Raw genomic sequence first — 115,343 nt, 5'->3', positions numbered from 1 at the left:
ATCAGGGAACAGCGCGGCAGTGGCGGCGAGTTGTTTGTATTGTTCGGGCGGCAGCGCGTCGAGGGTGGCGTCACCCTTGCCGCTGATGGCACTCATGGCAGCACACAGCGGGTCACGGCCCTCTTGAATAGCGGCGATTTTGGCTTTGACCGGGTCGAAATCGACAAACCACGATGTGAAGATCGCTTGCGCCATGGCTTCGAGGGTTTGACAAATATCTCGATTCAACGTGATCTTGCATTCAATAGCATCCAGTGTGCGCTGAATGGAGAGGCGATTAGATGTTGGCTCGGGAACAGTAAAGGAAAGAAAATCGCTTCGACTTAGCGATAGGTTCGTAGTTCCCATGCCGCGTGCTCGGCAATAATCCCTGTATTCAGGGGTCCTCAAAATCCAATATAGATATGAGCGATCAATCATCTCGTTTTTGAATACAAGCCTCACTGTATCTTGAGTCAATCTTCCAACAGTGATGAAATTTGGAACACGAGCTACCGAGCCCAGAAGGTCCCCCGACTGGGTAACATCCTTCAAGGAAACGTAGATGTCTCCTGGGTATATTAGGAGCCTGGCTGGACTTTCGCCTCCATAGGTTCGGAGCTTGTCTGGTCTAAATCCGCCATCGCACTCAATGGATGCGAGGCCAAGAAGTACTGGGCCAGGTGTATCCAGAAGTGCGCTTTGGTAAGTATTTCCACGTTGCAGATCAACGAAGTCACCGACAATGGCTGCATTCCAATCAAACGCCATACCCCAACCCCGCCAAGTTCTTCTTGATCTCCCCCTCCAGCTTGGCACTCTCAGCAAACTGTTCCGCTAACTGCGCTGTCAAGCGCGCCATTTTGTCGGCAAAGGGTTCTCCGTCGTCTTCTTGTGCCGCTGCACCCACATAGCGACCTGGCGTCAGCACATGGCCGTGTTTGCGGATGTCGTCCAGTGTGGCGGCGTAGCAGAAACCGGGGACGTCGGCGTAATTCGTGCCCTGTTGCCAGGCGTGGAAGGTGGTGGCGATCTTGTTGATGTCGTCCAGGGTGAAGTCACGCAGGACACGATCTTTCATGTAGCCCAGTGAGCGGGCATCAATAAATAAGTACTGGCCGCGCCGGTTGCGTTTTTTCTTATCGAGGTTGAAGCCGTTGGCTTTGTCTTTGGTGAGGAACCAGATGCAGGCGGGAATCTGGGTGTTGGTGAACAGTTGGCCGGGCAGGGCCACCATGCATTCGACGTGATCGTGTTCGACCAGTTGCTTGCGGATTTCACCTTCGTTGTTGGTATTGCTGCTCATGGAACCATTGGCGAGCAGCAGTGCCATGCTGCCGGTGGGGGCCAGGTGGTAGAGCATGTGTTGCAGCCAGGCAAAATTGGCATTGCTGTGTGGCGGTTTGCCGGCGATCCAGCGTGGATCGTTATCCAGTTTCTCGCTCCACCATTCCTTCATGTTGAAGGGGGGGTTGGACATGACGTAGTCGGCGCGTAGGTCGGGGTGTAAGTCGTTCAGCAGGGTGTCGCCGGGGTGCTTGCCGAAGTTGAAGTCCAGGCCGCGGATGGCCATGTTCATGGCGGCCAGTTTCCAGGTGGTGGGGTTGCTCTCTTGGCCGTAAATGCTGATCTGGCCGGTTTTGGGGTTGGTGATTTTGCCGCTGTGCTGGGTGATGAAGTGTTCGCTCTGCACGAAGAAGCCGCCCGAGCCCATCGCGGGGTCGTACACGCGGCCTTTGAAGGGCTGCAACATGTCCACGATTAGGGTGACGATGCTCTTGGGGGTGTAGTACTGGCCACCCTTTTTGCCTTCGGCGAGGGCGAATTGGCCGAGGAAGTATTCGTAGACGTGGCCGAGGATGTCGTTGCTCTTCAGGTCCAGTGTGTGGCCGCGGTAGGTGGGTTGGCTGAAGTAGGTGTCGGAGAAGTGGACGATCAGGTCGGCCAGTTTGTGGCTGTCGATCTGGGTGCGGGCGAAGTCTTTGTTGAGCACGTTTTTGAGTTTGACGTTCTCGCGTTCAACAGCCTCCATGGCGTTGTCGATCAGCCAGCCGACGGTGCGCATTTTGTCCGGCTCCATGACGCGTTCACCGGCTGCGTTGTGCACGTAGCGGCCATCGCTGTCGCGCTTGGGCACTGTCCACGGCAGTTCGCTGCCAGGGGGCAATGGGGCGAAATTGCGCAAGGTGTGCCAGCGGGCCTCAATGGGCACCCAGAAGACGTTTTTCGCGATGTAGTAGTCACGGACCTCCAGTTCCGCGGCCAGGTTTTGTTCGTACTCTGGTGTGCCTGCGCCGCCGTAGGCGTCAGGGTCCATGTAGTAGTCATGTTCGGGGTTTTGGAATTGCTGGCGTAGTGTTTGCTGCCGTTCTTCAAAGGCATCGGAGACGTATTTCAAAAAGATCAAGCCCAGGACGACGTGTTTATAGACGGAAGCATCCAGGGAGGAGCGCAGTTTGTCGGCAGCGGTCCAGAGTTTTTTTTCGAAGTCGTTGAGAAACTGTTGTTCGATGGGGTTCATGCGGTGGCTTCAGGGGCGAGGAGCAAGGCGCAGGCGGTGTGGTAGCCGTTTGGCTGCTGCGTGTGTCAGAGGATGCGGGTGTCAGTGGGGAGTGCCTCGTGATGCAGCGGTCGCTGTGGCGGGGGCATGGATGGATGGGGTGCGGTGTGTAAGTCGTATTGCTGGGCGTATTTCAGTACGAGGATTTCGACGATGGAGGCGACCGAGCGGCGTTCATGTGCTGCGGCCAAGCGCAACAGGTGTTTGATCTCGACGGAGGTGCGAATGGACAGGGTTTCGGCTTTCAGGCGTGACATGGTGGCGTCTTGTCGATGGGGTGCGGCCAATGTACTGCCTGTTGCGCTCTTTGGAGTATGTGCTGTAGGGGATGTGTTGGTCACATGGCTACCGTCCACCTCGCAACAGAAGGTGGTTGCCGAAGTCCGCAGGCTTACGCAGCACCCCCCAACAACACGCGGGAATCGGCGCGATCGGGCAAGAAAAAAGGCCAACAGCACACGGTTGACCTTTTGATATTGGTGGCCGGGGAGGGAATCGAACCCCCGACACGGGGATTTTCAGTCCCCTGCTCTACCAACTGAGCTACCCGGCCCTTACCAAGCACAGCTGCGCTGTAAGGAGGGCGACTATACCGACCCAGACCTACAAGGAGCAAGTCTTGTGATACCCACGATGACATAGCCGCCAACACACTGGTGCAGAGACAAACACTCAATGCAGGCGCTGACGCGGGAGCATAGAGGCAACAATAGGAACACGTGCGCCTGCATTTTTTTGTGTCATGCACTGCTCGACTTGTGCACGATAAGGCTGAGGACTTGCAACCATGCACTGACTCAATGAGGTCAATCGCATTCACGTGCATCGTGTTCTTCATGAAGTCACTGCCGTAGCCGATGCATCCCAGGTTGCAGTAGATGTTGGTGAGCACCCGCCAGAACAACCAGGTAGACAAGTCGTCAGTTGCGTTATTCAGTCGTGCAGATTCTTAAGTCAGTCAACATCGCTAAACACCAGAAAAATTCACAATCAACACATCGCAAGCATTCGATGTGCGCTGCCTCGATCACAACACCAATCGATATTTGCTCTCTCCGAAAAAAAACCTGAGCCGCTGTCCATCAAACCATGACGATGGATAACAAGAGCGTCGTAAGGCTTGTGCAGCACTTGCCTAACACGCAACCAGCCCGGAGATGACAGGCTCCGGGCTGGTTGAGATGACAACGTACAATTGAGGATCACACCGCCACAGTCTGGTCCACATCTCGATAATCTTGGATCTGATCGAAGTTCATGTAGCGGTATATTTCCGCACGCTTAGTGTCGATCACACCGATGTCCGCCATGTATTCTTCCTTGGTCGGAATTTTGCCCAGGCGTGAGCAGATCGCCGCCAATTCTGCAGAACCGAGATAAACATTGGTATTCCGACCCAAGCGATTCGGGAAGTTACGCGTCGAGGTCGAGAATACAGTGGCACCCTCACGCGCTTGCGCCTGATTGCCCATGCACAGTGAACACCCGGGCATCTCCATACGCGCGCCAGCATTACCAAAGGTGCCGTAGTGGCCTTCCTTGGTCAGCTCCGAGGCGTCCATTTTGGTGGGTGGAGCAACCCACAGCCGGGTTGGGATATCACGCTGACCTTCCAACAGTTTAGCCGCTGCCCGGAAGTGACCAATGTTAGTCATGCATGAGCCGATAAAGACCTCGTCAATGTTCGCACCTGCGACATCGGACAAGGTTTTCACATCGTCCGGATCATTCGGGCAAGCCACAATAGGCTCATGAATTTCAGCCAGGTCGATCTCGATGATCGCGGCGTACTCAGCATCGGTATCCGGTTCGATCAATTGCGGATCAGCCAACCATGCTTCCATCTTCTTCATGCGGCGCGCCAAGGAACGCGCATCGGCATAACCTTGGGCAATCATCCATTTGAGCAACGTGATATTGCTATTGAGATACTCGATGATCGGTTCCTTATTCAAACGGACGGTGCAACCCGCTGCCGAACGTTCTGCCGAGGCATCAGACAATTCGAAGGCCTGTTCCACCTTCAAATTGGGCAACCCTTCGATTTCGAGAATACGCCCAGAGAAAATGTTCTTCTTGCCCTGTTTCGCCACAGTCAATAAGCCTTGTTTGATGGCGTATAAGGGAATCGCGTTGACCAGATCACGTAGCGTCACACCCGGTTGCATCTGCCCTTTGAAGCGCACCAGTACTGATTCGGGCATATCCAGCGGCATCACGCCGGTGGCTGCCGCGAAAGCAACCAGACCAGAACCAGCAGGAAACGAGAGCCCAATCGGGAAACGTGTATGTGAATCACCGCCAGTACCGACGGTATCAGGCAACAGCATGCGATTGAGCCAGCTATGAATCACGCCATCACCAGGACGCAGCGCGATGCCGCCGCGGGTGGAGATGAATTCCGGCAAGGTGTGGTGAGTGTTTACATCGACCGGCTTCGGATAGGCGGCGGTGTGACAGAAGGACTGCATCACCAAATCAGCTGAGAACCCCAGGCACGCCAGATCTTTCAACTCGTCACGTGTCATAGGGCCGGTCGTATCCTGTGAACCGACCGAGGTCATGTTTGGTTCGCAGTATGTGCCAGGACGCATCCCCTGCTGCTTGCCATTCACTTCGGGAAGGCCACAGGCGCGGCCCACCATCTTCTGCGCTAACGAGAAACCGCGGCCAGTCTCCGGCGGATTGACCGGTAAGCGGAACAGGCTGGTCGGTTCCAACTGCAACGCCTCACGGGCCTTGGAGGTCAGGCCACGGCCAATGATCAGCGGGATACGACCACCAGCACGCACCTCGTCCAATAACACCTCCGATTTCAACGCAAATTCAGCAATCACTACGCCGTTCTTCAGCACTTGCCCCTCGTAGGGATATAACTCGATCACGTCGCCATGTTCCATCTTCGATACATCCAGCTCGATCGGCAATGCACCAGCATCTTCCATGGTGTTGTAGAAGATCGGCGCGATCTTCGAGCCTAAGCACACGCCTCCGAAACGTTTGTTCGGAATGTACGGAATGTCCTCACCAGTCCACCACAGCACCGAGTTAGTTGCCGACTTCCGACTGGAACCCGTGCCAACGACATCACCGACATAGGCCACTAAATGTCCCTTCTGCTTCAACGACAACATCTCCTGAATCGGACCACGTTTACCCTCTTCTTCCGGCACGAACGGCGCTCCCTCGCGCTTGTTCTTCAGCATCGCCAACGCATGCATTGGGATATCCGGGCGGGTGGTCGCATCCGGTGCCGGCGACAAATCATCGGTATTGGTTTCACCAGGGACTTTGAACACGGTGACGGTCAGGCGCTGCGGCACTTCCGGCCTGCTCGTGAACCACTCAGCCGCCGCCCAACTTTCCAGGACTGCGCGAGCATTGATGTTGCCCTGCTCTGCCTTCTCCTGCACATCATGGAAAGCATCGAACACCAGTAAAGTGTGCTTCAACCCTTCAGCCGCCACCTGACCCAATTCGGCATGATCGAGCAAGTCAAGCAACGGTTGGATGTTATATCCCCCCAGCATGGTGCCCAATAATTCGGTGGCGCGCTGTGGCGTGAACAGCGGCGTCACTTCTGTGCCAAAGGCAACCGCCGCCAGGTAAGAGGCTTTAACTTTAGCAGCATCATCAACCCCGCCCGGGACACGGTGGCTGATGAGATCGAGGAGGAAATCTGCTTCACCCGCCGGTGGGACTTTAAGCAGCTCGATGACATCTGCCGTCTGCTGCGCACTCAGTGGCAATGGTGGAATGCCAAGCGCGGCGCGCTCAGCGACGTGGTGTCGATAGGCTTCCAACATAGACAACTCTCCGCATGAATATAGGATGGACAACAGTGGATGGAGACGCTCAAGCGCGTGGCACGATCAGCTTCATACCCTTGAAGTAGTCACGATAAAACGTATCGTTCCAAGTCATCAGACCGTCGCACTGCAACAACGCATGCGCGCCCACCAGAAAATCTTTAATGTCGTGCCCGCTGGCACCGCGCTGACGATAGCGCCGGTACATCTCGCCGGCGCGCAACGCTGCTTTAGCTTCTAATGGATGGAAGTGTACCCCCATCTCCTCAAGCACTCCCAGCACCTCAGCGCCGTCCCGCAACACAGCACTGATCTCAGCCAGTACCACATCGCACACCACAACCCGGCCACCGAGCAAACCTTGGCGCAACGCAGCCTCAACCGCATCGGCCTGCGACCGGTCAGCAAGCAATTCAACCATGACGGGGAAATCGACCGCAATCACCACCTCACCGCTTGTCCGTCTTCGTGGCTGTGCTGCTGCAATGCACCGTCTGGCCACTGGAGCCGAAGTCGTCCAGCACGAATCTGCCGCGCGCGCGCGCGATTGCATCATCCACACTCTTACGCAGAATGATCCGGGCACCGTCCAACTCGACCTTCAACAGCGTGCCCTTGGTCAAACCAAGCGCATCGCGCACTCGCTTAGGCAGAGTAATTTGACCACGCTCGGCAACAGTCGCTTCCATGATGATGAACCCCGTCAAGTATGCGGCGATTATACATACCTGTTTTCACATACCAAAACTCATCTAGACCTCAAGATTCCCGGTCACAGGTCGGCACGGACCTGCGCAGTGACATCAATGACACATGCTGAGGTGTAGTCTTAACGTATACCTAAGCACTGCAAACTCCAATCAACACCAATCCAGAGGCACTGCAAGCCGGCAACGTTCAGCAGCGCTACCAATGCAAGCCATCTAAACGCAAGGAATCATCTCAATGCGCGATGCGTTCTCCACTCATAGTCAACTACACGTCGGAAACCAGTCCTACCACTACTACAGCCTTGCCAAACTAGGTGAGCGCTGCGACATCTCGCACCTTCCTTACTCGATGAAGATCTTGCTGGAGAATCTGCTCCGCCATGAGGATGACGGCGTCACCGTCAGTACTGCGCATATCGAAGCAGTCGCCAAGTGGAATCCAAAGGCCGAGCCAGACACTGAAATCGCATTCATGCCAGCTCGTGTGGTGTTGCAGGACTTCACTGGTGTTCCCTGTGTGGTCGACTTGGCAGCAATGCGCGATGCGGCCGTCAAGCTCGGTGGTCAACCGCAGCAGATCAACCCGCAAATCCCCGCGGAACTTGTCATCGATCACTCTGTACAAGTCGACGTGTTCGGCAAGCCAGAGGCACTGGACCTTAACGGCAACATCGAGTTCCAGCGCAACAAAGAACGTTACGGTTTCTTGCGTTGGGGCCAGAAAGCATTCAACAACTTCAAGGTCGTCCCGCCAAATACCGGGATCGTCCACCAAGTCAACTTGGAACACCTCGCACGCGTGGTCATGACCGCCACGAAGGACGGCGCCACCTGGGCGTATCCAGACACCGTGTTCGGTACCGATAGCCATACCACCATGATCAACGGCATCGGTGTACTCGGTTGGGGCGTCGGTGGTATCGAAGCCGAGGCCGCGATGCTGGGTCAGCCTTCCTCGATGTTGATACCGCAAGTAGTCGGCTTCAAACTCACTGGCAAACTCCCCGAGGGTGCCACTGCCACCGATCTGGTGCTGACCATCACCCAGATGCTGCGGAAGCTCGGTGTGGTCGGCAAATTTGTCGAGTTCTACGGCGATGGTCTGGAGCATCTGCCACTCGCCGATCGGGCCACCATCGGCAACATGGCGCCAGAATATGGTGCCACCTGCGGTATCTTCCCGATCGACACAGAATCATTGAATTACCTACGCCTGTCAGGGCGCAGCGAATCGCAGATCGCACTGGTTGAAGCCTACGCAAAAGCACAGGGGCTGTGGTACACCCCAAACGCGCCGCATCCCTGTTACAGCACCACGCTGGAGCTCAACATGGATGCAGTCAAACCCTCGTTGGCCGGCCCCAAGCGTCCCCAAGACCGTGTGCTGCTGCAGGACATGCAAAATAACTACCACGAACATCTTGGGGCACTCACCACACACCGCACCGCCGCCAAAGAAAGTGACAGCGTCACGGCTAACAACAAACCAGGCATCAAGGGACAAGCCGATATCAAGCTCAACGGACAGCCACTGCAACTCAAGGATGGCGCGGTCGTCATCGCAGCGATCACTTCCTGCACCAACACCTCCAACCCGGCCGTCATGTTCGGTGCTGGCCTTCTGGCACGCAATGCCGTTGCCAAGGGACTCCATCGCCAACCCTGGGTCAAAACCTCCCTTGGCCCCGGTTCACGCGTCGTCACCGACTACCTGGAGCAGGCCGGCCTGCTCAGCGATCTGGAGAAACTCGGCTTCTACGTGGTTGGCTACGGCTGCACCACTTGTATCGGAAATTCCGGCCCGCTACCGCAAGAAGTAAGTGCGGGCATCGCTCACGGCGACCTGGTAGCCGCCTCGGTACTATCGGGAAACCGCAACTTCGAAGGCCGCATCCATCCGGAAGTCAAAATGAACTATCTGGCCAGTCCAGCACTGGTCGTGGCCTATGCCATCGCAGGCACGGTCAATATCGATCTCACCTCCGAGCCATTGGGCCATGGCAAGGATGGACAACCGGTTTACCTGCGCGACATTTGGCCAAGCAACAAACAGATTGGAGATGCGATCGCCACCACGATCGGCCCGGACATGTTCAAAAAGAACTACACCGACGTGTTCAAAGGGGACAGCCGCTGGAACACAATCGCATCACCGGATGGTGAATTGTACGCCTGGGACCCACGCTCAACCTACATCAAAAACCCGCCCTACTTCGACGACATGACGATGCAAACAGGCCGTGTCGAGGACGTTCGTGGTGCGCGCGTGCTTGGCTTGTTCGCCGATTCGATCACTACCGACCACATCTCCCCAGCCGGCAACATCAAACAGGATTCCCCCGCCGGACGCTTCCTGCAGGAACAAGGCGTACAGCCTGTGGACTTCAACAGCTACGGCAGCCGCCGTGGCAATGACGATGTCATGGTACGCGGCACCTTCGCCAACATCCGTCTCAAAAACCTCATGCTCAACGGCGAAGAAGGTGGGAACACATGGTACCAACCCAAAGCCGGCGGGCAACGCGAGAAACTGTCGATCTATGACGCCGCCATGAAGTACAAAACCGACGGTGTGCCCCTGGTGGTCATCGCCGGTAAGGAGTACGGCACGGGCTCTTCACGCGACTGGGCGGCTAAGGGAACCAAACTTCTTGGCATCAAAGCAGTGATCGCTGAGAGCTTCGAGCGTATCCACCGCTCCAATCTAGTCGGCATGGGCATACTGCCACTGCAATTTCTCGACGGCGAGAACGCGCAGACACTGGGTCTGGATGGCTCGGAAATGTTCGATGTCACTGGTTTGGAAAATGCGATCAGCAAGCACGCTACAGTAAGCGCAAAGCACTCCGATGGCCGCATCCAACAGTTTCAAGTCAAGGTGCTGTTGCTCACCCCCAAAGAAGTGGACTATTTCAAACACGGCGGACTGCTCCAGTACGTGCTACGCCATCTGCTGAACACACGCAAGCCCGCTTGAGCCAGGCACCAGCGCTTTACCAGCAACGCTACCACCTCTGCATGTGCGTTCTCCTTTCTGAAGCAAGAAGTTCGCACATGCTGGCAAAGCGGTGGTGGCGATCGCTCTGGTACCAACCAATCCTTGGAGATATCAACCGACCACACGTGTCACCGGGCAACATCCTCTACCCTTCTACCCTGGGTACACCAGTGGGAATACGGGATATCGCGTCAACATCGTCAACGTGGAGTATCAGTACCTTAAAACGCCTCCGGTCGAACAGTGCAATCCAAGAAGGTCAAAAATCGACTGAACCCATACTTGCCTAGAGCAGAAAAAGACTCATCATCAAGTCAGTCAACATGGGCGAGATGAAAATCCATTTCGAACGAAGCATCAACGTAGATAGTGTTTTCTTCCTCTTGATGATTACATTATCTACTACCTTATCTCCTGAAATTTTTTACCATTCTTGATTTTTATTTTTTTAAATCTTAACGATTATTTAAATGCATTCTGGTTGCTATTTCAAAAATTTCATTACATTACCTTCTCAAACAATAAGCAGCCATCCAAACTTGGAATACCAATTTAGGTAAGGGTGCTTGATGTATCTGAAATACAATATGGAAATGTAATTCCATCGGAATAGATTTTTTGCAGTAACACATTGATCATCTGCATATTTCAATATGCATCAATAAAGATATTCTCTTTCCATGTCGATATATCGCTATGTCATTGGAATACCAAAGATCTCTTGCATCGCAGTTCCCGCATCCGTAACGCGGTATCAACAAAAACAATGATTGAACGCATTCACCGAATTTTGTATGGAATAGCAAACGACACGCCCATCAACATACCCATTCATGCCGTCCTGCAAATGTGGGCACTCCGCAAAGCTTTCAATTCGCATTTAATCTATGGAAAAACTTGCATCCACCGAAGGCATATCGGATAAGCATTTTTCAACATGCATCATGCTGATACGCACCACTTGGACGATGAATCGTTTCTTTCCACCACACGTGCAAATGCACATCTTGATGACATCAAAAATGCATGTGATTCGTATAAATTAAGTCCATTTGATATCACGCCGTGCCATCTACCGACGCCTGCCACCGTGGCCGGCATAACCATCTACAATCTTGATCTGTCACCTACATAGCTATCATCAACCAACACCTCGCTACCACAATCACGATTGGGATGACACATCCAATACCCTTCACTTTTATTAATACAAAAAGGTATCCTGCCGCCGCCATCAGCACTCGCACTCACAATGGTGCAAACAGACATTAAGGATTCTCTGGAGGATCAATGAGTCAAACACGTCCTTGGTTACAACACTATCCATCGGGCATTCCAACAGAGATTGATGCTGACGCTTTCCGTACCATCGTTGATGTCTTTAACACATCGGTTATCAAGTATCGTGATTGTCCCGCCTATACCAACTTCGGAAAGACACTCACTTACGGCGAAATCGATCTATTGACAAAACAATTCGCCAGCTACTTGCTCAATGAGCTAAAGCTCAAAAAAGGCGAGCGAATCGCGCTGATGATGCTCAACTGTTTGCAATACCCGGTGGCGACCTTCGGCGCCTTACGCGCAGGGCTAACTGTTGTCAACGTCAACCCTCTCTACACCGCACGCGAACTCAAGCACCAATTAGTCGACGCAGGCGCCAGTGTGCTGGTAGTCATCGACAATTTCTGTACGACTGTGCAACACATCATCGCCGACACCTCCGTCAAGCAAGTCATCACGACTGGATTGGGCGACCTGCTTGGCTTTCCCAAGAGGTCATTGGTCAATTTTGCCGTCAAGCACATCAAAAAATTGGTGCCAGAATATCGACTCCCTGGCTCAATCCGCTTCCGTGAAGCACTCGCACGGGGAGGCAAGCATGCTATGCCTCCAATCCACATCGCTAGCGACGACTTAGCCTTTCTACAATACACCGGCGGCACGACTGGTACGGCCAAGGGCGCGATGCTGACCCACCGAAATATGGTCGCGAATATGCAGCAGACGTCTCATTGGCTCAACAACAATCTCAAAGAGAGCTGCGAAACGGTCATCACCGCACTGCCGCTGTATCACATCTTCGCGCTGACTGCGAACAATCTGCTGTTTATGAAGATCGGCGGTTGCAACCATCTGATCACCAATCCACGTGATATACCAGGATTCGTCAAGGAGCTGAAACGCGTCCGCTTCACTGCCATCACCGGAGTGAACACACTATTCAACAAACTCCTTAACACACCAGGAGTTGCCGAAATTGATTTCTCTTCTTTGAAAATCGCTCTGGGTGGCGGCATGGCAGTGCAACGCTCAGTCGCCGAACGCTGGAAGCAAGTCACTCATGTTCCCCTGATTGAAGCTTACGGTCTCACCGAGGCCTCACCAGGCGTATGCATCAATCCGCTGGATCTGAAGGAATATAACGGTTCAATCGGTCTGCCAATTCCCAGTACCGATGTCTGCATTAAGGATGATACCGACACCCCATTACCTACAGGTGAGATCGGTGAGCTATGCATCAAAGGTCCGCAAGTGATGAAAGGCTACTGGCAACATCCAGAAGAAACCTCAAACGTGTTCGATGCAGACGGCTGGCTGCATACTGGGGACATCGCCAAAATGGATGAACAAGGATTCTTCTACATCATCGACCGCAAGAAAGAAATAATTCTTGTATCAGGCTTCAACGTTTATCCGAACGAAATCGAGGAAGTGATCGCGATGATGCCAGGTGTCGATGAAGTCGCTGCGTTTGGAGTGCCTGACGAGAAGTATGGAGAAGTCGTTAAGGTGGTGATTGTTAAAAAGGATCCAATGCTGACCGCTGAGGAAGTGAAGGCGCATGCCTCTGCCAACCTGACCAGATACAAGTTGCCACGCATCATCGAGTTCCGCACCAAACTGCCCAAAACCGATGTCGGCAAGATTCTCCGGCACGAACTGCGGCACGCAGCCCCAACATCAACCACATAGCAACACAACTTAAAAAGTGCACACCATCTCTCCATGGATCGTCCTGATACCTGATCAGCACTTTTGGACCTCATTTATCCAATGCGCTAGCAGTGACCCAAGAAATCGAACATTGCTGGACACGCCTTCTGTCTAAGAAATCGTCATAGCGCCATTTCGGACTTTTCTAACGAAGCGCCTGAGTACAACGCTGACAATACTGAGTTGACAACATAACGGTGAGCAACCCGGTTCGACTTGGCTCTTCGGCCTGACTTGTCGCACAGGAAAGCACGATCCGTTCTCATCGCACATGGCCCACTGCATAGCAAATCAAGTAAGACGGTTTGGAATAGCCGCTGATCCTCAAAGCGTAAAGGATGCAGGCCGACGTTGCCGTGGAGCTATTGCAGCGAATGATCTATTCGACGCATCCAAACCAAGCCCATCAGCTACATTGTGATCTTGAAATCTGTAAGGGAATCACACCCTAGAAGTTTTACCAACATGCAGAATTACCATCACGGCTATTGGAGACTGAAAACAGCATGTACTCGACGATCGTCTTGAACCACTGAATGAGGTTTTCATCTACTGACCAGAACCTGATCTTTATGGGATCTTGATCTACTCACACTGGCAATAAGAAAAGCATCTTGATTGACGCTATTAACGACAAGATCAAACGTATCCAGCACATCTGCTTCATTGAGACGATGATAAAAGCTGCTTTTCCTTGAACATGGGTACGTTGCATTCCAGTAAACCCTCAGGAAAACCGAAAAAAATCTCCTCAAATGCAAGCGCATGATACAAAAACACTGAGTCCACGTTTGCCCTCATAGGTATCGCGGGCAGATATCATCTGCATGCGGAACTTTGCCAAGTCGCTCCAGGTAAACACAGCGAATACACGCCGTTGGGCACCCACGCGTTGGGGCAACATAAAACATGGACCAACTCCATTTGATCAAGTCGACAGAGACCTTGCGTGAAACCCACCGACCTAAATAACACAAGCAAAAGTCGCAACGGCTAAAAAACTTATGCCGCCTATTACCCACCATCTATATGATTGGCACATAGCAAATCATGCGTGGTCAAATTGGCAACTCACTTAGCAGTAACACGCCTAGTCAGCATGCATGGCTCTGCACCTATGCATTGGATACTTCGTTGACCTTAGATGCTATCGCGAGCGCAACAACCTACGCATTACTCCGCGTCTGGTGTGCCGAAGCACCATATCTATCCAAGAATCGGCAAACATCGACGCACTCGAAGTAACACTGCGGCACCGCCGCCACGGATAGGCACTTTAAATCCTGCATCACCCCGGCTCATACTGTGGTTCTCTGCCGAACAAACTCTCGTTTATGCATCTGCTCATCACTGGTGGTACTGGTTTCATAGGCACACCGCTGTGCACCATGTTCACCGGGACCGGTCATCAGGTTACCGTGCTGAGTCGGGATCCCGCCCGACATATTGCACGCTTGCCTCAAGTAGAGCTTGTAAACAATCTTGAGAAAGTTGTCACACCAATCGATGTGGTGATCAATCTGGCTGGAAAATCCTTGTTAGAAGGACGCTGGAACAAACAAATCAAGGAAGAGATCCGCGCGTCGCGGCTCCAAACCACACGCCGATTGCATGACTGGATTGCCACTCTTCCAGTTGCACAACGTCCGCGCCAGCTGATCTCCGCTTCGGCCATCGGCTACTACGGCGAATCAGGCGATACTCCTCTGAAAGAATCTGCACCACCCGGAAACGATTTCGCTGCACAACTATGCTACGACTGGGAAAACGAGGCACTACGGATCAGTGCTCTGGGTCTGCAGGTAAATCTGATACGGATGGGCATCGTACTTGAGCGCGACGGCGGTGCATTGGGCCACATGCTGCCGGCCTTCCGGCTCGGCGCTGGCGGACGCTTTGGCAACGGGCAACATTGGATGAGTTGGGTCCATCGCGAAGACGTCATCAACATGATCGCTTGGCTCATTGAGCACGGCCAGCCTGGTGCTTACAATGTCACCGCACCACATCCTGTCATCAATGCCACCTTCGTCCGGGCACTCGGCGCAGCCTTGCACCGTCCAACGCTGCTCACGTTACCCCCTCTGGCGCTGCGCCTGTGCTTCGGCGAGATAGCAGATGTTCTCCTACTCAGCCAACGGGTCAAACCGGGGAGGGCACTGGAAGGAGGCTATCGTTTCAAGCACACAGACATCAACGCGACCTTGACCTCGATCTTGCGAAAAGATTAACGCTGCAACCCGTCGATAACAGGACACCTCTGCCATCCTGAAGAAGGAAAATCTATCGAGTTATTTTTACTTCTTTGGGACCGCGAGCCCGACGGCAGCCCCCCCTTAACCAGTGACTGATTCCCCGAAGCTTTCTTCACTGCCACCTTACTTCACAACCCGCTTGGCCGGCTGTCTCTTTGCTGGTTTCCTGGGGAGCAATGACCGTCACTTCAACCTGGACATTTTGAGCAAACGTGGCTGCTTTCTTCAATGTCTTCTCCACTTACCCAGTGACTTTGCGACGCGCGGACTTAACCGGCTTGGGGGTTAGCACCCTGACCTCGATTTTGGCAACACTCTTCACCACACAAAAAAACGCCCTCTTAACACGAATACTGCCTTGCTTTGCGAAGTCCGCAACTGGCTTCTCAACTTAAGCTGACAGTAATGCAAAATGCCCCATGTAAAAACTACGTCGGCTCCACGGTTAGAGCTGATGCATAGGACGTGGAGGAATAACACGAAAACACAGGAATGTCAGATGATCGCCACGAACACCACAGAGAACACTCAATGTGGCACACGGCATCCTGAGACAGGGTCACGTATCTTGTAGATTAGGTAACGACACATCACCTAGCTACACCTAAGCTATAAAACGCGATAGCACTGAGGTCGGCGAAGCGATACCCACACTTATCCCATCCATGCAGAGTCACTCACCAGACAACAACACTAAAAACGCTTTCACTATGAGTTAAAGATAGCGGCGACACTCTCTTCTAGCTTGATTTATCCGAAAGTGCCCCTATTGCACCTTCGCTGTGACCACGCTTGAAAAGCTCAAAATGCGACCGCTGCCCACTTTACTGACGCTCTCTCTCGCTGCCGCATTTGGTGGCTTTGCCGCCACTGGGATCAACGCCTGGCTGGACAACCGCGCCGAAGCGGCATCCAATGCCAATGGCATATCACCAATATCATCCTCGCAAGCAGCCACTGTGCCTCAAACCACCGTTGCCAACCAGCCGCTGCCGTCGTTGGCACCGATGCTGCAGCAAGTGATGCCAGCGGTCGTCAGCATCAACAGCAAGCAAGTGGTACGGGTACGCAATTCATTCTTCGACGATCCGATTCTACGCCGGCTGTTCCCAGAGATCCCACAGGAACGCATCAATGAGTCGCTCGGATCAGGGGTGATCATCGACGCTCGGAATGGCTACGTACTCACCAATCACCACGTGATCGAAAATGCCGACGCGGTGCAGGTGACATTAGCGGACGGACGCAGTTTCAAAGCCGAGTTCCTCGGTTCTGACGCAGACACCGACATCGCTCTGATCCGGATCAGGGCCAACAAACTGACCGAAATCAAATTAGCCGATAGCAACAAGTTACGCGTCGGCGACTTCGTGGTAGCCATCGGTAATCCATTCGGCTTTACCCAGACGGTGACCTCAGGCATCGTCTCAGCAGTAGGCCGCAGTGGCATCCTCGGCCTCGGCTACCAAAACTTCATCCAGACCGACGCATCGATCAACCCAGGTAACTCCGGCGGCGCGTTGGTGAACCTTCATGGCCAGTTGGTTGGCATCAACACAGCCAGTTTCAATCCGCAGGGCAGCATGGCCGGTAACATCGGCTTAGGCCTTGCGATTCCTTCGAATCTAGCACGCAACGTCGTCGAGCAATTGGTGACGAAAGGCGTTGTAGTGCGTGGGACGATCGGCGTGCAAACACAGAACATTGATGCACGAATGGCACAAAGCTTAGGTCTGAGTCATCCACAAGGTGCATTGGTGACACGCGTGTTACCTAACTCTGCTGGTGCCGCAGCCGGGCTGCAACCAGGCGATATGATCGTGGCGGCCAATGACCAACGGGTGGACAACGCCGAAACTTTGCACAACTACGAAGGACTGCAGCCGGTCGGCAGCGCAGTGACACTGGAGATACGCCGTGGTGGCAAGCCACTCAAGCTACGTGTCACACTCAAAGAATTGCCACGCGCAGTCGCTGGAGAAACACTGGATTCACGACTCGCCGGCGCTATCTTCATCGACCTGCCAGAATCACTCCGTCAATCCGGAATCGGCGGAGTGATGGTCAACAAAGTCAAACCTGGTAGCCGCGCTGCAGCCAATGGGTTGGCAGCCGGCGACGTCATCGTTGATGCCTCGATCGGTGGATTCTCTGACCTAGCCAGCTGGCGGGCAAGCTTTTCTCGCCCACCTCAACGTCTGATACTGCGTGTGCTGCGTGGAAACAATCAGTATGATGCGCTGATGCGCTGATGCGCTGATGCGCTGATGCGCTGATGCGCTGATGCGCTGATGCGCTGTAGGCAACTATCGTCGCCGGTACATCAGTCAGAGGATTCTCTGGTCTAACCGACTGGCCACCAGCTTTCCTCACCTACCAAAGGCTCTGATATTGCGTGTACTGTGAGGAAACACGCAGTATGATGCACTGGCACGCGTTTACTAGCGTTGACATCGAATCTTGATGCACGACTTACAGTGCTATTCATCGAACGGTGCCGGTAGCGTGTCACCGGCCCGCTATGCTCAACGAAGGAGATCTATCATGAGTCCTACCAACACCGAGCACCTGAAGGAAAACCTGAACCAAGCGGGGGCACGTCTGAAATCTGCCGCAGTTGCCGCCAGTGAAGCGGTGAAGGGCGCAGCGGGTGCCGCCAGCGAGGAACTTAAACTGGGCCGGACCAATGTCAAAGCCGAACTATCCGACGGTGCGCAAGCCGGGCTGGCCGCTGCCGAATTTGGCAGCGCTGCAGCTAAAGAACAGGTCGACGCCCTGATGGACAAGGGTCGTGACTTGATTGACAGCGCTGCCGAGTTGATCCGCGAGCGACCGCTCACCTCGTTCGGCGTTGCTTTGGCCGCCGGCTGGATCATTGCTAAGCTCACGCGCAGTAACGACAAGTAAGCCACGTGAACAATCAGGATGCAGTCGACCGCGTGTCCCAGAACACCACGGCTGACGTGGATGCCCCTGGCATCCAAGACAGTGTGGAAGCCGTGACTGGGGCAGGACGCGCTACCCTTGCTTCAGCCAAGGCGACCGTTCGGGCCCTGCATCTTCTTTTACTCTCAGATCTAAAGATGGCGTGGAGCGCACTCAGTCACGCTCTGACCTGGGCCTGCATGATCATCGTGCTTGGCGTGTCCAGTTGGTTGCTGCTGACGTACATGACCATCGCACTCCTGGAGCGCCTTGGACTGTCATGGCTCGAATCACTCACACTGACTACACTCGGCAATCTGATAATGACTGGGTTGGCAGTTTGGCGAATGCTGCACTATTTGCGCCACACTGGATTACACGCCACACGACGCCAACTGCTCCGCCTCGCCTTGCTGGACGGAACCGACGATGGCACCAACCTCACAGCAGAGAGGGATCGCTCATGAACTTCCATGCATTATGCCGCCGTGTGGAACGGGCGGAACGCTTAGTGGAGCAACGCAGCACACAAACCAGCCACCATTGGCGAGAACTCCAATACACTTGGCGCACCAGTTGGACACCGCTGCGAATCGTGATTGCCGGGCTGGGATTGGGATTCATGACCGGACACATAGAACCACACATCACTTTAAAAACGCTCGCTGGCAAATTCAGTGGTGCTCAGCATTTGATACAGATGCTCGGTGCCATATCGGCATTTTTCGCGACTACATACGCAGAGAATGACTCTGAACAGGGCAAGCCCAGAACCAGCAAAAGCGCCGCAACCGCACACGCATCCACCTCACAACCGGCAGAAGCAGCAACCCACCTATCCGAATACGCTTGAACCGGCTGCGCTGCGAACAGGTCGGTGCTTCAACCTGCTCCACAATGGATATATGATCCTCTTCCTGATCCTGTCCCTACCACAATGACCGATCAGCCGGCCCCCCACAACTCCAACAACGATGCGGGCCAGCATCTGCGGCCTTCTCTCACGACGCGCCCACACAGTCCGCTGTCACTGGTTGTGTTAGCAACATTGGCGGTAGGTTACACCCTGTGGGCTACGCAGGCAGTCATCCTTCCCGTATTACTGGCAGTGTTCTTCGCACTGGTAGGCAACCCAATCCTGCGCGCACTGGGTCAGATACGCATTCCACGCGCCTTCGGAGCACTGTTGCTGTTGTGTTTGGGCATCAGCGCAACGGTAGCGCTCAGTGTACAACTCGCCGGACCGGCCAGCGAATGGGTGCAACAAGCACCGGGCAGAATACGCCAAGTGGCACGCCAAGTACGCCACCTCACCAAGCCTGTGCAACAAGCCAATCAAGCGGTAGAAAGCTTGGCACGCGCAGCCGGTGGAGAAACCGAGCGCCAGTCCCAGATCGTGCGAACCCGCCTAGACAACCCTTACGCTGTACTGATAGACACACCCAAACTAGTCATATCGGTCCTGGCAGTCATCCTCCTGACATTCTTCTTCATGGTGTTTGGGGAGAACCTGCAACGCAACGCGATCGCACTGCTCCCCAACCACCATCAGCAACGTTTCACCACCTCAATCCTACGTAATCTGGAACACGAGATCTCGCGCTACGTACTGACCATCAGCGTGATCAACGCGCTAGTCGGTTTGGTGTTCAGCGGTGTACTGCTGCTGCTAAGCATCCCGCTGCAGGAGGCACTTCTGTGGGGCACAGTAGTGGCACTCCTTAACTTCGCCCCGTACGTAGGACCGCTGATCGGCGTATTGCTGATGCTACTCGTCGGCTTAGTACAATTTCACGAATCCAGTAGGGCGTTACTACCGGCACTGCTGTATCTGATGCTACACACGCTGGAGGGACAACTCATCACCCCAATCGTACTCGGGCGGCGCATGGCGATCTCGCCACTGATGCTGATCGTTGCCTTGCTGCTGTTCGGCTCGCTGTGGGGCCTGATCGGTCTCTTGCTGGCAGTACCGTTGCTGGTATGCATCAAGATGGTGCTGAGCCGAATCGAGGATTTGCAACGCTGGGCACGGCTGTTGGAATAGAACATCGTTCCAAGCGCATGACATACCTTTGACGTAAAATGGCACCTGTGCATCGCCTCATCACCACAGTGCACTTATCCATCGAAGCGATGCACACACGGCGTCAACACAGCTTCCGCAACAATCCACGCTTGCAGCAAGATCTGAGCACACTGCACCACCTCGATCCGTGGTATTGGAATCCCAGCAACAGCGATCTGGCAGTGTTGAAACCAGCCTACGATGCGTTCTACACCACGTGCAACCAAGTCGAATATAGTGCGCGTGAGCACGGGCACTAAGCCAAAGACAAGCATCCGCCATGCAAACTGCACGCACTCTGAGACGCGACCAGCACAGGTTCTGCATCTCGGTAACTCAGCCACCGAATCCGTATTTCAATACTCCAACCGAGCTGACCAACTGGACTGGGATCCAAACATACCTGCACCTGCATACCTTTCCCCACGCATAATGTTAGTACAACAAACAACGCCTAACCCACACCTGCATCGCCACATCTGACTGCGTCCGCCAAGAGACCTCTCTATGTCCCTCCCCCACGGTTTCACTCCTGCTACCACCAATGCCTTACCGTTGCATGTCCTGAACCGCGAGTGTTTCACAGACTGGTTAGCCACACAGCCAACCCAAATTCAATCATGGGCACAGACCCAGGGCTTTGCCGCTGCCGCTGGCAGTGTGCTGCTGCTACCTGGCGAACACGGCCTCGCTGGAGCGGTGCTGGGTGTGGGTGACCACGCCGACGCCTACTCCTATGCACACGGCCCATTCACACTCCCGGCAGGCACCCACTGGCAACCCGTTGGAACATGGGACCCCACCGAACAAACCACTCTGGCACTGGGCTGGGGCCTGGGCAGCTATCGCTTCGCACGCTACCGTATCCCAGACCGTACACCGGCAGAATTGGCCCTGACACCAACACCCGAAACCACGGCGCTCATTAAGGCTTGCCTACAGGTACGCGACTGGGTCAACACCCCAACCCAGGACATGGGCCCGGAGGAACTCGAAGCCATTGCCCACGACTTAGCACAGACACACGGTGGCACATTCGAAAGCATCATCGGCGAAGTGCTATTGGCACACCACTTCCCAACCATCCACGCCGTCGGTCGCGCCTCACACCGTGCGCCACGCCTGTTACGACTCAACTGGGGTCAGCACACCCATCCTCACTTAGTTCTGATCGGCAAAGGAGTGTGCTTCGACACAGGCGGCCTGGATCTGAAGCCTGCCGACGGCATGCGTCACATGAAGAAAGACATGGGTGGTGCCGCACACGCTCTGGCACTGGCCGGACTCATCATGGAGCAGCAACTGCCGGTGCGACTAACCGTGCTGATACCAGCAGTAGAAAATGCAATCGGACCTGACGCTTTCCGCCCCGGCGAGGTGATCGTGACACGCGCAGGAATCAGTGTTGAGATTGACAACACCGACGCCGAAGGTCGCCTGATTTTGTGCGATGCGCTGACCTACGCCAGCGAACTGAAGCCGGACACGATCCTGGACTTCGCAACCCTGACCGGCGCAGCACGGATCGCTCTGGGACCGGACCTGCCAGCACTTTTCAGTAACAACGACGTGTTAGCCCAAGCCTGGTTAGATGCTGGCGAGCGTACCCGCGACCCAGTATGGCGCATGCCACTATGGCGCCCATATTTGCACTACCTCAACAGCCATGTTGCCAACCTGGCCAACGCCGGCTCACGCATGGCTGGCGCAGTGACCGCCGCACTGTATCTGGAACGATTCGTCGCTCAAGACCTGCCTTGGGCACACCTGGATGTATACGCCTGGAACGACCGTGACCGCCCCGGTCGACCCGTAGGTGGCGAAGCACTGGCACTGCGCTCCGCCTGGGCGATGCTGAAAGAACGCTACAGATGAGCAACCGAAGCACACACCAAAACTCAACCGAATGTCGCCCACCATTGTTCTTTCATCAAAATACCACTGCAACTCGTCCGCTCCTCCATAGCCCCTCCTCTTACACTCCAATCTCCGACCACGCTGTACCTGTTGGCTGCTGGCTTGCACCTGCCAATGCAGGACTGGTTGCCCTTCATACACTTTCTTAGCTGCTCAATGATGTGGCCGCGTCACAGCAAACGGATCGAGGCCATCATCACCATACCCAACTACAGTCAGCCACCTGCACATACAACAGGATGCCGACTGTTTGACACACCATCCATCTCACCGCCCAAGCATGCATTACCGCTACCTGCATCAACATCACAACGCCAGCCAGGTCATGAACACGACTGTCCAGCACCCAACGTCCCCGCACGCAACCCCGTGATGCTGTTATAACGGCTAGGTCATGGATGGCGACTCTTTAGGTTTACCGTCATCGCTGCAATCTGACCCACGCCGCCTACTGCAGCATTCCGCTAAACCCAGGTCTAAGGTCACGGCACCATCGACTCAGCCAGTGACAGCAGGCCAGCACCAACACCGACCATATGATCCAGGGCATGGCGCCGCACATGCGAGCCGCCTCACTTACCCACCGGCATGCCCGAGCGTTATCTATCAATGCACGCTAGCACCCTCCAAGACATCGGCACTCGCGCTGCAGAGGTCAACACAGCAGCCAAGGCGCAACTGAACAACAACCCTAGCCTCGCGGTGTTCACCCCATCGTGCGTCGTACCTGCCACAGAGTATCGCCGATGAACAATAACAATCCGATCCAAATCACGACAAAACCTAGCAATTTGTACGCATCGAACGGCTCGTGGAAGAACCAAACCCCCAGCGCCAATCCCAATGTTGGCCCAATGTACTGCAAGAGACCCAGCAACGATAACGGGATCAACCGCACCCCGTAGGAAAAACAAATGAGCGGTAGCGCAGTCACTACACCGCCAAACACCAGTAACACATCGGTACCCACACTCCAACCGCTGAAGAAACCACCACCATGTCCTGCCTCACCCCATAGCAGCAACGCGAGCGCCGGTAAAAACAGGTACAAGCTTTCCACACACAACCCGGCCACCGCATCTACAGCAACCACTTTACGCAGCAAACCATACAGAGACAAAGACAGCGCCAAACCCAATGCAATCCAAGGAGGCTTCCCAGCCTGCCAAGTCAACCAAGCGACACCAAGAGCGGCACAGACCACGGCCAGCCACTGCAAGCCGCGCAGCCGTTCCTGCAACAACAGTACACCCAGCAACACACTCAGCAGCGGACTGATGAAGTAGCCCAAACTACTCTCAATCACGTGATCCGTATTAATGGCCCAGATATAAAGGCCCCAATCGAGCGCGATTGCCACACCACTACCCAACAGCATCAGCCGCGCCCCAGGCGTAGCCTTGATCGCATGCCACCAGGCAAAGCGTACAGAAAGAAACAGCCAGCCCAGTACAAACAACGTGCACCAGACAATACGGTGAGCGATGATCTGCAACGGCGGCACATGCTTCAGCAGCTTCCAATACAGTGGAACCACGCCCCACAGCACAAACGTCAAAGCAGTCATCAGCAGCCCACGCTGGACATCACGCAGACCGCTCACCGGCACTCCTGGTCAGCAGGCAAAACCACCCCGCAAGCCAGGGCCATCACCCCTATCTCCTTCCAGCCCCACCCAAAGCATTCACCGTCAAACATCGCACCCAGAGCGACAACGAGCACCGCGTTAACATCACCGGTCACCACCGGTGAGCGTCTGACACAGATGGAACCACACCAAACATAGGCAGTGAATGTCACACATGAGTCGGACAAGCACCGGCACGTCATCGAAGGACTACCCACTGAAAAATTGGCAACATATGCAAACACTTACTGTCAATCAACGACAGACTCACTCGCGACGGGTCACTCCATAACATCTACCTAGCGCCAGCGATACCCGGCAACAAACGATGCACGTCCACGCCACCCAAGCAAACCCAATACCCAGTCAATTGCACCGACCAACAAGCGTCAATTCCCGCAGAGCAGCAACCAAACAGCAGCCTGTATTGCATCCAAACACAACGAACACGCCGATGGCAATCCCCAACTATTGCCAACCCGTAGCGCATTGGCTACACAGCGCGCCAAACAACGCCATCCACGGCAGTAACTAAAGTCCCCACGGTCACCATCAACGCGGAAGACATGCAATACCCTGATCGCAGGTCTCCAACATGGCCGCACCGCAACACAATTCTCCTCCCGTGCAGCAATGTTGCACTCTTGGATGCAAACCAACACTGCGAGCTTGCACCAATGCAAGCAAGCCGAGAACAACGTGGCAGCAACGATAACGGAGCGACCTAGCAACCATCACCAGCAGCAATAGACTGCCTTGCAACGGATACACACATCATGGATCACCAAGTAAATCGAAACCCCACACCACGCTCCCAACCAAGCACCACAAGAACACCACCATGAGCACTAACAGCGGGCCGCCACGGAGGAGAAGAACACCGCAGATGCCATAGAAGACACACCACAATTTGCAGGGATCATTTTATACAGGGCGCAGCAGCAGCGCAGGATGCCACTGTGTCATTCCTTGCGAATCATCACACCCCGCATTGCATAGCGGGACCTCCACGACAATACCTCGCTATTAGCGCGCAACATCAGGACGTGCAATAGGCAATTCAACGGCTCGAACGGTTTGAGCCACTCACGACATTCCGGTGCATCGTGCGCTTGTTCAGGCAATAGCGAGAAGGTAATGACCGCACACACATCAGCCACGAAAAGGTGGTTCTCGGTGTTCCATCCAGGCAAGGAATTTTCCGATAGTAGATAGACTGTTTTGGGGGTGTGCTGATGCTATTCGCGTTCACACTGGTGCTGTCCAGCGGCACAGCTTGGTTTTCGATCTGCACGACCTGCGCTTGCTGAAGTAGCGCGAAGACTCGATCCAATACGCCCGCACCCATCGGTTCGTGTGGGTGTAGATCGTGTGTCAGTGAGTCAATTCACGCCATTCGCAGCCGTGCTCAGCGAGAGACAGGATGGTGTTGACCATCTTCAGATTCATCGGATTGACGTTGCCTCGGTAGAAGGTGTTCGACCTGCTCGAATTGGGCTGCTGCGATCTGCATACACTCACTGCTGCAAGGACAGCACCTCAGCACCATGAGTATTCACAGGCCCTAATGCGGGCCATTGCTCATCAACATTCCATGTCAGCTTGTGTGGTGTCCCCGCCCGTGTGTAAGGCGCAGGCCCATCATGGCCATCACCAGCCCCGTCCAAAGAAAACCGGATGCGTTGCCCCACCACAACGTGTGTCCACAATACATCAGAGATCTTTGGCGGGTCAGACATCTTGTCAGCGATCCGCTGATACATCGGCAACATTTACCTCACATCACGCTCTCATCTCTGACAAGTCAGATGTCCATCAGGGACGTCACACAGTCAATGCTTGATGACGCTTGCAGATGTTGAACACCCTCGCACCGCTGCCCCCTCGCGCCTCGACAATGTCCTTATCCGTGCGCTTCACCTTGCGCAGACGTGTATCCACCTGTCATATCCAATGAGGAACACCATCGATCTCATGATGGGTCGTTTCCATTGAAGCGGCTTGGCGACACATGCGAAAAGTTCGCATGCATCCATTCCAGATCAAGCACTGACGAACCACAGATAGGTACGACCATTGTCAGAAAAACAGTGAAGGTGCAGCGACAACACATGTACTACCGCAATGGACAACCCACCTGAGGTTGCAACCAAACAACGCCATGATCGTGGCGCACTGAAATCCGGCTATCAATCCGGCGAGGAAGCACGATAAGCAACCCCAAGGACGAGGAAATGCAGCGGTGACGGAATCGCTGCACCAGTCTACGACTATGCACCACCGCTACGGCCTTGCTCCACGTCCCTCGTTATCCTCCCAATGCAGTACACGTCGCGTCACGAAGCGGTACACCGGCTTTCCAGTGACAAACCAGAGCCGACGTACCCATGAAGGACGCTTGAGGAGACGCCGTTCCACCGGGGTCAACGCCTCCGGGCAATACATGCGCTTGTGCTTAAGCAGGTGACGCAGATCCTCGCGCGCAAGCAGACGCATCAAGGGCGCGCGAGGATCACCACGTACCGCCAACTGAAAATCGATCAAACCCGGGCTGCCATCCTCCAGCACCAACCAATTTGCCTCCTTGGCAAGGTCATTGTGGACGACACCGCAACGATGCATTTGCTGCAATAAACGACACGCAGCACGGAAATAAGCTAAATCGCCGCGTGGCGGGCGTTGATACATCATGTGACCAGACAGAAAACTGCGATCCAGACGCACCCCATCCCAGCTCAGTAACCGTGGTACCGCGGGCAACACTTCAATTTGGCGCAGTGCTGCAACTTCACGCTTGGCCAGCCAACCGGCGAGGCCACGCAGCCACCACGACACCACACTGAGATCACGCCGGATGAACATGTGCCCTTTTTCACACACCAGCAAAATACGACCAAAAGCATCGGCCTTCAGCGTTTCGGGCACAGCAAGACGAGTAGACATGGACACATTGTAAAGTGCAGCGCAGCGCCTTTCAGGCATCCCCTGCTGATACAAGAGTGTGCGTATTCCTTCCCACCCTATAATTCCGACATGAATGCACCCTGGATTGAAACAATACTCGTATGGATCGAACAACATCCAGCGTTGGCCGGTCTCGTTATCTTCGCCATTGCTTTTAGTGATGCGGTCATCATTCTCGGCACCATCGTGCCGGCGCTACCGCTGCTATTCGCCATTGGCGTGCTCATCGGACTCGACAAAATTAATGGCCCCTATGCCATCGCATGCGCCTCGGTAGGAGCATTCGCTGGCGATGCCCTAAGCTTCTGGGTCGGGCATCGATGGGGTCATCGATTACGCGAGATCTGGCCATTCAATCGCTATCCGCAATTTCTGGATCGTGGCGAAGCACTGTTTCGCCGTAACTCCTTTAAAAGCATCCTAGTGGCACGCTACGTCGGCGCGGTCCGTCCATTCGTACCTGCCATCGCCGGCATGCTGCGGATGCCGCTCAAACACTATGCCTCTGCCAGTGGCTTGGCCTGCCTGTCCTGGGGAGCACTGTTTCTCGCGCCAGGGTGGCTCCTTGGCGAAGCCTACGACGCGGTGGCAGCCGTCGCCGGACGGCTCTCCCTAGTCATCGCCTTACTGATATTGGTCCTCGCAATCGTCTGGGCCGTGGTGCTATACAGTTACCGCTGGGCTGCCAGGAACCTTGACCAGTTGGTCGCCCGTCTGTTGGCCTGGTCGCATCGCCATCCCAGTCTAGGACGCTGGTCGATCTCGGTTTTCGATCCTCAGAAGCGCGAGTCAGTGCCGCTCGCTGTACTGGCGGTGATGCTGCTGTTGCTGGGCTGGGGATGGTTTGCGCTGCTCATGGTAGTCCTGGTCCATGGTGAGCCGCTGCCGGTGGATCTTGCCGTCCACAACGTCATGCTGGCACTGCGCAACCCATTGGCAGATTATCCAATGACAGCACTAGCCTCGTTAGGCGACTGGCACATCCTGTTGCCCACCATTGCCGTCACAATGGCGTATCTTGCCTGGCACAAACATTGGATGCCGGTATTGCATTGGCTCGCCGCACTTGGCTTCGGGTTGGCATTGACCTGGTTGCTGGACAAGACCATGCACGTGATACAGCCGCCATCAGCCAGCAGCGGGTTTGGCTTTCCGTCCGTTGCAGTCACGATGGTCACCATTGCCTTCGGGTTCTTTGCCGTACTGATCGCGCGAGAACTCCCCGGACGCAACCGGGTTTGGCCATACATGGTGAGCGGCGCGGTCGCCTCTCTGATTGGTTTCGCACGACTGTACCTAGGTGCGCATTGGCTCAGCGACGTGATCGGGGGCATGCTGTTCGGCATCTTCTGGCTACTGGTACTGGGTATCGCCTATCGGCGACGCTTGACCCATGAACTTCAGGTCAAACCCTTAAGCTGGTTGTTTTATGGCGCCTTCTCAATCGCTGCAATGGTGCTGGCCCCCCACCATCTAGAGCACAAGTTAGCCACGTTCGAACCACCATTGCCGTTACCACAGGCAATCGCTGCGGAACGTTGGTGGAAGAACGACTGGCGTGACTTACCCACCCGCCGCAACGAGTTCGACGATGCAGAGCGCTGGCCACTCAACGTACAAGTCGCTGGTCCGCTGGCACCATTGCAACAGCACTTGGAAACACAGGGTTGGCGACGCCAACCGCAGGCCGGCTGGAAGGAAGCGTTGCACTTGCTTGATGTGAGTTCGCAACCGAATACTGTGCCGGTGCTACCGGCCACATTGGACACGCGAGTCGAAGCACTGCTCATGGTACGTGACAGCCCACATTCGGACGAATGCTACGTGCTACGGCTGTGGCCAGCCACCGCTCAATTGCAGCCGGAACAACAGCCACTGTGGCTGGGCTCGGCACAGACGCTGCACTATGACCGCCATTTCGGCTTAATTGGCCTCTGGTATCCGTTGCGTGGCATGGACCCAGCACTGAAAGAGTTGCAATCCTCGCTCACTTCCTTGCGCTACCGTGAAGACCGCCACCCCCAGACCGGCATTCCGGTACTTCTGCTCGATAACCGAACACTCACAGGCGCACCCACCGCGCCTCCGTTGGACTGAGCAGACTGCCTACAAGAAACGGCCACTGAATCCTTCATCCACATCCCAACGATCATCGTAAAGCCGCCCCTCAGCTGGGCGGCAGCAGAGGCCACACGCGTCATGTCTATGGATATCTCCACATGACGGGTACGACATTTATCCTGTCACGGGACGTATTGCGATCAGACGCGAACGTCACTTGTATGGATCATCACGCTAAAACAGCGGTACAGATGACGTACTGTCATTTCAAAGATCCGCAAGCGGACCCAGGCTATCTACTACAGCGGTCTAATCGCATCACCCTCACCACAGCCTTGCTCCAGCAACCATTCCAACAACTAAGGATCTCATCATCGCTGTCCAACCCGCACCAGGGTGCTTGGCTGACACCACCAAGCCGGTGTCGCCCCCTGGGTATACGCCACAGGCACGCATCAACACATCACGCACACACCCTCAACACTCACATCAACATCATCAATCCACACCCGAACTCCACACTCCAAACCACTAGCACGGGATATGTACACCGCAGGCGCTCTATTCACGAACAAACCCCAATGTAGCCACGGCCCTACAGCCTTGGCATTGGAGAACAACAGACCGTGCAACAGAAACAGCTCGCTTCTCGCTGGAAGCCGGAGCACCTCTCAGCTCAACTGCGCCAAGAATCGGCGTGGCGCGCCATCGAACCCGCCATTGGACATGAAGACGACATGGTCGCCCACCTGCACCACCTCATCCAGCATAGACAGCAATCCATCAACATCATGGACGACATGCACCTGACCATGCATCTGTGCAACCACCACTGCCGCATCCCACACCAAACTCGGATGATGCAGAAATACGACCACATCAGCCGCCTGTAGCGACGGTCCCAATGCCTGCGCATGCGTACCCAGTCGCATTGAATTGCTGCGCATCTCCATCGCGACCACAATGCGCGCATGACCGACGTTCGCCCGCAATCCCTCAAGGGTGGTCGCGATCGCCGTGGGGTGGTGTGCAAAGTCGTCGTAAACAATCACTCCATTCCCCTGACCCAGCCGTTCCAAGCGACGTTTGACACTGCGGAACTGCGTGAGCGACGGAATGACCTTTGCCGGGGCAACACCCACCGCATGTGCGGCAGCCAAGGCCGCCAATGCATTGAGCACATTGTGACGACCCAGCAACGACCAATTCACCTCACCCACTTCATATCCCTCCTGCCAGACCGAGAAACGACTCCCATCGGCAGCGATCAAACGTGCACTCCAATTCAACTCAGGATCGAAGCCGAAACGCTCCACCGGCGTCCAATGCCCCATCGCCAATACCTCGGCCAATCGTTGATCCTCACCATTAACGATCAATCGGCCACGACCAGGAACGGTACGCACCAAATGGTGAAATTGGCGCTGGATCGCAGCTACATCAGGGAAGATGTCAGCATGGTCATACTCCAGATTATTCAGGATCGCCACGAGTGGACGGTAATGTACAAACTTGCTGCGCTTATCAAAAAATGCGGTGTCGTACTCATCCGCTTCCACAACAAACAGCGGCCGAGCAGCCGCTGGCACCTCAGACGCCACCGACTGCTCCATACGGCCATCGCTCAGCACGCTACCAAGCCGCGCGGACACACCGAAATCCTCAGGCACACCCCCGATCAGGAACCCCGGCGCACGCCCAGCAGCCTCCAATAACCAAGCCAGAATCGTCGTTGTCGTGGTCTTCCCATGGGTCCCTGCCACTGCAAGGGTGTCGCGCCCTGGCAAGACACGTTCAGCCAACCATTGTGGGCCTGACATATAACGGCACCCGCGATTGAGCAAGGCTTCCACCGCTGCATTACCCCGCGACAGAGCATTTCCCACTACGACCTCAGCACAATCTTCAGCGATATGCTCGGGCACATAGCCCTGCATCAACGTGATGCCAAGCCGTTCCAATTGAGTTGACATTGGTGGATAGATGGCCTGATCGCTGCCTTCAACACGCCAACCCAATTCACGAGCCAGCGCAGCGATGCCTCCCATGAAAGTCCCAGCAATACCAAGAATATGCAATGTCCTCATAGGGCCATTGTCACCGATCAGCACAGTGCTACGGACATCCAGAGATAAACGATCATGATTGAAGAGTCGTTTTAGAGACTCACTCCCACTCCACCGCCCGCCACCGCACTCACCACACTGCGTCTAAGGACCACTGCCACACGCACTCAACGGCAACAACCAATTCCCGGCAAGTCAATATCCTTCCCTCCTCCAGGTGAGAAGGAGCCCACCTAAACCAGGTAGCACCATGACGCAGAACCATTAATGCAGCACTTCTCTAGCATTCGAAGTCACATGAACCCACTTCAGCGGCCGAGTGCAGTAGCGATACGCCGGGAAACTTCATCCAACCGGCCCACACCATTCACACGCAAGAGGATGCCGCGCTGCTCATAGAAACCAATGACCGGTGCGGTTGAATCGTTGTAGACCTGCAAGCGCTTACGCACAGCATCCGGATTGTCGTCTTCGCGACCTTCGGCCTGAGCACGACCAGCAATACGCTCCACCAACACATCGGTCGGCACCTCTAGCTGCACCACGGCATCCAAAGGATGCCCGAGCTTCGCTAACAGCTCATCCAGCGCATCGGCCTGGGAAAGATTGCGCGGATACCCATCGAGAATAAAGCCTTTTGCCACATCGGCCTGACTCAGACGCGACGCAAGCATCTCGATCAAAATCACGTCAGAAACCAAGTCACCTTGCGCCATCACTTGCTTAGCCCGCAAACCAAGAGGAGTACCAGCAACCACTTCGCCGCGCAGCAGGTCACCGGTGGAAATATGCGGAATCTGTAATGCTTCCTTCATCTGCGCCGCCTGGGTACCTTTGCCCGAACCAGGCGGCCCCAATAAAACCAATCGCATCAATTCACTCCACATAGAGAAACAAACAACGGTCAGCGGCGTTACACTTCGATCATCTGCCTACACCGCACCATGATGCCGCGCAGCTTAACGCATCCAAGCGATGTCCCGGCAATGCCCTCGCCCTACAAGAGCTCGTCCCACATGGCAAAAGAGACGTTGTTATACGCCCAATCCGGCGGTGTTACCGCTGTTATCAACGCCACCGCCGCCGCGGTCATCGCCGAAGCACGGATGCACCGCATCAAAGTGCTCGCCGCACGCAATGGCATCCTCGGCGCACTGCGTGAAGACCTGATCGACACATCCCGAGAATCAATCACGGCGATCCGTAGCTTGACCCATACACCAGGAGGCGCATTCGGCTCGTGCCGTTTCAAGCTCAAGTCGCTTGAAGCCGATCACGACAAGTACGAACGGTTACTGGAGGTATTCAAAGCACACAACGTGCGTTGGTTCCTCTACAACGGTGGTAATGACTCAGCCGATACGGCGCTCAAAATCTCGCAGTTAGCCAAGACGTTTGACTATCCACTGCACTGTATCGGCGTTCCTAAGACCATCGACAACGATCTAGCCATCACCGACACCAGTCCCGGCTTCGGTTCAGCCGCCAAGTACACGGCCGTCTCCATATGCGAAGCAGCACTGGATGTCGCAGCGATGGCAGAAACCTCAACTAAGGTTTTCATTTACGAAGCAATGGGCCGCCATGCCGGTTGGCTGGCTGCAGCTGCCGGCTTGGCCAGCCAAGGGCAGGAAGAAGCACCGCATCTCATACTGCTGCCCGAACGCACTTACGACGAAACGGCATTTCTGGCGAAAGTCCAGCAAGTGGTTGAACGAGTCGGTTGGTGCATGGTGGTCGCCAGCGAGGGTATCCGTAGCGCTGACGGGCACTTCGTTGCCGATGCCGGCGGCACCACCGATGCCTTTGGCCACACCCAGCTTGGCGGCGTCGCCGCTTACCTCGCCAGTCGAGTCAAACAAGCACTCGGACTCAAGGTGCACTGGACACTGCCAGACTACTTGCAACGCTCAGCACGGCACATTGCCTCCAAAACAGACTGGGAACAAGCACAGGCTGTTGGCAAGGCTGCAGTGCGCTACGCACTGGAAGGCATGAATGCAGTAATGCCGGTCATCGTACGCACCTCCGACACGCCGTATCGCTGGAAGATCGAACCAGCACCGCTCACCAAGATTGCCAACCATGAAAAGACCTTACCAGCAGGCTTTTTACGCCGTGACGGCTTCGGCATCAGCGAACGTGCACGCACCTACTTTGAACCGTTGATCCGTGGTGAGGCACCCATGCCCTACGACCGCAATGGATTGCCGCGGCACGTCCGTCTGAAAAATCAAAGCGTACCGAAACAGCTACCCGCCTGGGAATGACACCCCCCACTAGCAACACCCCAGCCTGCTGACTGACTTGCAAAGTAATTTAAGACCTGATGCTCGGACATTCCGCTTGCTTCCAGCAAGCGGTGATAGCGGTCGATATCCATGGCCACTGTCAACGCAACCCACCCCTCACAATCATTAAGTAAAGCGTGCCATTCCTATGATCTGTAAAGAACTCCAGAGAGAATGACCATGAACAAATCCATTCGCTACGCTAGCAACCGAGTAGATAAGTATCCGCTTTGTGGTACATAACGGCTTGCTTATATCGTCTCATCGCAAACGGCTTTGAACAGCGATATACCGATACCCCGTGGCCCGATGAGACGTTCCTCCATCAGCATGCTCTGTGAGCATCGGACTTCCACTTTTTGTTAACTAGTCTGCTCTGCGTCCCTAAGGCTGCATTCAGCACGCCTTTGAAATGTTTCCGCATATCGCCGCAGACGCGATCACGTCCTTCCATGCGTCCTCATACCATCCTCACGCTGCTGTTCCTGCTGTCCAGCGCCGCCATACCAGGATATGCGGCTCCCCAGATTCATGGCCGTGAAATCAGCATTCAGGCGGACGACATGCAATCATTCGTCTCCAACCACTTTCCTCAATCGAAAGCACTGCTGGGCGGGTTGATCGAATTAAGCACCAGCCAACCACACATCGCACTGCCGCCCGGTAACAGGATGACACTATCATTCGATCTGGCGATCACCAGCGGTAGTGGCCAACCAGCGCCGCTAGGACGTGTCGAACTGAGCAGTGCCCTGCACTACGATGCCGCACGTCAAGCATTCTTCCTTGATCACCCAACCCTGGACCATTTCAAACCAGCACACTCTGGCATCGAACTCGATGAACAGACGCGTGAACTCCTCAACATCTGGCTGCAAGACTATGCCCGCCACGAGCCGGTCTACCAGCTCAATCCAGCGTTGACCGCCATGCTGGGCAACATACATTTGCAATCTTCTACCATCGCCAATGGCCGCTTGTCGCTCACCTTTGACCGCGACATTTCGCTGCTTGTACCAGGCACCTAAAAATAAATCACAACATCAAACGCACAGGACATGGGCCCTTACATAAGTGAATACCAGGACATCATCGGACTTGCTACCGATGACCAGCGTGCAGTAAACCTCACGTTTGGCATCCTGTGCCCGTCGCAATCAACGTTATACAAATCGCTATTCATTAATAGCAAAACAGCATAGTCATCACGTGTGCAGTAGTACGGCCCTACTGCGCGAACCACCGACCCGATGACTCATGGAGTCATGGGTCATCCATACCCCACCACACTGAATATCTGTAACACGCCAGACGTGCTCATCAAATCAAAACTCTTAGAACGGTCGGTAATATGGCCCATTGCAGAAACTGCGCGGGATGATCGCCACAATCTGCCCGCCCGGCGCAACCTCACCCACAGCCAGCGTGATAAAGACAGAATACAGATTCACCGCCGTGATACCGACACGGCGCCGAGTCAGGCGGTGATCCGATTGACTGTTAATCTTCTTGTAAGGCGGGTTGAGAATCGCATGGGTATACCACCGATCCTGCAGACCTTCGGTGGTCACCAGCTCGATGTAATCGCCTACGATGATATGGGACTTCACGCGACTGTATCCGGCCAAGTGCTGCACAAGGTGGCCACGCAGCTTCTCGTCAATTTCGTAGGCCGTCGCTTCGACGGACGCAACGCCAAAACCACCTACCAGCCAGCGGTCGAGAAAGGCACAGGATAGAGCGCTCACACCCTCCAGTACGACAGATCTTCTGGGGGTTGGAGGGCAACAGGGACGCCCTCAAGCGGGCCACGCCAGAAGGCGTGATGAACTGACCGAACTTCGGCTGTGTATCTCTGCGCAGTCCGGGATGCCACTTCGCGGCGCACGTTGTCTGCAGTGTCCCGTTGTTGAAGCATCCCAAGTCGTCTATTGACACAGCATCATGACACCAACGTACGTGTCACTTATAAAGGGACGTTCGATGAATACTTGTATTTCGCAGACCCGGCAAAGCAACACAACGCTCTGCCACACAAGCGATCATCTGAAACACGACTACACCTGATTATTGAGGCGGCTACTACAGGAGTGGTGGACGTGTGGCTAGTCGATTTTGCAGGCAGTCTTGAAGCAATCTCGAACGCCAACAGGTAAGCACCAGAAGAACATCGTTCTTAACATTCGCTAGCCACTCGGATTCGCCTCAGTCACCCCATGTCCTCGACGGAATAGTCGCTGCTCATAGGAGATGACAGGCGCTCCAGGCATTGCGTCGTGACATGAATGCCGATACCAGCAACGATACCAATGACCATGACCGATCAAAACCCTGATTCCATGACGTACGGTCTGCTTGGCTTTTCAGTGCAAAATAGAGTTAAGGGCATAATGCATCTCTCACACCAGACTGATGAGAGCAATGGAAGAGAAGAAGATTGCCAACAACTTAAATCATTTTAAAACAGCGTTGTTTGGCATGATGATTCTCTCTCTTGGCATTGGAATCGGACGGTTTCTTTATACGCCGATCCTGCCGGTCATGCTGGATGAAGGCTACTTCACCTTTAGCCAACTTTCCTATGTAGCCAGCGCTCACTACACGGGCTATCTGCTGGGAAGCCTGCTTTTTTCCTTTGGCAGGTTAGGCAACACGTCACGCACTTGCCTGATGTTATATGGCGCTGCGATTGTTACCAATGTGCTGATCTTCACAATGGCGTTCACTAACGATTTTTTTCTGGTGATGGTCATCCGTTTCGCAGCAGGCGTTGCCAGCGCCGCCATGATGATTTTCGGCTCCATCACCGTGATGCGGCATACGCTTAACGTATGGGTGCTTGCGTCGCTGTACGCTGGCGTCGGTATCGGGATTTTATTGGGCAACGAATACGTTGTTATCGGTCTGCGTCATGGGCTGAACGCCAGTGGATTATGGTGTGGGGCCAGCTTTTTATCCCTTATCCTGCTGCTGCTGCTGATGCTGCTGACACCACGCGGGTGCGATGGGCTTCGTGAGACCGGAGCACCCTCAGCACGGCAAGAGGCCTTTCTCTGGTGGCAATTGGCTGTGCTGTATAGCTGTGCGGGGTTCGGCTACATCATCGTCGCCACCTACCTGCCACTGATGGCAAAAACACTCACTGTCCCTTTCTTTGCCGAACACCTGTGGTCGCTGGTCGGGCTAAGCATCATTCCCAGCTGCTTTGCCTGGCTGTGGGCGGCGCACCGCTGGGGCACGCGGCGATGCTTGACAATCAACCTGCTCATTCAAGGCTGTTGCGTATTGCTGACACTGCTCAGTCACACTCCCTTAATATTAGTGATCAGCTGCATCGGTTTCGGCGCAACCTTCATGGGAACCACATCTCTGGTGATACCTCTGACCAGACGACTTCGCGCACCACACCACATCAACTTAGTTGGGCTGTTCACACTCACCGGCGTTATCGGCCAAATCCTCGGTCCGCTGCTGACCGGTTTGCTGCACTCCAGATCGAACGCCATCGCGCCCGCTATTATCTGTGGTGCAACGGCACTCTTCGCCGCGGCCGGCATCTGCCAATATTGCCCCGATAGAAAATCAATAAGTCTGTAGAACACATCTCCATCAAGGAAACGAAAACGTCCCACGCACTACGGCTGCCATTCCTGGAATGGCCCCTTTGGACTGATGAACTCAGCATGTGTGCGCTATCAATACGCCACTGGGTGAAAGCGCCCCCATCCGGGACACCACCGACGCACGGGATCACCGTGCGTCAGCCTCCATACCCAAGACTAAAAACCCAGCTGGTAACGCAGGCCAAGGCTATCGTCGCGACCACGTGCACCAAAGTGGTGCTCCACACCCATGTTCCACTGTCCTGCGATCCCCCCTACCGGCCAGACCATTGATAATCCAAGGACACCGCCCGAACGACCGGGCCACGGTGCAGCCACCAAGGGCGTCCACGACGCTGTCGCCGTGAAGCTGGCGTGGGGATTCAACCCGTTCTGACGCAAGGTCTGCTGCCACTCACCATAGCCCCGCAGCATCACACCACGCCAGCCCCACTGCGTACGCACACCGGCCAGTAGCTGACTGCGCGTGGCTTGAGCGGCCTGCACCTGTAAGCCAAAGCCCGCACCCCCCTGCTCCTGAAATCCATCTGTCCGCAGCTGGGTTTGATCCAGGCCAAGATACGGAGTCAAGGCCCATGCACCCTGGCGCCAGTGATAGCCAGCCTCCACACTGCCGCTGAAAAATTGCCCGCGGTAGCGGCTGGATGTCCAATCGCTCCAGTCACCCAGTTGCAGATGCCGGTCCAGGCGCCGCTGGAAACTGCCAAAACCAAGCTGGCCCAAGACATACAACGGACCCTGGGTGCGCTGCACATACACGTGTCCTTGCACTTGTCTGTCCAGCCCACGCAACCCTGCCACGCTCCCGGATGGACTGGCATTGATCTGACCAAAAGCAAAACCAACAATGTCGCCGGAGGCCAGTTGTGTATCGTGTCCAAGTAACCATCCAGACAGGGCGAATGTGCCGCCGGCGGCCCCATCTTGGCCGGGACCACCCAAGGCCTGACGCCACGTCACAACACGCTCACCAGGCGTACGCTCATCCAGACGCGTGGCAAGGCTGCGCCGTCCCACATCAATGGCATCAAAGCTGGCCGCCGCCGCCGCAACATGCCCTTGCCCGGACAAACTTTGCAATGAAGCCGCCGCCACCTGCGGGCTAGACGATTGTTGCAAGGCCGCCGCCGCCGCAATAAAAGTGCTGGGCAACCGGCCACGGCCTTGGGCCTGCTGTACGTCAAGCTCACGGAACGCATGCTCGACACGATTGGCAGAAGCCTGCGCAACATCATCGACAATCCCCAATGCACGGGCCGCCGCACTGACGTCCAGGCGTTGGAGCGTCACGTTAGCATTGTTGCCATCGTAGTTAAGCTGACCTTGTCCAAGCAGCACCGCCGGACCCCAGGTCAACCCCGAGAACGTGCCGGTCAAGCCACCATCGGCATGCAACACGCTGTAGAAGGTATTCAAGCTCACATAATCACGCTTGCCCAGCACCTGCAGTTCGCCCCCTTTGAGGATGGCACTGCCTGCTACGCTCAGTTGATCGCCCACATGCAACGCAAGGCGCCCTGTCTCTGATTGGATGTAATCGCCCTGGAGCTTGAGTCCATCGGTCCCAATCTCCAGGGTCCCGGCATTGCTCACCCCGCCGCCGAAGTGACCGCTACCAATCAACGTCGCACTATTACCCACGCTCACCGCGGACGCACCCAAGCTGGACACCTGGAGGGTCCCTCCTAGCACCTGGGTCGCCCCAGTGTATTGGTTGTTGCTGCCAGCCAGCACCAGCGTTCCGTTACCCCCCTTGATCAAGCCGCCGCTGCCGCTGATGTCATTGGCCCAGGTTGAACGCCTGTCATCGAAGTTGACCTGAACATCGCCCCAGTCAAACTTGGCCGGACCCAACACCGCTTTACCCACATTCAGGGCGCCATAGCCGAATACTTCGTCCACACCCGGTGCGCCGAGATCGGTGGCCGTCCCAAGCAGGGTCTGACGTACCAGGTCGTTGCTGAAGTATGGAAATGCCTCCCACACCAACGCCGCTGCACCTGAGACCAACGGCGCTGCAAATGAGGTGCCTTTATCTATTAGATAGCCATCATTGCCAACATGGCTGGTGGTAATGGCGGAATCGATGATCACGACATTACCCGGCGCAGCCAGGCAATAGTGCATTGCGATGCCGCAGTGACTCGAGTAAGAAGCCAACTGGTCCGGGTGATCAAAACTGTCTAATGCAGCGACCACTAACCACCCTCTTTCCAGGTCGGCTGCCGATGGCGCACCTTCCATAGTGGGCAAGCTTGGCAGCCTGGCAAGTTGGTTTGGTTGCGGTTGCTTTTCGTTACCACTGGTGAATACCACCAACCCATTGTTGCCGAGTACGAAATCACTGTAGGCATTCACGAAAAAACTCGTGATCTTTGGATCTGTCCACATTGTATCGATCCCATGGCCCCATGAGTTGTTTTGGATGCGCACTCCTGCAGCGCTCATGTCGGCATTAATAAGCTGTATCTTGGATGCTTCTGCTTCAAAATTATTGTCGGCTGGTGAAACGCTACCATTTTGTGCTGCTTGTATTTCTTCTTGTATTTGTACTTCCATTTCTTCTAAAGACGTGAAAACACGCGCTGAAAAGATAGTCGCACCGGGTGCGATGCCACCGGGCCAGTAGTTAACCGGACTACCAGCAGCGAGCTGTGCCACTTCGGTGCCATGCTCGGCAACATCGTCTGGAGCCGAGGGGTCGTGATAATTCGTATAGAAATTATAGATACCGTTGCGGATCACCTTCCCCTGCAACGCAATGTGGTTACGATTCACGCCAGAGTCGACCATGCCAATAATGGAGCCATTACCAGTCAAACCAAGCGCATGCGCGGCTTCTGTATTAGTCAGATCAAGGTGGATCCGGATCTTGGCGGCTAACGATGGTTCCAGCGGGGGCAGTGCTGGTGCTGGTGCTGGTGTGGGTGTGGGTGTGGGTGTGGGTGTGGGTGTGGGTGCTGGTGCTGGTGTGGGTGTGGGTGTGGGTGTGGGTGTGGGTGCTGGTGTGGGTGCTGGTGTGGGTGCTGGTGTGGGTGTGGGTGTGGGTGTGGGTGTGGGTGTGGGTGTGGGTGTGGGTGTGGGTGTGGGTGTGGGTGTGGGTGTGGGTGTGGGTGTGGGTGTGGGTGTGGGTGTGGGTGTGGGTGTGGGTGTGGGTGTGGGTGTGGGTGTGGGTGTGGGTGTGGGTGTGGGTGTGGGTGTGGGTGCTGGTGTGGGTGCTGGTGTGGGTGCTGGTGTGGGTGCTGGTGTGGGTGCTGGTGTGGGTGCTGGTGTGGGTGCTGGTGTGGGTGCTGGTGTGGGTGCTGGTGTGGGTGCTGGTGTGGGTGCTGGTGTGGGTGCTGGTGTGGGTGCTGGTGTGGGTGCTGGTGTGGGTGCTGGTGTGGGTGCTGGTGTGGGTGCTGGTGTGGGTGTGGGCGTCGTGGGGGTATCTGGACGGACTAATCCACCGCCGCCGCAAGCACTCAAGACAGTAGTTAACGTCGTCGCCAGGATCGTCCTGGCAACAAATATCTTTTTCATCGTTTTCCTTTCCCCTTGAATAAGCATGGCCAAAACACACTTCGCCCATGCATTTTATGAGACATAATTCACATTATTATCACCCAAGCACTTGATTTTTATCAATCTAAATACGCGTTAGATGCTTTGTCTCAGAGAGAAAAAGAAAAAAACGTGAACAAGCCGGCTTCGTAAACAACCCGCTTGGGCTGGGCCACCAGTTACAAACTGGTAATGTTCATGGCACCTTCAATCAAGGATAGAAACATCCAACAGCTGTTGGAAGTCTCAGAGTTTGGGGGGGGGGATACTAGTACGTCGCCACGGATCGATCTCAGCATCCACCTGACATTCATCCAGATCATGATCTGGCCGGACACGGCCTTGACATCCGCCTCTGGTGCAAAACAAATCATCTGCAGCAGTAATGGCAACATGTGCGGCTGGCTTACTATTTCAGCAACACCCCAAGCGCGACACGTACTATCGCCCGATCCTGCATCGCCCCGATCAGGAACATCAGGCAAGCAAGGTATCGAAAATGTGGATATCAGGGTACTGCGTTCCCCGTTTTTTGAGTGCTTCTCAGAGCTTGGATCTGCACACCGCACTTTCAATCCAGTGACGCCAGGTCAGCGACCCATGCCCACGCCGGACCTCACGCTTGCTGTGTCAGCATGTGTGCGCTATCAATACGCCACTGGGTGAAAGCGCCCCCATCCGGGACACCACCGACGCACGGGATCACCGTGCGTCAGCCTCCATACCCAAGACTAAAAACCCAGCTGGTAACGCAGGCCAAGGCTATCGTCGCGACCACGTGCACCAAAGTGGTGCTCCACACCCATGTTCCACTGTCCTGCGATCCCCCCTACCGGCCAGACCATTGATAATCCAAGGACACCGCCCGAACGACCGGGCCACGGTGCAGCCACCAAGGGCGTCCACGACGCTGTCGCCGTGAAGCTGGCGTGGGGATTCAACCCGTTCTGACGCAAGGTCTGCTGCCACTCACCATAGCCCCGCAGCATCACACCACGCCAGCCCCACTGCGTACGCACACCGGCCAGTAGCTGACTGCGCGTGGCTTGAGCGGCCTGCACCTGTAAGCCAAAGCCCGCACCCCCCTGCTCCTGAAATCCATCTGTCCGCAGCTGGGTTTGATCCAGGCCAAGATACGGAGTCAAGGCCCATGCACCCTGGCGCCAGTGATAGCCAGCCTCCACACTGCCGCTGAAAAATTGCCCGCGGTAGCGGCTGGATGTCCAATCGCTCCAGTCACCCAGTTGCAGATGCCGGTCCAGGCGCCGCTGGAAACTGCCAAAACCAAGCTGGCCCAAGACATACAACGGACCCTGGGTGCGCTGCACATACACGTGTCCTTGCACTTGTCTGTCCAGCCCACGCAACCCTGCCACGCTCCCGGATGGACTGGCATTGATCTGACCAAAAGCAAAACCAACAATGTCGCCGGAGGCCAGTTGTGTATCGTGTCCAAGTAACCATCCAGACAGGGCGAATGTGCCGCCGGCGGCCCCATCTTGGCCGGGACCACCCAAGGCCTGACGCCACGTCACAACACGCTCACCAGGCGTACGCTCATCCAGACGCGTGGCAAGGCTGCGCCGTCCCACATCAATGGCATCAAAGCTGGCCGCCGCCGCCGCAACATGCCCTTGCCCGGACAAACTTTGCAATGAAGCCGCCGCCACCTGCGGGCTAGACGATTGTTGCAAGGCCGCCGCCGCCGCAATAAAAGTGCTGGGCAACCGGCCACGGCCTTGGGCCTGCTGTACGTCAAGCTCACGGAACGCATGCTCGACACGATTGGCAGAAGCCTGCGCAACATCATCGACAATCCCCAATGCACGGGCCGCCGCACTGACGTCCAGGCGTTGGAGCGTCACGTTAGCATTGTTGCCATCGTAGTTAAGCTGACCTTGTCCAAGCAGCACCGCCGGACCCCAGGTCAACCCCGAGAACGTGCCGGTCAAGCCACCATCGGCATGCAACACGCTGTAGAAGGTATTCAAGCTCACATAATCACGCTTGCCCAGCACCTGCAGTTCGCCCCCTTTGAGGATGGCACTGCCTGCTACGCTCAGTTGATCGCCCACATGCAACGCAAGGCGCCCTGTCTCTGATTGGATGTAATCGCCCTGGAGCTTGAGTCCATCGGTCCCAATCTCCAGGGTCCCGGCATTGCTCACCCCGCCGCCGAAGTGACCGCTACCAATCAACGTCGCACTATTACCCACGCTCACCGCGGACGCACCCAAGCTGGACACCTGGAGGGTCCCTCCTAGCACCTGGGTCGCCCCAGTGTATTGGTTGTTGCTGCCAGCCAGCACCAGCGTTCCGTTACCCCCCTTGATCAAGCCGCCGCTGCCGCTGATGTCATTGGCCCAGGTTGAACGCCTGTCATCGAAGTTGACCTGAACATCGCCCCAGTCAAACTTGGCCGGACCCAACACCGCTTTACCCACATTCAGGGCGCCATAGCCGAATACTTCGTCCACACCCGGTGCGCCGAGATCGGTGGCCGTCCCAAGCAGGGTCTGACGTACCAGGTCGTTGCTGAAGTATGGAAATGCCTCCCACACCAACGCCGCTGCACCTGAGACCAACGGCGCTGCAAATGAGGTGCCTCCACCGCCTTTATAGCCGTCATGACTGTAAACATCACTGGTAGTCATGGTGGAATCAATGAACGCAACATCACCCGGCGCAGCCAGGCAATAGTGCATTGCGATGCCGCAGTGATTCGAGTAAGAAGCCAACTGGTCCGGGTGATCAAAACTGTCTAATGCAGCGACCACTAACCACCCTCTTTCCAGGTCGGCTGCCGATGGCGCGCCTTCCACAGTGGGCAAGCTCGGCAACCTGGCAAGTTGGCTCGGTTGCGGTTGGCTTGCGTTACCACTGGCAAATACCACCAACCCATTGTTGCCAAGCACGAAATCACTGTAAGCGTCCACATACAAACTAGTGACTATTGGAGCTGTCCATATTGGTTCATTGTCCGTGTCTTTGCGCTTATAGCCCCACGAATTATTCTGGATGCGCACTCCGGCAGCGCTCATATCGGCATTGATGCGATGTATCCGCAATATCTCATTCGGGAGTGTTGTCCCTTGACTTTTATCTCCTTTTGCTTCTTCAGCTTCAGACGAGAAAACACGCGCTGAGAAGATAGATGCGCCGGGTGCGATGCCACCGGGCCAGTATTCAACTGGCTTACCAGCAGCCAGCTGCGCCACTACGGTGCCATGGCCATCAACATCGTCTGGAGTCGAAGGGTCTTGATGATCCACATAGACATTGTTGCGGATCACCTTCCCCTGTAACGCGATGTGGTTACGATTCACGCCGGAGTCAACCACACCAATAATGGAGCCATTACCAGTCAAACCAAGTGCATGCGCGGCTTTGGTATTAGTCAAATCAAGGTGCGCGTTGAACTCGGAAATTACCCATGGTTCCGGAGTTGGGGTCGTTGGGGTCGTTGGGGTCGTTGGGGTCGTTGGGGTCGTTGGGGTCGTTGGGGTCGTGTTGGATGGCGGTGTCTCTGGGCGTACTAATGGATCGCCGCAGGCACTCAAGACCGTCGCCAACGTTGATGCCAGAATCGTTCTGGCAACAAATATCTTTTGCATCGTTTTCATTTGTCCTTTAATGAGCATGGCCAAAATACACTTCTGTTTTTATGCGATTCATGTGATGAATTTCTATTATTATCGCGCAACTAATGAGAAATTTATTGATATTAAAGTCAAATAGGGGGTATTACTTTTTTCCAGAAGGAGAATAAAGCCAAAAACTTGGCATAGGGCTCATCATCCATTTGATAAACCAGGCTTTATTGGTCGATGAGAAATTGCCCCCCACCGAGACAACGCTGAGAAACTTTCAATGCAAATCAAAACAATGTCCAAAGGACTCGCACGTGAATTTGCCTCGGGCCAAGTGCGTGAGCTGACCGAAGTTGAGTTGGACTGCGTCGGTGGTGGTGCTCCTCGTCATTTTTTTATCGATCATTTTCAGAAGCGGCAAAGCTTAAAAACAAGTGCGGAGGTCATTGATTTCAAGCCGCAATACTCCAAATAAACAAGCTCGCCTTACATTCGATATGGAACATGTAAAGCGATCATAAAAATTGAATCGAGATGACCAGCAGCAACGGCGTGCCACAGGCACATACGCCCTTGTTATGTGGTGTCCTTCATGAAACTGTGTGATCGTTGTTATTTTTTCGGATGTCTATCTTCATACCGCAGCAACTGTTTGCTCCTTGAACTAAGCTGGGGATTCCGGCAACCATCGTCGAAGATCTTTTTTGGGTTGAATCAGCATGGTGAGGCTGTCTTGCTATGTGAAGAAAATCCCATTGATCTTAGCCAGTACCGACGAGGGTAAGATGATCAGGGAATGGGGCTCGTCTATTTTCGTGACGAATACACACTCCAGTGATGCGATTGACGATAAGGAGTAACGTCATAGCTATCAATAGGTGGTACGAAAAGAGACTCATACTTGCTCCTTTGAATTTCCAAGATAAAGATCCACAAGAAACACGACATTTGCGTGTTGATGTTCGGCAGGAAAATTCATGCTTTCAGAATCACGCAAACCTCCTGGCACCTGAACGTGCGGGAGAACCCTCCGGCTCCGAACGTCACCTCGATTGAATACATGGCCTTGCCAGCGTAGATAGTGGATCAAGTGTTCAACGTGATGTATGGGATGAATATCGATGTCGTTTGCATGGACATCATCTCTGACCTGGAGGAGAGCTTGTACTTTCCAGATTTGAATCCTGCTGCACACTGGATGTTAACAGAGACTCATGCACCGGAAGGTGCGCGTTACACTTCAGCCCAACGCAATGATGTGTGGATGGAGAAATGACCAATGCAATAGCCATGATGACGCTGTTCGCCACATTGATGGTCTCCACAGACGTCTCAGGTACACCGATGAACACCACGCATGCCGATGACACGAATCATTCAGTGCGTAGCTAGGTCAACGGGACAATGAAGAGATTTTGCAGCTCAACTGATCGTCATGGAATAGCAAGATCAAACTGACCGCACACTCACCATGTTGTCAGGATTTGATAATCATGCATTGAACAAAACCGATCTTAAGCAGCGTCAGCCATTAAAACGATTAATGGCAGTCTCAGAGTTATTCAGGCTCAGCAAGATCGGTGAAAAAGTCGCCAGAGTGGAATATCCAACCATCCAGTACTCAGAGCCGGTTTTTATGCAACGCTTCGAGAAAGACAATGGGGAAACTTACCGCTAATAGCAATTTAACCAAGGATGACGATGCAACATTCATAGGCCGTAGCCTGTTCTATGCAGACACGCCACAGTGCTACGGGACACCGGCGAACGCAGACTTCGAGCTGTACCCGCCGTGGGCAAACAACATACATCAATGGGATTACCACCCTTACAGGTGCTTTTCGATACGCTTGAAAAATCAAGCAAGCTATACGCAATCCCTCCCCATGCTGGCCTTCCTGCTTGGCCGCGTGCAGGACACGCAACACGCGCATCGGGTCGCTAGCCACGTTATAGACCAAGATATAGTTTTGCTGTGCTAACAGTTTTAGGGTACCGGCAACGCGACACAGCCAACGTGGTCGGCCAGGCAACCAACTTTCTTTTCAAACAACTCATCAAGGGCAAGGGCAACCTAACCTTGATGTAGTCATAGATCGCTTCGGGCATCCAGTGCAATTCCATCATTTGGATGCTTGGAGCCAGCCACGTGACAGACCGCACACTTGACTTCGACCTTGGCAACCGGCACCAGGCAGGCAACGTTGGCCGAGTCCAAGCCGGTTTGCACCTGACGATGGAACCAAGCGTCATGCTCAGCGGCTTGCTGTTGCTCCTGCACACCCGCGCAGATGAAGTCGTGGAGAAGCAGCGCACCGCTGTGGTCATGGGCCTTCACAGTCGTGGCGAATGCGTTTTTCAAGACCTCATCCACCCGGAAGGTAAAGGTTACTTTGCTCATCGCATTTGCCTTCATGCGTTACAAAATAAATACACAGCAACACGCATGATGATGACGCTCCCGGTTTTATGGAATACGCACGCCAGGCACACGACGAACTCAATTCGACCGAAGTGCTGCGGTACCTACGTAAGCGCATCACCACCGACGACTTCCACGATCTGCATGCGGTCATTTATACGATGCACGCGGCACGTTTCGAGCGTTGTTCAAGCTGCTGTTACTTTTTCTCGACGTGCTGCTGTTCCTGGTGCTACTACTCTTCGCGCTGCGCCTAGCTAAGCTGTACCCAATAGCAGCACTCGCGCGTGGTTCGAGTGCTGCTTAATCTCGTCCCGCTTGAAATTGGGCGCTCAACGCAGGAAATTTAAGTATGAGGCAAGCTGTCGGGTCCCTTGGCATACGCACCTGCTCCTCTGAGCTGATCCTGCGTGCTTTCTACTGAGTCTTTGCCACTGTCACCCAAGCGTCTTGTCCAAGATCACGTAAAAGTGTTCGAAAATGTGATTTGAGAGTCTTCTGCAGAGTGTGACCGCACGTGTTGTCAATTTCGACGATACAAGCATCGTTGGCTTACTTGATTCATCAAGTATCTCGCTGGCAAGAGCTCATCGGTGATGGCCGTGGACACCAATCCAGTGAACGCCCCCTCGTTGGTGACAAGGCGCTCAACACGCAACACCTTGATCTGATGAAAATGGCGTGCAACTCACTCTACCACCGACTTCCTTGCCGTTCTCCAACAGACGTAGCGGACCATCGCTGCCAAGATTGGCAGGGCGCGGATCAATCTGGTCGCTGTCATCGATCATGTCCAATACACCTCTGCGGTTTCTCATACACACGACGAGGATGCGCAAGGTACCCCCTGCAATGCTGGCAATGATTCGATAGTCCCCTATGCCATACTCACAGAAGATTTTAAGCTTGGGACCTTTTGAAAGCTTCGCTAATTGCGGGTCGTCGAATACAGCAACACGTTTATGCAAAAAGGCGGTTATGGATTCTGCCGTTTGATTTTCCAACTGTGCTGATTCCTTCTTGGAAACCTTGTCGAATGCAATCTGCCAGGCCAAGGCTTCGCTCCACTTCCTTCTAACTAAGCCGCAGGTTTTGCTGCAACCCGTGTGGATCTCAATCAGGGGTTACTCCGCAAGGTAAAAATCTTCGAGATCGTCCAGGATAGCTTCGAGGACATAGAAAATTTTGGTGCGCCCGGTGACCTACTCTCCTGCTTCAAGGCAAGTTTCCAGTTCAACGGTTAGGTGGATGACAAGCATGTTTCGGCTCCTGTTCTGAACAAAATATACACATATCAAAACTGCAGGAAAACGTTAATCACTCATGCTGAGTGAGTTATCGTATTCGATCTCCTGCAGGATAAAGCCCTGGATGATGCTGATCTTCTTATCGAAGATGAAAGTTTGCTTGCTGCCATCTTGGCGCATCCTGATACTTATCATCCCGTGATGCCCTCCACACCTACCGGCTGGTGCCTGGTGCCTGGTGCCTGGTGCCTGGTGCCTGGTGCCTGGTGCCTGGTGCCTGGTGCCTGGTGCCTGGTGCCTGGTGCCACAAAGATCATCGACGCAGAAATTGTGCTGCACAGGTGATGCGTTTAAAAAACGAATGAACTTAATGCACGAGAAGAAGCACGATCACAGAAGTGGACTCTAGCAAATCAAGCATGGAGTAACCCGTAGCGCTTGTGACCAAAAAGCCGGAATGCTAGCGGTGTGCTACCAGCACTACACCAATGTGGTTGTGTAACAGACCATCAAAACGCTTTATCAAAACTTTGAAGGCAATTTCAACGGTGACGGTATCATTAAATATACATTGAAAAATGATTACAATCGGGGGCTTTGTCATGAGCAATTGAGTCACTTTTATATCTAAGGTCATCAATGTAATGCGCTAGAAATCAAGTCGATTTCGAGCAAACGTACCGAGTGAGTTGCCTATCGTTTTTTCTTTTTTCAAGTGTCGATGGCCAGCATCGAGATTTGAAAGAAGAGAAAAAGTGTCCGAGGTCGGCACGTTTGTGGGCACATGTGCCAAGCCGGTTAGAGACGAGCAGGTGAAACTATCACGGTTGCACACGGAGAAAGCATGGCATGAAGATGCACGTCGACATTGAACGATGCGCAGCTCCGTGACATCCCGCTTCCAACATCTGTGAAATGTTGCGCGTGAGCATAAGCGGCTATCGTGCCTGGTGCCGTGGTGAAAAAGATACCCGACGGATCAGCAAGCTGTAGCGTTAATGATGAGCATCCAATGCATCCACGCCACGGTCAAGGGTGCTTATAGCTTGCGGCACATGTAGCACAAGTTGTACGCGGTCACCACGTCGAACTGCATCGCTTGGAGCAACTGATTGATCAAGTTGCGCATGATGTGCGACATGGTCACTAAAACGTGTTGGCGATGACTTGATGTCGACGACGGACAGCTCATTCAAGATCCCAGCAGCTGCCTTGTCTTCTCATTCTATGTCTGCAACAACGTCTCATCGAACGGACTAAGCAGCTGGAATGCATCCAGCTGCCTAGACCACACCACAGCTTACTTCGCGAACGTACCGTTAAAGACCGATTGCCCAAAGCTAGTACTAATGTTATAGGTTGCCGTTTTGTCAAGGATAAAACCTCCGACAAAGCCTCCGACCACCCCAAGAAGGCCGCCATACAGCATGCCGACACCTTGCCCGATGGTCCCAATGCCTATGATGCCACCGCCATCACCGCCGCGAGTACCACCCCAGATGGAACCAGCCCAACCGGCAACGATGCTCCCGACAATGGCAGCTTCGAGCCGTGTACCGAAATCCGCACCAGATACGTTGTCGATTTCGGCTAATGTCAATTCACGCATATTTATTCTCCAACTATAATTAAAAATACTCTAATCACAATTATTGTGTGATTAGATTCACAATTATGGAGAAAAATAATGAAATTGGTCAAGCATTAATTACTGATACTCAAATAATAGATTTTTGATTAAATCATCACCACACATTTACTGATATCGGAAGATATTCCAATGATCGATACTTGAATTTAAATATACTAAATATTAAATATTTCAATGATCGATAATCGGTGTCCTGAACACAATTTCAGTCAGTGTGCCGAAAGCGTGTTGAGATGTTTCTTTAATAACTGGAAAAAAATAAGTATGCGTGTTGGCGAAATCAGCTGCGGGGTGTGGCCGCTGGATCTATGACTTTGAGCTTGGCAATCAAGCTGGCCTTGTTGCAGCATGACGACGGTTTCATCTCCTTGCGCAATAGCTTGCCGAAATCGGCTTTCCTGGCCGATTCGATATCGGGTAAAGATACCTTGCCGCTGCTGGCAGCGGCGGCGTCGCTGTCACCGAATTCCTCATCCTTCACCGTATCCTTGGGAGTCAAGACGCACCAACCTTGTTCAACTCGAAAGTTTGCGCACCGTTTGCCGCTCCCAGCATGACGGTGTTCACATTGCATTTGGCATCGGCCAATGACGAGGCAACAGACCGTTGCCAGATCAACCGATACAAGACGTACGGCTTAGACGTCGATGCAAGTCCACCGGATAACACGGTCTGGGCCGATGTACGACAGATTTTCCCAAAGATCATGCGTCGTCTCGGCCAACAGCTTGGAGATTTCCGCGCGCGTCCGGCCGTGGTCAGTAACGGTGCTGCTGGCTTAATACTACCGAAATATCACCATCAAGCCTCGTCATGCATGGCAAGGAAGATATCAAGGCGGTGGCATTTCGCAGTGCCGTGTATAAGGCGGACTTTACCGACCTGGATAGCGGCGGCGGCTTCCCTGACGATTAATCCCTTATCGATCAACTTAACTGCCTTATTCGACCAACGTTGCAAACAAGTCGAACAGCAATTCTCCATTCGCCACGGTGGTATCCATACCCAAGTCATTCAGTGATCTGAAAAACAAACCTCTATTACACAACTCCTCAATCGTTTGAACTCAATGTGTACAGGGATTGGCCAAGCCGGTCGATACCACGTCTTCATCAACGTCACTGGTCTTCGTATTGAACACCTGATCAAAGCAACCGCGAATTTTCTGCTTTTAATTTTACTTTTTGCGTCATTTTTCGAGCTGAGACACAGCCTCGTGTTGATCGAGGAGGATGAATCATTGACGAGCACCGATATTCGATAGGCAGTTCGGCCCGTGCCACTAGGATTCCGAGATGGACTCCAAGGGACATCTTTCGATGGCGGCAACTCGGATGAAATGGCTGCTGATCTTCGGGACAACGCTGATGTAGAGCTCTTGCCCACAGCTGAGAGAGTCGATGTACATAGGGTTCATCCGGCCAGATGAGTCCAAGCGTGCCCACGATCTGCAAGGGTGACCCACTCTGGGTCCGGACGATCACGCCGCCATGCCCACCATCGATCATCATGAACCTATGTTATGACGTGCAGCCGTCGATATCCTCACGTCGGTCGCAAAACTTCTACCGATCATCACACACACCTTATTGCTGCTGAAGCATCCAGAGCCAGAACGCACCCTCACCGTCCGCCCGCTGACATCGCTCAAATCCAGTGGCGCCCTCGTCCATCACTCGGAACGCACCGATCCCAAGCAAGAGGTCCTCCAACTGCACCGATCATTGCTTTCTCATGGCATCACCCACCTCATCAGCCACACGGTTAACCAACCGTGGTGGTGCTGGAACCGTTTACTCGTGTTGCATGCCGATGACGCGCACCGAGATCAGGCACATCCTCCCTACAACGCAATCACCCCATCAGCGACTCGCACCAGCCCAGCCATCCGCATCATGAGCGAGCATCATCCTTATGTTTATGCGGGACCTTCAAGAAGACAGCATGCAACACTGCAAATATCACCCGGAGACAGCCTCAACCACACATCACAGTCTGGCTAGCAGCCTCCACAATGCGCTCAACACAACGATCACATCCAAGCAGCTTGCACATCCATTGTGCTCAGCATCACCCGTACACTGGGCATCAAGCATTTAAATGTCTGATCCATTCAGGTGCACAGCCGCCTATCGCACATAAATACAGAGAAATAATCCGCTCTTCGTAACCACACTCAACCTGCGCAACACCTAAACAGCACTGGCTCCAGCTACACTGCATGAACGTTTAACCAGGAGTTACCCATGTCACTACCCGCCTTCAAGGCCTACGATATCCGCGGCCGCGTGCCGGATGAATTGAACGAGGACTTGGCCCGCCGAATCGGCGTCGCGCTGGCGGCACAGTTGGACATAGCAGCCCCGGTGGTCCTGGGCCACGATGTGCGCCTGACAAGTCAATCATTACAAGAGGCACTCTCGGCCGGCCTGCGCGCCAGCGGCCGCGAAGTGATCGATATCGGCCTCTGCGGTACCGAAGAGGTCTACTTCCAAACGCAGTATCGCAATGCGGCGGGTGGCGTGATGGTCACCGCCAGTCACAACCCGATGGATTACAACGGGATGAAACTGGTACGCCAGCAAGCACGCCCGATCAGTTCGGACACCGGCCTGTTCACCATCCGCGATGTTGTTGCCGCCGACACGGCAACCATCGCGACTCCCACGGCCATCGAACATCATGATCCGGACAAATCGGCCTACATTGCACACCTGCTGAGCTACGTCGACATAAACGCACTTAAGCCGCTGAAGCTGGTGGTCAACGCCGGCAACGGCAGTGCCGGCCTGATCATCGACCTGCTTGCCCCACATCTACCGTTCGAATTCGTGCGCGTATGCCACGAACCGAACGGCCACTTTCCCAACGGCATTCCAAACCCACTGCTGCCCGAAAACCGCGATGCCACCGCACAAGCCGTCAAGCATCACGGTGCCGACCTCGGTATCGCCTGGGATGGAGATTTCGACCGATGCTTCTTCTTTGATCACAACGGCCGCTTTATTGAGGGCTACTATCTGGTTGGCCTGTTAGCGGCAGTCATTTTGTCCAAGCATCCTGGCGGGAAGATCGTCCATGACCCGCGCCTCACCTGGAACACGGTCGAAATGATTGAGGCCGCCGGCGGAATCCCGGTACTGTCCAAGAGCGGTCATGCCTTCATCAAGGAAAAGATGCGCAAGGAGAACGCCGTGTACGGCGGCGAGATGAGCGCGCACCATTATTTCCGCGAATTTTCCTACGCCGACTCGGGCATGATCCCGTGGTTGCTGCTCGCCGAACTGATCTCACGCAGCGGTCGCTCGTTGGCCAACCTGGTCGAACACCGTATGCAACAGTTCCCGTGCAGCGGCGAAATCAACTTCAAGATCGCTGACACCAAAGCCGCCACCGCACGTGTCATGGACCATTACACAGCACAGTCACCCACCATCGATCACACCGACGGGATCAGCGCTGACTTTGGGGATTGGCGTTTCAACCTGCGCAGCTCCAATACCGAACCACTCCTGCGCCTGAATGTGGAAACCCGTGGCAACACGGCACTACTGAAACAGCGCACCGCTGAAATTTCAGCGCTGCTGCGTGCCTGAAACGTCCCCCTCTGTTTCCACCCACCCCTCTCATTCCCTGCATGGAGTTCGCCCCGCCTATGAACGATATCCTTCCCGTGATCCTGTCCGGCGGTTCGGGCACGCGGCTATGGCCGCTATCGCGCGAGGCCTATCCCAAGCAGTTTCTGCCACTGGTCGGTGACCACAGCATGCTGCAAGCCACTTGGCTGCGCGCCGCTCCGGTAGCAGCACATTCACCCGTCGTCGTTGCCAACGAAGAACACCGCTTCATCGCCGCCGAACAATTGCAGCACTTGGGCGTGCACCCTTCCGCGATTCTGCTTGAGCCCACAGGCCGCAACACCGCACCGGCGATCGCCGTAGCCGCACTGGAAGCAACCCGTACTGGCACCGATCCACTGCTGCTTGTACTACCGTCCGATCACGTGATCCGTGACGAAGCAGCGTTCCAGACTGCGGTCCATGTGGCCGCCGAGGCCGCCGCGCAAGGCAAACTGGTCACCTTCGGCATCACCCCAAACACCCCGGAAATCGGCTACGGCTACATCAAAGCCGCCAGCGGTGGTGCCATGCGTCCGGTGGAGCGCTTCATCGAGAAACCCGATCTGGCCACTGCTCAAAGCTATCTGGCCTCCGGCGAATATTTCTGGAATAGCGGCATGTTCCTGTTCCGCGCCTCACGCTACCTGGCCGAGCTCAGCACCTTTCAACCGGCCATCACCGCCGCCTGCCGGCAGGCATGGACCGCGGCAAAGCGCGATACCGATTTCATCCGCTTAGATAAGCAAGCATTCGAAGCCAGCCCATCGGATTCTATCGATTACGCGGTGATGGAGAGCACCGCCGACGCTGTCGTCGTGCCATTGGACGCTGGATGGAGCGATGTCGGCTCCTGGTCGGCCCTGCACGAGGTCTCCAAGCAAGATAGCGACGGGAATGCTCACCACGGCGACGTGATCCACATCGATTGCCGCAACACCTACGCCTATGGATCGCGTCTGATCGCGATGGTCGGGCTAGAAAATGTGGTGGTGGTTGAGACCGACGACGCCGTGCTGGTCGGTCATCGTGACCGCATCCAAACCGTCAAGGAGATCGTCAACAAGATCAAAGCGAACGGACGCTCAGAAGCCACCTGGCACCGCAAGGTTTACCGTCCGTGGGGTGCCTACGACTCCATCGACATGGGCCAGCGCTTCCAGGTCAAGCGCATCACGGTCAAGCCCGGCGCGACACTGAGCCTGCAAATGCACCATCACCGCGCCGAACACTGGATCGTGGTCAGCGGTACCGCTGAGGTCACGCGCGGCAGCGAAGTCCTGTTACTGACCGAAAATCAGAGTACTTATATCCCACTCGGTGTGACCCATCGCCTACGTAACCCAGGCAAACTGCCGCTCGAATTGATCGAAGTACAGTCGGGCAGCTATCTCGGCGAGGACGATATCGTGCGTTTCGAAGATACTTATGGTCGTGCTTGAAAAAGCAGGTCCGGGGCCGCAACAGCGGCCCACGTGGCTGCTGCCGGATGCGCTGCACTATCAGCACCGCCATCAGCGCACGTCGACACAACACCGTACTGGCCTGCAAAGCAGACCGATACACACCAGCACACGATCTCTCCCAAAAGCATCCATCGTCTGATACGTTCAGCAGGGCATGTTAGCGACTTCGTCCAATACATCCGCCACACCTTGACGCCAATCCGGCAACACGATTCCGAACGTGTCCACCAACGCTGTGGTATCCAGGCACGAATACGCCGGACGCCGCGCCGGGGTCGGGTAATCCGCGCTCGCGATCGCCTGTACGTGCGGCACCCTCGTCATGAAACGGCGTGCCTGCGCTTGCGTGAAAATTTCCTCGGCAAAACCGTGCCAACTGGTTTGACCGGCTGCCGTCAGATGCCAGAGACCCGCAGGCATCCTTTGCGGACCAGCCGCCAGCAACTGCGCCGTGACATCAGCAATCAGCGCTGCTGGGGTCGGGGTGCCGACCTGGTCGGCAACGACACGCAGCGTCGCGGATGCCGCACCTAAGCGCAGCATGGTACGTAAAAAATTGTGGCCATGAGCCGCGTAAACCCAGGAAGTACGCAGGATCAGGGAACACCCGCCCGCCGCCCGGACCGCACGCTCGCCCGCCAGCTTGCTAGCGCCATACATATTCAACGGTGCGACAGGATCGTCGACACGGTACGGAAACGCGCTCCGCCCATCGAACACGTAGTCAGTGGAGTAATGCACCAGCGGTACATCATGCTCAGCACACCAATGCGCGATGACGCCCGGTGCATCCGCATTGATACGGAACACCACATCAGGTTCGGATTCCGCGCGGTCGACTGCCGTATAAGCGGCAGCGTTCACCACCTGCGCTGGGCGCTGCGCGTCAAGCAACGGGCGGAGTGTCTCAGGCCGCTCGAAATCCGCCTGCACGCACACCGTCCCATGCGGCAGCCGTCCACTGCGCGTGACTGCACATACAACACGCCCGGTCAACGACCGCAGCAACGCTTGGCCAATCTGACCACCCGCCCCAAACACCAGCACCGTCACGGCACGTATACCGGCAAGCGATCGATGGGAATCTCTTCCATAAACGGCGCCGCCTGATCCTTAGCCGAGAGCAGCGGCGCAGAGATCGGCCAATCCACCCCAAGCAAGGCATCGTTCCAACGGATGCCGGCATCGGCTTCCTTCACGTAGACGTCCGTACACAAGTAGTTGAATACCGCACGCGCGGACAACACCACAAACCCGTGTGCAAATCCTTCCGGAATCCATAACTGGCGCTTGTTTTTGGCACTGAGCAGTACCGCCGCCCAACGCCCGTAGTGCGGCGAGCCGCAGCGGATATCAACAGCCACATCATAGACTTCACCCTCCAACACGCAGACCAACTTACCCTGCGGGCGCGGCCACTGGTAATGCAAGCCGCGCAATACGCCATACATGGATGTGGACACGTTGCTCTGCACGAAGCGGGATGACAATCCCTGACGTTCGAAACGCTCAGCATTCCATGCCTCGAAAAATTGACCGCGCGCATCATCAAACACCGTCGGCTCAATCACTACGCAACCTGGCAGCGCCGTGTCGATCACCTTCACGGTAACCGTCCCCGCTGGGCCAGATCCAACAGATACAGCCCGTAAGCATTCTTTGCCAACGGTGCCGCCAAACGCTCCAAATGCGTCGCATCAATCCACCCCTTCCAGAACGCGATCTCCTCCGGACAACACACCTGCAAGCCCTGCCGCGCTTGGATGGTTCCAATGAAGTTGGAAGCATCGTGCAGCGACTGGTGGGTCCCTGTATCCAACCATGCATAACCGCGCCCAAGCACCTCCAGGTGCAACGCGCCTTCGGCTAAATAACGGCGGTTGAGATCAGTAATCTCCAACTCGCCACGCGCCGAAGGCGTCAGTTCAGCAACGAATGCAGGCGCGCGCCCATCGTAGAAATACAACCCGGTCACCGCATAGTGGGAACGTGGCCGTGCTGGCTTCTCCTCAATATTGATCACGCGACCGTCACCATCGAATTCCGCCACGCCATAGCGCTCCGGATCACTGACCCAATAGCCAAACACGGTGGCGCCCACGGTACGAGCATCGGCATGACATAGCGTGTCGGTCAGACCATGCCCATAGAAAATGTTGTCCCCCAGGATCAGGCAACTCGGCTTGTCATCGACAAATGCACGGCCAATCAGATAGGCCTGTGCCAGACCATCGGGACGAGGCTGTACCGCATAACGAATCTCCATGCCCCATTGCGTACCATCACCCAGCAGGCGCTGGAACAACGGCTGCTCATGCAACATGGTGATGACCAACACCTCACGAATCCCAGCCAGCATCAACACACTGAGCGGGTAGTAGATCATCGGCTTGTCATACACCGGCAATAACTGCTTACCAATCCCCTGAGTGATGGGATACAGACGTGTCCCGGCCCCACCCGCCAAGATGATGCCCTTGCGTTGCGTCATGGAATGATTTCCTGATATGAAAGTCTAGACACGAATCAGCAATTATTTTCCAGAAATCCGCGTTACACCGCAGTCCCTATACGCTCAAAGCGGGTACGCGCTTCAAGCACATCACGTACCCAGTCCTGATGCTCCAAATACCAGTCCACCGTCATGGCAAGCCCATGCTCGAAGTGATACGCCGGTATCCAGCCTAATTCACTCACCAACTTGGACGTGTCGATGGCATAGCGACGATCATGTCCCGGACGATCTGTCACGTGAGTCATCTGGCTTTGGTAAGACTGCCCATCGGCACGCGGGCGGCGTTGGTCAAGCAACCGGCAAATCATGCGGACCACTTCAAGATTCTCGCGCTCGGCATGTCCCCCGATGTTATAAGTTTCACCCACCCGCCCCCCAGCCAATACAGCACGCAACGCTGTACAGTGATCGCCGACAAACAGCCAATCGCGCACATGCCGGCCATCACCATATACAGGCAGCGGTTCACCCGCCAATGCCTTGGTGATCATCAGCGGGATGAGCTTCTCTGGAAAATGATATGGCCCATAGTTATTTGAACAATGGGTGGTCAGCACCGGTAATCCGTAGGTGTGGTGGAACGCACGCACCAAGTGATCGGACGCCGCTTTGGAGGCCGAATAAGGCGAATTGGGGGCATACGCTGTTGTCTCCGTAAAAGCCCCCGTCGCACCAAGGCTGCCGTAAACCTCATCGGTCGAGACATGCAGAAAGCGAAACCCAACACGCGCCGACTTCGGCAGGGTCTTCCAGTACACGCACACCGCCTCCAGCAACATCAACGTCCCAACCACATTGGTCTGAATGAAAGCGGCGGGAGCATCAATCGAACGGTCAACGTGGCTCTCAGCAGCGAAATTCAGCACTGCATCTGGGCGGTGCTCATCCAACAAACGAGCTACCAACGCACGGTCGCCAATGTCGCCATGAACGAAGATGTGGTCCGGACACCCATCAAGGGCAGCGAGCGTCTTCAAATGACCCGCGTAAGTCAGGGCATCGAGGTTAATCACACGATGGCCTAGGGTTATCGCTTGCAATACAAAATTACCGCCAATGAAACCGGCACCGCCGGTTACAAGCCACGTGGCCAATCACATTCTCCATCAGGCACCACATCCCTGCACCTGACAGGGATCGTCGAACACCATAGGATACCCCGGTCACATCCTCCGCCGGTTGAGCTCCAGCCACTCCAATCGATTGACACAATCACATGACACCACGTCGCCCGTAGAATTGGCACACTTCCAGGTACCCACCGCCGCAACCTGACTTCCACGCATCAGTTCCAGGATCTCCAAACAATGAAAATCCTCGTCGCCTATAAGCGCGTGGTCGACTATAACGTCCGCATCCAGGTCAAACCCGATGGATCTGGCGTGATGACAGACGGCGTTAAAGTTTCGGCCAATCCTTTCGACGAAATCGCCCTTGAAGAGGCACTACGCCTGCGTGACGCAGGTATCGCCAGCGAAGTGGTGATCGCCACACTCGCTCCGAGCGACGTCACTGCACACCTGCGCAACGGGCTAGCGATGGGGGCCAACCGTGCCATCCACGTCGTTACCAATGCCGCCATACAACCCCTTACCGCTGCGCGCACCCTGCTCAAGCTGGTTGAGAAGGAACAACCGGCACTGGTGATCCTGGGCAAGCAAGCCATCGACGACGATGCCAACCAAACCGGCCAGATGTTGGCCACACTGTGGGGACGGCCGCAGGCCACCTTCGCCTCAAAGGTGACCATCACTGATGGCAAAGCCACTGTGATTCGCGAGGTCGATGCTGGCCTGGAAACGCTGGAAATTGACTTGCCGGCAGTGATCACGGCTGACCTGCGCCTGAACGACCCACGCTTTATCAAGCTACCCGACATCATGAAAGCCAAGAGCAAACCACTGGAAACCATTGCCTTCGCCGATCTTGGCGTGGACGCGCACGATAGCCTGGAAACCATCCATTACGCTCCGCCGCCCAAGCGCAAGCAGGGTGTGATGGTAAAGAACGCCACCGAATTGGTGGCCGTCCTCAAGAACAAAGGGCTGCTGTCATGATCAAGATTCTCGTCATCGCCGAACACTGGGACGGCCAACTCAACGCCGCCACGGCTAAGACTGTCAGTGCGGCGCAGGCGTTATCACCCGAGGCAATCGATATCGCGGTGCTGGCCGCCATCCCGGACAGCGTAGCCGCGCAAGCCGCACAGATCGCGGGGGTGGCACGCGTGCTCACCATTGCCGACGCTGCCAACATGCACCCGATGGCACACGTGCTGGCTCCACAGATTGCCGCCCTCGTCCAGACCAACAGCTACACCCATGTGTTCGGCCCCTCAACAACCTTTGGCAAGGACTTGATGCCTGTCGTGGCTGCGCTGCTCGGCGTCAACCAAATTTCGGAGCTGATGAACGCGCAAGACGCCTACACCTTCAGCCGGGCCATCTACGCCGGCAATGCGATCATCACTGTTAAAGCACCTTCCGATCAGATCGTCGTCGCCACCGTGCGCACTGCGTCATGGCCAGAAGCCGCCAAAGGCGGCAACGCCACCCTAGAAGCCGTCAAAGTCTCGGCACATTTACCGGACCACACCCGTTTCGTTAGCCTGGATGCGCACACCTATGACCGTCCAGACCTGCAAAACGCCAAACGTGTGGTGTCTGGTGGCCGTGGCCTTGGCTGCATGGAAAACTTCCAATTGATCTATGCACTCGCCGATACACTCGGCGCAGCCGTCGGTGCTTCACGCGCGGCGGTAGACGCCGGTTACGTGCCAAACGAGCTGCAAATCGGCCAAACCGGCAAGATCATCGCCCCGGATTTGTACATCGCGATCGGCATCAGCGGTGCGATCCAACACCTGACGGGCATCAAGGACGCCGGCACCATCGTCGCCATCAATCAGGACGCCGACGCACCGATCTTCGAGATCGCCGACATCGGTTTAGTCGGCGACCTGTTCCAGCTGATCCCGGAACTGAACATGGCCCTACACTAAATAAGTAGGTTCCCAGAACAGGCGTACACGAAGTCTGGAGTCTCCTACGTTGCAACAATATGAATGAGCCACATGAATGAGCCACGGCATGTCTTCCCAAACGTGGCTTTCATGTGCTCTTGCATCGGCCAGAGCAAGATGTCACCTCTTTAGAATTGCATTCAGGTCGAAGGGATCCATCGCAGCGACGGGGAATGAAAAGGCTAAAGTGTGAGAACACCGTGCTTGCAAGCATTACGAGCAACACTCACACCTGAACCAACCTCTCGTGAACTTTTTCGACAACAGCCTACATAAAGCGCACAATATCGGCCCCCTGATCCCGCTCAGTTGCAGCGGCGTCTCCGGAGTTCCTATGTCAAACCCATCCCCTACGCCGCTGCTGTTTGCAGATCTCGGTCTCTCTGACGCTGTCATGCAAGCCGTGACCAAAGTCGGTTATGAAACTCCGTCGCCCATCCAGGCGGCAACCATCCCGGCATTGCTGGCTGGACGCGACGTGCTCGGCCAAGCGCAGACCGGTACCGGCAAGACCGCCGCATTCGCGCTCCCGTTACTGACACGCACCGCGCTGACTCAGACCAAGCCGCAAGTGCTCGTGCTGGCACCTACCCGCGAGCTGGCCATCCAAGTCGCCGAGGCATTCCAGCGCTATGCCGCAGCGATCTCTGGCTTCCGCGTGCTACCGGTGTACGGCGGCCAATCCTATGGCCAGCAACTGGCCGCACTGAAACGCGGTGTGCATGTGGTCGTCGGCACTCCTGGCCGGGTGATCGATCACCTGGAGCGCGGCACCCTGGATCTGTCCGAACTGAAAACGCTGGTGCTCGACGAAGCCGATGAAATGCTGCGTATGGGTTTCATCGAAGACGTTGAAGCCGTGCTACAGAAGTTGCCCGTGTCACGTCAGGTAGCGCTGTTTTCGGCCACCATGCCGCCACAGATCCGCCGCATCGCGCAAACCTATCTACACGACCCGATCGAAGTCACTATCGCCACTAAAACCACGACCGCGGCCAATATCCGGCAACGTTACTGGTGGGTGAGCGGCCTGCACAAGCTAGACGCGCTCACACGCATTCTTGAGGTGGAGACGTTCGACGCGATGATCATCTTCGTGCGCACTAAAGCCGCCACCGAAGAATTAGCCGAGAAATTGCAAGCACGTGGCTTGGCCGCCGCAGCGATCAACGGCGACATGCAACAGATGCAACGCGAGCGCACCATTCACCAACTCAAGGATGGCAAGCTCGATATCCTCGTTGCCACCGACGTAGCCGCACGCGGTTTGGACGTGGAACGTATCAGCCACGTGCTGAACTACGACATTCCTTACGACGTTGAGAGTTACGTCCATCGCATCGGACGCACTGGCCGTGCCGGCCGCAGCGGCGAAGCGATTCTCTTCGTGACGCCACGCGAAAAAGGCATGCTGCGCCAGATCGAACGTGCCACTCATCAACCGATTGAAGCCATGCAACTGCCCAGCGTGGATGCAGTCAACGACACCCGCGTGGCCAAATTTTTCGGGCGCATCAGCAATGCTCTGGTAGCCGGCGATGAAATCGACTTCTACCGCAAGCTGCTGCAACGTTTCGAAAGTGAACACAATGTACCGGCTATCGAGATCGCGGCCGCCCTGGCGCGACTGCTTCAGGGGGATAGCCCGTTCCTGTTGAGTGCGCCGGCACGCCCCCCACGCGAGCGCAACGAGTCATCCGAGCATGGCAAACGCTCCTCATCGTTCAAGCGTCCAGAGCGCCCCAACCACACTGAACACGCCAAGCGTCCCCAGCGCACCGCAGCATCACGCAACACCCCGGAGTTCGGTATGGAGTCTTACCGGATCGAAGTCGGCCGCATACACGGCGTGAAGCCAGCCAATATCGTCGGCGCCATTGCCAACGAAGCTGGATTGGAGAGCCGCTACATTGGCCGGATCGACATCCGTGACGACCATTCGATTCTGGATCTCCCCGCAGAGATGCCACGCGAGATCCTGCAGCACCTCAAGAAGGTCTGGGTCTCCGGACAGCAACTCCAAATGCGTCGGATCGACGCAACCGAAACAATCGCGCCTGTCCGAGAATTCAAGCCCAAACCAGTTGGCGCTGGTAAATTCACGCCCAGGCCACAACACAACAAATCAGCCAAACCAAGACCACCATACGGCGGTTGAATCCTGTTCGGTAGCAGTAATAACACCCGGGCGCGCCCACCCGCAGGTCTTCCATGGGCGCCATGCTGGCTACCAGCCATGTTTTAGAGCGTTAGCGTTGCATGCGAGTGGCCCCTTAAGGGGCTACATTGAGATGCCCACATATCAAGGGAAACACCTCCTGCATCAAAGCACGCATGTTCAGCTTCCTTCCTCTTAAAACCAGCCCACTTCGGCATCACGTAACACCGACCTGGCACGCTGCAATAGACGACGACCTAAGAATTGTCTGCCGCTGCGATACATTGATGTTCCAAACGTTACGCAATCGAAGGTTGTTGCAATACCAAACCTTGATACAGCGTGGGTGGCAGCACGTTCCATGAGCGCTCGATGTTCAATTGAGGACATACTCCCTCCTTAGCGCAGATCATCTGACGGTGGCCGCCCCAACTGCACCAGCACATCGCTGCAACCGGCTTGTACTCCTGTCACATGCTCGGCAAACACGCATCACCGTTAACGGTGTAATGGTCAGTATCGGCGTACTTGGCCGTTGCCCAGGAAGCCACCGCATAACCCATGCATGGGCGCCTCCCTCACACATGTGACACGCGCTATCGACACCGCATGACAGAATGCCGCTTCTCATGACGCACACCACCGAACATGCTGTTAAGAACACCAGCATCGGCTTCTGCAGTCATGAGGAGCACATTTTCCCAACGGGAACGCTAGACAAGGGTGTGAAGAGACTGATTCTGATCAGCAGCGACAGCGGCATCTTCAACAAGATCCTGCGCACTGAGCAGCACAATAAGAAGCAGTATCTAGTACGGTAAATCAACCAATGATTGAGGCATTCCTGAAAGCGACAGCACGCGAAGTACATATCCCGGACAAGACCATGACACTGTACGCATACCGTAAAGATGGCTCAATACAGTGTCTGAATACTGTTCGCACTACGACTGCACCTTCCACAACCCGCTGCTGGCAACAACGTTCGATCACCGTACCTCCACGAACATCTCAATAACGTCAACCTTAGGTATTCACATCTGGATATTGCTAGCCGCAGGACCTGCTGAACACTGCACAGCAATACACGTTCGACAACACAGTGAACCTCAATGGCCGTTATCCCATGTAATAGGGAGATGATCGTCATAACGCTACTGGATAGCGTCGGCTTCTAGAGCATCAATCGCTGACACGGTGAGGCTTAAAAATTTATGCCGTGTTGCCAGAACGGTTCGCGCTACGACATGTGCGCGGTAAAACGAGTAGCGTCACTCACCACAATGGCCAGACGTTTTTTATCAAATGTAGACACGTATTAAACCGAACGGTACCACCTGAAATGTGACTCAACATAGAGCACTGCTTATTTTTTCCCTATCATTGCAAGTCAATCACAAGCAGCAGCACTGCACATACCAACCTGACGCTGTATCAGAACAGGTACAGCAGGCACAAGCAGAGTGCGGTCCGGACCGGACAATATCCACACCAGGCACCTGCACTGAATCTCTGCTGTTCCTAGTCTTAGTAATGATCTGCTGCGGATACTAGGGACGAATGCGCCGCTCTAACATCGGGTGTAAGAAAACCACGCCAAGAACAATCGCCACTCCTAAGTAAAACAGACCTGTCAATTCGCGCTGCTCACCGAGCAAACCAATCGCCAGTGCGATCGCGTAGACCGGTTCCAGGTTAGTCACCAACTGGAGCGAATAGGCACTGAGATAACGCAGTGCAACTAGCGACAACGCAAAAGGCAGCAGGGTGCACGCAAATGACAATATGAGCAACAGGGAAATGTCATGTGCATTGGGCAATTGCCACGGCACGCCATGCAGCGTCGGGAACACAAACGACAGCAGCGGTACCAATCCTGTCAGGAGCAGGATGCCCGCACCCAGCTCCAATGCGGTGACAGTCAACGGATCAGCGTGCGCCACCATACGTTTATTGAGCGAACCGAACAAAGCCGCTAATAACGCCGCCACCACACCAACGAAAACGCCAATACGCATGCCATCGGGGACACCACCCACCACGAGCACGACACCCGGTAACACCATCAACCCCAACAGCAACTCGCGTAACTGAAACGGCCGCCGTACGACACAAGGTTCCACCACGGAAGTAAACACCGGTGCCAACGCAATGCACGTCGCGGCCACCGAGGCATTAGCTAATTTGACCGCGCTATAAAAAGCCAGCCAGTGCAACGCCACCAATGCGCCGATACCGCTGTAAGCAAGGATCACACGCGGATGTAGCACGCGCAGACCACGCCACACGCGCGGCAGCAGCAGCAGTGAAGCAACGACGATCGCCATCCGCCACCACACCAGCGGCAGCGCTTCCAAAGTGATCAACTTGCCAAAGATCGCAGTAAACCCCCAGAGCAGGACGCAGATATGAATTTGCAATTGCGCCGTGCGCGCCGGGGAAGAGATCAGCATCGGTGTATTGTCGCCGAAATCATCCATGCACTGTGCTCTTGCCACACCACGCCACCCTAGGTGAGCAACACACTGACTCCAGATCGCCTTGCCTCAGCCGGCCATGTGTGCGGTAACGTCAAAAAAGCCGAGGGTCGCAAGGGTGTTAGGCCAGAAACGGCATGTGATCGTGCTGACCACCGAGGAAGTGAGTGCCGCCTACAACGCATTAACACTGCCAATGCCAGACGCCTTCCTCAATGCACCCGCAACTGACGGGAGCGTTGCCTATGCCACAGCCAATGGCTTAAACGAAGAACACCGCCAACGCCACCTGGAATCAGCATCAAAACGCACATCATCAGAAATCTAAACGGTCACTGCTGCCATCCAGGCCCGCAATACGGCAAGATCGTGATCCTCCAGGAAAGCAAACCTCTGCGCCTGGGATGCTCCAAAACTACACCACGCCTTGGGCACGCTGGAGCTTTGGCAGTACACGGCTTGCACCGCACATCAGAGCCACCTTAGATACAACACCGCCATCTGTGTCAATTTGACATGGTTTCCAAGCACAAAGTGCATCAAGCGCCCATGTAAGCGGTGTCTCCACTGACCAACTTCCGTGTTGATTTTCAGACGCTGGTGCTTACACCGGTGGAATCCGTATCACGCTGACCAGAATCAAACCCAATTGCGACCTGTTCAAGCGATTAGGAGCAGATCCTGGCTGCCCTCAGTTGCACCTATGTAAACAACATCAAGTGCTTCATCTCAAAATTGCGTCGATTGTCACCATCCAACAGCAATCACCCTGATGATGATCCGCCCCTTCTCTATTCATGGAGTACCCACAGATCATGAGCACTCACCCTACTGGTCTGCTGATACGACGTTGCGACCAGTCACGGATGGTCGGTGAAATGATCGGTGGTGTCGCCCTTGGGCCGTCGCTATTCGGGTAGGCTCGTGCCTGAGTTGCAAACAACATGATTGCCGAAGGACACCTTGGATGTACTGTACGTGCTCGTTCAATGCGGAGTCGGGCTGTACATGTTCCTGGTCAGTACCGATTTCCACAGTGAACATGTCCGCTCGCACATGCGCAGCGCAATAAGCGTCTCCCTAGCAGGCATCGTCGCTACGTTCCGGTGAGTGATCCCGCTATGCTCATGGCTGCTGCATACCGAAGGGGTGTTCTCGGGCAAGGCCGGATTGCTGGAAGCCTCACTGTTCCTGGGCACGTCCGTTGCGTTGACCACGTTCACGATGCTGACATGCATCATCCACGAACCTGGCCTTACGACCAGTTCGCTAGGCACCATGGCGCTGACTGCTGGCGCATTCGATGACGCTGCCGCCTGGTGCGTCCTGGCGATAGTACTCGCCAGCTTCAACGGCAGTTGGAGTTATGCTTATCTGGCGATCGGCAGCAGCATTGCGTATGCATTATTCATGTTATGGATTGGCCATCATGCGCTACAGCATCTGATGGAGAAAGTAGATCCAGCGCAACCGCTGGGCACGAGCAAGCTGGTCGTGGTACTGGTGCTGTTCTGTCACAGTGCTTGGGCGATGGACGCCAGCGGCATCCATGCCGTATTCCGCGGTTTCATACTCGGTGTCTACATGCCTAGCAGTGCTGATCGAAACAGTGTGCGCGTTGCTGTAGCCGTTCGTGGTGGCGTTCCTGCTGCCAATGTTCTTCACTTATTCCGGCCTAAAAACCGAGCTGAGCGTGCTGCTGCAACCAAGATCTTGCTGGCCGGGATCGTGGTTTTGGCTGTCTCGTTGCTCGGCAAAGGTGTGGCCTGCTGGGGAGCCGCGCGCCTGAGCGGCGAGAACCATCACAAAACAATCGCCATTGGTGCGCTGCTAAACACACGTGGACTGATGGAACTGATGATCATCAATATCGGATTGCAAGCTGATGTGATCGAACAGGGCCTGTTCTCGATTCTGTGCTGATGGCGATCCTCTCCACATTGATGGCGACACCGCTGTTTAACTGGGTGATGTGTGTTCGCGCCGCAGAGATACCAAGCACAGGACGCCTGCACAGCAGTTGAGCCACGTTAACAACACAACACGCATGCAGTGCCTATCACGTAAGCACAGATGGGGGTCAGCGTGACAGCGGCAACTGAATCGCCACGAACAGACTGCTACCCTCAAGATTGTGGACATTCAGCCGACCTCCGTGTGTCCTGAAGATCGCCACACCCAGGCGCGCCACCGTCAGAATGGCGCGCACCTGAAGTATCGGCGCACCAGAATCAATTCACATCTAGATGCAGGCGCGCGCATCCTGATTCCGCACAACCTAATATTTGTCAAACACTTTCCACAACAACCTAGACCAATAGCAGAACAACGTTCGCCGGCCACCGGATTCAGGCACACCCAGCAACACTGGTAACATACAAGCATTGGCGCCCCCATGTTCCATACTGATACCAAGCGACTCCATGGCTACTACTGACACCAACGCTTAATCCCTGATGCACACCATCGCTCGCTGCAACGTGTTGCCATGCCAAAGACAGGTTTTAGTGATGCAACCCCGAGGGTAACGCAATGGATTCGGGAATGGACACCTCTTTGGTCAACTGTGGCGATCACCGTTTACTTTGGGGGAATTCCAAAAAAAGAACCCACTGCTTCAGTGTATTAAGCGTCAATCCATCGCTGATCTGTATGCATGTGGTCACTCAGAGTGACACGCGATCAGCCATTCACCAAACACGCATCGAACACTGTGGAACTGACCGGAACTTTGCATATCGACAACGTCACCGGCAGCCGAATCCTGATGCCACCGCACCAGCATTGTTATCACTATTTCGCTCACCACATACCTTTGATAGGTCGGCAGCACGGCCGGAGATACCTTGTGAAGAACAAAATCCTGACTCTGACGATGTCCATCACGCTTGGGGTCATGACGTTAAGCAGCTGCGACGGCGACCCAAAACCGAAAACAGCCCTTCTGCGCACCGTAAAACTGGAGACTGTTGGTACCGAAAATCTCGCCAAGACTCAGTTTGTAGCCAGCATACGTCAGGAACAACGTGCAGATCTGGCATTCGAAAACGGCGGGCGGATTGCTGCCATTAACGTCGACGTCGGCGACCGTGTGCGCCATGAACAAGTCCTAGCCCGCCTGGACCCAGAACCAGTGCGACTAAGGCTGCAACAGGCAGAAGCAACCTTACGTGCCGCTACCGCACAGTTGCACGAACGCCAAACCCAACTGAATCAGCAGCAAGCGTTGTTCAAAGAGGCGATGATCTCCCAGGCGACGCTGACTAGCGCACAAGTCGCGTTAGACACTGCGCAGGCAGATCTGCACGTGGCCGAGTCCAATCACGCATTGGCCAGACGCGCAGTGCACCAAAGCGAACTGCGTGCACCATTCGATGGCAGTGTCGTCGCACGCCTCTTACAACCGCAAGCCGATACTGGTGCGGGTCAGACTGTATTACAGATGGAAGGGCAAGGTCGTCTGCAAGCAGTGGCCACCCTACCAGCCAATATTGCCCAGGGGCTGAATCCAGACAGGGTGTTCCAAGGAAATCGCACCGATACACCGCAAGCAAGTATCTCGCTGCGCTTGCGCAGCGTGTCTCCACGCTTGGAAAACGGTGCCAGCGTGCAGGCCATCTTCGATGTGACAGAGACGACGACGCCACTGCGCAGTGGCGACACGCTGTTATTGGCACTGTCTGCCGCCGCTGCGCCAGCGCTCTCAGTACCACTGCCAGCAATGGTACCGGGCGTGAATCACAGCAGTGCAATCGTGTTCGTATATCACCCAAAGGCAGGAGTGGTGTTGCGCCGTGACGTCGTGCTCGGAACGATCGAAGGTGAGCGAGTGCAGATCCGCTCCGGACTCAAGCCAGGGGAACAGGTTGTGGTTGCCGGCGCAGCGTTCCTCAGCGACGGTCAAAAGGTGCTGCCGTTCCGCTCCAACTCGCGTTTGAGCACAGGAGACCGTTTGTGAACATCACGCGCGTGGCACTGAGCGCCAACCGTCTGACGCTATTCACAGCAGTGCTGCTACTGCTCGCCGGTATCGTCACCTTTCTCGACTTTCCCTCACAAGAGGAACCCTCGGTCACCGTGCGTGATGCACTGATATCAGTGGCCTATCCAGGGATGCCCAGTGAGCAAGTCGAAACGTTGCTGGCAAAGCCTACCGAGGAACGTCTGCGCGAGATTGTCGGTATCAAGAACATTGTCACCACTGTACGGCCAGGGAGGGCACTCATCCAGTTGACCGCCTACGACAATGTCAAAAATCTAGAAACGCTGTGGCTGCGCGTCCGCGCCAAAGCCGCTGAGGCCAGTACAGTATTACCCGCCGGCACGTTTGGGCCCTTTGTCGACGACGACTTCGGCCGTGTCGCAGTCGCTTCCATAGCGATCACTGCACCTGGCTTCAGCATGAGCGAAATGCGTGAACCACTACGCCGGATGCGCGAACAACTGTACACCGTGCCTGGAGTGGAACAGGTCAATCTGTACGGTCTACAGGAGGATCAGGTTTACGTCGCGTTTGACCGCGCGCGACTGGTCGAGGCCGGGTTAACTCCGGCGGCAGTGATCCAGCAATTGCATGCACAGAATGTCGTCACCCCTGGTGGACTCGTATCCGCGTCCGGGTTGGCGTTGACTGTCGCTACCAGCGGCGAAGTACGTAGTGTCGAGGAATTGCGCCGCTTTCTGGTATCCGTACCTGGTACCGGCAGTGCACACGAGGTGCCATTAAGTCAGATCGCGCAAGTACACGTGATGCCTGCAGATCCACCGCAAACGGCAACGGTCTATCAGGGACAACCGGCCGTGGTACTCGCCGTGTCAATGACCAGGGGACGCAACATTTCGAAGTTCGGTAAAACACTGCGCGCTGCACTTGAAGACACCAGTCAACTGCTACCGATAGGGTTTGAACAGCACGTGGTGACCTTCCAGGCCGATGTAGTCGATCGTGAGATGGGCAAGATGCATCGTGTCATGGGTGAAACTGTGGTCATCGTCATGGCCATCGTGATGCTGTTCCTAGGCTGGCGCACTGGCCTGATCGTTGGAGCGATCGTGCCGCTGACTATTCTCTGTTCGCTGATCGTCATGCGTGCAGTCAGTGTCGAACTGCATACCGTCTCGATTGCCGCAATCATTATGGCACTGGGCCTGTTAGTAGATAACGGTATCGTCATCGCCGAGGATATCGAGCGCCGTCTTGCCGGGGGCGAAGAACGACGCCATGCGTGCATCGAAGCCGGGCGTACTCTGTCGATCCCATTGTTGACATCATCGCTGGTGATCGTGCTGGCATTCTCTCCTTTCTTCTTCGGCGAGACCGCAACAAATGAGTATTTGCGTCCGCTGGTCATCGTGTTGGCGGTCACCTTGCTAAGCTCTTGGTTGCTTAGCATCACCGTCATTCCACTACTGTGCTTGTACTTCGCCAAGGCGCATCGTGCATCCATCGAAGGTCAGGGGCACAGCCATTACGATTCGCCGTTTTATCGTGGCTACCGGGCAATCATCAGCCGCGTGCTGGAACACAAGGCGCTGTTCATCGGTAGCATGCTGGCACTGCTCACCGTGGCAGTCATCGTCATGACTTCGATTCCGTATAACTTCCTCCCCAAATCCGATCGCTTGCAATTCCAAATGCCCATCACGCTGCAGCCTGGTAGTGACTCACGGCAAACCCTGGGCACAGTCGAACAAATAAGCCGTTGGTTCGCTGACAAGCAGATTAATCCGGAGGTGGTGGACAGCATCGGTTACGTCGCCGATGGTGGTCCACGCATCGTCCTTGGTCTGAATCCACCACTTCCAGCAGCCAATATCGCCTACTTCACCATCAGTGTGCATCCAGGTACTGACATCGACACAGTCATCGCACGCACCCGCGAGCATATGCGTCATGCGTTCCCATATGTACGTGCTGAGCCCAAGCGCTTCTCATTAGGAGCGACCGAAGCGGGCGTTGCGATCTACCGCATCATCGGATCGGATGAGGCAGTGCTACGTCAGTCTGCTGAGCAGATCAGCGATGCGCTGCGTGCACTGCCAGGCACGTATGACGTTTATGACGACTGGCAGACCCGCATACCACGTTACATCGTGCAGGTGGATCAGTTAAAGGCACGCCGTGCCGGCATTAGCACCGAAGACATTACCCAAGCTCTACAGATGCGCTATAGCGGTGTGCACGCTTCGCTGATCCGCGATGATGGCGTTGCCGCACCGATCGTGCTGCGTGGCAATGCAACCGAGCGCGCCGCACAGGGTAGTCCAGCCGACACCCTGGTGTACTCCCAAGCAGTGGGCACGCCACTGCCGTTGTCAGCGATCGCCACGATAGAGAACGATACTGAACCCTCCACACTGATGCGTCGCAATCTTAACCGTGCGATCACAATCATCGGGCACAATGCGGGAATGACCGCAGGTGAAATTGTGCAGACACTTGCACCCAAGGTCACCTCACTGAAGCTGCCGCCTGGCTATCACATCGAGCTTGGTGGCGAGATCGAAGACGCGGCACAAGCCAACCAAGCACTGTTACAGTTCATGCCGCATGCACTGGTCGCAATCCTGCTGCTATTCATCTTGCAATTCAATTCGTTCCGCAAATTATTCATCGTAGTAGCCAGCATCCCATTTGTGCTCATCGGTGCAGCTGTAGCACTGCTGACAACCGGTTACCCTTTTGGCTTTATCGCCACCTTCGGCCTACTTGCACTGGCTGGGATCATTGTCAATAACGCCGTGCTATTGCTGGAACGCATCGAAGCAGAGCTCGCCGATGGCTTAGCGCGTCGGGAGGCTGTCGTGTCGGCAGCCGTGAAACGCCTGCGGCCCATTGTCATGACCAAGCTGACCTGCATCGTCGGCTTGGTGCCACTGATGCTGTTCGGTGGCCCACTGTGGACTGGGATGGCAATTACCATGATCGGCGGTTTAGCACTGGGCACGTTGGTGACATTGGGCCTGATCCCAAGTCTGTATGACACGCTCTTCGGTCTACGCCTTGGCAACAAAAGTGTTGTGGAAACACTGGGGTAAGAGTGTGAGTCAGCATGACACGCATAGCTGGCCACTGCCGCTCGTCACGTACTTCCTTAATGTGAAAGCCACAATGCGATAGCCAAACCAAACTAGCAAAGACTCTTGCGTACCCTGAAGAAATCAGCGAAACGATGATTTTGAGCATTGGCCACTTCAGCGAGACCACTTTGGAGCAGGCTAAAGCACAATCCGTACTTGGGGAAATCGATCTGTCTGAAACAGAATTAAGGGCCGCACACACTCTTTGTTAGGCAACGAAGGAGTGAGCATCAATAAGGCAGTTTCTGTAAGCGCCACCGCCGAGCAAAGCCACCATCGCTCTTGCACAAGGACGCGTGATGTTCTGTGGGGAATATTGCATAGCCGACAACCCATTTGCTCTTCAAATGGACTGAAGTGTCTGACAAGAACATCAGGCGACCGTATCACCCGGAGCAGCACACACTCGTACTGCTACACCGCCCAAAAGACAAATTCAATCGCGCCAATGACGCATTAGGCGACAAGTAAACACGCCAACACGATGAAAGCTGATTGGTGTAAAAGAACCGATGAACCTACCGCTGGACGACGCAGACATCACGGTTCGTCGCACACCTGGAAAATCGCTGCCGGACACCAAATACACCAATAACGATGCAGGTATTTTGCACTTAACCAAAAATAGACAGCCAAGATAAAACTACAACTACTCAGCAAAACAAGAAACAAACAAACTATTTTTTCAGTGACGACACCAAGCAGATAAAGCTGAAGCGATGTCGTCACGGTGGGGGAATGCGCTTAATCCGCTAATGTAACCACACGGTGTACTGAAAGCACCGCCATGTGTGGCCTTTGAACATCGAAACGCACTAATATGTTCAGCGGTGTTTCTCTCTTCAGAGAGCAAACGAAATCAAAAAGATCAGCGCAATATGCCGCTGTTAGGCTCATTCACAGCGCCCACAGATGATCGGCACCCAGCATCCAATCGCACCAAAGTCACGACACGCAATCATTAAGTTAAGTGTTTTATGTTGCTTTTCTATACCATGCCTTTTCTATATCCAGCGTGGCAATCACGTTATCCCTTTACTAAACGCAGTCCGTCATCACAGTTGATAGCTTGGCCAGTCCCAAGACCCTAAGAGCGACCACGACCGCCAAGCGGGGAGTTATGTATGGCCGCAAATTCGATCAAACCAATACCAGCAATACAGGATACAGACGACAACTGCTCACTTGGCACGGCTACCATCAAGACTATTGCTATACCTTCAAACCGGGATTGATAGCAGTGCTTTATTTATTGCTGCAATGACATGTTCAAGGCAACATACTCAGCAATAATGGGCAATAGTGGAAGTCGACACGGAATTTCACCATTGACACTACTTCTAAGCATCAAGTCGTCAACCATACCAATGCGTGACTGGAATCTAACCACACACAGAAGTACCTTAATGAGTCTCGGAAAGCGCTTTCGACACCACTTCACGTAGTGGGGTAGTCGGCCGTCCGATGAGAGCACTGAGTTGGTGACTATCATCGAATAGTCCGCCCTGCGAAGCACCAATATCAAACTGTGCCAGAATCGCAGCGAAGCTTTCCGGTAATCCTCCCTGTGTCAAGATTGCAGCGTACTCAGCTTCCGGTAAATCGCGATAAATCACTGGTTTTCCAGACTGTTTTTCAATCTCTGCAGCGTATTCGGCCAGCGTAAATGCCTCGTCACCAGCCAATTCGTAGGTGCGACCATTTTGATCCACATCAGAAACCAACACCGCAGCAGCAGCAGCAGCGTAGTCAGAACGTGTGGCCGCAGCAATACGGCCTGTACCAGCGCTACCAAACACAGCCCCATGAACTAACGCGGATCCTATCGAGACAGTGTAGTTCTCGGTGTACCAACCATTACGCAACAGCACGTAAGGCATACCTGATGCCCTCAATAACGCTTCAGTCTGCACGTGTTCCTGGGCCAGCAGCAGTGGCGAGCTATCCGCGTGTAACAAGCTGGTGTAAGCAAACAAGCCCATATCAGCACGTGCCGCAGCTTCAATTACGTTGCGATGTTGTGCAAAGCGTTGACCGATGGTATTAGAGGATACCAGCAGCACACGATCTACCCCTTGAAGGGCAGCATCTATACTGGCCTGATCACTGTAATCCAATCGACACGTCTCAACACCACGTGTACTAAACGCTGCTAATACCTTTGGATCACGTGCTGCAGCGATTAAATGAGATGCATGTATCATTCCTAGCAATTCTTCGATCACTAAAGCGCCAAGTTGGCCGCTGGCACCAGTAACAAGAATGCGGGAAACAGTTTGGGTCATGCTAAAGTCCTACATGTATAGATTCTTAAAATCTCATGTTTCATTGTCGAGGCTATAATTTTTTCCACAAGAAGAAATTTTTTGCAGTCAAGGTGATTTTTGAGGAACCCCCATCATGAACATGTTCGCTTCTCTCGCTTCCTTGGCCCCTCCCCCTAACTGGGAAAATCTCCCGTTCGACGCCACCCAATGTCCGGTGCGCGATGTGCTGGATCATATAGGCGATAAGTGGACGCTCCTGATCTTATTAACTCTGGTTCCCGGGCCAACACGTTTCAGCGCTATTCAACGCGCCGTACCTGACATCTCCAAGCGGATGCTCACCCAAACCCTGCGGCATCTTGAGCGAAACGGGATGATTAACCGCAAAGTCTATCCAACCAAGCCGCCGAGAGTAGACTATGCACTGGCACCTCTGGGCGAAAGCCTGTTGGTACCTGTGATGCAGCTACTTAACTGGGCCAGCACCCACCATGACGAAGTACGCAACGCACGCAACCATTTCGATCGCGCACAAGGTGGCTTGGCAATAGTGTGTTCGGCCTAAAACACCACCTATATTCTATGCTTAGCACATCCATTCATAACCTCGTAAACGAGGTTATGAATGGATGTGCTAAGGATGGAGAAATCACCACAAATAAACTAGCAAGAATCCAGTTTTGGGCAGCATTCCCAGGAATAAAACCATCATCAGTGTACGTATCAACACACAGCATCCTGTGATGTGGCTGCTTGATGCTACCTAGTGAAGATGCACCCCAGGACTCAGTGTGATTTCCATTTGAACCGTATTTTCAACAATCTCATCCAGTTCTCAGCAGTTAAACAAAGAACCAATGTTATCGGTGATGCTGTCAACAGACAATGCACCACCGCCATACATAACTACACCAATGACCACGCATACATAAACCCTTTACCAAGGAGCAAACCCACGTCCAAAGCACCCTAAACGAAATACGAAACTCATTTTCTAAGCTATGGCCAGCGAAGCCGGTAAGAAGCCAGACTTATACACTAGCGCCTTCTTCTTCAACGGCTTTGATCGACAGGCGAATTCGACCTTGCTTATCAACTTCTAACACCTTTACACGCACCACATCGCCTTCCTTCAACTTGTCACCAACACGCTCCACACGTTCACTGGATATCTGAGAAACGTGTACCAAACCATCCTTACCAGGCAAAATAGTCACAAAAGCGCCAAAGTCCATAATCTTAACAACCTTGCCCTCATAAACCCGTCCCGGCTCGACATCCGAGGTAATCTGCTCGATACGACGCTTAGCCTCGCGGGCTGCAGCATTGTTGACTGAAGCGATGATGATCGTACCGTCGTCCTGGATATCGATCTGCGTGCCGGTATCCTTAGTGATCGCCTGGATGGTCGAACCACCCTTACCAATGACATCGCGGATCTTGTCAGGGTGGATCTTAATCGTCAGCAGGCGGGGCGCGTAGTCGGACAACTCGGCACGCGGTGCGGCCAGTGCCTTGTCCATCTCGCTAAGGATGTGCAAACGACCAATTCTAGCCTGCTGTAGAGCCTGCTTCATAATCTCCTCGGTAATACCTTCGATCTTAATGTCCATCTGCAACGCGGACACCCCTTCGGAGGTACCAGCAACCTTGAAATCCATATCGCCAAGGTGATCCTCGTCCCCGAGGATATCGCTCAACACAACAAAGCGATCCCCTTCCTTTACCAAACCCATCGCAATACCAGCCACTGGGGCCTTCACCGGCACACCAGCATCCATCAGTGCCAGCGAGGAACCGCACACCGAAGCCATTGATGAAGAACCGTTCGATTCGGTGATCTCCGAGACAACACGGATTGTGTAAGGGAATTCATCCAAACTCGGCATCACAGCTAACACCCCACGCCTAGCAAGACGGCCGTGGCCGATCTCACGGCGCTTCGGGACACCAAAGCGGCCACATTCGCCCACCGAATATGGTGGAAAGTTGTAATGGAATAAGAAGTTTTCCTTATATTCACCAGTGACCGCATCAATCACTTGGCCATCACGAGCTGTACCCAGCGTGGTGACTACGATCGCTTGAGTTTCTCCACGTGTAAATAGACAAGAGCCGTGGACGCGCGGTAGCACCCCAACCTTTACTGTGATCGGGCGCACAGCGCCTAAAGAGCGTCCATCAATGCGGACCTTAGTGTTTAACAAGGCGTCGCGCATGGTACGGTACTCCAGTTCACCGAATTCCTTTAGCAATTCCACCAAGCTCCAGCCCTCAACTTCAAAGCGGCCAGCCAATTGCTCAATTGCATCATTCTTGATAGCCGCGATCGCGTCGCGACGCTGCAACTTGTCTCGGATATGGAAAGCATCAGACAAGCGGCAACCAACTGCTTCCTTAAGCGCAGTGATCAAAGCATCATTCTTGGCCGGGGCCACCCAACTGGACGGCTGTGTACCGACTTCTTCAGTTAGTGCATCGATCATCTGGATCACTTTTTGCATCTCGCGATGACCGAAGATGACCGCTCCTAACATCACCTCTTCGGAAAGCAATGCGGCCTCAGATTCAACCATCAGCACTGCATTAGCAGTACCAGCCACAACAAGTTCCAACTGAGATTTCTTCAGGTCACTGACAGTGGGATTAAGGATATATTGACCTTCCTTGTAGCCAACCTTAGCAGCACCTATTGGCCCCTTGAACGGGATACCGGCCAGTGACAATGCAGCTGAAGCACCAATCATCGCCGGAATATCACCGTCGACTTCCGGGTCGAGTGACATAACCGTCGCGATAATCTGAACTTCGTTCTTGTAGTCTTCCGGAAACAACGGACGGATCGGACGGTCAATCAGACGGGAAATCAGCGTTTCTTTCTCGGTTGCACGGCCCTCACGTTTAAAAAAGCTACCCGGGATGCGCCCACCAGCGTAGAACTTCTCCTGATAATCAACTGTCAGTGGGAAGAAATCCTGGCCCTCTCGCGCATTCTTGGCAGCAACAGCAGTGACAAGCAATACAGTGTCATCCATCTTGACGATAACGGCTCCATCCGCCTGGCGGGCAACTTCGCCCGTTTCCAGGGTGACGGTATGCTTGCCATACTGGAAGGTTTTGGTGATTTTTGCCACGAGAGTTTCCTTAGGGATAATACTTTCAACAGATGAACTGTGCTCAGTCTTTGCCAATAACGTGGAGTTGGCGGCTTGCAATCTTTAAAGTGCATTCCTAATCCAAACACAACACACGGCACGTCTCTGATCCACGGCGAGGGCGATAAAATCTCAGCGGCGCAGGCCAAGTTTTTCGATCAATAGCTTATAACGTTCGTTGTCCTTTTTATTAAGGTAATCAAGCAAACTGCGACGGCGATTAACCATCTGCAGCAGACCACGGCGGCTATGATGGTCTTTTTTATGAATTTTAAAGTGCTTAGTCAGCAACTCAATACGAGCAGTCAACAGTGCAATCTGGACTTCTGGGGACCCCGTATCATTGGCACTTCGCTTATTGTTCTCGATGATGTTCTGAGTATCGATCAACATAGTGGCTTCTCTAAATAGACGCGGAGTGGGCAGAAATGCTGGATAAAGACGCATACCGCCTGACTCGCCGATTGCTGGAAGGACGCGCTTGGAGCGCAAGGTACCTAATGAAAGGCAACGAAATTGTATCGGCCCCAAAAGTTCGGCACAAGTTGATCACTTCTAAATAAATCCAGATTCAAAGATTGAAAAGACGCTGTGGCACCAACAAACCTTCACTATCAACCTCTCCCAACCCAGCAGGGGTACCATTTTTCTCGAGTACTGCAACCCTCCCAACCTGGAAACGTTGATCGCGCAGGCGTTGTCCTAGCCTGAAGCGAGCTAGACGCTCGGCATCAAGCTCCAGTGCCGGGAAACCAGCTAATCCCTCAGCCAAAGGCAATAACAGAGAATTAGGATGCCTCCCTTTCTTCAATGCCTGCTCCAACTCATCCAAGGTCAACATCTCAGGCATCTGGAATGGAGCTATCCAGCGACGGCGCAATGCGATGATATGCGCACCACAACCCAGGAATTCACCCAAATCGCGGACTAAGCTACGGATGTATGTACCCGAACCGCAAGTCACGCGTAATCGTAATCGTGGCATAGCCAAAGCAAGCAATTCGATCGCATGCACCTCAACCTCACGTACCGGGGCATTCACCACCTCACCACGCCGGGCTTTAGCATATAGTGGCTCGCCACCCTGCTTGAGCGCAGAATAGATTGGGGCGCGTTGCAGAATCGGACCAATCAACCGACATAGCACGGCATCGACTACTTCGGCATCCAGCGTCGGTACCGGGCGCTCAAGTAACACAACCCCTTCAGCATCATCAGTACTGGTAGTCGTGCCGAGTAGCACATCAGCATCGTAAGCCTTGGCAGAACCCAGTAGCAAACCAGCAATTTTGGTGGCTTCTCCAAAACACAGCGGCAACAGTCCGGTAGCGAGTGGATCCAAGCTGCCAGTATGCCCCCCCTTCTTAGCACGCAATAACCGACGCGCAACCTGCAACGCACCGTTAGAACTCATGCCAGCAGGCTTATCAAGCAGCAAAATACCATCCAAACGACGATAGGCAATGCGAGACATTAATCAAGAAACATCGAACATAAAGAACGAGGAATAAAGCAGGTTGTGAGCAGTGGATCAACACTGGACATTGGTGGTTGCACACCAATGCAAGATTTAATCACACTCGTCTTTTTCCCCAGCAACCGGGGGTATCAAATCACGTAATAATGCATCAATACGTTCACCACGATCCAACGAATCATCGTAATGGAAGTGCAGTTCAGGCACAAAGCGCAGCCTCATAGTATGCGCTAATTGCATACGCAGTTCGCGCGCCAACGTCCTCAACGCTGCCACTGCCTCGCGTGAGCACTCTGCTTGAAGAGCAGTCACAAACACCTTAGCGTGTGCCATATCACGGGTCACTTCCACATCAGACACACTCACAGAAGGCAATCCATGATCACGCACAGCGGCATGCACTAAAGCACCTAGATCGCGGCGAATTTGGACGGAAATACGTTCAGTACGCTGAAATGATTTCTTCGGCACGGCACGGAAGCAGAATCGATTGAAACAAGAAAGGCACAATGGAATGCTGCCGAGGATTCGACCGGTAAAGGCACACGGGACATCCCAACGCCATTAACAGCCAAGCACGACCTGTACGCTTACAACGTACGCGCCACCTCAATACGTTCGAAACACTCGATTTGATCTCCAACCCTAACATCATTGTAAGCCTTCACTCCGATACCACACTCAGTACTGTTACGGACCTCGTCAACATTATCCTTAAAACGACGCAATGACTCTAATTCACCCTCAAACACCACGGTGTTATCGCGCAGCACACGGATCGGCTTGGAGCGCTTGACAACACCCTCGATTACCATACAACCGGCGACAGCGCCGAACTTAGAACTGCGGAACACATCCCGCACCTCGGCAACACCGATGATCTCCTCACGGATTTCAACACCAAGCAAACCAGAAGCTACCTGCTTCACCTGATCAATAACATCGTAGATGATAGAGAAATAACGGAGATCTACGCTGTTCGCCTCAATGATCTTGCGAGCAGAGGCATCGGCACGGACATTGAAACCAATCACAGTAGCTTTAGAGGCAACCGCAGAGTTGGCATCCGACTCAGTTATACCTCCAACACCAACATGAATCACATTGATTCTAATATCATCGTTGGACAGTGCCACCAACGCATGTTTGAGCGCTTCCAGCGAACCCTGGACATCAGCCTTAATCAACAGGTTAAGCACTTGCTGATTCTCACCCTTACCCATCTGCGCCAAGATGTCTTCCATGCGGTTGCCCGCGGAAGCAACCAAGCGCGACTCACGGCGTTTGGCCTCACGCTGCTGTGCTACATCCTTAGCAAGACGCTCATCGTCAACAACCACGAAATCGTCTCCAGCATCAGGCACACCAGACAAGCCAAGCACCTGCACAGGGATTGATGGAGCGGCGGCAACCGGTTGGTAACCAATCTCATCAAACAGCGCACGCACACGACCGTAATGAGTGCCGCATACCAAATAGTCCCCCTTTTTCAGTCGTCCCTGCTGCACCAATACCGTTGCCACCGGACCACGCCCCTTGTCTAGCGAAGACTCGATCACGGTACCGGTCGCACGCCCTTCAGTCACAGCCTTCAGTTCCAACACCTCAGCCTGGATCGAAATTGCATCCAACAATGCGTCAACGCCACTACCGGTCTTGGCAGACAGCTCGACGAACTGCGTATCCCCACCAAATTCCTCAGCAACAACGTTCTCAGTTAACAACTCGTTTTTTACACGCTGTGGATCGGCAGTAGACTTATCAATCTTGCTCACAGCTACGATCAGCGGTACACCGGCCGCCTTCGCATGGTGTACTGCCTCCTTGGTCTGCGGCATCACGCCATCATCGGCAGCAACCACCAGCACCACAATGTCAGTGATCTTGGCACCGCGTGCGCGCATCAAGGTGAAGGCGGCGTGACCCGGTGTATCCAAAAAGCTTATGACGCCACGCGGGGTCTCCACATGGTAAGCACCAATGTGCTGGGTTATACCACCAGCTTCGCCCACCGCAATTTTGGTACGACGAATGTAATCCAGCAACGAAGTTTTGCCGTGGTCAACATGTCCCATAATAGTCACCACAGGTGGACGTGGAACCGCTTCGCCATGGACCTCTTCAGTATGGGCCAGTAAAGCATCCTCAAAGTCATTGCTGCTAGCACGAGTCACCTTATGACCCAGCTCCTCGGTTACCAGCACTGCAGTGTCATGATCAATGGTTTGGGTGATGGTCACCATCACCCCCATTTTGAACAACGCCTTCACCATATCACCACTTTTCAGCGCCAACTTCTGCGCCAAGTCAGCTACCGTAATGGTGTCTCCGACCGCGACTTCACGCACAACTGCCGCAGTAGGGCGCTCAAAACCATGAGCACCGCTAGCACGACTACTCTTCTCGTTACCACGGTGAGTGTTACCACCTCCCTTGCCCCGCGTGCTGCTACCACGACGAGCACGGTCGGCAGCCGTCAGGTGCATCTGACCGGCAAAACGGCGTGCAGAATCATCCTCGTCCGAGACCATCACGTGCGAACCACGGGGTTTATGCCGCGCCCCGCTATTGCGGTCATCCGAACGTGGGGCCGAAGGGCGTGCTGCGACCGGTACCGGTCGCGGTGCTCTTGGCACGGCGCGCGCGCGCGCTTCAGAAATCTGTTTAGACACCGGCTTGACGGGACTGGAATCCGTCTGGACAGCAACCTCCTCAACTGCGCGGCTTTCAGCCTCCTGGCGCTCACGCTCAGCCTGTTCTTCACGGTGCTTTCGTTCTTGCTCCTCCACACGCTGGCGGTCAACTTCAGCCAAACGCTGCTGCTCAGCAAGATTGCGCTGGCGCGATTCTTCAAGCTTACGCAATATTTCAACACGCTCGGCATCACGCAGTTCTATAGACGGTTTTGTCGGCGCAAGATATTCGCTCTCAGGCGTCTTCACATAAGTGCGCTTTTGGCGTACTTCCACGTTTACCGTAGTCTTGTTGCGGCCAGCGTTAACTGTCACTTCTTGCAACCTACGCCGATTAAGCGTGATTTTTTTCGGTGCCTCACGGATCGTTTCAACCGACAACACATCGGACTTGCCATGTGTGCGGCGCAGGAACCCGAGCAACTTCATCTTTTCAGTACTGGTCACGACCTGGTCGGGACCACTGAACTTCATACCGGCCTCGGCCAACTGCTCTAGCAGTTTCTCAACAGGGGTCTTGACCAGCTCGGCAAGCTTACGAATAGTGGTTTGCTGCGACATTCGGTTCCTATGATTCAGTTGGACGCCCCCTCGCCCAACGCAAGGGAAGCGCAAATTTTAAGCCCTGAACAGGTCAAGGCATTGTTCATTGCCGACTCATTCGCCACGCTCCAAACGAGCAATTTCCTCAGCACGAGCAGCCAGTATCAACACAGCTGCACGCTGGAGGGTCATGCCTTCAATATCAAACTCGACAATCTCGTCAGCAGCCAAATCAGAAAGATCCTCGCTAGTACGCACTCCATGAGCCGCCAGAGCGTGTGCGGTGATCTCGTCCATACCATTGAGTGCCAACAAATCCGGCGTTGGGCCAGAATGTTCCAAACCCTCCTCCTCGGCCAACGCCGCATTCAGTAACGCATCACTGGCACGAGCACGGAGCTCCTCAACGATATCCTCATCAAAACCCTCCACTGCCAGGAGCTCACCGACCGGTACGTAAGCGATTTCCTCGATAGTGTTGAATCCCTCCATAACCAGGATAGAGGCAATCTCCTCGTCCACTTCCAAGCGTTCCATAAATAACTGACGAGCGGCAACCTGCTCGGCTTCCGACTTAGCAGCAACCTGCTCGGCAGTCATCACATTCAATTGCCAACCCGTCAAGCGGCTGGCTAAACGTACATTCTGGCCGCCCTTGCCAATGGCCTGGGCCAAGCGATCCTCAGCCACAGCCAAATCCATTGAGTGTTTCTCCTCATCAACGATGATCGACTGTACCTCAGCCGGTGCCATCGCATTGATAACAAAGTTAGCCGGATTTTCATTCCACAATACAATATCTACGCGTTCACCGTTAAGCTCGTTAGAGACGGCCTGCACACGCGAGCCACGCATACCGATGCAAGCACCGATAGGATCAGTGCGATTGTCATGTGCAATCACAGCGATCTTGGCCCGGTCGCCAGGATCGCGGGCACAACCTTTGATCTCAACCAAACCCTGACCAACCTCCGGGACTTCCAGTTTGAACAATTCGATCATGAATTCCGGAGCAGAACGGCTAATGAATAGCTGCGGGCCACGTGACTCAGAACGCACCTCAGCCAAGTAACCACGCACACGATCTCCGGGACGCACTACATCTCGCGGGATACCCTTGTCCTTTGGGATAAAAGCCTCAGTACTCCCACCTAAGTCGACATAAATATTACCGCGCTCAACACGTTTGACTACACCGGTAACTAACTCGCCAACACGATTTTTCCACGCATCGACAATTTGCTGGCGTTCAGCATCACGCACACGCTGCACAATCACTTGTTTAGCAGCCTGCGCAGCGATACGGCCAAAGTCGGGGTTGTCAATCTGCTCCTCAATGTAGTCACCGACCTCCACACCATCAGCTTCATCAAGCGCGTCCATCAGACGAATCTGCCGTTCCGGTGACTCCATCACCACATCGTCAGCAACCACCTCCCAACGCCGGAAAGTCTCGTAGTTGCCGTTCTTTTGATCGATAGTTACACGTGTTAGAATATCTCGGTCGGGATAACGCTTCTTCGCCGCCGACGCCAACGCAATTTCAATGGCGTTGAAGATGATCTGGCGCGGGACACCCTTTTCGTTAGCGACCACATCAACTACCAATAAAAGTTCCTTGCTCATCTAAATCACTCCGCGCACGGCTTGCCGGCCGCCGATTCATTGGATGGTTTCTTGTTACCTTGACTCGTTTTTTTCGTGTCAGACTTACTTCTTTTTAACGGTGCCAAGCCCAGTACGCTCCAGTCAGGGGCGATCCGCGCCTTATCAATGTTATTGAAATCCACAGCTAGCTCAACGCCATCGACAAGCAATACCACCAAGCCCTCCACTTGCTCGACCCGTGCAATCTTTCCTTGCAAGCGACGACGCCCATGCTGTGGCAACTTCAATTCAACCTTAACCAGTTCGTTGTGGTGACGGGCAAACTGCTCCAACGTGAACAACGGACGATCCAAACCTGGGGAAGACACCTCCAGGGTGTAATTGCCACTTATAGGTTCTTCAACGTCTAAATGCGCCGATACTTCACGACTCACACGTTCACAATCATCTATGCTCACCATGCACTCAGGCTGCATAGCAAACGGCATATCAATGTACAGGCGCAAGATAGCGCCACTAGGCACTAGAAGATACTTCGCACCGAGTAGCTCAAACCCGAGCATCTCGACCTTCGACGCCAACAGATTCACAATTTCAATGCCTTTGTCGCTCACAGGCTGCCCTAATCCAATTAAATTACGCTCTGCTGAAAAACGATGCATGCGTCACTATGCCACAGAAATAGCAAGGGGCCCCTTGGGCCCCATTGCACAAATCCGACATGCAAGCTAAGAACGAAGGCGACAAAAGACACCTTCCCCTAGCCGAAACCATCATTAACCGCCTGGACATCTAACGCCTGCTACCTAGCTTCGGTATCCACTGTCAGCATCGATAGAAACCGACGCTTACCGAGAATCCTTAAAGCCTTGGCACTAGAATAATAGACATTTTAAAAGATAACGGCAAGCTAGCATTTAAGGAGACAAAATTCGATGCCAGCCAGCTTGCAGACATCCCTCGCACTCCCCATGACATTTTTATCATAAGATCGTCCAAACGTGAGATTCGTGCATCAACCGACAAATCAATCCTAAAACAGATCATCAGCAAAAGTCTGGTGTAGAACGATTACCCTGGAGCAATGTCACAACCCAGAGAAACCACAATGCGGAACGCACCTAAATTCAAACACAGCACTCTGTCAAGTCATGAGCAGTCCGTAACGTAGTTTGACACAGCAGATAGATTTCGCTCTAAAATAATTATGAAGTGTATTCTTTTTTTCAGAATCATACACCGTTTGAATGCCATATCCGCGAAACAGTCTAGCGATAACAATCGAAAGAGTACGCTATCGGAGTCTAGGGTAGTTGTAGCAAGCTCATGCGGTGAACTTTATTTAAGGCAAGGAAGAATAATCACATTGAAGTGCTCCTTCTCAGCACCACAAGGAACCCTAAAATAAATACACATTAAAGCAAATCACAAAGGTTCATTAACTAACGACAAGCTTTTGAACAGAAAACATTAACCTCGCATGCATCTAAATAATGACATACCCGGATCCAGGCATCGCCAATCAATGAATCTAAGCAATACAACAACAGGAACACGGTGCCATTAATGAACCGGATAATCAAGCTCAAGTTAAGGTATCGATGGAGCGGGGAAGAATAATGAGCCGTATCTCAGCAATTAGCAGAGTACCATCAATACTGAAACATGGACTCCACAGCAAACAACCATCAACCTAAGCGAAAAAAGCCTAAATAGATTGATGAAAACTAGAAGCAATCATGGTACATGCAGGTCACTTTAAGGCGCTACTACTATACTAAGCAAGTGCCTGTTTGGCCCAACTCACCATAACGAAGACCAGGTTACTTCAAAGATTTCAAGCCCAAGCCAAACAAATGTGTTGATTTCTTTAAGAGACTTATAACCAAAAAAAACACCACGGTACGTTAAGCAAGGCACCACATTCTTTAAAATGCCAAGAACAATCAAGCGGAGGCCAAAAACTTATGATTCACATAGAAGACAAATAAACTACTTACCAAGACAATTATGCTACAACCCTCACTACCAAGCATACCAACAAGATTCATGGATATACACGAATCACTTACGACAAGAAGAAAAATCCGCAGAGAAACCAATCTCACCGAGGAAATCACCAAACCAACACTACAACCACAAACGGTAGCGGGGGCAGGATTTGAACCTGCGACCTTCGGGTTATGAGCCCGACGAGCTGCCAGACTGCTCCACCCCGCAGCAGAAGGTTAATTATGAAGAATCAGGCGCGAAATTACAAGCCATGACTGTGTAAACCATACCAAGCGTACCATTCACCTAAGCAAACATGATCCACAACAATGACGCGACTCTAGAGTCATTAACTTAACTTCCCAAGAAAAGACTCCAATAGTTACAAAGATCTCGGAGAACACGAATCGTTACCCAGGATTTCCGCAATAAGACCTAAAACTACTGATACTCCCTGTACATTCTGGGTTTTGTCGTCACTCATGGAGAACCGAAAAAACACTTGATACACTCAAACAAGCACCCCAACATACCTTCCTTTTTTGTGCACACCAAATGTCCCGGACTGATTCTACGACGAGGATCAATCGTAGCCAGAAGGATCAACCACTAGAGGGAATCTGGAACTCAAAGGTCCGAACGCTTGCGATCGGTTATTTTTGAACCCTCGGCTACTATGCTGTTGCACCCCTTTGATCTTTGGGTAGATTAGTAATGTTTTGGACTTGTCTAACCCCTGCAAGGCATCTTTTCGACACCATCGTGAAACACGCATGTAAGGCAAGGTTTTCCAGTAATCGAACACCGTTGGAAAATTGTGCCACGAAGAGCTAGTGCGAGCCATTCATCGCACGAATTAGAGCAATCAGCGATGGTTGACCACTGTTAGACTTTTAGAACTTAGTACCGGCTTTATCTGACAAGACTCCTGCAACCTGCTGACCTACTTCGGTTAGCAGTTGTTTACGCAATAAACAGTGTGCCAACACCAGCGAACGTCAACAGAACTTAGTCAGGTAACGCATGCCCACGCTGACACCCTGCCATCCACTAATGACCTGCCCAAGCGCTTCGGTAACTGGCAGACGATCTACACACGCATTAATCGATAGGCAAAGCTTGGCATGCTCGATCAAGCTTTGGCCACTGCAGCAAACACAAGTCGTGCAGATCAAGAACCAGACTGTATCGCTGGACAACACCGGCGTGAATGTGTATCTGGATGGTACCCGTGGACCCCCAAAAACAGTCAGACGGCTATCGGCACATCTCGTGGCGAGTGGAACACCAAGCACCACCTCATCACGGCTCACGCGCCATCACCGTCTCTATATCACCTGGATAAACGCACGATGCGCCGGAAGGGTTACGAGTAGCTGTTGCTCAAACGGCTCTGGCCACCGAATTGCCCGTTGCACACGGTCATGGAGTGCGTTGATGAAGGCCACCAAGCCAGCCCGCTGGTGCTTGACTTGAACTGCATTCCTATCGTGATACCACTGCACACGCGTATTAGAGTCTTAGGCATACGGCCGCAAGATGTAAAGATGAACAAGCACCGCAATGAGGTTGAGCGCCTGTTTCACAGGCTGAAAGGCTATCGCCGCATCTGCTCCAGATACGAGAAATTCAATGTCATGTTTATTTTCTTTATCTGCTTCGCTCCAATTGCGAATGGCTTGCGATCATGTCAACAGACGCTAGTCACATCCTCTCCGACAGCCAATAAAACATCAAACCTGGAAGGACATTGATGTGCTTACATCAATCACACTTACGATATCCACACAGAAACCACCAAGGCGTTAAAAGACGCAGACACACGATCACCATTTCCATCGAATCGACACTTAAGTACCCAAGCGGCTATCGTTCGTCAGCTTTACAAAAGACAGCATCCGATCAAACATCGCCTTTTCAAGGCTCAAACAATATCTTGTGGCATTGCTAATGCATTAACACATCGCAAAAACAGAACGTGCGCTACTCCGCAGAATTTCTGGATTGCTTTGATCATCCACTTGATTAATGCATTTATATTATCGCCACCATGTAAAGAAGACCCAACGTGAAAACCCAGGATCGCAACTCACATCAAAACTCAAAACCTCGATACACACTCAGCCACGCAAACGTGCCAGCACTGCACGCGTCACTGGATCAGCAACTTCAGCACTATCCCCCTGTAAGGCAGGTAGTAATTGAACTGCTAGACGCTTTCCTAGTTCCACACCGAACTGATCAAACGCATTAATGCCCCAAATCACTGACTGCACGTACACACTATGCTCGTACATAGCAATCAGTGCCCCCAATGCCCGTGGGGTCAATGCGTCGAGCAGAATCAGCGTACTCGGATTCCCTCCTGCATAAACACGATGCGGATCATCACTGAACTGACCGTTCGCTAGTGCCTCGGTCTGAGCCAGAAGGTTTGCATTCAAAGCAAAATGGCTCTCAGTGTAGGGATCATCATTACGGATAGTACCGATAAAGTCGGTCGGTACGATATTAGTCCCCTGATGCAACGCTTGGAAGAAACTATGCTGCACATCAGTACCTACACCGCCCCACCAGACTGGAACCGTATCCCTATCCACCGGCGTGCCGTCACACTTGACCCGCTTACCCAAACTTTCCATCACAAGTTGCTGCAGGTAAGCAGGGAGCAACGCCAAACGCTGGTCATAAGCCATCACCGCATACGTGGTGCAGCCAAGGAAGTTGCGGTTCCACACCGCAGTCAAACCATGCAATACCGCCACATTTTCTTCTAAAGGCGCCCTCAGGACATGCTCATCAAACTCTGCTGCACCGGTCAGCAACTGCTCAAAACGCAGGAAACCGATCGCCAACGCAACCGGGAAACCGACTGCCGACCATAGCGAATAACGTCCACCCACCCAATCCCAGATTGGCAACACCTGCATGGGCACAATGTCAAAAGTATTTGCGGCCCGTTCCGGATTAGCACTTACCGCATATAAACGCTCGCTACCACCTAACCAATCGTAGAGAATACGGCCGTTGAGCAACGTCTCCTGAGTACCGAAGGTCTTGGAAATCAAAATGCCAGCAGTACGTGCTGGATCCAAGAGATCCAATGTGCGCCGCATCGCCGCACCATCAACATTAGAGACGAAATGCACTCGAAAACGTCCTTGGGGAATCGGACGCAACGCATCAACCACCAAACGTGGCCCAAGGTCTGAACCACCAATGCCAACGCTAACAATATCGGTAACCTCGCTAGCCTCCAGCTGCGCAATCAGCGAGTACATCCGCTCACGCACCTTGGTAGCAATCGCGTGAGCCTCAACCGCCACCGAAGCATCACTGAAATCACCACGCAGCGCGGTATGCAGCACGGCACGCCCCTCGGTCACGTTGACCTGCTCACCACAAAATAGGCGCTGGAATGCGTCAGTCACATTATGCTGTTGAGCCAATGCGAACAGCGCCTCCAACGCCACACAGTCATATTTCTGCCGCGCAAAGTTGAAGTACAGCGGACCGACCTGCCTAGCATATTGCTCTGGTCTTTCTAGCTCAGCGGCAAGCAGATCTGGAATCGTCACCCCACGCAGACGTTCGGCATGAAACCGCAAGGCATCAAATCCGTTATGCATGTGTCATGCAGCCTGTGTCGGAATACTACGGTTGGTATGAGTAATCGCATTGGCAGCATCGACGTATACCAGATTCGGGCTGAAAATTGCCGCCTCTTGCTCACTCATATGCGCAAACGCAGCAATGATCACCGCATCTCCAACTTGCACGTAACGCGCAGCGCCTCCGTTCACTGAGATAATGCCGCTGCCATTCTCGGCACGGATTGCGTAAGTAGTGAAGCGGGCACCATTAGTCACATCCCAGACGTGGACTTTCTCAAATGCATGGATACCGGTGGCTTCCAGCAGTAATCCGTCGATTGCGATCGACCCTTCGTAGTTGAGCTCGGAATGGGTAACAGTGGCACGGTGGATTTTAGCTTTAAGCAAGGACAGTTGCATGGGAAACGAAGCTAAAGTAAGGAAAGTGATTGTAGCCAATGAACAGATACCTGGGCATGGTAACAATTGTTTCGGAACGTATTATCAGAACTCAAGATTATCGATCAGACGGGTGTTACCCAAACGTGCAGCAACAAGTGCGATGCACGGACTGACAGCGGTCTCCTCAACGATTTCACCCAGATCAGACAAGCGGATTACCGCATAGTCAACTTGGAACCCAGCTGCTTCCAAACGCCGAACGGCTTCGGCTTCGACATCTGCGCGTACACCACCGGACAGTACGGCATCGCGCATCGCTATCAGGGTACGATAAATCTCTGCGGCCTGCTGCCGTTCCTGCATCGATAGATACTGATTACGCGAACTCATCGCCAGTCCATCGGACTCACGCACGATACCACCACCAAGAATCTCGATGGGAAACGCCAAGTCAACCACCATCTGTCGGATCACCAGTAATTGCTGATAGTCCTTCTTTCCGAACACGGCCACGTCCGGCAGCACCTGATTAAACAATCGTGCCACTACCGTGCAAACACCCTCAAAGTGCCTAGGGCGAAACACCTCCTCCAACACTTCACCAACACACGGGACACACATACTTATCGTCCGTTCAGTACCCAACGGGTACATCGTCCCTACGCTGGGCAACCACAAGACATCGCAACCGGCCTTCTCTAGACCACGCATGTCAGCCTCGGGTGTTCGCGGGTAACGCAGAAAATCCTCGTGGGGACCGAACTGCGTCGGATTGACAAACACACTGGACACCACGCGATCAGCACATTGGCGGGCCAGCATAACCAATGAAAAATGGCCAGAATGCAAATTACCCATGGTAGGCACCAGAGCGACCCGCAAGCCCTGGCGTCTCCAATCAGCCACAATCCCTCGCAGCCTGGGCACATCAGTAACGGTCTCAATCACGATGTGTAGCTATATTCGACGTCTGGAAACGAGCCGTCTCGAACTGCATTAGCATAGGCACGAACCGCGCCAGCAACCGATCCCCCATCACCCAGGAAATCTTTAACAAATTTAGGTCGGCGGCGACCGCTATCTAGGCCGAGAAGATCATGTAGCACCAACACTTGGCCATCACAACCAGCACCGGCACCAATACCAATGGTCGGCACCAGGGATTCGGCACTGATCTGTGCCGCCAACGGCGACGGCACGCATTCCAATAACAACATGTCAGCACCGGCTTCCACCACTGCACGTGCCTCGGCACGCAACCGCCCACCAGCCTCCTCGCCACGCCCTTGCACCTTATAACCTCCAAAACGAAGTACCGATTGCGGCGTCAGCCCCAAGTGCGAACACACCGGGATCTCACGCTCAACCAAGTAACGAATAACATCCAGCTTGTGCCCAGCACCTTCGATTTTGATCATCTGTGCCCCTACCTGCAATAATGCGGTGGCAGCCTCCAACGCACGTTCCGGCGACGCATCAGCCTGAAATGGCAGATCAACCATCAACAATGCTTGACGTAACCCCCGGGCCACGCAAGTCGTGTGGTAAACCATGTCATGCACACTCACCGGAAGAGTCGAGTCATGGCCCTGCACTACCATGCCCAAGGAATCCCCGACAAGCACTAGGTCTACACCGTTGGTGTCAAGAATACGAGCAAACCCTGCATCATAAGCAGTCAACATAACGATTTTACAGCCGTTTCGCTTGGCCTCGGCCAAAGCGGGCACAGTCCACGGTTTGCTGTTGGTATACATGCTCATAAATTCATTAAAGACTAATAAGCGGGTATTATCTACCTGATTGGTACCAAGCCACAGGTATCCATATTCTCCCGTAGGTCACATACCATCCCGTGGTGAGGAAGAACCAACTCCGCAGCAATTTCAGCCAAAGGTACCACCACAAACGCACGTTCATGTAGATGGGGATGAGGCACGCTCAGTCGGGGCAGCTCCAAAACCTGTTCCCCATAAAGCAACAAATCAAGATCAAGGGTGCGCGGCCCCCAACGGTCGCCAGGAAGGCGCACTCTCCCGTGAAGATGCTCAAGCGCCAGCAACGCATCCAGCAAGGCCAAAGGCGCTAACCTTGTGTCCAACGCTGCAACTGCATTAACAAATTCCGCCTGATCCTCGCGCCCCCAGGGGGGGGTACGATATAACCTGGAAACAGTACGTAGTCGGGTCAACGGCAACTCATCGAACGCGGCAATTGCGGCTCGCAACGTCATCTCAACAGGGCCGAGATTGGCACCTAACCCAACATAAGCCACTACATTGCCCATCATCACTCTACTTGACTACGTCAGCATCGACGCTTACGCGACACACCCGTTTCATCCAATTCAGCCTGCACAGCATCAATCGCCGAGACCAGACCGTCTTCGGAACAGTGCTGTACCGCACGCCAAAATTCCACATCTACAGCATGCTCCGGAGAAGCCGCCAAGCGCAGCACCAGGAAATCGAAGGCCGCACGGAAGCGTGGATGCTCCAGAAGCCGGAACACGCGCTTACGATTGCGTGAAGTAAAACGGTTCTGCAGCAGCCAGATCTCTTGCATCGGCAGAGAAAAGCGGCGCGGCAAAGCTACGCGCTCAAGATGATGCAGTGTCACCCGATCAGCTGCACGACGTTGCGCTTCCTCTGGCTGCACACCCTGCGATTGCAGAGTGACCAGCGCGCGGCAGAAACCAGGCCATAGTAGCAATGCAAACAAGAATGCCGGCGACACCGGTTCATCGTTAGTCACCCGTTTATCAGTACTCCTCAGTCCTTCGATCAATATGCGCCGCAATGCACCACTACGGTTAGCACGCAATGCTTTAACACTTTCGGGAAACAACACATCAATCAGACCAAAGTTCTCCAAGGCCTCGAAGCTCGCCACAGCATGTCCTGAGAGAAACAGTTTGAGCACTTCCTCAAACAAGCGGGCTGGTGCCACGTCGACCAGCAACCCAGCCATACGCGGAATTGGTTCGGCGGTACCGATCTCAATCTCGAAACCGAGCTTAGCCGCTAAACGCACCGCACGTAGCATGCGCACCGGATCCTCCTGGTAACGTCGCACTGGATCGCCAATCAATCTCATCAACCGGGACTGGACATCTTCGAAGCCACCGACGTAGTCGCGCACTGAAAAATCTTCGATGGTGTAGTAAAGCGCATTGCAGGTGAAATCACGACGGATCGCATCGTCCTCAATCGAGCCATAGACGTTGTCACGCACTAAACGGCCATTCTCCAGCTCACGATCACCACTTCCATCATCACTGTTAGCACGGAAGGTAGCCACCTCAATAATCTCAGGTCCGAAAACCACATGCGCCAAACGGAAGCGGCGACCAATCAAACGACAACTGCGGAACAGCTGCTTGACCTGCTCGGGTGTTGCGTCGGTGGCTACGTCGAAATCCTTGGGATGACCGCCTACCAGCAAATCACGAACCGCACCGCCAACCAAGTACGCACCGAAACCAGCTTCACGCAGGCGGTACAACACGCGCAAAGCATTGGGACTAATGTCCTTACGTGAAATCGTATGCTGTTCACGCGGTACGACGCAAAGCATGAACGATAGTGCCCCTAGATATTCAGTTGCCTTCAGGCGAATGCGCTTTTATATTAACGGGCCTTCATCGGACTGACCAATGCTCCCTTCGTCTAGCGGTTAGGACATGGCCCTCTCAAGGCTAAAACAGGGGTTCGAGCCCCCTAGGGAGCGCCAAATCATGGCTTAAAACACCCCAAACCACCTAAAGCTATGGCATCAAGCAGCGTTGCGACTGCTATAACGGCTCCACGGACAGTCCCGGCAAAGTGAGAACTTCGCCTGACAGGTAAGCTACCCTGCCACAGGCCACATATAGAAGTGATAGAGAAGATCATCAAGGACGGCGCTCCAATGATTCCACGTCTTTCGTCTTCGGCAGCAAATCTTGCTTGCTGACCTTTAAAGGCCCAATGGTTAACAGCGGTACCGCCATAATCACCGAAGACACCACCACAATCACTGCACCGGCCATATGGGTTTCAGCCAAACCCTCCATCGAGTGCCCCCCGTATAGGTACAAGGCAAATGCCGACAGAAAGAACATGACCGCGGTGATCAACGTACGGGATAGCGTCTGGTTGATCGAACGGTTCAATACCTCCAACGGTTCCACACGCAGGCTACGGAAGTTCTCGCGCACGCGGTCGAACACCACGATGATGTCATTAATCGCAAAACCCATCACAGACAGCAAGCCAGCCAGCATGGTCAAGTCGAACTCGCGGCCGAGCAACGACATGTAAGCGATCGTCAGAATCAGATCGAAAAACGCGGTTAGACTGGCCGCAACCGCAAACTTCCACTCGAACCGAAACGCGATATAGACCAAGAAGCCTAAAAGCATAAAGATCGTCGCATATACACCATTCATCGCGAGATCCTTCCCGACCTGTGGACCAACGAATTCCCCGGGCTGTACCGTTGCCGGATTATCCGGTAGCGTCATCACTTCACGCACCGCTTCGGCCGTGTTTTTGGCTACGTCATCATTGTTATGCTCGCCATGCGGCTGCAGGCGAATAAGCAACTCGTTGCCGCCACCGACACTCTGCACTTGTGCATTCCCAAAGCCGCCGGCCTCCAGCCGCTGACGCACCTGATCAGCGTCCACAGGCTTGGCGAACTGAGTACGCGCCAGCGTGCCGCCCGTGAATTCCAACGCGTAATCAAAACCCTTAAAGGCAACAACAAAGACCGATATTACAAAAAGCATCGACATCAGCATCAACGTCAGTTTACGCCAGCGCATGAAGTCGATCTTGGTGTCATTCGGGATGAGATGCAAAGGAAACAGTTTCATAATGTCGTTCTCTTCCCGGTCAGATAGCCAAAGATTTGAGATTCTTGCGCGTACCGTAAATCAGTGCAGAAAGCGAGCGCGAAACCGTAATCGCGGTGAACATTGAGGCAAAAATCCCGATGATCATGGTCAACGCAAAACCCTTCAGTGGACCAGTTCCGAAAGCATACAGCGCCACACCGACAATCAACCCGGTCAAATTGGCATCGAGAATAGTGCTACCAGCCTTTTCGTAACCAGCAACAATCGCAGATCTCGGAGGCATCCCATGGCGCAACTCCTCGCGGATACGCTCGTTGATAAGCACGTTAGCATCCACCGATAACCCAACCGAGAGCGCCAATCCAGCGAAACCGGGCAAGGTCATGGTGGCTCCGAAGAGAGACATCACCGCCACCACGATCAATAGATTAAACAGCAATGCCAGCGAGGTGATCAGGCCAAACATGCGGTAATAGATGGTGAAAAATACCAATGTGAACAGGAACGAAAACACCACTGCAGTAATGCCACGTTCTACATTCTCAGCACCCAAGCTAGGGCCAATCACATATTCCTCAACGAAATCCATCGGTGCAGCCAGCGAACCAGCGCGCAGCAATTTAGACAGGTTTTCAGCCTCGGTTTTCTCCAGACCAGTCGTGCGGAAGCTTTTGCCGAATACACCAGCAATCCGGGTTGGGGACAGTGCCTCTTCCTTCACTCGCACACCACGCACTTCCTTACCATCAACCATTGTCACGGTCGGAATACGCTCGATGTAGACCACAGACATGAGTTTGTAAAGGTTGCGCTGGGTGTAGTCCAGCATACGCTGGCCAGCAGCGTTACTGAGAGTGACGTTGACAGCCGGCATGCCGTTCTCATCAACACCGACTGTGGCATTCACCATCTCGTCACCGGAAACAATCACACGCTTGTTCAACAACACTGGATGATTGGTACCACGTATGTAATACAACTTGGCCTCAGGCGGGACATTCCCAGTACGTACTGCCTCAGATGCGTCCCCGTCGACCACACCACGAAACTCTAGCGTAGCGGTAGCACCGATCAGACGTTTAGCCTCAGCAGTGTCCTGCACACCAGGCAACTCAACCACAATGCGATCATCGCCTTGGCGTTGGATAATCGGTTCGGCCACGCCTAATTCGTTGATGCGGTTACGCAGTGTCGTCAAGTTCTGCTCAACCGCACCACTGGTAATCTGGCGCAATTCATTCTCAGGAAGACTAGCAATCAAAGTATTGCCGGATACCAAGTAACTCAAACCCGCTTCCGCCTTAAGCAACACCGTACGTACGTCATTGGCGTCAACGTCTTCATTAAGAGTTACTCGAATGGTGTTATCCGGACGGCGCTCGACCATTCGGAAACCAATACGCTTATTGCGCAACGTCGAACGCACCTCCTCGACAAAGGCATCCATACGTTTGTCCAAGGCGGCCTTTTGATCCACCTGTAACGCGAAATGCACACCGCCAACCAAGTCTAAACCTAGAACCATTGGTCGCCCACCCAACTTAGCCAACCAATTTGGCACGGTTGAAGCCAGATTCAATGCGACGGTGTAATGCTCACCCGTCTTCTGCCGCAACACATCGCTGGCACGGGTCTGTGCCTCCAATGAGGCCAAACGCACCATCAGACTCTCTCCCTCCTTGGTCACGCCCTTGGGCACAATCCCGGATGCTTCCAAATCAGCCATCACCCGCTGACGGAATGCATCGTCGATCTGGGCGCCTCGATTGGCGTTAATCTGCACGGAAGGATCTTTCTGGTAGACGTTTGGTAATGCGTAAAGCGTGCTCAACACAAGCACAAGGAGAATGACAAAGTACTTCCAGCGGGGGAATTCAAGCATTGCGCAAGTCTCGCGCGACGCCAGCTGCAGCACCGCGCCCTAGGAAAATCAGTAAGGAGATGGAAATCATTTTGCCGACTGCAACGAGCCTTTGGGCAACACTTTAGCAATGGCACTCTTTTGCACACGCACACGCACGTTCTCGGCGATCTCTACAGTCACAAAATCCTCGCCAATCTCAGACACCGTACCAGCAATGCCCCCAGAAGTGATCACCTCATCGCCGCGTCCGAGATGCTCCATCATGGACTTGTACTCCTTCTGACGTTTCATCTGCGGACGGATCATAGAAAAGTACATGACCGCAATCAGAATGACCGGCAAGAGAAACATCTGTATTCCCCCGCCGGGTGAAGCACCGGCCGGCGCCGCACTCTGAGCCTGAGCAACAGGAATGAAGAAATCAAGCAAGTTCATCGTTATTTTCATCTCTGGTCATAAATTTGGTAGACGGGACACGGAAACATGCCCAACTTTCTGGATCCGCCGCAGCGGCAATAAGCTTGCGATTATGCCATGAGAACTGGCATCTAATTTAGCTAACAACGGTCAGACAGCGGCGGCGGCTCGAGACCACGCGCCGCATAGAAAGAACGCCGGAATGCCAGGAAAGCTCCCGCTGCGATCGCCGCACGCATATCGGCCATCAATTTTTCGTAGTACCAAAGGTTATGCAAGGTACCAAGCATCGACGCCAGCATCTCGTTACAGCGGTCCAAATGGCGCAAGTAAGCGCGAGTATAGCCACCAACACAAGTCGGACAACCACAACCCGATTCAATTGGGTCCAAATCCCTCGCATAGCAAGCATTACGGATCCTTACCGTACCGAACCCAGTAAAGTAATGCCCATTACGCGCATGGCGGGTTGGCATCACACAATCGAACATATCCACACCACGCGCCACACTCTCGACCAGATCCTCCGGCCGACCCACACCCATTAAATAACGTGGCCGATGCGCCGGCAGACGCGGGTGCAGATACTCAAGGATCGCATTGCGCTCGCATTCCGGTTCACCAACAGCCAAACCACCAATCGCGTAGCCATCGAAACCGATCGCCTGCAAACCGTCCAGGGAGCGGCCACGCAGGTCAGGATGCACACCACCTTGAACGATACCAAACAGAGCCGCGTCATTGCCCAACGCATCATGGGCATCGCGTGAGCGCTGTGCCCACCGCAGGCTCAACTCCATCGAACAACGTGCCACATCTTCAGTGGCCGGGTAAGGCGTACATTCGTCGAAAATCATCACGACATCCGAGTTCAGCACCTTCTGGATTCTCATGCTTTCCTCAGGTCCAAGAAACACCTGAGCACCATCAGTCGGTGCAGCAAAGGTCACGCCTTGCTCAGTGATCTTGCGCCGGTGCGCCAACGAAAACACCTGAAAACCACCAGAATCCGTCAAAATCGGCCCATCCCAGCGCATGAAACCGCGCAGACCACCATGATCGGCAATCACCTCAAGACCTGGACGCAAGAACAAGTGGAAAGTGTTACCAAGGATGATTTCCGCACCCAAATCACAAAGCTGCCTCGGTAACACCCCCTTCACAGCACCATACGTTCCAACCGGCATGAACGCGGGAGTTTGCACGGTACCGCATGGGAAACTCAATTGACCACGACGGGCAGCACCATCGGTCGCCTGAAGCTGAAACTGCAATAGAGACATGCGGCACGAACACGAGAACGGCTTTCCATTGTCGCGGATTACAAGCAGTACGCCCACCCTGAGTCCAAGAAGTCACTCAATCAAGATCCTGGTACAGCGCACAACTGACATGACCGCACCAATACGAAAGATTTCAAAACAAAAACACCATCACGACTTGCAGACAACCAGCAACACCGAATGATTTTTACTGCTTGCTAAAACTTAAGTAACGTGAAGCACGAAGTCTTCAAGCAACCCCACAGCAAAACCGATGGCGACACATCCAACACGCTGCACCCCATCACAATCATCGCAACAAACAAGACCTCATCACCTCGCACCGGCACCCCAGCCCTGCATCAGATACATCATCAAAATGCCACCACCAGGAACAGCATGCAGATCACCTTGAGACAGATCCATCAACAACAATCAGTACAAGCAAACACTTAACTGCAGATCAGGCTTAATGCATCACAGCAGCGCTGTCCGGATACGGAGACTTACCACCATCGGTAATGAAACGATCAATCCTTGCCTCCACCACCGGCAACGGCACCGAACCCAGCTACAACACCGCATCATGGAAATGACGAATGTCGAATTCCGTGCCCAGCGTAACTTCAAACTTATGGCGCAACTCCAGGATCTTCAACTCACCAAGGTAGTACGGCAGTGCCTTTCCCGACCAAGCAATGTAACGACCGACCTCAGTCGTGATCTTAGGCTCACTCAGTGCACTGTTGTCACGAATACCAGCAGCTGCTCATAACCGACACCACCTGATCGGCGATCACCTAGCGCGCCTGAGCACGCAGCCGGGCCTGCTTCCCGATCGGAATCATCGCTGGCATCTGCTTGAACGGGATGTAGAACAGGTTGTCCTCACCAGCAGCAGCAGCGACTTCAGCAATCATCTGATCTCAGCCTTCCAGCGTTACCCTGCGTTGGGCAAAACTCCGTACAAGCCCGTTACGCATGTTAGCGATCTGCTTATTGAAGTAACGCGGCATGTCGGCCCCCAAGTAACAAAGATAGTGCTCACGGGTGCGAAAGCTGCCACGAGCACTGAAACCCAGATCGCTCCGGAACGCAGTGTCGCTATTGAAAGGCATTTCCTAACTGCGAAAGCGCTGGCAGTCAAGAAACACCTCGATCTGCTACCAATAGACTTGGTAGTTGACCTACTCCTCACATGAGAGCCGCACCGGATCGATTGTTTTTAACTCAGCCAGTACCTGCTGCTATTAAACGGTGCGCATGTTCTACGTGGCTAGATCTACCTTTGGCAAGTAATCAACACACTGCGCCTAGCTACCCTCCGCACCGGCGCCGGTAAACTCAGCTTGGCGTCAGTTCCACTCATGCGTGTACAGCGCCTTGAAGCGCGCCACCACATCAAACGGCGCAGGTGTAGCCCGGACGGCACACACAGTAACAATCATCATCAGCAAAGCGATGCAGAACAGACGGGTACGCGTCACTGCGGCCGCGCCTGTGACACCCCCCGGGCTTGAGCAATCCACGCATCAATCCGCTGTGCCAGCAGATCCAACGGCATCGCACCGCCACCGAGCACAGCATCGTGGAATGCCCGGAGATCGAACCGAGCACCGAGCGCCTTCTCAGCCTTGACGCGCAACATGAGGATCTGCATCTGACCAAGCTTGTAGCCCAGCGCCTGCCCAGGCCAAACAATGTAACGGTCCGTCTCAGCCTGGATGCTCGGCTCGTCGTCGGATGGGTGCGCATGGAAAAAATCGATCATCTGCTGCCGAGTCCAGCGCTTATAGTGCACACCGGTATCGAGTACCAAGCGGTTGGCACGCAACAACTCGCCCGCTAAGCGACCATAGTCGCTGTAAGGGTCCTTGAAGAAGCCGGCTTCCTTGCCCAAGCGCTCCGCGTACAACGCCCAACCTTCGACATACGCGTTGTAGCCAGCCTGCTGCCGGAACGGCGGCAGTGGCAACGTCTGTGCCAGCGAGATTTGCAGGTGATGGCCCGGCACGCCCTCATGGTAGGCAGTGGTCTCGATGTTGACTAAGGTACGCTCGGTGGCATCGTTGGTGTTGACCATCACGATGGCCGGCCTGCTCCCTCCCGGCGGGCCCTGCAAGTATTCGGCGCCAGGTCCCTCACGACGGAACGTTGGCATCCCCCGTACCTCCAACGGGGTCTTCGGCAGGTGCCCGAACAGTTTAGGCAATGCCTGCTGCATACCAACTATGTAGCCACGATACAACCCAAGGATCTGCTCACCACTCCTAGCAAAGTGTGCCTTATCGCTCGTCACCGCCTTGCGGAAGCTGATCAAATCCTTGTAGCCCATTGAGGTCGCAATCGCAGTCATCTCTCCCTCGATCCGTGCAACCTCGCGCAGACCGATCTGATGAATCTCCTCCGGCGATTGGTCGGTGGTAGTCTGGGTGTGGATTGCGAAACGGTAACGTGCCTCCCCATCCGGCAGCGACCACAGACCTTCGTGTTCACGGCCCTGCGTCGCATATTCGTCCTGCACGAACGCAGCCAGTGTTTCATAAGCCGGACGTACCTGCTGGTCTACCGCAGTAATCAGCGCAGCACGTAATTGAGCACGCTGTGCCGCATCCGGTACTACCTGATCAAGCTTCTTCAACGGCGAAGCGAACGGGTTATCGGCACCAGCTACCGCAGCAATCTTACGAATCTGTGCTGGAAGCTTTTCCAGAAGATAGCGCGGCTGAATCAGACCGTCATGCGCCCCCTGGCGCGAGACCGCAATCACCTGGTCGATCAGCGCAGGCACTCCCTGTAGGCGCTTGATGTAATCCTGATAGTCCTTGATGTCCTCGAATGGGAACATGTCGCTATAACTAGCAAGCTCCAAGTGGATACCACCAACAGGCTCTAACAGCATCTCGTGCATCCTTAGCCGGATTGCCTCCAGTCGATCCTGCAGTTGACGCCGCATCAGCATCAGGCTTAGTCGGCGCTGCTCGTCCAGGACAGCAGCATCCACCGTCTGGAACTTCGTCTGGAACTCCGCAGTAGCCTGACGGTCTGCCTCCACTGCGGCAGACGAGTAGTCACTCCAGCGATCGTTATAACGCTTATCACCGATAATGCTGGCGAACTCGGGGCTATGCACAAGCTGGTACTGCCACTGCTGATCGAGCAACTGATCGAAGGCCCGGGCCGCCTGATCAGACGAGGTAACACGGCGAGCAGGGGCACCGGTCCCGGTAGGCGGGTTGGAACCGCTACACGCCGAGAACAGCACAGCAGACAGCAGCGAGACGGTAAGACGGCAGATCGATGACATGCAGTCACTCCCAAAAGTTAATGTATGGTTCTTTGCTTGGAAGCTCTCATCTGAGCTTTCGAGGCACCTTCCCCAAAGCGAAAAACAGGCAAAGGTAAATGGGTCATGTGTAGACGGAAGCGATGTGTGATCCTTCTTTCTTTGATACAAATTGAGAGAAACTGAATGAGATCGAGTCTCTTGAACATCAGACAAACGGCCTGTCAATCGCCGGCGACGGCGATGTGAACCACTGTGCACCGTCCTCGGTGACGTAGAAATGATCCTCAAGGCGTACACCAAAGTGCCCCGGCACCACGATCATCGGTTCATCACTAGCACACATACCTTGACGAAGCACCGTGCGGTTGCCACGTACCAGGTATGGGGCCTCGTGAATCGCAAGACCGCAACCATGCCCCGTGCGGTGCGGCAAGCCGGGGAGACAGTAACCAGGCCCCAAGCCACCCAGCTCAAGCACCTTGCGTGCCGCCATGTCCACCGCCTCGCAAGCCACACCTGGCCGCACGGCTGCAAACGCCGCCGCCTGTGCAGCCTGCTCCAAATCCCAGATTCGCCGCTGATCATCGCTGGGCACACCGTAGATCCAGGTACGGGTGATATCTGAGTGATAGCCCTGCACGGTACAGCCGGTATCGATCAGTACCAACTCCCCCTCGTGCAAGTGCTGCACACCTGGGATGCCATGCGGGAACGCCGTCGCGTGACCGAACTGCACGATGCAAAAGGTCGAACCGTTGTCGGCACCAAGTAGGCGGTGCGCCTCATCAATGAAACGTACTAGGGCATCAGTACCGATGCCCCCGTGGACAATCCCTGCAGCCAGGCGCTGCACTCGCAGAGTCATATCGCAGGCTTGCTGGATCAACGCCAATTCAGCTGGCGATTTGCACAACCGGCAGCCATCGACAATCACAGTCGCATCGATGATCACACATGCATCCAAATGGCCACACAACCCCGTATGCACCGCAAACGCAGCACCAGGGTCCAACGCAAGCGTGCGCGCACCGTGGTCAGTCATTGCCTGCGCCACTAGCGCATACGGATCCTCATGTTCCTCCCACAAGCGTTTTTCGGCTGGCAATAACAACACTGCATCAAGCGATCCCTCCTCGAACGCCGGGCAGATCAACAATGGATCACCGGAAAGGAAGATCAATAATGCCACCAGCCGCTCACTTGCACTCCAAGGTACCCCAGTAAAATAGCGCAGTGACGCGCCAGCACCGACCAACAATGCATCGACACCTTGGGTACGCATCAATACACGCGCCTGTTCGATACGCTGCGCGTATTCGTCCACGGTAATCGCAGGAGCACGCTGCGTCCACGGTGTTAGTTGCGCACGTGCCTGTTCCAGAGTGAGGTGACCGATCTGGATGCTCATAGCCCCCCCTGAACGCTCACTTCACTCCAACCTCCATCAAGACGGCACGCTTTGAAATCGCACAGTGCCTGCAGCGACACATCCAGCATGGCAGCCAATTCGGTTGCTTCCCCTTCCAGATCGGCAGCACGGCTAATCAGAAGCTGCCGCTCAATCATCTCAGCCGTTGTCGAACCCTGGACACGCACCATCCCACCATTGAAAAGAAAGTGAAGTCTATGGCCAACCAATCGGGTGGGTTCGGTATGTATATTCATCATGATCTCTCACAGCAATACATTGTGCTGCGTCCAGCACCGCAACGGCAGACGATATCTCAACAACGCCACGCACATCCATCCACTCCCCAAAACATTAATGTCTGGGCCACACACTATGAGGCATAGAGCGCTGTTATGTCGCTATCGTGACTCAACTTTTATGAGATATGAGAGCACCACTCACTGCTACACAAACCACCCGTCACCATTTATTTCCTAAGGGATGAATGATCTCGATCATCAGAGTTCATAACACAGACGATCAATTGATCAGAACTTCCAATAAGCTCCATCTGCGCATGTCGCAGAGACCGCAGCAAGACGCAAACATCTTGATAATCGCAAGTCAACTTTAAAATATTGAATTATTTTTTATTCCCTTCATCCGCATCATCATGTAGGCCCAGAGATCATTCATATTTTCTCAAAGAGATCGATATTTCAGAGTGAGAGGTTCTCTATAGCCAATAATCTCTTGATACGCTGCAGAAGCAGAACGTATCCGTGGTCATTGTTGCGAACGACACAAAAATGACCTCATATGAAAACTCGACTTCGCTGTAACATCAGGCGGCAGAGCAGTTATGTTGTACCACGATGATACCGCTGCTACACCCGTACTTGGTCTGCTTCTTGTTTAACAGAAACTTCCTATTGACTTGGCTACCATAAACCGTATCGAGCCACACCAGCTTTCAGCACTGCTTTTCACCTCGATAGCAACCTGTACTTGCCCGACATAATTATCAGGAAATGCCAACACGCTCTAGTGTGAAGTCACTGAATCTTCAAATCGTCTTCGCCCTCATCAGCCAGTAGTGACAAAATCATGGCAACATTCCATGCGCTGGGCAGATCAACGGATGTCAGCGCCGCCGCCTATTCATTACAACCTCGAAAAGATTAAAAAACTCCCTAAAGCACCAACAAACACCTGTTCCCTGAAAATTGGAAATCCCAAGCCCCTGACCAACGCGAACTGCCCAACACATATCGGTGTTGGGATGCAGCGTGTGACTGGAAATGTGCCTGGCTTTCCAGATAGTCTCGGAGATCTCTTTGAAATATGCACATGAATAGAAACAACAAATCTATTTCGGAGAACATGGGCTACTGCAGTGAGAAAAAGATGGCATGGCGATTTGCCTGAGCGATACTGAGCATGAGCATATGTCAGGAAGTATGGTTGTCATGGAGACCCGACAGAAATTTTTGTCTCACTCCGTCAGCAGAGTGTTATCATCCGTGACTTGCGGGGAAGTAGCTCAGCTGGTAGAGCGCGTCGTTCGCAATGACGAGGTCGGGAGTTCGATCCTCCTCTTCTCCACCACCATTCCACGCTCATACCTCCCATCGGTTGGGCGTTTTTATTTGTGAGCCAGTAACGCGTAACGCCACATAGAGTTCCGATCCGTTTTACATATGCTGACCAGCGTCGGCAACAACAGTCGAAATGCGCTTGGTTGACTCTGTTTCGCTCTCTGTTCTCTCTCTTCTCCGGAGTGCTAGCAAGCAATCTTATGTCTCCGTGCCTTGCACGGGCATCACCACGACAAACGGCAACCTGGCCACTTGAATGGCTCGCTGAGCACAAACGAAGCAAGGACAAGTACTACACCGCAACGCTGATACATACTCGTGGGAATACAACCGCTTCATGCAGAACCATATACGCGACAAGGAGCGTAATTACGGGAATCCACCGAAGGGCACGCAGCCGCTGCATGTAACACGCTGTGACAATCCGTGCGAACCAAGTGACTACGCAAGCAGCATCGCACGCGGAATGTGAAAGATATTCGAGCCGCACATAACAAGGACACAAGTCAATCACTGGAAAAAAACAGACTAACCTATGTGAAAGCGAATTCAGGTGTGACTTGATCAACACTAACAAGTCTTTGCCAAAATCGTACCGAGCAATAGGAGACATAAAAGCCCCGCACAGCAAATATGTGGGAAGCAAATCGCTCACTGCACAGACACTGAGAACTTCGATTCCAATTTCATCCGCAGACCGACGCGCAAATATCGGCAAAGTATGCAACTCAACAGTCATTGAAACATCACGCATCAGTATGGAAATATTTCTCATCTGACGCGGAAAAAACCTTAGATAATCCTTTGAATTAGAAAGATATACCGACACTCAAGATGATCACTAAAAGCAACCTTGCCGGGCCGGCGCAATGTTCCGGCCGTACATGTGAAGCAACAAACCTATACCAGTAGAACTATCAACACATTGATGTAATATTTTAAAGAATGTGAAAAGACAATATCTGCCTCACTAATTATATATCACACGATTTCAACTCTATTACACAGATAAAAGTAGAGAATGCAAGAATCGCCGGTACGTAATAATACCGGCGACCCGAAGAAAACAATCTAGAAGTTCGATCTTTTTAATGGTACTGCATCGATTATCAAAATGTCAGGTCACCCCAAATACCCCATTCCTTATTCTCAAGATTAGTGTTTATGTTGTTCTTCTGGCGCGTATATTTGTACGCCGTCGCTACCTTCAGGTTCTTCATGATCGGAAACTCAACGCCGACATTCCAATACTTGTCATATAGCGAGGGATCGCTCGTTTTACTCAGATCAGTTTTATCATAACGACCAAATACATTGATGCCACCGTTGGTGAGTGCAACATTGCCCCATACTGACCAACCGCTGCTCTTATCGGTGTACAGAGTCAACACATTGTTCAAATTCTTGGCCATAAAATATTCGCCACCCATACGGAAACGCGAGTCAGCATAGGCAACCATTACATCACCACGAGTATAAGTATTTTGGGCGCTGGTGACTTCAGTCTCTTTACCCAATTTCCCAGAATAACCACCAACAGCAATGGCAATACTCTGGGTCGGCATAAAGGCAACTCGCCCTTCAACGTCCATCCCCTTGGTGCGTGTTGGATTTTTGTAACCTCCACCGTTTACCACTGACACAGCATAATTGAGCTGCGGAGTGATATCACCGTAAGCATGCAATCCCCAGTCAGAAGAATTCGCATACTTCAGACGATCAGTCAACGTGTTCTCAACATAGCGATAACCGTAAAACTTCTCAACGAACGGTATCCACGGCATGTCGGCAGCACCAACACGCAACACAAAGGAATCATAGAACTTGCCCTGCACATAAGCCTTTTTAATGAACAGCTCGGTACTTGAGATGGCCGAACTGTACTGGAAGTCGCTAGTCAAGTTCGCAGACCAGATGTTGTTGAAAGCATGGTCAATAGATAGATAGAAGCGTTTAACATCCAAACCGGTACCACTGGCGGCAGTCTTGTTACCGCCGCTGGTACGATCAATGTTCGTCAGATCGAAGAACATACGACCGCCAATCCTGGTGCTATTTGCTTGTTTCTCGATATTAGCACTCGCTGTCTGAAATGCCTCTGTTGCCTGCGCTTGCACCACATTCACTTCGGATTGGGCGTCGGACTGAGCCTGCAAGGATTGAGTTTGAGCTTGTAACTGCTGCACCTGACTCTGTAGAACCGCGATCTTCGCCTGTAACTCCTGCAACTGAACGGCAGTGGCCGACGAAACCGGGGTTGTCATCTTCGTAGCAAACGCTGCAGGTGCGGAAAGCAATCCAAGATTAGCGATGATCGCGACAGCAACGACATGGGAACGCATTGGGATGTCTCCGTAAAGTGGAAAAGCTTTCATTCGAGATTTCGAATGCAAATTTTTTGTGAATTTTCCGTCAATAAAGCGACAATTCCGCGGCAAAAAGATGACAATAAAAAGACAACATGCGGCAAGTATTCACAAAATTGTCATGAAATATTCTCATTAAATTCACAAAATCACTTTGCAATGACATCACTTCGGCAAAGGTGCCGATTTTTCCATTTAAGGGGTTTTCCAAAAATGTTTTCCCTCAAGCTCAGGTTGCTGACGATTGTCACCGTCACTTCATTCTCATTCGCCACTCAAGCCACTGATATCACCGGTGCCGGTTCAAGTTTCGTGTACCCGGTGCTGTCCAAATGGTCTGCCGCATACGCCGAGAAGAGCGGCAATCGCATCAACTATCAATCGATTGGCTCCGGAGGAGGGATCGCTCAAATCAAAGCAGCTACTGTCGATTTTGGAGCATCTGACAAGCCTTTGAGTACACAAGAACTCAATCAGTTCGGTCTCGCTCAATTCCCGATCGTGACCGGTGGCATCGTGCCGGTGTTCAACGTACCGGGCATCGCAGCAGGCACGGTGAAGCTCGATGGCACCACATTGGCGAATATTTTTATCGGAAAAATTTCCAAGTGGAACGACCCTGCCATCACGGCGCTCAATCCGGGCTTGGTATTTCCAGAAATGAAGATCACCGTCGTACACCGCTCCGAGAGTTCCGGCACTACGTTCAACTTCACGAACTACCTCTCCAAGGTCAGTCCGGAATGGAAACAAAAAGTCGGCGAAGGGACGACGGTACAGTGGTCTACCGGTATTGGTGGCAAGGGTAATGAGGGTGTAGCAGCCTATGTCAAGCAGATTCGTGGCGGCATTGGCTATGTCGAATACGCTTACGCGCTGCAGAACAACTTGAGCTATGCAGGAATGAAAAATGCTGCAGGTCACTACGTGATGCCGAACGACAAGTCCTTCTCCGCCGCCGCCGCGACCGCCGATTGGAAATCTTCGAAGGACTTCAATTTGATCATAACCAACGCTCCCGAACCGAATGCTTGGCCAATTACCGCCACGACTTGGGCGATTTTGTACAAAAAAGCCAAGAATCCCGTATCCAGCAAAACCACGTTGAATTTCTTCAAATGGTGCTTCGAGAACGGCCAATCACTAGCCGAGCAACTCGATTATGTGCCACTACCCAATTCTCTAGTTCAACAGATCGAGAGCTACTGGACAAAAAACATCAAATAACTTGGGACAAAAGTCATCTCGTTAATCACAATGATTGGGACGCAGCCTCCAAGCAGCGTCCCTTTATTGATTCTTTAACTTATAACTCCTGAAAGACAGAGAAACAACCTCACTGTTGAAGAAGACATCTAACGATGTTGGTGCGTTAACTGACAACTCCAAGAACATGTTATGTATGTCGCAGAAGGCGTTGATATAGAAGTGTTTAATGCGTTGACTTCACCGGAAGTAAAGAACATTAAGGCTTTTTTATACATAGCACACCATCACTGTCCGATATGTATCGGCCAATGTACCCAAATGGGCGTACTCCGCTAATGTTGGGTTTAGGAGTCCAAGTCGCGTTTACATTTCCATACATGTTCGAAACGTACAGGCAAATGAGGCGAATACAAGATCACTGCTGGCGAGATTGTCGTCACGCATGGAGACTCGAAGAAAATATTTGATAATTGCATAAGGCATAAGCGCTCAACCACATGATGCATGCGGTACACCCCAACTGCAGTGGGGTTTCCACCTAAAGTTCGAGCACGCTGCAATAATACCCTTGGTATCGCTAGATCAAACCACCCTTACTAAAGATACTGGGCTCCTACCGATTGTCAGCAATGACAGGTTTAGACCAACAGATGGTTAAAGCGATCATATGCACAGCAGATACTGTGAGGTGATCTTGTATTGCGGCAAAAGTAGCGAATACAAAAATTAAAATACCGCACGTATTGCAACTATTGCTGATCAGTAGAGTTATCAATGACTTCAAGCATCTTCTTCAACAGATATTCTAATTCTTGGTTCTCCCGTTCAGACAGATTGGAAACCTGCGCTTCCATCTGTACACAAGCCTCCGGCAAGGCCTTATCGAGCAATTCCAAAGCAGCGGGTTCTAAGGTCAAAGTGACCTTACGGCGGTCATTCTGGTGAATCGAGCGTCGAATCAATCCTTTCTCGCAAAGACTGTTGGTTAGACGAGTCACATTCGCTGGCTTTTCACCAGAAGATTCAGCTACCTCGGTTGGTGTCAGCGACAAATCCTGAGTACCGTACATCATCATCAAAATGTCATATTCAGGATAACTGAGACCAAACCGCCGTAAAAACCGATTGCAATTGGTGTGAACCCGTTTGTAAATATGCTTGACCAAACCTAATAGCACGGCTTGATTACGCGAGTAAGCAGGAAAGCGCTGGCAAGTAACAGCAATACGCATCTCGGTAGTTTCTGAACTCGCCATGACCATTTTTATTGATGAACTTCAAATTAATTTATTATTATATATCACATTTTATGCTGAATGATTGAAAAAATCTATTGAATAATCAATTTTACCTAAAAAATATTCGCATGAAATGTCTCCCATTTCATGGGAGAAAACAGAACATCCAATGCGTGGTGATATCAGACCAAACCAGTAACAGCAGGACATGGCATCCATAGCACCTTATCCAACCATGGATCATTGCAATCCTGTGCTTGCGACAAAATGAAAAACTACAAAGTACTGGTTAGCCGTGCTTGCAAAGAACCAACTTGGGACGCCAACACCAAGGCAGACATCAAATAACATTCTCGATTTGTGTCCACGTCGACACCTCGTCGATCCTGTGCCACGGTATATAAATAGCGACTACCAAGTAGATCGCCTCAACGAGATTACGAAAGCATTTTCATAACGCGTAGCCATAGCACGGCAGCGCTTGGAACAACCAAAGCAGTACTTGATCCGACGCGATATATCGTGCAGACCACATACGCAATCACAACTTAGTGGGTTAAATCAGTAAGGAGTCACGGCATGCTGGATGCCTCTTGCAGCAACTCAATCAACCACTTGTTCTACACCGTTCTTACCGCAACGCACGCCATCTCGCACGTTATCAACCTATCCCCAGATGAGAAGAAAGCCTATAGTTGAATACACATTCGACCACATTGTGCATGCAACCTGCTCCCCCTCTCAAACTGTCGCAACATTTCAACCTGCAGTTCGAGCACGGCGTAATCTCCCTTGGACAACCGTCGATAGTGCCGTCCCTCTTGCTCATCAACAACGAAAGTTTTGACAAACATGTGATCGAAGCAATCCTCACGTACACATGATGTCCTAGGTTTTTATCAACAGAACCTGACCACTTGGCTAGCTACCATCATCTGTTCGGCTCAATCGATAACACCCTCCAGGGCCTGTCAACACGATTGCAAGCCATCCGCAATCAGAGGCAAAGCAGACGAAGGCGATGAACATGACTTCAAGCTTCTCGCATCTTTAGCAAACTCTAATCGCAATCGCCTCCACGGCGGCGGCATCCCCAGTGAATGATCGATGTACCCGGTGGCAGCAAACTACGGAACAGCTTTTCACGCTTAGGCTTGGGATTCACTACTACCGGTACCTTTGCTGCCATGAGCAACGGCAAATCTGCGGTACTGTCCGAATACGCCACAGCAATATCACGGTAACCCTGCTCACGGAGCATGCGTATTTTTTCCTCATGGTGACAATGGCGAACAACACGGATTGCGCCGAAACACGGCACGATCGAACTACCAACCACCGGCACCTCCTGATAAGCCACCAAAGCCAGGATTGCACGTACCAGTTCAGGGGGCGCACCAGTGGCCACCACCACACAATCACCAGCAATGCGATGGCACGCGAATACTTCCAACGCCCGCGGTAGCAACCGCTGCCGGATCTGCGACTCATGGCGCAGCACATAAGCCCTGATGACCCTGTTGAACTCACGCGTATGACGCATGCCAAAGGTAGCAATCCAAACGTAACCGGAAATGCTACGACGCCGGGTCGACAGCATCGCTGCCAACGGACCAAGCAACGGCGTCACCAGCAACGCTGCTGCTAAACGCAACGGATTGCTTCGGATCAGCCAAGCAAACAAATCACTGCCAGAATCGCCATCGTACAGCGTATGATCGAAATCGAATACAACTAATGGCGCATCCTCGCGCAATGATGGATATGGTGCACTCACGCGATGAAGAACATCTCTCGGAGTGACTCACCCGGCTCGACCGCACGCATAAACGCCTCGCCAACGAGAAACGCATTCACGCCCGCAGAACGCATGCGTTGTACATCGGCAGTGGTAAGGATACCGCTCTCAGTCACTAGCAAACGATCACGTGGCACCAACGCTTTCATTGCCAACGTCGTCTCCAATGAAACTTCGAAGGTATGCAGATTACGGTTGTTGATACCAATTAGTGGCACCGAAATCTGTATTGCGCGCTCGAGTTCATCAATATCGTGAACTTCAACCAGCACATCCATTCCCAGTTGCAATGCCAAGCCGGACAAGTCAACCAACTGAGCATCGTCCAACGCAGCGACAATCAACAGAATGCAATCAGCACCAAGCACACGTGCCTCATACACTTGGTACGGGTCGATCGTGAAATCTTTGCGCAACACTGGAAGAGTGCAAGCATCACGGGCCTGACTCAAATAGCCGTCGTGGCCCTTGAAGAAATGCATGTCCGTCAGTACCGATAGACAACTAGCACCGCCGAGTTCGTAGGAAATAGCGATCTCCGCAGGACGGAAATCCTCGCGAATCACCCCTTTGGAAGGGCTAGCCTTCTTAATCTCAGCAATCACCGCTGGATCACCCTGAGCGATCGTAGCCTGCAGTGCAGCGGTGAAACCACGGGTTTCCGGCAAATCGGCGCAACGCGCGGCCAACTCAGTCTGCGACGCACATAAGAGGCGCTCGGCAATCTCATCGACCTTGCGGGCAAGAATCTTAGTGAGGATGTTGCTCATCGGGTCAAGTCATCGGAAGCAGGCATTCACTGCAAATGTGGAAGAACAGTTTATAGCTTGTTTAATACGGCAGCATTCAAACATGGCGTGGGCAACGTGTGAACGCCACATACTGGTCCAGTGTGTCGCTGGCGCGTCCATCGACGATTACCTCCCGTGCCAACGCGATTCCATGGCCGATATCCTGTGCCACGCCAGCCACATACAGCGCAGCGCCAGCGTTGAGCACGACAATGTCCAGCGCCGGACCAGGTTTCCCAGCAAGCACTTCCAACACCATCTTCCGTGACTCAACGGGACTGGCAACTCGCAGGTTGGAGCGCGGCGACACGGCCATGCCATAGTCCTCCGGGGACACTTCGTACTCGCGAACCCTACCGTCACGCAGCTCGGCAACCAAAGTAGCGGCGCCGAGTGATAGTTCATCCATGCCATCACCGCCCCAGACGACCAATGCACGCTCAGCACCGAGTTTCTGCAGTACACGCGCCTGGATACCAACCAGATCCGGATCGAACACGCCCATCAAAATATTAGGTGCATCGGCCGGATTGGTCAGCGGACCAAGAATGTTAAAAATCGTACGCACTCCCATCTCGCGCCGCACCGGCGCAACAACTTTCATGACTGGGTGGTGAATCGGCGCAAACATGAAGCCAATTCCAGTAGATGCGATCGCCTCCGCGACTTCACCGGGCTGCAACTCGATCGATGCTCCCAGCACCTCAAGCACATCAGCACTGCCAGACTTGGAGGACACACTACGATTACCATGCTTGGCCACTTTAGCGCCGGCAGCCGCTACCACGAACATCGCACAAGTAGAAATGTTGAAGGTATGCGAGCCATCGCCACCAGTACCAACAATGTCGACCAAATGAGTGCAGTCTCGCACATTCACCCTACGGGAGAACTCACGCATCACTGTCGCTGCACCCGTAATTTCGCCAACGGTCTCCTTTTTTACGCGTAGTCCGGTAAGGATCGCTGCGACCATGGTTCCGGAAACCTCACCACGCATAATCTGGCGCATCAACTCTACCATCTCGTCCTGCAAGATCTCCCGGTGTTCGATGATGCGCTGTAGGGCTTCTTGAGGAGTCATAGACATCCAATAGTTCTCAGATCAAAGCAACAGGATGGAATTGATGCAAAAGCAACACAGCTGATGTATCCCTCAGAAAGGACGCTCCAGGAAATTCTTCAGCAGCGCGTGACCGTGCTCGGTGAGGATCGACTCGGGATGGAACTGAACACCTTCGACAAAATACTCGCGGTGGCGCAAGCCCATGATTTCCTCGATCGTCCCATCCTGATTCTCTGTCCAAGCAGTCACTTCCAAGACATCTGGCAATGTCGTCTTATCAACAACCAATGAATGGTAACGCGTTGCATGATAGCCATTCGGTAAACCAACAAACACACCTTTCCCATTGTGGTGAATCGGCGAAGTTTTGCCGTGCATGATGTTGGTAGCGTGAATTACATCACCACCATAAGCTTGTCCGATACTCTGGTGACCAAGGCAGACGCCGAGAATCGGCGTAACCGGACCAAGCCGTTCGATCAGTTTTAGCGAGACTCCGGCCTCATACGGTGTGCAAGGACCCGGCGATATCACAACGCGCTCGGGTCTGAGCGCAGCAATTTGCTCGACTGTCATCGCATCATTACGGACAACCATCACTTCAGCACCCAAGGTCTGCAAATACTGCACAAGGTTGTAGGTGAAGCTATCGTAATTATCGAGCATGAGTAACATAGCAATGGACTCATTACGCAGTTAGGAAAATCGCATCAACTTCACATAGTAATGAAGTGAAGACACTCGACGGAAGAATTAAGCACTCACCGCAATCAACACCCCCAGCATGCACGAATGGGTTGTGCTCACTGCCGCTATTGTAGCCCCCGATGTACCGCATACCATTTTGTCTATCTATCACAACCCTTTCACCGCATGTGCCACCGCACTGAACAACGCGCGTGCTTTGTTCATGGTTTCCTGCCATTCCAAGTCTGGATCGGAGTCATAGACCACACCACCACCAGCCTGCACGTACAGGTAACCGTTCTGAATCACCGCGGTGCGAATCGCGATCGCTGTGTCGGCATCTCCATGCCAGCCGATGTAACCTACCGCGCCGGAATAGACGTTCCGACACACGGATTCCAACTCACGGATAATCTCCAATGCACGGATCTTCGGCGCGCCTGATACCGTACCAGCTGGGAACGTCGCACGTAACACATCGACATAGCTCAGACCCGGCCTCAGTATGCCGGTGACCTCACTGACAATATGCATGACGTGACTATAACGCTCGATCACAAAGGCTTCTTTGACTTGCACACTCCCAGCCTCGGCAATACGCCCAATATCATTACGGCCCAGATCGATCAGCATCACATGTTCAGCACGCTCTTTTGGATCGGCTAACAATTCCATTTCCAACCGTTTGTCCTGTTCCGGGGTGGCGCCACGCGGACGTGTGCCGGCAATCGGACGCAGCGTGACCACTCCTCCTTGTAATCGCGCCAATATCTCCGGTGATGAGCCAACCACCTGAGTGCAGCCAATATCAATGAAATACATGTAAGGCGACGGATTCATCGCACGCAGCGCGCGATATACATCGATCGGGCGAGCACGAAACTGTGTACGCAGGCGCTGACTTGGCACCACCTGGAAAATATCACCGGCGCGCACATACTCCTGCGCTTTGCGCACCACGGCGTGGTACTGCTCGCGAGTCAACGAAGAGTGAAAATCCTCCTCGTTGATCACTTCTGAAATGTGTGTCTGCAGGTAATTTACCCCACCTTGCTGCAGACGGTGAACCAACTCATCCAAGCGTCGCATTGCACGGGCGTAAGCTTGCGGTTGCAGAGGATTAACATGAACGATCAGATATAACCGGCCCTTAAGGTTGTCGAACACCGCCAGTTCTTCCGAGAGCATCAGCAGAATGTCCGGGGTCCCAAGTTCATTGGGCTTGTCACCTGAAATGAAGCGGGGCTCGATGTACTGGATGCACTCAAAGCCGAACCAGCCCACTAAGCCGCCTGTGAAACCTGGCAACCCTTCTAGTCGAGGCACTACATACTGGGCACGCAGCACCTCAACTTCGGCAAGCGGATCAGCCACTTGACGTGTCTCCACCATCTCACCGAATTCGCTCACCACCAAGGTATGACCGCGAAAGGTATATACGCGCCGCGCCGGCAATCCAATGATCGAATACCTGCCAAAACGCTCTCCCCCTTCCACTGATTCGAACAGATAGGTGTATGGACCATCAGCAAATTTCAGATAGACCGAGAGTGGAGTATCCAAATCAGACAACACTTCGCGTACCACCGGGATGCGGGTACAACCCTCGGCAACTTGACGCTGAAACTGCATTGCAGTGATCAAGGCAGCTTTCCTTTCTGGCAGAGGTGAGGTGGAGGACAACGACAACGGGTAAACATCATCATGAACAGTAAAAAGCCATCTAAAAACACGGATTCGTTGGACGGAAACTAGCTCGCTTTACTCGAGCCGAACCTCTAGAACAGTGATCACTGGAGTCGAATACTAACAATCAATTCCGCGTATAGATCATCCGAACCAGCACTATGGACACTACATCGGCACATGAATGCGTCACCAAGACAGCACGTACCGGATGCAAAATTCGATTGCGATCTCGAGATTGCACTCTACGCCCAACATGAGTCAGCGAAATATCTCAAAGGTCTGCCACAACAGACACGCGCTAACGAAACACTCCAATACCAGCCAAGCGCGTCGGCTGACTGTTACAAGTACCGCTACGTCGATGAGAAAATAGCGGTTCATTACAGCTACCATAGACATGTTTCACGCGGGCGCTCGTCGCTTTTTGATGTTTTATTAGTGACTTTAAATTTCCAAACAATCTGAATTGAAACA

The 115,343-nt window shown here is 53.7% G+C and carries 88 protein-coding genes, 4 tRNA genes and 2 pseudogenes (1 of these 94 only partly in view); 34 read left to right on the top strand and 60 right to left on the bottom strand.

Features of this window, described 5'->3' with window-relative positions:
• The 7 genes from PLS229_RS01390 to PLS229_RS01360 form a co-directional block, all read right to left on the bottom strand.
• Positions 1 to 750 carry the 5' portion of a restriction endonuclease subunit S gene (locus tag PLS229_RS01390; protein WP_051482285.1) on the bottom strand. Its footprint begins 624 nt before the window's first position, so only the first 750 of its 1,374 coding nucleotides appear in the window; the start codon lies at positions 748 to 750; its stop codon lies beyond the left edge, outside the window.
• Complete coding sequence (locus tag PLS229_RS01385) at positions 740 to 2,500, bottom strand: class I SAM-dependent DNA methyltransferase (protein ID WP_038270814.1); 1,761 nt, start codon at positions 2,498 to 2,500, stop codon at positions 740 to 742. The genes PLS229_RS01390 and PLS229_RS01385 overlap by 11 nt, the downstream gene beginning before the upstream one ends.
• A 65-nt stretch (positions 2,501 to 2,565) precedes the next feature.
• Positions 2,566 to 2,796 carry a hypothetical protein gene (locus PLS229_RS01380; protein ID WP_069636204.1) on the bottom strand — a complete coding sequence of 77 codons (231 nt, stop codon included), beginning with the start codon at positions 2,794 to 2,796 and terminating at the stop codon, positions 2,566 to 2,568.
• A 220-nt stretch (positions 2,797 to 3,016) separates the two neighbouring features.
• Positions 3,017 to 3,092 (bottom strand) — tRNA-Phe (locus PLS229_RS01375).
• Positions 3,093 to 3,741: 649 nt separating this feature from the next.
• Complete coding sequence (acnB, locus tag PLS229_RS01370; protein ID WP_038270816.1) at positions 3,742 to 6,345, bottom strand: bifunctional aconitate hydratase 2/2-methylisocitrate dehydratase; 2,604 nt, start codon at positions 6,343 to 6,345, stop codon at positions 3,742 to 3,744.
• Between the two features lie 49 nt (positions 6,346 to 6,394).
• Positions 6,395 to 6,793 (bottom strand): type II toxin-antitoxin system VapC family toxin, encoded by a 399-nt coding sequence (locus tag PLS229_RS01365; protein WP_038270867.1) that lies wholly within the window; start codon positions 6,791 to 6,793, stop codon positions 6,395 to 6,397.
• 4 nt (positions 6,794 to 6,797) lie between these two features.
• Positions 6,798 to 7,037 (bottom strand): AbrB/MazE/SpoVT family DNA-binding domain-containing protein, encoded by a 240-nt coding sequence (locus PLS229_RS01360; RefSeq protein ID WP_038270817.1) that lies wholly within the window; start codon positions 7,035 to 7,037, stop codon positions 6,798 to 6,800.
• 256 nt (positions 7,038 to 7,293) lie between these two features.
• Here PLS229_RS01360 and acnA point away from each other — a divergent pair, with 256 nt between their 5' ends.
• From acnA to PLS229_RS01310, 10 genes are all read left to right on the top strand, one after another.
• Complete coding sequence (acnA, locus tag PLS229_RS01355) at positions 7,294 to 10,035, top strand: aconitate hydratase AcnA (protein WP_038270818.1); 2,742 nt, start codon at positions 7,294 to 7,296, stop codon at positions 10,033 to 10,035.
• Positions 10,036 to 11,346: 1,311 nt separating this feature from the next.
• Complete coding sequence (rpfB, locus tag PLS229_RS01350) at positions 11,347 to 13,032, top strand: fatty acyl-CoA ligase RpfB (protein WP_038270820.1); 1,686 nt, start codon at positions 11,347 to 11,349, stop codon at positions 13,030 to 13,032.
• A gap of 1,355 nt (positions 13,033 to 14,387) precedes the next feature.
• Positions 14,388 to 15,284 carry a TIGR01777 family oxidoreductase gene (locus tag PLS229_RS01345; RefSeq protein ID WP_038270821.1) on the top strand — a complete coding sequence of 299 codons (897 nt, stop codon included), beginning with the start codon at positions 14,388 to 14,390 and terminating at the stop codon, positions 15,282 to 15,284.
• A gap of 830 nt (positions 15,285 to 16,114) precedes the next feature.
• Positions 16,115 to 17,560 (top strand): Do family serine endopeptidase, encoded by a 1,446-nt coding sequence (locus PLS229_RS01340; protein WP_038270822.1) that lies wholly within the window; start codon positions 16,115 to 16,117, stop codon positions 17,558 to 17,560.
• 292 nt (positions 17,561 to 17,852) lie between these two features.
• Positions 17,853 to 18,215 carry a hypothetical protein gene (locus PLS229_RS01335; RefSeq protein ID WP_038270823.1) on the top strand — a complete coding sequence of 121 codons (363 nt, stop codon included), beginning with the start codon at positions 17,853 to 17,855 and terminating at the stop codon, positions 18,213 to 18,215.
• A gap of 5 nt (positions 18,216 to 18,220) precedes the next feature.
• On the top strand, positions 18,221 to 18,700 hold the full coding sequence (locus PLS229_RS01330) for a hypothetical protein (RefSeq protein ID WP_051482286.1): 480 nt from the start codon (positions 18,221 to 18,223) through the stop codon (positions 18,698 to 18,700).
• Positions 18,697 to 19,086 (top strand): hypothetical protein, encoded by a 390-nt coding sequence (locus PLS229_RS01325; protein WP_038270824.1) that lies wholly within the window; start codon positions 18,697 to 18,699, stop codon positions 19,084 to 19,086. Before PLS229_RS01330 ends, PLS229_RS01325 begins: the two co-directional genes overlap by 4 nt.
• An 84-nt stretch (positions 19,087 to 19,170) precedes the next feature.
• Positions 19,171 to 20,280, top strand: coding sequence for an AI-2E family transporter (locus tag PLS229_RS01320; RefSeq protein WP_038270826.1), 1,110 nt, complete (start codon positions 19,171 to 19,173; stop codon positions 20,278 to 20,280).
• Between the two features lie 38 nt (positions 20,281 to 20,318).
• Positions 20,319 to 20,561 carry a hypothetical protein gene (locus PLS229_RS01315; RefSeq protein WP_038270827.1) on the top strand — a complete coding sequence of 81 codons (243 nt, stop codon included), beginning with the start codon at positions 20,319 to 20,321 and terminating at the stop codon, positions 20,559 to 20,561.
• A gap of 247 nt (positions 20,562 to 20,808) precedes the next feature.
• A complete protein-coding gene (locus PLS229_RS01310) occupies positions 20,809 to 22,176 on the top strand; it encodes a leucyl aminopeptidase family protein (protein ID WP_038270828.1) in 1,368 nt (455 codons plus the stop codon).
• Positions 22,177 to 22,924: 748 nt separating this feature from the next.
• Here PLS229_RS01310 and rarD read toward each other — a convergent pair.
• From rarD to PLS229_RS01285, 5 genes are all read right to left on the bottom strand, one after another.
• A complete protein-coding gene (gene rarD, locus PLS229_RS01305) occupies positions 22,925 to 23,785 on the bottom strand; it encodes an EamA family transporter RarD (RefSeq protein WP_051482288.1) in 861 nt (286 codons plus the stop codon).
• 32 nt (positions 23,786 to 23,817) lie between these two features.
• Positions 23,818 to 23,961, bottom strand: coding sequence for a hypothetical protein (locus PLS229_RS01300; RefSeq protein ID WP_160199328.1), 144 nt, complete (start codon positions 23,959 to 23,961; stop codon positions 23,818 to 23,820).
• An 846-nt stretch (positions 23,962 to 24,807) separates the two neighbouring features.
• Positions 24,808 to 25,038 carry a hypothetical protein gene (locus tag PLS229_RS01295; protein WP_152536596.1) on the bottom strand — a complete coding sequence of 77 codons (231 nt, stop codon included), beginning with the start codon at positions 25,036 to 25,038 and terminating at the stop codon, positions 24,808 to 24,810.
• Positions 25,039 to 25,362: 324 nt separating this feature from the next.
• Positions 25,363 to 25,584, bottom strand: coding sequence for a hypothetical protein (locus PLS229_RS01290; protein ID WP_152536597.1), 222 nt, complete (start codon positions 25,582 to 25,584; stop codon positions 25,363 to 25,365).
• Positions 25,585 to 26,128: 544 nt separating this feature from the next.
• Positions 26,129 to 26,788 (bottom strand): serine/threonine-protein kinase, encoded by a 660-nt coding sequence (locus PLS229_RS01285; RefSeq protein ID WP_038270869.1) that lies wholly within the window; start codon positions 26,786 to 26,788, stop codon positions 26,129 to 26,131.
• A 90-nt stretch (positions 26,789 to 26,878) separates the two neighbouring features.
• Between PLS229_RS01285 and PLS229_RS01280 the strand changes: the two genes are divergently transcribed.
• Entirely contained in the window at positions 26,879 to 28,906 is a 2,028-nt protein-coding gene (locus PLS229_RS01280) for a bifunctional DedA family/phosphatase PAP2 family protein (protein ID WP_038270834.1), read from the top strand.
• A 635-nt stretch (positions 28,907 to 29,541) separates the two neighbouring features.
• Here PLS229_RS01280 and mpl read toward each other — a convergent pair.
• Positions 29,542 to 30,957: a UDP-N-acetylmuramate:L-alanyl-gamma-D-glutamyl-meso-diaminopimelate ligase gene (gene mpl / locus PLS229_RS01275; protein ID WP_038270870.1), complete on the bottom strand. Its 1,416-nt coding sequence runs from the start codon at positions 30,955 to 30,957 to the stop codon at positions 29,542 to 29,544.
• 287 nt (positions 30,958 to 31,244) lie between these two features.
• A complete protein-coding gene (locus tag PLS229_RS01270) occupies positions 31,245 to 31,808 on the bottom strand; it encodes an adenylate kinase (RefSeq protein ID WP_038270836.1) in 564 nt (187 codons plus the stop codon).
• A gap of 144 nt (positions 31,809 to 31,952) precedes the next feature.
• Here PLS229_RS01270 and PLS229_RS01265 point away from each other — a divergent pair, with 144 nt between their 5' ends.
• Positions 31,953 to 33,206 (top strand): 6-phosphofructokinase, encoded by a 1,254-nt coding sequence (locus PLS229_RS01265; RefSeq protein WP_038270837.1) that lies wholly within the window; start codon positions 31,953 to 31,955, stop codon positions 33,204 to 33,206.
• 473 nt (positions 33,207 to 33,679) lie between these two features.
• Positions 33,680 to 34,255 (top strand): YceB family lipoprotein, encoded by a 576-nt coding sequence (locus PLS229_RS01260; protein ID WP_038270840.1) that lies wholly within the window; start codon positions 33,680 to 33,682, stop codon positions 34,253 to 34,255.
• Between the two features lie 306 nt (positions 34,256 to 34,561).
• Here PLS229_RS01260 and PLS229_RS01255 read toward each other — a convergent pair whose 3' ends face one another.
• Positions 34,562 to 34,975, bottom strand: coding sequence for an SAM-dependent methyltransferase (locus PLS229_RS01255; protein WP_069636205.1), 414 nt, complete (start codon positions 34,973 to 34,975; stop codon positions 34,562 to 34,564).
• Between the two features lie 673 nt (positions 34,976 to 35,648).
• Here PLS229_RS01255 and PLS229_RS01250 point away from each other — a divergent pair.
• Positions 35,649 to 36,824, top strand: a complete 1,176-nt coding sequence (locus tag PLS229_RS01250) for an MFS transporter (RefSeq protein ID WP_230428151.1) — start codon at positions 35,649 to 35,651, stop codon at positions 36,822 to 36,824.
• 182 nt (positions 36,825 to 37,006) lie between these two features.
• Here PLS229_RS01250 and PLS229_RS01245 read toward each other — a convergent pair whose 3' ends face one another.
• Entirely contained in the window at positions 37,007 to 39,628 is a 2,622-nt protein-coding gene (locus PLS229_RS01245; protein WP_267903169.1) for a S8 family serine peptidase, read from the bottom strand.
• Between the two features lie 94 nt (positions 39,629 to 39,722).
• On the opposite strand from PLS229_RS01245, the gene PLS229_RS12395 reads away from it, so the two are divergent.
• Entirely contained in the window at positions 39,723 to 40,388 is a 666-nt protein-coding gene (locus PLS229_RS12395; protein WP_267903168.1) for a hypothetical protein, read from the top strand.
• 733 nt (positions 40,389 to 41,121) lie between these two features.
• Here PLS229_RS12395 and PLS229_RS01240 read toward each other — a convergent pair.
• Complete coding sequence (locus tag PLS229_RS01240; RefSeq protein ID WP_114867203.1) at positions 41,122 to 44,004, bottom strand: S8 family serine peptidase; 2,883 nt, start codon at positions 44,002 to 44,004, stop codon at positions 41,122 to 41,124.
• Positions 44,005 to 44,260: 256 nt separating this feature from the next.
• Here PLS229_RS01240 and PLS229_RS01235 point away from each other — a divergent pair, with 256 nt between their 5' ends.
• The 3 genes from PLS229_RS01235 to PLS229_RS12080 all read left to right on the top strand — a co-directional run bounded on the left by PLS229_RS01235 (position 44,261) and on the right by PLS229_RS12080 (position 45,658).
• Positions 44,261 to 44,455 carry a hypothetical protein gene (locus PLS229_RS01235; protein WP_038271113.1) on the top strand — a complete coding sequence of 65 codons (195 nt, stop codon included), beginning with the start codon at positions 44,261 to 44,263 and terminating at the stop codon, positions 44,453 to 44,455.
• Between the two features lie 636 nt (positions 44,456 to 45,091).
• Positions 45,092 to 45,256: a hypothetical protein gene (locus PLS229_RS01230; protein ID WP_160165166.1), complete on the top strand. Its 165-nt coding sequence runs from the start codon at positions 45,092 to 45,094 to the stop codon at positions 45,254 to 45,256.
• Between the two features lie 195 nt (positions 45,257 to 45,451).
• Positions 45,452 to 45,658: a hypothetical protein gene (locus PLS229_RS12080; RefSeq protein WP_069636211.1), complete on the top strand. Its 207-nt coding sequence runs from the start codon at positions 45,452 to 45,454 to the stop codon at positions 45,656 to 45,658.
• A gap of 7 nt (positions 45,659 to 45,665) precedes the next feature.
• Here the strand turns inward: PLS229_RS12080 and PLS229_RS12075 are convergent, their stop codons facing one another.
• Together PLS229_RS12075 and PLS229_RS01215 are read right to left on the bottom strand one after the other, a co-directional pair.
• Entirely contained in the window at positions 45,666 to 46,013 is a 348-nt protein-coding gene (locus tag PLS229_RS12075) for a hypothetical protein (protein WP_230428150.1), read from the bottom strand.
• Positions 46,014 to 46,069: 56 nt separating this feature from the next.
• Positions 46,070 to 46,381, bottom strand: coding sequence for a hypothetical protein (locus PLS229_RS01215; RefSeq protein WP_038271126.1), 312 nt, complete (start codon positions 46,379 to 46,381; stop codon positions 46,070 to 46,072).
• A 205-nt stretch (positions 46,382 to 46,586) separates the two neighbouring features.
• On the opposite strand from PLS229_RS01215, the gene PLS229_RS12390 reads away from it, so the two are divergent.
• Positions 46,587 to 46,709 (top strand): hypothetical protein, encoded by a 123-nt coding sequence (locus PLS229_RS12390; RefSeq protein ID WP_267903167.1) that lies wholly within the window; start codon positions 46,587 to 46,589, stop codon positions 46,707 to 46,709.
• Between the two features lie 340 nt (positions 46,710 to 47,049).
• On the opposite strand, the gene PLS229_RS11870 is transcribed toward PLS229_RS12390, so the two are convergent.
• The 3 genes from PLS229_RS11870 to PLS229_RS01200 all read right to left on the bottom strand — a co-directional run bounded on the left by PLS229_RS11870 (position 47,050) and on the right by PLS229_RS01200 (position 49,799).
• On the bottom strand, positions 47,050 to 47,457 hold the full coding sequence (locus PLS229_RS11870) for a type II toxin-antitoxin system RelE family toxin (RefSeq protein WP_069636209.1): 408 nt from the start codon (positions 47,455 to 47,457) through the stop codon (positions 47,050 to 47,052).
• Between the two features lie 1,492 nt (positions 47,458 to 48,949).
• Positions 48,950 to 49,258 (bottom strand): hypothetical protein, encoded by a 309-nt coding sequence (locus tag PLS229_RS01205; RefSeq protein WP_038271109.1) that lies wholly within the window; start codon positions 49,256 to 49,258, stop codon positions 48,950 to 48,952.
• A gap of 322 nt (positions 49,259 to 49,580) precedes the next feature.
• Positions 49,581 to 49,799, bottom strand: coding sequence for a hypothetical protein (locus tag PLS229_RS01200; protein WP_152536606.1), 219 nt, complete (start codon positions 49,797 to 49,799; stop codon positions 49,581 to 49,583).
• A gap of 1,090 nt (positions 49,800 to 50,889) precedes the next feature.
• On the opposite strand from PLS229_RS01200, the gene PLS229_RS01195 reads away from it, so the two are divergent.
• The 3 genes from PLS229_RS01195 (at position 50,890) to PLS229_RS01185 (ending at position 54,359) form a co-directional block, all read left to right on the top strand.
• Positions 50,890 to 51,303, top strand: coding sequence for a hypothetical protein (locus tag PLS229_RS01195; RefSeq protein WP_162814080.1), 414 nt, complete (start codon positions 50,890 to 50,892; stop codon positions 51,301 to 51,303).
• A gap of 243 nt (positions 51,304 to 51,546) precedes the next feature.
• Positions 51,547 to 52,896, top strand: a complete 1,350-nt coding sequence (locus PLS229_RS01190; protein ID WP_038271104.1) for a phosphohexomutase domain-containing protein — start codon at positions 51,547 to 51,549, stop codon at positions 52,894 to 52,896.
• Between the two features lie 59 nt (positions 52,897 to 52,955).
• Positions 52,956 to 54,359, top strand: a complete 1,404-nt coding sequence (locus PLS229_RS01185; RefSeq protein ID WP_038271103.1) for a mannose-1-phosphate guanylyltransferase/mannose-6-phosphate isomerase — start codon at positions 52,956 to 52,958, stop codon at positions 54,357 to 54,359.
• 168 nt (positions 54,360 to 54,527) lie between these two features.
• On the opposite strand, the gene rfbD is transcribed toward PLS229_RS01185, so the two are convergent.
• From rfbD to rfbB, 4 genes are all read right to left on the bottom strand, one after another.
• Positions 54,528 to 55,436, bottom strand: coding sequence for a dTDP-4-dehydrorhamnose reductase (gene rfbD, locus PLS229_RS01180; protein WP_038271102.1), 909 nt, complete (start codon positions 55,434 to 55,436; stop codon positions 54,528 to 54,530).
• Entirely contained in the window at positions 55,433 to 55,990 is a 558-nt protein-coding gene (gene rfbC, locus PLS229_RS01175; protein WP_038271101.1) for a dTDP-4-dehydrorhamnose 3,5-epimerase, read from the bottom strand. The genes rfbD and rfbC overlap by 4 nt, the downstream gene beginning before the upstream one ends.
• Positions 55,987 to 56,874, bottom strand: coding sequence for a glucose-1-phosphate thymidylyltransferase RfbA (rfbA, locus tag PLS229_RS01170; RefSeq protein ID WP_038271100.1), 888 nt, complete (start codon positions 56,872 to 56,874; stop codon positions 55,987 to 55,989). The genes rfbC and rfbA overlap by 4 nt, the downstream gene beginning before the upstream one ends.
• A gap of 62 nt (positions 56,875 to 56,936) precedes the next feature.
• Positions 56,937 to 57,992, bottom strand: a complete 1,056-nt coding sequence (gene rfbB / locus PLS229_RS01165) for a dTDP-glucose 4,6-dehydratase (RefSeq protein WP_038271099.1) — start codon at positions 57,990 to 57,992, stop codon at positions 56,937 to 56,939.
• Positions 57,993 to 58,205: 213 nt separating this feature from the next.
• Between rfbB and PLS229_RS01160 the strand changes: the two genes are divergently transcribed.
• From PLS229_RS01160 to PLS229_RS01145, 4 genes and pseudogenes are all read left to right on the top strand, one after another.
• The gene (locus PLS229_RS01160) at positions 58,206 to 58,955 is read left to right on the top strand and encodes an electron transfer flavoprotein subunit beta/FixA family protein (RefSeq protein ID WP_038271098.1); all 750 of its coding nucleotides are present in this window, start codon (positions 58,206 to 58,208) and stop codon (positions 58,953 to 58,955) included.
• On the top strand, positions 58,952 to 59,899 hold the full coding sequence (locus PLS229_RS01155) for an electron transfer flavoprotein subunit alpha/FixB family protein (RefSeq protein ID WP_038271097.1): 948 nt from the start codon (positions 58,952 to 58,954) through the stop codon (positions 59,897 to 59,899). The genes PLS229_RS01160 and PLS229_RS01155 overlap by 4 nt, the downstream gene beginning before the upstream one ends.
• A 355-nt stretch (positions 59,900 to 60,254) precedes the next feature.
• Positions 60,255 to 62,033: pseudogene (locus PLS229_RS01150) on the top strand (DEAD/DEAH box helicase); the annotation flags it as partial.
• Positions 62,034 to 62,707: 674 nt separating this feature from the next.
• Complete coding sequence (locus PLS229_RS01145; protein ID WP_114867058.1) at positions 62,708 to 62,899, top strand: pseudouridine synthase family protein; 192 nt, start codon at positions 62,708 to 62,710, stop codon at positions 62,897 to 62,899.
• 729 nt (positions 62,900 to 63,628) lie between these two features.
• Here the strand turns inward: PLS229_RS01145 and PLS229_RS01140 are convergent.
• Positions 63,629 to 64,528, bottom strand: a complete 900-nt coding sequence (locus PLS229_RS01140) for a DMT family transporter (RefSeq protein WP_171898070.1) — start codon at positions 64,526 to 64,528, stop codon at positions 63,629 to 63,631.
• 145 nt (positions 64,529 to 64,673) lie between these two features.
• Between PLS229_RS01140 and PLS229_RS01135 the strand changes: the two genes are divergently transcribed.
• Both PLS229_RS01135 and PLS229_RS01130 read left to right on the top strand, forming a co-directional pair.
• Complete coding sequence (locus PLS229_RS01135) at positions 64,674 to 64,883, top strand: hypothetical protein (protein WP_038271095.1); 210 nt, start codon at positions 64,674 to 64,676, stop codon at positions 64,881 to 64,883.
• Positions 64,884 to 65,665: 782 nt separating this feature from the next.
• Positions 65,666 to 66,478, top strand: coding sequence for a cation:proton antiporter (locus tag PLS229_RS01130; protein ID WP_081755431.1), 813 nt, complete (start codon positions 65,666 to 65,668; stop codon positions 66,476 to 66,478).
• 157 nt (positions 66,479 to 66,635) lie between these two features.
• Here PLS229_RS01130 and PLS229_RS12385 read toward each other — a convergent pair whose 3' ends face one another.
• Positions 66,636 to 66,764: a hypothetical protein gene (locus tag PLS229_RS12385; protein WP_267903166.1), complete on the bottom strand. Its 129-nt coding sequence runs from the start codon at positions 66,762 to 66,764 to the stop codon at positions 66,636 to 66,638.
• Positions 66,765 to 67,430: 666 nt separating this feature from the next.
• On the opposite strand from PLS229_RS12385, the gene PLS229_RS01125 reads away from it, so the two are divergent.
• Positions 67,431 to 68,513, top strand: coding sequence for an efflux RND transporter periplasmic adaptor subunit (locus tag PLS229_RS01125; RefSeq protein WP_038271123.1), 1,083 nt, complete (start codon positions 67,431 to 67,433; stop codon positions 68,511 to 68,513).
• Positions 68,510 to 71,593: an efflux RND transporter permease subunit gene (locus PLS229_RS01120; protein ID WP_038271094.1), complete on the top strand. Its 3,084-nt coding sequence runs from the start codon at positions 68,510 to 68,512 to the stop codon at positions 71,591 to 71,593. The genes PLS229_RS01125 and PLS229_RS01120 overlap by 4 nt, the downstream gene beginning before the upstream one ends.
• Positions 71,594 to 73,038: 1,445 nt before the next feature.
• Here the strand turns inward: PLS229_RS01120 and PLS229_RS01115 are convergent.
• Positions 73,039 to 73,920 (bottom strand): SDR family oxidoreductase, encoded by an 882-nt coding sequence (locus tag PLS229_RS01115; protein ID WP_038271093.1) that lies wholly within the window; start codon positions 73,918 to 73,920, stop codon positions 73,039 to 73,041.
• Positions 73,921 to 74,035: 115 nt separating this feature from the next.
• Between PLS229_RS01115 and PLS229_RS01110 the strand changes: the two genes are divergently transcribed.
• Positions 74,036 to 74,467, top strand: coding sequence for a winged helix-turn-helix transcriptional regulator (locus PLS229_RS01110; RefSeq protein ID WP_038271092.1), 432 nt, complete (start codon positions 74,036 to 74,038; stop codon positions 74,465 to 74,467).
• A gap of 466 nt (positions 74,468 to 74,933) precedes the next feature.
• Here the strand turns inward: PLS229_RS01110 and pnp are convergent, their stop codons facing one another.
• From pnp to pcnB, 14 genes are all read right to left on the bottom strand, one after another.
• Positions 74,934 to 77,036, bottom strand: a complete 2,103-nt coding sequence (pnp, locus tag PLS229_RS01105) for a polyribonucleotide nucleotidyltransferase (protein ID WP_038271091.1) — start codon at positions 77,034 to 77,036, stop codon at positions 74,934 to 74,936.
• 153 nt (positions 77,037 to 77,189) lie between these two features.
• Entirely contained in the window at positions 77,190 to 77,450 is a 261-nt protein-coding gene (rpsO, locus tag PLS229_RS01100) for a 30S ribosomal protein S15 (RefSeq protein WP_038271089.1), read from the bottom strand.
• Positions 77,451 to 77,628: 178 nt separating this feature from the next.
• Positions 77,629 to 78,531, bottom strand: a complete 903-nt coding sequence (gene truB / locus PLS229_RS01095; protein WP_038271087.1) for a tRNA pseudouridine(55) synthase TruB — start codon at positions 78,529 to 78,531, stop codon at positions 77,629 to 77,631.
• 96 nt (positions 78,532 to 78,627) lie between these two features.
• Positions 78,628 to 79,005: a 30S ribosome-binding factor RbfA gene (gene rbfA / locus PLS229_RS01090; protein ID WP_038271086.1), complete on the bottom strand. Its 378-nt coding sequence runs from the start codon at positions 79,003 to 79,005 to the stop codon at positions 78,628 to 78,630.
• Between the two features lie 119 nt (positions 79,006 to 79,124).
• Positions 79,125 to 81,788, bottom strand: coding sequence for a translation initiation factor IF-2 (gene infB, locus PLS229_RS01085; protein WP_038271084.1), 2,664 nt, complete (start codon positions 81,786 to 81,788; stop codon positions 79,125 to 79,127).
• Positions 81,789 to 81,884: 96 nt separating this feature from the next.
• Entirely contained in the window at positions 81,885 to 83,396 is a 1,512-nt protein-coding gene (nusA, locus tag PLS229_RS01080; protein ID WP_038271083.1) for a transcription termination factor NusA, read from the bottom strand.
• 5 nt (positions 83,397 to 83,401) lie between these two features.
• Positions 83,402 to 83,992: a ribosome maturation factor RimP gene (rimP, locus tag PLS229_RS01075; RefSeq protein ID WP_038271122.1), complete on the bottom strand. Its 591-nt coding sequence runs from the start codon at positions 83,990 to 83,992 to the stop codon at positions 83,402 to 83,404.
• A gap of 1,532 nt (positions 83,993 to 85,524) precedes the next feature.
• A tRNA-Met gene (locus tag PLS229_RS01070) sits at positions 85,525 to 85,598 on the bottom strand.
• Positions 85,599 to 87,490: 1,892 nt separating this feature from the next.
• Positions 87,491 to 88,999 (bottom strand): glucose-6-phosphate isomerase, encoded by a 1,509-nt coding sequence (gene pgi, locus PLS229_RS01065; RefSeq protein WP_038271082.1) that lies wholly within the window; start codon positions 88,997 to 88,999, stop codon positions 87,491 to 87,493.
• Positions 89,000 to 89,002: 3 nt separating this feature from the next.
• A complete protein-coding gene (gene panD, locus PLS229_RS01060) occupies positions 89,003 to 89,383 on the bottom strand; it encodes an aspartate 1-decarboxylase (protein ID WP_038271081.1) in 381 nt (126 codons plus the stop codon).
• A gap of 84 nt (positions 89,384 to 89,467) precedes the next feature.
• On the bottom strand, positions 89,468 to 90,313 hold the full coding sequence (panC, locus tag PLS229_RS01055) for a pantoate--beta-alanine ligase (RefSeq protein WP_038271079.1): 846 nt from the start codon (positions 90,311 to 90,313) through the stop codon (positions 89,468 to 89,470).
• Positions 90,310 to 91,128, bottom strand: coding sequence for a 3-methyl-2-oxobutanoate hydroxymethyltransferase (gene panB, locus PLS229_RS01050; RefSeq protein WP_038271078.1), 819 nt, complete (start codon positions 91,126 to 91,128; stop codon positions 90,310 to 90,312). Before panB ends, panC begins: the two co-directional genes overlap by 4 nt.
• Before the next feature lie 32 nt (positions 91,129 to 91,160).
• Complete coding sequence (gene folK / locus PLS229_RS01045) at positions 91,161 to 91,652, bottom strand: 2-amino-4-hydroxy-6-hydroxymethyldihydropteridine diphosphokinase (protein ID WP_038271121.1); 492 nt, start codon at positions 91,650 to 91,652, stop codon at positions 91,161 to 91,163.
• A gap of 20 nt (positions 91,653 to 91,672) precedes the next feature.
• Positions 91,673 to 92,983, bottom strand: a complete 1,311-nt coding sequence (pcnB, locus tag PLS229_RS01040) for a polynucleotide adenylyltransferase PcnB (RefSeq protein ID WP_051482300.1) — start codon at positions 92,981 to 92,983, stop codon at positions 91,673 to 91,675.
• Positions 92,984 to 93,022: 39 nt separating this feature from the next.
• On the opposite strand from pcnB, the gene PLS229_RS01035 reads away from it, so the two are divergent.
• A tRNA-Glu gene (locus PLS229_RS01035) sits at positions 93,023 to 93,097 on the top strand.
• A 160-nt stretch (positions 93,098 to 93,257) separates the two neighbouring features.
• Here the strand turns inward: PLS229_RS01035 and secF are convergent.
• The 10 genes and pseudogenes from secF to PLS229_RS00990 all read right to left on the bottom strand — a co-directional run bounded on the left by secF (position 93,258) and on the right by PLS229_RS00990 (position 102,705).
• On the bottom strand, positions 93,258 to 94,223 hold the full coding sequence (secF, locus tag PLS229_RS01030; protein ID WP_038271076.1) for a protein translocase subunit SecF: 966 nt from the start codon (positions 94,221 to 94,223) through the stop codon (positions 93,258 to 93,260).
• 19 nt (positions 94,224 to 94,242) lie between these two features.
• Positions 94,243 to 96,087 (bottom strand): protein translocase subunit SecD, encoded by a 1,845-nt coding sequence (gene secD / locus PLS229_RS01025; protein ID WP_038271120.1) that lies wholly within the window; start codon positions 96,085 to 96,087, stop codon positions 94,243 to 94,245.
• Between the two features lie 66 nt (positions 96,088 to 96,153).
• Complete coding sequence (gene yajC, locus PLS229_RS01020; protein WP_038271074.1) at positions 96,154 to 96,504, bottom strand: preprotein translocase subunit YajC; 351 nt, start codon at positions 96,502 to 96,504, stop codon at positions 96,154 to 96,156.
• Positions 96,505 to 96,626: 122 nt separating this feature from the next.
• Positions 96,627 to 97,769 (bottom strand): tRNA guanosine(34) transglycosylase Tgt, encoded by a 1,143-nt coding sequence (tgt, locus tag PLS229_RS01015; RefSeq protein WP_038271073.1) that lies wholly within the window; start codon positions 97,767 to 97,769, stop codon positions 96,627 to 96,629.
• A 448-nt stretch (positions 97,770 to 98,217) separates the two neighbouring features.
• A pseudogene (locus PLS229_RS12630) lies at positions 98,218 to 98,517 on the bottom strand (DUF885 family protein); the annotation flags it as partial.
• A 157-nt stretch (positions 98,518 to 98,674) separates the two neighbouring features.
• Positions 98,675 to 98,866, bottom strand: a complete 192-nt coding sequence (locus PLS229_RS12625) for a hypothetical protein (protein ID WP_201745758.1) — start codon at positions 98,864 to 98,866, stop codon at positions 98,675 to 98,677.
• Positions 98,867 to 99,103: 237 nt separating this feature from the next.
• Positions 99,104 to 99,235: a hypothetical protein gene (locus PLS229_RS12380; RefSeq protein WP_267903165.1), complete on the bottom strand. Its 132-nt coding sequence runs from the start codon at positions 99,233 to 99,235 to the stop codon at positions 99,104 to 99,106.
• Positions 99,232 to 101,055 carry a DUF885 domain-containing protein gene (locus PLS229_RS01000; protein ID WP_038271070.1) on the bottom strand — a complete coding sequence of 608 codons (1,824 nt, stop codon included), beginning with the start codon at positions 101,053 to 101,055 and terminating at the stop codon, positions 99,232 to 99,234. Before PLS229_RS01000 ends, PLS229_RS12380 begins: the two co-directional genes overlap by 4 nt.
• 187 nt (positions 101,056 to 101,242) lie before the next feature.
• Positions 101,243 to 102,445, bottom strand: coding sequence for a M24 family metallopeptidase (locus tag PLS229_RS00995; RefSeq protein WP_038271069.1), 1,203 nt, complete (start codon positions 102,443 to 102,445; stop codon positions 101,243 to 101,245).
• Complete coding sequence (locus PLS229_RS00990; protein ID WP_081755428.1) at positions 102,442 to 102,705, bottom strand: hypothetical protein; 264 nt, start codon at positions 102,703 to 102,705, stop codon at positions 102,442 to 102,444. Before PLS229_RS00990 ends, PLS229_RS00995 begins: the two co-directional genes overlap by 4 nt.
• Positions 102,706 to 103,959: 1,254 nt before the next feature.
• Here PLS229_RS00990 and PLS229_RS00980 point away from each other — a divergent pair.
• A tRNA-Ala gene (locus tag PLS229_RS00980) sits at positions 103,960 to 104,035 on the top strand.
• 1,099 nt (positions 104,036 to 105,134) lie between these two features.
• On the opposite strand, the gene PLS229_RS00975 is transcribed toward PLS229_RS00980, so the two are convergent.
• Positions 105,135 to 106,367: a porin gene (locus tag PLS229_RS00975; protein ID WP_038271067.1), complete on the bottom strand. Its 1,233-nt coding sequence runs from the start codon at positions 106,365 to 106,367 to the stop codon at positions 105,135 to 105,137.
• A 237-nt stretch (positions 106,368 to 106,604) separates the two neighbouring features.
• Between PLS229_RS00975 and pstS the strand changes: the two genes are divergently transcribed.
• Positions 106,605 to 107,618: a phosphate ABC transporter substrate-binding protein PstS gene (gene pstS, locus PLS229_RS00970; protein WP_038271066.1), complete on the top strand. Its 1,014-nt coding sequence runs from the start codon at positions 106,605 to 106,607 to the stop codon at positions 107,616 to 107,618.
• 731 nt (positions 107,619 to 108,349) lie between these two features.
• On the opposite strand, the gene PLS229_RS00965 is transcribed toward pstS, so the two are convergent.
• The 6 genes from PLS229_RS00965 to trpE form a co-directional block, all read right to left on the bottom strand.
• Positions 108,350 to 108,856 carry a MarR family winged helix-turn-helix transcriptional regulator gene (locus PLS229_RS00965; RefSeq protein WP_038271119.1) on the bottom strand — a complete coding sequence of 169 codons (507 nt, stop codon included), beginning with the start codon at positions 108,854 to 108,856 and terminating at the stop codon, positions 108,350 to 108,352.
• Positions 108,857 to 109,898: 1,042 nt separating this feature from the next.
• Complete coding sequence (locus tag PLS229_RS00960) at positions 109,899 to 110,615, bottom strand: haloacid dehalogenase-like hydrolase (protein ID WP_038271065.1); 717 nt, start codon at positions 110,613 to 110,615, stop codon at positions 109,899 to 109,901.
• Positions 110,612 to 111,406: an indole-3-glycerol phosphate synthase TrpC gene (gene trpC / locus PLS229_RS00955; protein ID WP_038271064.1), complete on the bottom strand. Its 795-nt coding sequence runs from the start codon at positions 111,404 to 111,406 to the stop codon at positions 110,612 to 110,614. Before trpC ends, PLS229_RS00960 begins: the two co-directional genes overlap by 4 nt.
• Positions 111,407 to 111,482: 76 nt before the next feature.
• Positions 111,483 to 112,517: an anthranilate phosphoribosyltransferase gene (gene trpD / locus PLS229_RS00950; RefSeq protein ID WP_038271063.1), complete on the bottom strand. Its 1,035-nt coding sequence runs from the start codon at positions 112,515 to 112,517 to the stop codon at positions 111,483 to 111,485.
• A gap of 66 nt (positions 112,518 to 112,583) precedes the next feature.
• Positions 112,584 to 113,168, bottom strand: a complete 585-nt coding sequence (locus tag PLS229_RS00945) for an aminodeoxychorismate/anthranilate synthase component II (protein ID WP_038271062.1) — start codon at positions 113,166 to 113,168, stop codon at positions 112,584 to 112,586.
• A gap of 180 nt (positions 113,169 to 113,348) precedes the next feature.
• The gene (gene trpE / locus PLS229_RS00940; protein ID WP_038271061.1) at positions 113,349 to 114,824 is read right to left on the bottom strand and encodes an anthranilate synthase component I; all 1,476 of its coding nucleotides are present in this window, start codon (positions 114,822 to 114,824) and stop codon (positions 113,349 to 113,351) included.
• Positions 114,825 to 115,343 lie beyond the last annotated feature (519 nt).

Origin of the sequence: Xylella taiwanensis (assembly GCF_013177435.1) — a bacterium.
Lineage (GTDB): Bacteria > Pseudomonadota > Gammaproteobacteria > Xanthomonadales > Xanthomonadaceae > Xylella > Xylella taiwanensis.
This window is presented reverse-complemented; position numbering and strand designations above follow the sequence as displayed.

Coding starts and splice junctions, on each gene's coding strand:
- truB (WP_038271087.1), bottom strand. CDS start 78,531: ATGTCTCGCATTGCCTATCGTCGTTTGGATGGTATTTTGCTGCTTGAT.
- PLS229_RS01125 (WP_038271123.1), top strand. CDS start 67,431: ATGTCCATCACGCTTGGGGTCATGACGTTAAGCAGCTGCGACGGCGAC.
- PLS229_RS00975 (WP_038271067.1), bottom strand. CDS start 106,367: ATGCGTTCCCATGTCGTTGCTGTCGCGATCATCGCTAATCTTGGATTG.
- PLS229_RS01205 (WP_038271109.1), bottom strand. CDS start 49,258: ATGCGTGAATTGACATTAGCCGAAATCGACAACGTATCTGGTGCGGAT.
- PLS229_RS01380 (WP_069636204.1), bottom strand. CDS start 2,796: ATGTCACGCCTGAAAGCCGAAACCCTGTCCATTCGCACCTCCGTCGAG.
- trpD (WP_038271063.1), bottom strand. CDS start 112,517: ATGTCTATGACTCCTCAAGAAGCCCTACAGCGCATCATCGAACACCGG.
- PLS229_RS12080 (WP_069636211.1), top strand. CDS start 45,452: ATGTTGTCAGGATTTGATAATCATGCATTGAACAAAACCGATCTTAAG.
- PLS229_RS01335 (WP_038270823.1), top strand. CDS start 17,853: ATGAGTCCTACCAACACCGAGCACCTGAAGGAAAACCTGAACCAAGCG.
- PLS229_RS00965 (WP_038271119.1), bottom strand. CDS start 108,856: ATGGCGAGTTCAGAAACTACCGAGATGCGTATTGCTGTTACTTGCCAG.
- PLS229_RS01290 (WP_152536597.1), bottom strand. CDS start 25,584: ATGTCTGACCCGCCAAAGATCTCTGATGTATTGTGGACACACGTTGTG.
- rarD (WP_051482288.1), bottom strand. CDS start 23,785: ATGACTGCTTTGACGTTTGTGCTGTGGGGCGTGGTTCCACTGTATTGG.
- pstS (WP_038271066.1), top strand. CDS start 106,605: ATGTTTTCCCTCAAGCTCAGGTTGCTGACGATTGTCACCGTCACTTCA.
- PLS229_RS01230 (WP_160165166.1), top strand. CDS start 45,092: ATGAATATCGATGTCGTTTGCATGGACATCATCTCTGACCTGGAGGAG.
- PLS229_RS01155 (WP_038271097.1), top strand. CDS start 58,952: ATGATCAAGATTCTCGTCATCGCCGAACACTGGGACGGCCAACTCAAC.
- PLS229_RS00990 (WP_081755428.1), bottom strand. CDS start 102,705: ATGATGAATATACATACCGAACCCACCCGATTGGTTGGCCATAGACTT.
- PLS229_RS01340 (WP_038270822.1), top strand. CDS start 16,115: ATGCGACCGCTGCCCACTTTACTGACGCTCTCTCTCGCTGCCGCATTT.
- rfbA (WP_038271100.1), bottom strand. CDS start 56,874: ATGACGCAACGCAAGGGCATCATCTTGGCGGGTGGGGCCGGGACACGT.
- PLS229_RS01115 (WP_038271093.1), bottom strand. CDS start 73,920: ATGACCCAAACTGTTTCCCGCATTCTTGTTACTGGTGCCAGCGGCCAA.
- PLS229_RS01235 (WP_038271113.1), top strand. CDS start 44,261: ATGCAAATCAAAACAATGTCCAAAGGACTCGCACGTGAATTTGCCTCG.
- PLS229_RS01315 (WP_038270827.1), top strand. CDS start 20,319: ATGGCACCTGTGCATCGCCTCATCACCACAGTGCACTTATCCATCGAA.
- PLS229_RS01285 (WP_038270869.1), bottom strand. CDS start 26,788: ATGTCTACTCGTCTTGCTGTGCCCGAAACGCTGAAGGCCGATGCTTTT.
- PLS229_RS01190 (WP_038271104.1), top strand. CDS start 51,547: ATGTCACTACCCGCCTTCAAGGCCTACGATATCCGCGGCCGCGTGCCG.
- tgt (WP_038271073.1), bottom strand. CDS start 97,769: ATGTCTCTATTGCAGTTTCAGCTTCAGGCGACCGATGGTGCTGCCCGT.
- PLS229_RS01345 (WP_038270821.1), top strand. CDS start 14,388: ATGCATCTGCTCATCACTGGTGGTACTGGTTTCATAGGCACACCGCTG.
- PLS229_RS12625 (WP_201745758.1), bottom strand. CDS start 98,866: ATGCCTTTCAATAGCGACACTGCGTTCCGGAGCGATCTGGGTTTCAGT.
- PLS229_RS01385 (WP_038270814.1), bottom strand. CDS start 2,500: ATGAACCCCATCGAACAACAGTTTCTCAACGACTTCGAAAAAAAACTC.
- panB (WP_038271078.1), bottom strand. CDS start 91,128: ATGAGCATGTATACCAACAGCAAACCGTGGACTGTGCCCGCTTTGGCC.
- infB (WP_038271084.1), bottom strand. CDS start 81,788: ATGTCGCAGCAAACCACTATTCGTAAGCTTGCCGAGCTGGTCAAGACC.
- rpfB (WP_038270820.1), top strand. CDS start 11,347: ATGAGTCAAACACGTCCTTGGTTACAACACTATCCATCGGGCATTCCA.
- folK (WP_038271121.1), bottom strand. CDS start 91,652: ATGGGCAATGTAGTGGCTTATGTTGGGTTAGGTGCCAATCTCGGCCCT.
- acnB (WP_038270816.1), bottom strand. CDS start 6,345: ATGTTGGAAGCCTATCGACACCACGTCGCTGAGCGCGCCGCGCTTGGC.
- PLS229_RS01240 (WP_114867203.1), bottom strand. CDS start 44,004: ATGCAAAAGATATTTGTTGCCAGAACGATTCTGGCATCAACGTTGGCG.
- panD (WP_038271081.1), bottom strand. CDS start 89,383: ATGCAACTGTCCTTGCTTAAAGCTAAAATCCACCGTGCCACTGTTACC.
- PLS229_RS01250 (WP_230428151.1), top strand. CDS start 35,649: ATGGAAGAGAAGAAGATTGCCAACAACTTAAATCATTTTAAAACAGCG.
- PLS229_RS01325 (WP_038270824.1), top strand. CDS start 18,697: ATGAACTTCCATGCATTATGCCGCCGTGTGGAACGGGCGGAACGCTTA.
- PLS229_RS00945 (WP_038271062.1), bottom strand. CDS start 113,168: ATGTTACTCATGCTCGATAATTACGATAGCTTCACCTACAACCTTGTG.
- pgi (WP_038271082.1), bottom strand. CDS start 88,999: ATGCATAACGGATTTGATGCCTTGCGGTTTCATGCCGAACGTCTGCGT.
- PLS229_RS01270 (WP_038270836.1), bottom strand. CDS start 31,808: ATGCGATTGGTTTTATTGGGGCCGCCTGGTTCGGGCAAAGGTACCCAG.
- PLS229_RS01320 (WP_038270826.1), top strand. CDS start 19,171: ATGACCGATCAGCCGGCCCCCCACAACTCCAACAACGATGCGGGCCAG.
- PLS229_RS00995 (WP_038271069.1), bottom strand. CDS start 102,445: ATGAGCATCCAGATCGGTCACCTCACTCTGGAACAGGCACGTGCGCAA.
- PLS229_RS01265 (WP_038270837.1), top strand. CDS start 31,953: ATGGCAAAAGAGACGTTGTTATACGCCCAATCCGGCGGTGTTACCGCT.
- mpl (WP_038270870.1), bottom strand. CDS start 30,957: ATGAGGACATTGCATATTCTTGGTATTGCTGGGACTTTCATGGGAGGC.
- PLS229_RS01000 (WP_038271070.1), bottom strand. CDS start 101,055: ATGTCATCGATCTGCCGTCTTACCGTCTCGCTGCTGTCTGCTGTGCTG.
- acnA (WP_038270818.1), top strand. CDS start 7,294: ATGCGCGATGCGTTCTCCACTCATAGTCAACTACACGTCGGAAACCAG.
- PLS229_RS01185 (WP_038271103.1), top strand. CDS start 52,956: ATGAACGATATCCTTCCCGTGATCCTGTCCGGCGGTTCGGGCACGCGG.
- secD (WP_038271120.1), bottom strand. CDS start 96,087: ATGCTTGAATTCCCCCGCTGGAAGTACTTTGTCATTCTCCTTGTGCTT.
- PLS229_RS01280 (WP_038270834.1), top strand. CDS start 26,879: ATGAATGCACCCTGGATTGAAACAATACTCGTATGGATCGAACAACAT.
- nusA (WP_038271083.1), bottom strand. CDS start 83,396: ATGAGCAAGGAACTTTTATTGGTAGTTGATGTGGTCGCTAACGAAAAG.
- PLS229_RS01215 (WP_038271126.1), bottom strand. CDS start 46,381: ATGAGCAAAGTAACCTTTACCTTCCGGGTGGATGAGGTCTTGAAAAAC.
- PLS229_RS01110 (WP_038271092.1), top strand. CDS start 74,036: ATGAACATGTTCGCTTCTCTCGCTTCCTTGGCCCCTCCCCCTAACTGG.
- PLS229_RS01260 (WP_038270840.1), top strand. CDS start 33,680: ATGCGTCCTCATACCATCCTCACGCTGCTGTTCCTGCTGTCCAGCGCC.
- PLS229_RS01360 (WP_038270817.1), bottom strand. CDS start 7,037: ATGGAAGCGACTGTTGCCGAGCGTGGTCAAATTACTCTGCCTAAGCGA.
- rpsO (WP_038271089.1), bottom strand. CDS start 77,450: ATGTTGATCGATACTCAGAACATCATCGAGAACAATAAGCGAAGTGCC.
- yajC (WP_038271074.1), bottom strand. CDS start 96,504: ATGAACTTGCTTGATTTCTTCATTCCTGTTGCTCAGGCTCAGAGTGCG.
- secF (WP_038271076.1), bottom strand. CDS start 94,223: ATGAAACTGTTTCCTTTGCATCTCATCCCGAATGACACCAAGATCGAC.
- PLS229_RS01160 (WP_038271098.1), top strand. CDS start 58,206: ATGAAAATCCTCGTCGCCTATAAGCGCGTGGTCGACTATAACGTCCGC.
- PLS229_RS01310 (WP_038270828.1), top strand. CDS start 20,809: ATGTCCCTCCCCCACGGTTTCACTCCTGCTACCACCAATGCCTTACCG.
- PLS229_RS01145 (WP_114867058.1), top strand. CDS start 62,708: ATGACGCACACCACCGAACATGCTGTTAAGAACACCAGCATCGGCTTC.
- trpC (WP_038271064.1), bottom strand. CDS start 111,406: ATGAGCAACATCCTCACTAAGATTCTTGCCCGCAAGGTCGATGAGATT.